The 112035-nt window shown below is 63.4% G+C and carries 113 protein-coding genes, 1 pseudogene and 1 riboswitch (2 of these 115 cut by a window edge); of the genes and pseudogenes, 53 read left to right on the top strand and 61 right to left on the bottom strand.

Annotation, left to right across the window (positions count from 1 at the left end):
* The 4 genes from pal to ftsH all read left to right on the top strand — a co-directional run.
* Positions 1-204: the 3' end of a peptidoglycan-associated lipoprotein Pal gene (gene pal / locus ASD99_RS26110; RefSeq protein WP_056586484.1), read on the top strand. The gene continues 303 nt to the left of window position 1, outside the view; 204 of the gene's 507 nt are visible here — the last part of the coding sequence; the start codon falls outside the window, past its left edge; its stop codon occupies positions 202-204.
* A 226-nt stretch (positions 205-430) separates the two neighbouring features.
* Positions 431-1540, top strand: coding sequence for a tol-pal system protein YbgF (gene ybgF / locus ASD99_RS26105; RefSeq protein ID WP_056586487.1), 1110 nt, complete (start codon positions 431-433; stop codon positions 1538-1540).
* Positions 1541-1598: 58 nt separating this feature from the next.
* On the top strand, positions 1599-2972 hold the full coding sequence (gene tilS / locus ASD99_RS26100) for a tRNA lysidine(34) synthetase TilS (protein WP_057145356.1): 1374 nt from the start codon (positions 1599-1601) through the stop codon (positions 2970-2972).
* Positions 2973-3097: 125 nt separating this feature from the next.
* Positions 3098-5026 carry an ATP-dependent zinc metalloprotease FtsH gene (gene ftsH, locus ASD99_RS26095; RefSeq protein ID WP_023811859.1) on the top strand — a complete coding sequence of 643 codons (1929 nt, stop codon included), beginning with the start codon at positions 3098-3100 and terminating at the stop codon, positions 5024-5026.
* 439 nt (positions 5027-5465) lie between these two features.
* Here ftsH and ASD99_RS26090 read toward each other — a convergent pair whose 3' ends face one another.
* Positions 5466-6335 (bottom strand): hypothetical protein, encoded by an 870-nt coding sequence (locus ASD99_RS26090; RefSeq protein WP_057145355.1) that lies wholly within the window; start codon positions 6333-6335, stop codon positions 5466-5468.
* Between the two features lie 368 nt (positions 6336-6703).
* Here ASD99_RS26090 and glmM point away from each other — a divergent pair, with 368 nt between their 5' ends.
* From glmM to serA, 5 genes are all read left to right on the top strand, one after another.
* Positions 6704-8056, top strand: a complete 1353-nt coding sequence (gene glmM, locus ASD99_RS26085) for a phosphoglucosamine mutase (protein WP_056586498.1) — start codon at positions 6704-6706, stop codon at positions 8054-8056.
* Between the two features lie 255 nt (positions 8057-8311).
* Positions 8312-9148: an outer membrane protein gene (locus ASD99_RS26080; RefSeq protein ID WP_056586501.1), complete on the top strand. Its 837-nt coding sequence runs from the start codon at positions 8312-8314 to the stop codon at positions 9146-9148.
* 205 nt (positions 9149-9353) lie between these two features.
* The gene (locus ASD99_RS26075) at positions 9354-10130 is read left to right on the top strand and encodes an outer membrane protein (protein WP_057145354.1); all 777 of its coding nucleotides are present in this window, start codon (positions 9354-9356) and stop codon (positions 10128-10130) included.
* A 203-nt stretch (positions 10131-10333) separates the two neighbouring features.
* Positions 10334-11509, top strand: a complete 1176-nt coding sequence (locus ASD99_RS26070) for a phosphoserine transaminase (RefSeq protein WP_056586507.1) — start codon at positions 10334-10336, stop codon at positions 11507-11509.
* Between the two features lie 69 nt (positions 11510-11578).
* Complete coding sequence (serA, locus tag ASD99_RS26065; protein WP_057145353.1) at positions 11579-13180, top strand: phosphoglycerate dehydrogenase; 1602 nt, start codon at positions 11579-11581, stop codon at positions 13178-13180.
* Positions 13181-13233: 53 nt separating this feature from the next.
* Here serA and ASD99_RS26060 read toward each other — a convergent pair whose 3' ends face one another.
* Complete coding sequence (locus tag ASD99_RS26060; protein WP_057145352.1) at positions 13234-14145, bottom strand: DMT family transporter; 912 nt, start codon at positions 14143-14145, stop codon at positions 13234-13236.
* 206 nt (positions 14146-14351) lie between these two features.
* Here ASD99_RS26060 and ASD99_RS26055 point away from each other — a divergent pair, with 206 nt between their 5' ends.
* Together ASD99_RS26055 and ASD99_RS26050 are read left to right on the top strand one after the other, a co-directional pair.
* Complete coding sequence (locus ASD99_RS26055) at positions 14352-15650, top strand: adenylosuccinate synthase (RefSeq protein WP_056586516.1); 1299 nt, start codon at positions 14352-14354, stop codon at positions 15648-15650.
* Between the two features lie 75 nt (positions 15651-15725).
* Complete coding sequence (locus ASD99_RS26050) at positions 15726-17387, top strand: hypothetical protein (RefSeq protein WP_057145351.1); 1662 nt, start codon at positions 15726-15728, stop codon at positions 17385-17387.
* Between the two features lie 25 nt (positions 17388-17412).
* Here ASD99_RS26050 and ASD99_RS26045 read toward each other — a convergent pair whose 3' ends face one another.
* The 4 genes from ASD99_RS26045 to ASD99_RS26030 form a co-directional block, all read right to left on the bottom strand.
* A complete protein-coding gene (locus tag ASD99_RS26045) occupies positions 17413-17712 on the bottom strand; it encodes a CcdB family protein (RefSeq protein ID WP_057145350.1) in 300 nt (99 codons plus the stop codon).
* Positions 17712-17954 carry a type II toxin-antitoxin system CcdA family antitoxin gene (locus ASD99_RS26040; RefSeq protein ID WP_056586525.1) on the bottom strand — a complete coding sequence of 81 codons (243 nt, stop codon included), beginning with the start codon at positions 17952-17954 and terminating at the stop codon, positions 17712-17714. Before ASD99_RS26040 ends, ASD99_RS26045 begins: the two co-directional genes overlap by 1 nt.
* Positions 17955-18034: 80 nt before the next feature.
* Positions 18035-19855 carry an ABC-F family ATP-binding cassette domain-containing protein gene (locus ASD99_RS26035; protein WP_057145349.1) on the bottom strand — a complete coding sequence of 607 codons (1821 nt, stop codon included), beginning with the start codon at positions 19853-19855 and terminating at the stop codon, positions 18035-18037.
* A 1-nt stretch (position 19856) separates the two neighbouring features.
* Complete coding sequence (locus ASD99_RS26030) at positions 19857-20501, bottom strand: thiamine diphosphokinase (protein WP_057145348.1); 645 nt, start codon at positions 20499-20501, stop codon at positions 19857-19859.
* An 87-nt stretch (positions 20502-20588) separates the two neighbouring features.
* Positions 20589-20703: riboswitch (TPP riboswitch) on the top strand.
* Between the two features lie 43 nt (positions 20704-20746).
* On the opposite strand from ASD99_RS26030, the gene thiB reads away from it, so the two are divergent.
* The 4 genes from thiB to ASD99_RS26010 all read left to right on the top strand — a co-directional run bounded on the left by thiB (position 20747) and on the right by ASD99_RS26010 (position 25887).
* Positions 20747-21745: a thiamine ABC transporter substrate binding subunit gene (thiB, locus tag ASD99_RS26025; RefSeq protein ID WP_057145347.1), complete on the top strand. Its 999-nt coding sequence runs from the start codon at positions 20747-20749 to the stop codon at positions 21743-21745.
* A gap of 8 nt (positions 21746-21753) precedes the next feature.
* Entirely contained in the window at positions 21754-23379 is a 1626-nt protein-coding gene (gene thiP, locus ASD99_RS26020) for a thiamine/thiamine pyrophosphate ABC transporter permease (RefSeq protein WP_057145346.1), read from the top strand.
* The gene (gene thiQ, locus ASD99_RS26015) at positions 23372-24154 is read left to right on the top strand and encodes a thiamine ABC transporter ATP-binding protein (protein ID WP_057145345.1); all 783 of its coding nucleotides are present in this window, start codon (positions 23372-23374) and stop codon (positions 24152-24154) included. The genes thiP and thiQ overlap by 8 nt, the downstream gene beginning before the upstream one ends.
* 263 nt (positions 24155-24417) lie before the next feature.
* Positions 24418-25887 (top strand): M48 family metalloprotease, encoded by a 1470-nt coding sequence (locus tag ASD99_RS26010; protein WP_057145344.1) that lies wholly within the window; start codon positions 24418-24420, stop codon positions 25885-25887.
* A 34-nt stretch (positions 25888-25921) separates the two neighbouring features.
* Here the strand turns inward: ASD99_RS26010 and ASD99_RS26005 are convergent, their stop codons facing one another.
* Positions 25922-26785 carry an RNA polymerase factor sigma-32 gene (locus ASD99_RS26005; protein ID WP_056586546.1) on the bottom strand — a complete coding sequence of 288 codons (864 nt, stop codon included), beginning with the start codon at positions 26783-26785 and terminating at the stop codon, positions 25922-25924.
* A 327-nt stretch (positions 26786-27112) separates the two neighbouring features.
* Between ASD99_RS26005 and ASD99_RS26000 the strand changes: the two genes are divergently transcribed.
* From ASD99_RS26000 to ASD99_RS25990, 3 genes are all read left to right on the top strand, one after another.
* Positions 27113-27886: an amino acid ABC transporter substrate-binding protein gene (locus ASD99_RS26000; RefSeq protein ID WP_056586549.1), complete on the top strand. Its 774-nt coding sequence runs from the start codon at positions 27113-27115 to the stop codon at positions 27884-27886.
* A gap of 137 nt (positions 27887-28023) precedes the next feature.
* Positions 28024-28704 (top strand): amino acid ABC transporter permease, encoded by a 681-nt coding sequence (locus ASD99_RS25995; RefSeq protein ID WP_057145343.1) that lies wholly within the window; start codon positions 28024-28026, stop codon positions 28702-28704.
* A complete protein-coding gene (locus ASD99_RS25990; RefSeq protein ID WP_057145342.1) occupies positions 28701-29474 on the top strand; it encodes an amino acid ABC transporter ATP-binding protein in 774 nt (257 codons plus the stop codon). Before ASD99_RS25995 ends, ASD99_RS25990 begins: the two co-directional genes overlap by 4 nt.
* An 86-nt stretch (positions 29475-29560) precedes the next feature.
* On the opposite strand, the gene ASD99_RS25985 is transcribed toward ASD99_RS25990, so the two are convergent.
* The 6 genes from ASD99_RS25985 to ASD99_RS25960 form a co-directional block, all read right to left on the bottom strand.
* Positions 29561-30142: a CarD family transcriptional regulator gene (locus ASD99_RS25985; RefSeq protein ID WP_013529179.1), complete on the bottom strand. Its 582-nt coding sequence runs from the start codon at positions 30140-30142 to the stop codon at positions 29561-29563.
* 367 nt (positions 30143-30509) lie between these two features.
* Positions 30510-30848, bottom strand: a complete 339-nt coding sequence (gene fdxA / locus ASD99_RS25980) for a ferredoxin FdxA (RefSeq protein ID WP_023699302.1) — start codon at positions 30846-30848, stop codon at positions 30510-30512.
* A gap of 234 nt (positions 30849-31082) precedes the next feature.
* Positions 31083-31469 (bottom strand): RNA-binding S4 domain-containing protein, encoded by a 387-nt coding sequence (locus tag ASD99_RS25975; RefSeq protein WP_057145341.1) that lies wholly within the window; start codon positions 31467-31469, stop codon positions 31083-31085.
* A 126-nt stretch (positions 31470-31595) separates the two neighbouring features.
* Entirely contained in the window at positions 31596-35012 is a 3417-nt protein-coding gene (locus ASD99_RS25970; protein ID WP_057145340.1) for a helicase-related protein, read from the bottom strand.
* A 714-nt stretch (positions 35013-35726) separates the two neighbouring features.
* Positions 35727-36452 (bottom strand): acetoacetyl-CoA reductase, encoded by a 726-nt coding sequence (gene phbB, locus ASD99_RS25965; RefSeq protein WP_056586565.1) that lies wholly within the window; start codon positions 36450-36452, stop codon positions 35727-35729.
* A gap of 120 nt (positions 36453-36572) precedes the next feature.
* Entirely contained in the window at positions 36573-37751 is a 1179-nt protein-coding gene (locus tag ASD99_RS25960) for an acetyl-CoA C-acetyltransferase (RefSeq protein WP_057145339.1), read from the bottom strand.
* 299 nt (positions 37752-38050) lie between these two features.
* On the opposite strand from ASD99_RS25960, the gene phaR reads away from it, so the two are divergent.
* A complete protein-coding gene (phaR, locus tag ASD99_RS25955) occupies positions 38051-38662 on the top strand; it encodes a polyhydroxyalkanoate synthesis repressor PhaR (RefSeq protein ID WP_056586571.1) in 612 nt (203 codons plus the stop codon).
* A gap of 21 nt (positions 38663-38683) precedes the next feature.
* On the opposite strand, the gene ASD99_RS25950 is transcribed toward phaR, so the two are convergent.
* Positions 38684-39823 carry a citrate synthase gene (locus tag ASD99_RS25950; RefSeq protein WP_057145338.1) on the bottom strand — a complete coding sequence of 380 codons (1140 nt, stop codon included), beginning with the start codon at positions 39821-39823 and terminating at the stop codon, positions 38684-38686.
* Positions 39824-39916: 93 nt separating this feature from the next.
* Here ASD99_RS25950 and ASD99_RS25945 point away from each other — a divergent pair, with 93 nt between their 5' ends.
* From ASD99_RS25945 to ASD99_RS25935, 3 genes are all read left to right on the top strand, one after another.
* On the top strand, positions 39917-41005 hold the full coding sequence (locus tag ASD99_RS25945) for a citrate synthase/methylcitrate synthase (RefSeq protein ID WP_057145417.1): 1089 nt from the start codon (positions 39917-39919) through the stop codon (positions 41003-41005).
* A gap of 162 nt (positions 41006-41167) precedes the next feature.
* Positions 41168-41950: a 3-hydroxybutyrate dehydrogenase gene (locus tag ASD99_RS25940; protein WP_057145337.1), complete on the top strand. Its 783-nt coding sequence runs from the start codon at positions 41168-41170 to the stop codon at positions 41948-41950.
* Positions 41951-41999: 49 nt separating this feature from the next.
* Positions 42000-43130 carry a patatin-like phospholipase family protein gene (locus ASD99_RS25935; protein ID WP_057145416.1) on the top strand — a complete coding sequence of 377 codons (1131 nt, stop codon included), beginning with the start codon at positions 42000-42002 and terminating at the stop codon, positions 43128-43130.
* A gap of 23 nt (positions 43131-43153) precedes the next feature.
* On the opposite strand, the gene ASD99_RS25930 is transcribed toward ASD99_RS25935, so the two are convergent.
* A complete protein-coding gene (locus tag ASD99_RS25930; RefSeq protein ID WP_056586584.1) occupies positions 43154-43753 on the bottom strand; it encodes a helix-turn-helix domain-containing protein in 600 nt (199 codons plus the stop codon).
* 126 nt (positions 43754-43879) lie between these two features.
* On the opposite strand from ASD99_RS25930, the gene ASD99_RS25925 reads away from it, so the two are divergent.
* The 6 genes from ASD99_RS25925 to ASD99_RS32780 all read left to right on the top strand — a co-directional run bounded on the left by ASD99_RS25925 (position 43880) and on the right by ASD99_RS32780 (position 52090).
* Entirely contained in the window at positions 43880-44341 is a 462-nt protein-coding gene (locus tag ASD99_RS25925; protein ID WP_057145336.1) for a (2Fe-2S)-binding protein, read from the top strand.
* Positions 44342-44343: 2 nt separating this feature from the next.
* Positions 44344-46617 carry a xanthine dehydrogenase family protein molybdopterin-binding subunit gene (locus ASD99_RS25920; RefSeq protein WP_057145335.1) on the top strand — a complete coding sequence of 758 codons (2274 nt, stop codon included), beginning with the start codon at positions 44344-44346 and terminating at the stop codon, positions 46615-46617.
* On the top strand, positions 46614-47222 hold the full coding sequence (locus ASD99_RS25915; RefSeq protein ID WP_057145334.1) for a hypothetical protein: 609 nt from the start codon (positions 46614-46616) through the stop codon (positions 47220-47222). Before ASD99_RS25920 ends, ASD99_RS25915 begins: the two co-directional genes overlap by 4 nt.
* 154 nt (positions 47223-47376) lie before the next feature.
* Positions 47377-48552, top strand: coding sequence for an efflux RND transporter periplasmic adaptor subunit (locus ASD99_RS25910; protein WP_082583431.1), 1176 nt, complete (start codon positions 47377-47379; stop codon positions 48550-48552).
* An 81-nt stretch (positions 48553-48633) separates the two neighbouring features.
* Entirely contained in the window at positions 48634-51813 is a 3180-nt protein-coding gene (locus tag ASD99_RS25905; RefSeq protein ID WP_057145333.1) for an efflux RND transporter permease subunit, read from the top strand.
* A 118-nt stretch (positions 51814-51931) separates the two neighbouring features.
* Positions 51932-52090, top strand: coding sequence for a DUF3309 family protein (locus ASD99_RS32780; RefSeq protein WP_082525418.1), 159 nt, complete (start codon positions 51932-51934; stop codon positions 52088-52090).
* Positions 52091-52173: 83 nt separating this feature from the next.
* Here the strand turns inward: ASD99_RS32780 and ASD99_RS25900 are convergent, their stop codons facing one another.
* Positions 52174-53133, bottom strand: coding sequence for an SDR family oxidoreductase (locus tag ASD99_RS25900; protein WP_057145332.1), 960 nt, complete (start codon positions 53131-53133; stop codon positions 52174-52176).
* Between the two features lie 69 nt (positions 53134-53202).
* Positions 53203-53418, bottom strand: coding sequence for a DUF680 domain-containing protein (locus tag ASD99_RS25895; protein WP_057145331.1), 216 nt, complete (start codon positions 53416-53418; stop codon positions 53203-53205).
* A 95-nt stretch (positions 53419-53513) separates the two neighbouring features.
* Here ASD99_RS25895 and ASD99_RS25890 point away from each other — a divergent pair, with 95 nt between their 5' ends.
* Positions 53514-54422: a LysR family transcriptional regulator gene (locus tag ASD99_RS25890; RefSeq protein WP_057145330.1), complete on the top strand. Its 909-nt coding sequence runs from the start codon at positions 53514-53516 to the stop codon at positions 54420-54422.
* Here ASD99_RS25890 and ASD99_RS25885 read toward each other — a convergent pair.
* The 3 genes from ASD99_RS25885 to ASD99_RS25875 all read right to left on the bottom strand — a co-directional run bounded on the left by ASD99_RS25885 (position 54386) and on the right by ASD99_RS25875 (position 56804).
* Positions 54386-55561, bottom strand: a complete 1176-nt coding sequence (locus tag ASD99_RS25885; protein ID WP_057145329.1) for an MFS transporter — start codon at positions 55559-55561, stop codon at positions 54386-54388. The two genes, ASD99_RS25890 and ASD99_RS25885, sit on opposite strands and share 37 nt — an antisense overlap.
* Positions 55562-55683: 122 nt before the next feature.
* Complete coding sequence (locus ASD99_RS25880) at positions 55684-55992, bottom strand: DUF1244 domain-containing protein (protein WP_056586606.1); 309 nt, start codon at positions 55990-55992, stop codon at positions 55684-55686.
* 14 nt (positions 55993-56006) lie between these two features.
* Positions 56007-56804 carry an N-formylglutamate amidohydrolase gene (locus ASD99_RS25875; RefSeq protein ID WP_056586609.1) on the bottom strand — a complete coding sequence of 266 codons (798 nt, stop codon included), beginning with the start codon at positions 56802-56804 and terminating at the stop codon, positions 56007-56009.
* 287 nt (positions 56805-57091) lie between these two features.
* Here ASD99_RS25875 and ASD99_RS25870 point away from each other — a divergent pair, with 287 nt between their 5' ends.
* Positions 57092-57538, top strand: a complete 447-nt coding sequence (locus ASD99_RS25870) for a DUF1036 domain-containing protein (RefSeq protein ID WP_413813954.1) — start codon at positions 57092-57094, stop codon at positions 57536-57538.
* Positions 57535-58971 carry a pyruvate kinase gene (pyk, locus tag ASD99_RS25865; protein WP_056586612.1) on the top strand — a complete coding sequence of 479 codons (1437 nt, stop codon included), beginning with the start codon at positions 57535-57537 and terminating at the stop codon, positions 58969-58971. Before ASD99_RS25870 ends, pyk begins: the two co-directional genes overlap by 4 nt.
* A gap of 3 nt (positions 58972-58974) precedes the next feature.
* On the opposite strand, the gene ASD99_RS25860 is transcribed toward pyk, so the two are convergent.
* The 3 genes from ASD99_RS25860 to ykgO all read right to left on the bottom strand — a co-directional run bounded on the left by ASD99_RS25860 (position 58975) and on the right by ykgO (position 60986).
* Positions 58975-60042 carry an alpha/beta fold hydrolase gene (locus tag ASD99_RS25860; RefSeq protein ID WP_057145328.1) on the bottom strand — a complete coding sequence of 356 codons (1068 nt, stop codon included), beginning with the start codon at positions 60040-60042 and terminating at the stop codon, positions 58975-58977.
* A 98-nt stretch (positions 60043-60140) separates the two neighbouring features.
* Positions 60141-60746, bottom strand: a complete 606-nt coding sequence (locus ASD99_RS25855) for a tetratricopeptide repeat protein (RefSeq protein WP_056586616.1) — start codon at positions 60744-60746, stop codon at positions 60141-60143.
* A 114-nt stretch (positions 60747-60860) separates the two neighbouring features.
* Positions 60861-60986 (bottom strand): type B 50S ribosomal protein L36, encoded by a 126-nt coding sequence (gene ykgO, locus ASD99_RS25850; protein WP_006327841.1) that lies wholly within the window; start codon positions 60984-60986, stop codon positions 60861-60863.
* Positions 60987-61225: 239 nt separating this feature from the next.
* Between ykgO and ASD99_RS25845 the strand changes: the two genes are divergently transcribed.
* Complete coding sequence (locus tag ASD99_RS25845; RefSeq protein WP_056586894.1) at positions 61226-61648, top strand: lysozyme inhibitor LprI family protein; 423 nt, start codon at positions 61226-61228, stop codon at positions 61646-61648.
* Between the two features lie 131 nt (positions 61649-61779).
* Here ASD99_RS25845 and ASD99_RS25840 read toward each other — a convergent pair whose 3' ends face one another.
* The 15 genes from ASD99_RS25840 to ASD99_RS25770 all read right to left on the bottom strand — a co-directional run bounded on the left by ASD99_RS25840 (position 61780) and on the right by ASD99_RS25770 (position 74312).
* Entirely contained in the window at positions 61780-62865 is a 1086-nt protein-coding gene (locus ASD99_RS25840; RefSeq protein WP_057145327.1) for a 5-(carboxyamino)imidazole ribonucleotide synthase, read from the bottom strand.
* Positions 62862-63359 carry a 5-(carboxyamino)imidazole ribonucleotide mutase gene (gene purE / locus ASD99_RS25835; RefSeq protein ID WP_056586623.1) on the bottom strand — a complete coding sequence of 166 codons (498 nt, stop codon included), beginning with the start codon at positions 63357-63359 and terminating at the stop codon, positions 62862-62864. Before purE ends, ASD99_RS25840 begins: the two co-directional genes overlap by 4 nt.
* 102 nt (positions 63360-63461) lie before the next feature.
* Entirely contained in the window at positions 63462-64355 is an 894-nt protein-coding gene (locus ASD99_RS25830; protein ID WP_056586626.1) for a ribokinase, read from the bottom strand.
* Positions 64352-65227, bottom strand: coding sequence for a MurR/RpiR family transcriptional regulator (locus tag ASD99_RS25825; RefSeq protein WP_057145326.1), 876 nt, complete (start codon positions 65225-65227; stop codon positions 64352-64354). Before ASD99_RS25825 ends, ASD99_RS25830 begins: the two co-directional genes overlap by 4 nt.
* A gap of 14 nt (positions 65228-65241) precedes the next feature.
* Positions 65242-66231 carry a sugar phosphate isomerase/epimerase family protein gene (locus ASD99_RS25820; protein ID WP_057145325.1) on the bottom strand — a complete coding sequence of 330 codons (990 nt, stop codon included), beginning with the start codon at positions 66229-66231 and terminating at the stop codon, positions 65242-65244.
* Between the two features lie 207 nt (positions 66232-66438).
* Positions 66439-67371 carry an anti-sigma factor family protein gene (locus ASD99_RS25815; RefSeq protein WP_057145324.1) on the bottom strand — a complete coding sequence of 311 codons (933 nt, stop codon included), beginning with the start codon at positions 67369-67371 and terminating at the stop codon, positions 66439-66441.
* The gene (locus tag ASD99_RS25810; protein WP_057145323.1) at positions 67368-67907 is read right to left on the bottom strand and encodes a sigma-70 family RNA polymerase sigma factor; all 540 of its coding nucleotides are present in this window, start codon (positions 67905-67907) and stop codon (positions 67368-67370) included. Before ASD99_RS25810 ends, ASD99_RS25815 begins: the two co-directional genes overlap by 4 nt.
* A 46-nt stretch (positions 67908-67953) precedes the next feature.
* Entirely contained in the window at positions 67954-68298 is a 345-nt protein-coding gene (locus tag ASD99_RS25805; RefSeq protein WP_082583422.1) for a cupredoxin family copper-binding protein, read from the bottom strand.
* Positions 68299-68322: 24 nt separating this feature from the next.
* The gene (locus ASD99_RS25800; RefSeq protein ID WP_057145321.1) at positions 68323-69270 is read right to left on the bottom strand and encodes a metallophosphoesterase family protein; all 948 of its coding nucleotides are present in this window, start codon (positions 69268-69270) and stop codon (positions 68323-68325) included.
* A gap of 149 nt (positions 69271-69419) precedes the next feature.
* The gene (locus ASD99_RS25795; protein WP_057145320.1) at positions 69420-70625 is read right to left on the bottom strand and encodes an aminotransferase class V-fold PLP-dependent enzyme; all 1206 of its coding nucleotides are present in this window, start codon (positions 70623-70625) and stop codon (positions 69420-69422) included.
* 25 nt (positions 70626-70650) lie between these two features.
* Complete coding sequence (locus ASD99_RS25790) at positions 70651-71112, bottom strand: RidA family protein (RefSeq protein WP_056586649.1); 462 nt, start codon at positions 71110-71112, stop codon at positions 70651-70653.
* Positions 71113-71150: 38 nt separating this feature from the next.
* Entirely contained in the window at positions 71151-71945 is a 795-nt protein-coding gene (locus ASD99_RS25785; RefSeq protein WP_056586652.1) for an amino acid ABC transporter ATP-binding protein, read from the bottom strand.
* A 4-nt stretch (positions 71946-71949) separates the two neighbouring features.
* Positions 71950-72600, bottom strand: a complete 651-nt coding sequence (locus ASD99_RS25780; RefSeq protein WP_056586654.1) for an amino acid ABC transporter permease — start codon at positions 72598-72600, stop codon at positions 71950-71952.
* A 1-nt stretch (position 72601) separates the two neighbouring features.
* Positions 72602-73267, bottom strand: a complete 666-nt coding sequence (locus ASD99_RS25775) for an amino acid ABC transporter permease (protein ID WP_056586659.1) — start codon at positions 73265-73267, stop codon at positions 72602-72604.
* A gap of 172 nt (positions 73268-73439) precedes the next feature.
* Complete coding sequence (locus ASD99_RS25770) at positions 73440-74312, bottom strand: transporter substrate-binding domain-containing protein (RefSeq protein WP_056586661.1); 873 nt, start codon at positions 74310-74312, stop codon at positions 73440-73442.
* Between the two features lie 121 nt (positions 74313-74433).
* Between ASD99_RS25770 and ASD99_RS25765 the strand changes: the two genes are divergently transcribed.
* Positions 74434-75222: an IclR family transcriptional regulator gene (locus ASD99_RS25765; RefSeq protein WP_056586664.1), complete on the top strand. Its 789-nt coding sequence runs from the start codon at positions 74434-74436 to the stop codon at positions 75220-75222.
* A gap of 24 nt (positions 75223-75246) precedes the next feature.
* Here the strand turns inward: ASD99_RS25765 and ASD99_RS25760 are convergent, their stop codons facing one another.
* Complete coding sequence (locus ASD99_RS25760) at positions 75247-75450, bottom strand: YdcH family protein (protein ID WP_056586665.1); 204 nt, start codon at positions 75448-75450, stop codon at positions 75247-75249.
* Between the two features lie 241 nt (positions 75451-75691).
* Here ASD99_RS25760 and ASD99_RS25755 point away from each other — a divergent pair, with 241 nt between their 5' ends.
* The 5 genes from ASD99_RS25755 to ASD99_RS25735 all read left to right on the top strand — a co-directional run bounded on the left by ASD99_RS25755 (position 75692) and on the right by ASD99_RS25735 (position 78959).
* Positions 75692-75871: a YdcH family protein gene (locus ASD99_RS25755; protein ID WP_056586668.1), complete on the top strand. Its 180-nt coding sequence runs from the start codon at positions 75692-75694 to the stop codon at positions 75869-75871.
* A gap of 332 nt (positions 75872-76203) precedes the next feature.
* Entirely contained in the window at positions 76204-77454 is a 1251-nt protein-coding gene (gene ispG, locus ASD99_RS25750; RefSeq protein ID WP_056586899.1) for a flavodoxin-dependent (E)-4-hydroxy-3-methylbut-2-enyl-diphosphate synthase, read from the top strand.
* Positions 77455-77459: 5 nt separating this feature from the next.
* Positions 77460-78314: a lytic transglycosylase domain-containing protein gene (locus tag ASD99_RS25745; protein ID WP_057145319.1), complete on the top strand. Its 855-nt coding sequence runs from the start codon at positions 77460-77462 to the stop codon at positions 78312-78314.
* A 47-nt stretch (positions 78315-78361) separates the two neighbouring features.
* Positions 78362-78694 (top strand): phosphotransferase-like protein, encoded by a 333-nt coding sequence (locus tag ASD99_RS25740; RefSeq protein ID WP_244497904.1) that lies wholly within the window; start codon positions 78362-78364, stop codon positions 78692-78694.
* Positions 78582-78959 (top strand): Stf0 family sulfotransferase, encoded by a 378-nt coding sequence (locus tag ASD99_RS25735; RefSeq protein WP_244497901.1) that lies wholly within the window; start codon positions 78582-78584, stop codon positions 78957-78959. Before ASD99_RS25740 ends, ASD99_RS25735 begins: the two co-directional genes overlap by 113 nt.
* Before the next feature lie 18 nt (positions 78960-78977).
* Here ASD99_RS25735 and ASD99_RS25730 read toward each other — a convergent pair whose 3' ends face one another.
* The 3 genes from ASD99_RS25730 to ASD99_RS25720 all read right to left on the bottom strand — a co-directional run bounded on the left by ASD99_RS25730 (position 78978) and on the right by ASD99_RS25720 (position 83436).
* Positions 78978-81317: a response regulator gene (locus tag ASD99_RS25730; RefSeq protein WP_057145318.1), complete on the bottom strand. Its 2340-nt coding sequence runs from the start codon at positions 81315-81317 to the stop codon at positions 78978-78980.
* A gap of 234 nt (positions 81318-81551) precedes the next feature.
* Positions 81552-82358: a class I SAM-dependent methyltransferase gene (locus ASD99_RS25725; RefSeq protein WP_057145317.1), complete on the bottom strand. Its 807-nt coding sequence runs from the start codon at positions 82356-82358 to the stop codon at positions 81552-81554.
* Between the two features lie 160 nt (positions 82359-82518).
* A complete protein-coding gene (locus tag ASD99_RS25720; protein WP_057145316.1) occupies positions 82519-83436 on the bottom strand; it encodes a polyprenyl synthetase family protein in 918 nt (305 codons plus the stop codon).
* Positions 83437-83658: 222 nt separating this feature from the next.
* Between ASD99_RS25720 and ASD99_RS25715 the strand changes: the two genes are divergently transcribed.
* The 3 genes from ASD99_RS25715 to ASD99_RS25705 all read left to right on the top strand — a co-directional run bounded on the left by ASD99_RS25715 (position 83659) and on the right by ASD99_RS25705 (position 85391).
* Positions 83659-84420, top strand: a complete 762-nt coding sequence (locus ASD99_RS25715) for a transglycosylase domain-containing protein (RefSeq protein WP_057145315.1) — start codon at positions 83659-83661, stop codon at positions 84418-84420.
* 141 nt (positions 84421-84561) lie between these two features.
* Positions 84562-84744, top strand: a complete 183-nt coding sequence (rpmF, locus tag ASD99_RS25710) for a 50S ribosomal protein L32 (RefSeq protein ID WP_008834724.1) — start codon at positions 84562-84564, stop codon at positions 84742-84744.
* 245 nt (positions 84745-84989) lie between these two features.
* Positions 84990-85391 carry a hypothetical protein gene (locus tag ASD99_RS25705; RefSeq protein WP_013529226.1) on the top strand — a complete coding sequence of 134 codons (402 nt, stop codon included), beginning with the start codon at positions 84990-84992 and terminating at the stop codon, positions 85389-85391.
* A 165-nt stretch (positions 85392-85556) separates the two neighbouring features.
* Here the strand turns inward: ASD99_RS25705 and ASD99_RS25700 are convergent, their stop codons facing one another.
* The 3 genes from ASD99_RS25700 to ASD99_RS25690 form a co-directional block, all read right to left on the bottom strand.
* Positions 85557-85988 (bottom strand): GlcG/HbpS family heme-binding protein, encoded by a 432-nt coding sequence (locus ASD99_RS25700; protein ID WP_056586908.1) that lies wholly within the window; start codon positions 85986-85988, stop codon positions 85557-85559.
* Between the two features lie 173 nt (positions 85989-86161).
* The gene (locus ASD99_RS25695; RefSeq protein ID WP_023810948.1) at positions 86162-86395 is read right to left on the bottom strand and encodes a hypothetical protein; all 234 of its coding nucleotides are present in this window, start codon (positions 86393-86395) and stop codon (positions 86162-86164) included.
* A 77-nt stretch (positions 86396-86472) separates the two neighbouring features.
* Positions 86473-86994, bottom strand: coding sequence for a winged helix-turn-helix transcriptional regulator (locus ASD99_RS25690; RefSeq protein ID WP_057145314.1), 522 nt, complete (start codon positions 86992-86994; stop codon positions 86473-86475).
* 98 nt (positions 86995-87092) lie between these two features.
* Here ASD99_RS25690 and ASD99_RS25685 point away from each other — a divergent pair, with 98 nt between their 5' ends.
* Together ASD99_RS25685 and ASD99_RS25680 are read left to right on the top strand one after the other, a co-directional pair.
* Entirely contained in the window at positions 87093-87926 is an 834-nt protein-coding gene (locus tag ASD99_RS25685; protein WP_057145313.1) for an alpha/beta fold hydrolase, read from the top strand.
* Positions 87927-88020: 94 nt separating this feature from the next.
* Positions 88021-88677 (top strand): glutathione S-transferase family protein, encoded by a 657-nt coding sequence (locus tag ASD99_RS25680; RefSeq protein ID WP_056586688.1) that lies wholly within the window; start codon positions 88021-88023, stop codon positions 88675-88677.
* 6 nt (positions 88678-88683) lie between these two features.
* On the opposite strand, the gene ASD99_RS25675 is transcribed toward ASD99_RS25680, so the two are convergent.
* From ASD99_RS25675 to ASD99_RS25665, 3 genes and pseudogenes are all read right to left on the bottom strand, one after another.
* Positions 88684-88947 carry an ArsR/SmtB family transcription factor gene (locus ASD99_RS25675; RefSeq protein WP_056586690.1) on the bottom strand — a complete coding sequence of 88 codons (264 nt, stop codon included), beginning with the start codon at positions 88945-88947 and terminating at the stop codon, positions 88684-88686.
* Between the two features lie 32 nt (positions 88948-88979).
* Positions 88980-90248 (bottom strand): annotated as a pseudogene (locus ASD99_RS25670) (MFS transporter); the annotation flags it as partial.
* 70 nt (positions 90249-90318) lie between these two features.
* Positions 90319-90513, bottom strand: coding sequence for a DUF1192 domain-containing protein (locus tag ASD99_RS25665; protein ID WP_032932003.1), 195 nt, complete (start codon positions 90511-90513; stop codon positions 90319-90321).
* A gap of 123 nt (positions 90514-90636) precedes the next feature.
* On the opposite strand from ASD99_RS25665, the gene ASD99_RS25660 reads away from it, so the two are divergent.
* The 3 genes from ASD99_RS25660 to ASD99_RS25655 all read left to right on the top strand — a co-directional run bounded on the left by ASD99_RS25660 (position 90637) and on the right by ASD99_RS25655 (position 93173).
* Entirely contained in the window at positions 90637-91647 is a 1011-nt protein-coding gene (locus ASD99_RS25660) for an NAD(P)H-quinone oxidoreductase (protein ID WP_056586698.1), read from the top strand.
* Positions 91648-91840: 193 nt separating this feature from the next.
* A complete protein-coding gene (locus ASD99_RS32775) occupies positions 91841-91981 on the top strand; it encodes a DUF1127 domain-containing protein (protein WP_082525421.1) in 141 nt (46 codons plus the stop codon).
* 499 nt (positions 91982-92480) lie between these two features.
* Positions 92481-93173, top strand: coding sequence for a DUF1013 domain-containing protein (locus tag ASD99_RS25655; protein WP_057145312.1), 693 nt, complete (start codon positions 92481-92483; stop codon positions 93171-93173).
* A gap of 66 nt (positions 93174-93239) precedes the next feature.
* On the opposite strand, the gene ASD99_RS25650 is transcribed toward ASD99_RS25655, so the two are convergent.
* From ASD99_RS25650 to ASD99_RS34180, 4 genes are all read right to left on the bottom strand, one after another.
* Positions 93240-93959: a helix-turn-helix transcriptional regulator gene (locus ASD99_RS25650; protein ID WP_027166621.1), complete on the bottom strand. Its 720-nt coding sequence runs from the start codon at positions 93957-93959 to the stop codon at positions 93240-93242.
* 128 nt (positions 93960-94087) lie between these two features.
* Positions 94088-94495, bottom strand: coding sequence for a hypothetical protein (locus tag ASD99_RS25645; RefSeq protein WP_056586703.1), 408 nt, complete (start codon positions 94493-94495; stop codon positions 94088-94090).
* 74 nt (positions 94496-94569) lie between these two features.
* Positions 94570-95160 carry a DJ-1/PfpI family protein gene (locus ASD99_RS25640; RefSeq protein ID WP_057145311.1) on the bottom strand — a complete coding sequence of 197 codons (591 nt, stop codon included), beginning with the start codon at positions 95158-95160 and terminating at the stop codon, positions 94570-94572.
* 84 nt (positions 95161-95244) lie between these two features.
* The gene (locus ASD99_RS34180; protein ID WP_082583421.1) at positions 95245-95412 is read right to left on the bottom strand and encodes a hypothetical protein; all 168 of its coding nucleotides are present in this window, start codon (positions 95410-95412) and stop codon (positions 95245-95247) included.
* 307 nt (positions 95413-95719) lie between these two features.
* On the opposite strand from ASD99_RS34180, the gene ASD99_RS25635 reads away from it, so the two are divergent.
* Positions 95720-96667, top strand: coding sequence for a ring-cleaving dioxygenase (locus ASD99_RS25635; protein ID WP_057145310.1), 948 nt, complete (start codon positions 95720-95722; stop codon positions 96665-96667).
* A gap of 130 nt (positions 96668-96797) precedes the next feature.
* Positions 96798-96959 carry a hypothetical protein gene (locus ASD99_RS34175; protein ID WP_082525434.1) on the top strand — a complete coding sequence of 54 codons (162 nt, stop codon included), beginning with the start codon at positions 96798-96800 and terminating at the stop codon, positions 96957-96959.
* Between the two features lie 34 nt (positions 96960-96993).
* On the opposite strand, the gene ASD99_RS25625 is transcribed toward ASD99_RS34175, so the two are convergent.
* The 7 genes from ASD99_RS25625 to tkt all read right to left on the bottom strand — a co-directional run bounded on the left by ASD99_RS25625 (position 96994) and on the right by tkt (position 106523).
* Positions 96994-97710, bottom strand: a complete 717-nt coding sequence (locus ASD99_RS25625) for an SGNH/GDSL hydrolase family protein (protein ID WP_057145309.1) — start codon at positions 97708-97710, stop codon at positions 96994-96996.
* Positions 97711-97847: 137 nt separating this feature from the next.
* Positions 97848-98588, bottom strand: coding sequence for a DUF899 domain-containing protein (locus ASD99_RS25620; RefSeq protein ID WP_056586718.1), 741 nt, complete (start codon positions 98586-98588; stop codon positions 97848-97850).
* Between the two features lie 176 nt (positions 98589-98764).
* Complete coding sequence (locus ASD99_RS25615; RefSeq protein ID WP_057145308.1) at positions 98765-99790, bottom strand: class I fructose-bisphosphate aldolase; 1026 nt, start codon at positions 99788-99790, stop codon at positions 98765-98767.
* Between the two features lie 124 nt (positions 99791-99914).
* Positions 99915-101111 carry a phosphoglycerate kinase gene (locus tag ASD99_RS25610; protein WP_057145307.1) on the bottom strand — a complete coding sequence of 399 codons (1197 nt, stop codon included), beginning with the start codon at positions 101109-101111 and terminating at the stop codon, positions 99915-99917.
* Between the two features lie 147 nt (positions 101112-101258).
* Positions 101259-103148: a potassium/proton antiporter gene (locus ASD99_RS25605; protein ID WP_057145306.1), complete on the bottom strand. Its 1890-nt coding sequence runs from the start codon at positions 103146-103148 to the stop codon at positions 101259-101261.
* A 218-nt stretch (positions 103149-103366) separates the two neighbouring features.
* On the bottom strand, positions 103367-104377 hold the full coding sequence (gap, locus tag ASD99_RS25600) for a type I glyceraldehyde-3-phosphate dehydrogenase (protein WP_057145305.1): 1011 nt from the start codon (positions 104375-104377) through the stop codon (positions 103367-103369).
* Between the two features lie 154 nt (positions 104378-104531).
* Positions 104532-106523: a transketolase gene (gene tkt, locus ASD99_RS25595; RefSeq protein WP_057145304.1), complete on the bottom strand. Its 1992-nt coding sequence runs from the start codon at positions 106521-106523 to the stop codon at positions 104532-104534.
* A gap of 262 nt (positions 106524-106785) precedes the next feature.
* Here tkt and ASD99_RS25590 point away from each other — a divergent pair, with 262 nt between their 5' ends.
* From ASD99_RS25590 to ASD99_RS25575, 4 genes are all read left to right on the top strand, one after another.
* Entirely contained in the window at positions 106786-107058 is a 273-nt protein-coding gene (locus ASD99_RS25590) for a DUF4164 domain-containing protein (protein ID WP_013529251.1), read from the top strand.
* Between the two features lie 4 nt (positions 107059-107062).
* On the top strand, positions 107063-107428 hold the full coding sequence (locus tag ASD99_RS25585) for a cell division protein ZapA (RefSeq protein WP_056586732.1): 366 nt from the start codon (positions 107063-107065) through the stop codon (positions 107426-107428).
* A 216-nt stretch (positions 107429-107644) separates the two neighbouring features.
* On the top strand, positions 107645-108304 hold the full coding sequence (locus ASD99_RS25580; RefSeq protein WP_056586735.1) for a peroxiredoxin: 660 nt from the start codon (positions 107645-107647) through the stop codon (positions 108302-108304).
* Positions 108305-108454: 150 nt separating this feature from the next.
* The gene (locus ASD99_RS25575) at positions 108455-109327 is read left to right on the top strand and encodes an MBL fold metallo-hydrolase (RefSeq protein WP_057145303.1); all 873 of its coding nucleotides are present in this window, start codon (positions 108455-108457) and stop codon (positions 109325-109327) included.
* A 147-nt stretch (positions 109328-109474) separates the two neighbouring features.
* Here ASD99_RS25575 and rpoH read toward each other — a convergent pair whose 3' ends face one another.
* A complete protein-coding gene (rpoH, locus tag ASD99_RS25570) occupies positions 109475-110386 on the bottom strand; it encodes an RNA polymerase sigma factor RpoH (RefSeq protein ID WP_013529255.1) in 912 nt (303 codons plus the stop codon).
* Between the two features lie 190 nt (positions 110387-110576).
* Positions 110577-111626, bottom strand: a complete 1050-nt coding sequence (locus tag ASD99_RS25565) for an RluA family pseudouridine synthase (RefSeq protein ID WP_057145302.1) — start codon at positions 111624-111626, stop codon at positions 110577-110579.
* 26 nt (positions 111627-111652) lie between these two features.
* Here ASD99_RS25565 and ASD99_RS25560 point away from each other — a divergent pair, with 26 nt between their 5' ends.
* Positions 111653-112035 carry the 5' portion of a hypothetical protein gene (locus ASD99_RS25560; protein WP_056586745.1) on the top strand. The gene runs 1 nt beyond the window's last position, so 383 of the gene's 384 nt are visible here — the first part of the coding sequence; the start codon lies at positions 111653-111655; only part of the stop codon is in view: it crosses the right edge, with 2 bases visible at positions 112034-112035.

The following is a 112035-nucleotide window of genomic DNA, read 5'->3' as shown; positions in this document are numbered from 1 at the left end:
CGTGGCACACGTGAGTACAATCTGGCGCTCGGCGCCCGCCGTGCCGCCGCCACCCGCGACTTCCTCGTCGCCAAGGGTGTCTCGGCCAGCCGTCTCAAGACCATTTCCTACGGCAAGGAACGTCCGGTCGCGGTGTGCGACGACATCTCCTGCTGGTCGCAGAACCGCCGTGCGGTCACCACGCTCAGCGGCGCTGGTTCCTGAGGCATCGCGCAGCCGACCGGCGCGTCAAAAGAACGCGCGGCGGTGTAGCGGTAAAAATGCAACATACCTATGCGAAAGGCGGCCCTGGGGCCGCCTTTTTCATTTCCGGATGCCCGAAACAAAATTTGGCCGAAGTCTCGGCTCCTGCTATGAGCCGAGGGCGCTTGGCTGGTCCCATTCTGATTGGAAGGCGCGAACAAGCTAACGAAATCACGGCGAGAGGCACATGCATTTGAGATCGGTTCTGAGCGGCACGCTTGCGCTGCTGCTCCTATCAGGCGTCACCGCCTTGGCTAGCGGCTTGGAGGCGAGCGGCACAGGGCAATCAACCGACAGCGGCTTTTCCTTCCATCTGCCCAGCATCGAACTGCCCAGCCTTTTCGGCCAGAAGAAGAAGCCGGATCAGGTCCAGATAGTGCAGTCCGATCCTGCCGCCGTCACCAGCCTCGAAGAGCAGCTGCGGCAGATGAACGGCAAGATCGAGGAACTCAATTTCCAGGTCCTGCAGATGCAGGAGCAGATCCGCAAGCAGCAGGAAGATAATGAATTCCGCTTCCAGCAGCTTGAAGGCGGCGGCACGCAAGGCGGACAGCCGCCAGCACAGAAGAAATCGGATGCCACAACCGGCACCGACACCGACGTGGCTGCGGCCCCGGCAACACAGGCGCCGGCCGATGCCGGCGCCGCACCCGGCACCGATCAGGCAGCAGGCGGCAAGACGGTCCAGGACGTCATTGTCGAATCGCCCGAAGGCGACCCCGGCAAGGTTATTCCCGGTACGGGAGCGCCGGAAAAGACATTTGGAACCATCACCGTCGACAAGAACGGCAATGTCATCGATGCCGGCGGCAACACCCAGGCGACCGCGCCGGCGCAGGACACCGCGCCAGCCACCGGTGCGCCGGCCAAGGCCGGCAAATCCGACACGGTGATCGCGGCATTGCCCGCCACCAACGACCCGGAGGAACTCTACCGCAATTCCTACCAGTTCATCCTCTCGGGCGACTACGGCACCGCCGAGCAGGGCTTTCGCGACCACATCGCCCGCTTCCCCAAGGACGCGAAGGCGGCGGACGCGCATTACTGGCTGGGCGAGTCGCTGCTTGGCCAGCAGAAATACCGCGACGCCGCCGAGACTTTCCTTGCCGCCAGCAAGGACTATCCCAAGGCCAAGAAGGCGCCCGACATGTTGCTGAAGCTCGGCGTGTCGCTGGTCGGCCTCAAGCAGCATGATGTTGCCTGCGCCACCTTCAGCGAGGTCGGCAAGCGCTACCCTGATATTTCCAGTGCCCTCAAGGAACGCGTCAAGCAGGAGAAGGCTCTGGCCGCGTGCTGATCCTTCTGATGCATGTCGTTGTCCCAAGACCGGGGCCACTTTTGGGCGACACGCATTGATGCTCGACATCGAGCCTAATCTTTCGACCAGCCTTTTTTCGCATATCGATTTTACCAGCGGCGCTGTTGCGGCCGTATCCGGCGGCAGCGACTCGACCGCCCTGCTCCTTCTTCTCAAACACCATCTCGACCGCACGGCGCCGGCAACGAAGCTGCTGGCGGTGACGATCGACCACGGTTTGCGACCCGGTTCGGCAGCGGAAGCGCAAGCGGTGGCGAAGCTGTGCGCCACATATGCAATTTCACACCGCATCCTGGCATGGTCGGGCCCCAAGCCGTCGACCGGCCTGCCCGCCGCCGCGCGAGAGGCGCGCTACCGGCTGTTGGCCGAGGCGGCACAAGCGGAAGGCATCGGCCTGATCCTCACCGGCCATACCGCCGACGACCAGGCGGAGACCGTGCTGATGCGGCACGCGCGGGATGGTGGCCGAGAGTTTGTCGAAATGGCAGGCCGGGGACTTGCCGGCATGGCGCCGGCCACCTTGTATGACTGGCGCGGCTGGATCGTGCGGCCGCTTCTCGGCATGCGGCGCACGGGGTTGCGCGATGTCCTGCGCCGTCAAAATGTCGGCTGGGCCGACGACCCGACCAATGCCGACGAGGCTTTCGAGCGGCCGCGCATGCGGGCAGCCCTTGCCGAGGGCAACGGTGCGCGGCGCATCGACGATGCACTGGCGCTGGCCGCGCATGAGGGCCGTGCGCGCAGTCAACTCGGTCTCACTGCTGCGAGCTTGATCGGCGATTTCGCAACCCAGCCGGCCGGCGGGCTCATTCGTCTCGATCCGGGCTTGCTGAGCGCCGGTGACGCGCAGGCGGCCGTCTACGCGTTGCGCATCCTGCTGGCCACGACCGGCGGGATTGCCTTCCTGCCGGATCAGGCCCGCAGCGAGGCGCTGTTCGGCCGGCTGAAGGCCGGATTTCTTTGCGCCACATTGTCGCGGACGGTTGTCGATTCCCGGCGCGCCGGCATCTTCCTGCGCCGCGAGGCGCGAAGCTTGCCCGCCGCCGTCACTGCCACCGGCGACACTCTCTGGGACGGCCGCCGCCGCATCACATTGAACGACAGCAGCAGCGGATTGTTGATCGCCCCGTTCGGGACAACGGCGAAGCGACTGGCGATGGGCGAAGGAAAAACCCCGCCGAGCCTGATGCGCGCCGCGCTCGCCGCCGAGCCGGCGTTGTGGCAAGCCGGGGAATGCCGTGGTTTGCCTGGACATGGAGGGGTGTCCGCGATGGTTGAGGTGCGGCCGGTCGTTGCGCCCTTTGCCCGCTTCCTGCCGTCCTTCGATCTGGCGCCGGCGCGGGCCGTCGCCGACCTGATTGGCGCGGCCCCGGTGCCGCCCTTGCCTTTCAGCGGCCACAGTGCCGGTTGATGGTTGCGCGAAAGCTTAACCCAGACGTGCTGTTATGCTTGGCAAGGCGAGGCGCTCTCCCTATGTTAGGCGCAAGTTTCCTCTCATGACGCGTGTCCGCCTTGCGGACGCCAACGGGACAATTGATGAATCCGAACTATCGCAATCTCGCGCTCTGGGCGATCATAGCGGTCCTGCTCATTGCCCTGTTCAATCTGTTCCAGACGCCGCAGACGCGGGGGGCTTCCAGCGATGTGCCATATTCGCAGTTCCTGCAGGACGTCGCGGCGGGCCGGGTCAAGACGGTGACCATCGCAGGCGCTCGCATCAGCGGCACCTACACCGACAATGCCAGCGGCTTCCAGACCTATTCGCCCGGCGATCCTTCGCTGGTCTCGCGGCTGCAAGACAAGAACGTCACCATCAACGCGCGGCCTGAAACAGACGGTTCCAATTCGCTGTTTGGTTATCTGATCTCGTGGCTGCCGATGATCCTGATCCTTGGCGTCTGGATATTCTTCATGCGCCAGATGCAGTCCGGCTCCGGGCGCGCCATGGGTTTCGGAAAGTCCAAGGCCAAGCTGCTCACTGAAGCGCATGGCCGTGTCACCTTCCAGGACGTTGCCGGCGTCGACGAAGCCAAGGAAGATCTGGAAGAGATCGTCGAGTTCCTGCGCGATCCGCAGAAGTTCCAGCGGCTTGGCGGCAAGATCCCGCGCGGCGTGCTGCTCGTCGGCCCTCCGGGAACCGGCAAGACGCTGCTCGCCCGTTCGGTTGCCGGCGAAGCCAATGTGCCGTTCTTCACCATTTCCGGTTCGGACTTCGTCGAGATGTTCGTGGGCGTCGGCGCCAGCCGCGTCCGCGACATGTTTGACCAGGCCAAGAAGAACGCGCCCTGCATTATCTTCATCGACGAAATCGATGCTGTCGGCCGTCATCGCGGCGCCGGCCTCGGCGGCGGCAATGACGAACGCGAGCAGACGCTGAACCAGTTGCTGGTCGAGATGGACGGCTTCGAGTCCAACGAAAGCATCATCCTGATTGCTGCCACCAACCGGCCCGACGTGCTCGATCCGGCACTGCTCAGGCCAGGCCGCTTCGACCGCCAGGTTGTGGTGCCGAACCCCGATATCGTCGGCCGCGAGAAGATCCTCAAGGTGCATGTGCGCAACGTGCCGCTGGCGCCCAATGTCGACCTCAAGGTGATCGCGCGCGGTACGCCGGGCTTCTCCGGCGCCGACCTGATGAACCTCGTCAACGAATCCGCGCTTATGGCGGCACGCCGCAACAAGCGTCTCGTCACCATGGCTGAATTCGAGGACGCCAAGGACAAGATCATGATGGGGGCCGAGCGTCGTTCGTCGGCCATGACGCAGGCCGAGAAGGAGCTCACCGCCTACCACGAGGCCGGCCACGCCATCCTCGCGCTCAACGTGCCGTCGGCCGATCCGCTGCACAAGGCCACCATCATCCCGCGCGGCCGCGCGCTCGGCATGGTCATGCAGTTGCCCGAAGGCGACCGCTATTCGATGAGCTACAAATACATGATCTCGCGGCTCGCCATCATGATGGGCGGTCGTGTCGCCGAGGAGTTCAAGTTCGGCAAGGAGAATATCACCTCCGGCGCCTCTTCCGACATCGAGCAGGCGACCAAGCTGGCCCGCGCCATGGTTACGCGCTGGGGTTTTTCCGACAAGCTCGGCCATGTCGCTTACGGCGACAACCAGGAGGAAGTGTTCCTCGGCCATTCGGTGGCGCGCACGCAGAACGTCTCGGAAGAGACGGCGCAGATCATCGATGCCGAAGTGCGTCGTCTGATCGACGAGGCCTATTCGTCGGCGAAGTCCATCCTGACCAAGAAGAAGAAGGAATGGATCGCGCTGGCGCAGGGCCTGCTGGAGTACGAGACGCTGTCCGGCGAGGAGATCAAGCAGCTGATCGCCGGCCACAAGCCCGCGCGCGACCTTGGCGACGACACGCCGCCGAGCCGTGGCTCGGCCGTGCCGAAGTCCGGCGGCCGGCGCAAGAAGGGTCCAGAGCCCGAAGGCGGCATGGAGCCGCAGCCGTCGAGCTGAGTTCGACCAAGCAGGTTGATTTAGAAACGCCGCGGCATGTCCGCGGCGTTTTTGTTTGGCGTCTGCAAAAGATTGTTTTGCGATTGGCGAAAGCCGGCGTGGCAGCCAATCTCCCGCCGTGTGGGGGAGATGTCCGGCAGGACAGAGGGGGCGCTGTCCCGCCGACAAATCGAGTTTAGGCCTTCCGGCGGCGGACGATCCCTCTTGCCGTTCGATTCCTTGAGCCACCCTCTCCCAGCTGTCGTGAATGCAAGGAAACCAGACTAATTAGAGCAAGGCCGCGATCCTTCGCGCCCCCCTCTGCCCTGCCGGGCATCCCCCCACGTGGGGGGAGATCAGCAGTGTCGCCGGCAGCGCCTGCAGGGCTTCCGTCGTGGCAACAAAAAGCCCGCGAGCCTTGCGGGTCGCGGGCCTTTTCTTGTTCAGATGTTGTTGTCGTTCAGCTCTTCAGCTTGGCGTTGCACAGGCTGTAGAAGCCGCCGCCCTTCTGGATCCATTTCAGGCCGCCAAGCGCGTTGGCGTCCTTGAGGGCATAGTACTGGTCGAGGCAAGTATGCATGCGGCCTTTTCCGGGGGTCTCGCTGGCATATTTCGGCGAGATCGCGGACGGGAAAGTGACTCCCTTGGGCGCAGCCGTCGTCGGCTTCGCCGGCTCCTTGGTGTAGTTTGCCTCGTCGGCGGCCGGCACGGTGTCGTCATCGGATGCGCTGGCGCCGCATTCGTTCTTGCGGAAGTCGTTCCACTTCATGCCCTTCAGCGTGTTGGCCGTCTTGGCAGCCTGATATTTGGTGCTGCATTCGGCCATGCTCAGACCCTTGGCGGCATTATCGGCGGGAGCCGCGGCAGCCTTGGTGGTTGCCGGCTTTGCGGTGGCTGCGGCGGATGCACCGGCGGCGCATTCGGTCTTGCGGAAGTCGTTCCACTTCATGCCGTTCAGCGTCCCGGCAGCCTTCGCCGCCTGGTACTTGGTGCTGCATTCCTTCGCCGTCAGGCCCTTGGCCTGGCTGTTGTCCGCAGCAGCGGCTGGCTTGGGCGGTTTCGTTTCGGCAGCCTTCTTGGTCTCGGCAGCCTTCTTGGTGTCGGCGGCTTTCTTAGTGTCGGCTGGCTTGGTGTCGGTCGTGGCTGCGGCGTCGGTGCCGCACTGGGCCTTGCGGAACTGGTTCCAGGTCGCCCCGGCGAGTGTCCCCGCATCCTTGGCGGCGTTGTACTTCGTGCTGCATTCGGCCATCGTCAGTGCGTTGGCAGGCGCAACTAGGAACAAGGTCGCGACGGCGAGGCCGGTCAAAGTGGCAAGTCGGTGGATGAGCATAGCGTTTCTCCGTTGCAGCAGCCCATGATACGTCCCTGCGAATCAATAACGCTCAACGGTCGGTTGCGCCAGATACTAAGTGGCATATATATCGCCGAAAGCCGACTTCTCCCGATAAGGTGATGAAATCGTTGCCCGTTGTCGGATTCAGAGCAAGACTTTCCAGGTGCTTCTGCGCTGAAAGGCTCGCACGAATGGTGTATTGCAATATGGCAGTCGCGGTGTGTTAGGTTGCAGGCAGGTTGTGTGCCCTGCACGACAATGGTTTTCTAAGGATTGGTAACATATAATCACACAATGTGATCGTAGCGCCCTGGCCAATTGTGGCATGACGTGCCGGGGAAGAAACATCGAGGAAGCGGGCTAGCATGGCAGGGAATTATTTCGGCACGGACGGCATTCGCGGGCGCGCCAACAAGTTTCCGATGACCGCGGAAATCGCGATGCGGGTCGGCATGGCCGCCGGCCTCTCCTTCCAGCGCGGCAGCCATCGCCACCGCGTCGTGCTCGGCAAGGACACCAGGCTTTCCGGCTATATGATCGAAAATGCCATGGTCGCCGGTCTCTGCGCCGCCGGCATGGACGTGTTCTTGCTCGGCCCGATCCCAACGCCGGCGGTCGCCATGCTGGTGCGTTCGCTGCGCGCTGATATCGGCGTCATGATCTCGGCCTCGCACAATCCCTACTACGACAACGGCATCAAGCTGTTCGGACCCGACGGCTACAAGCTCTCCGACGAGATCGAGGAGCGCATCGAGAGCATGCTCGACAAGGATATCGAACTGGCGCTGGCCGATTCCGACGGGCTTGGCCGGGCCAAGCGCGTCGACGGCGTGCATGACCGCTACATCGAATTCGCCAAGCGCACCTTGCCGCGTTCAATGTCGCTCTCCGGCTTGAGGATCGTCGTCGATTGCGCCAACGGCGCGGCCTACAAGGTGGCGCCCGAGGCGCTGTGGGAGCTGGGCGCCGAGGTCGTCGCCATCAATGTCGAACCCAACGGCTTCAACATCAACAAGGAATGCGGCTCGACGCATCCCGCCGGCCTGCAGAAGAAAGTGCACGAAGTCCGCGCCGACATCGGCATCGCACTCGATGGCGATGCCGATCGCGTCGTCATTGTCGATGAGAACGGCGCGATCGTCGATGGCGACCAGATCATGGCGCTCATCGCCGAGTCCTGGCACCAGAGCGGGCGGCTTGCGGGCGGCGGTGTCGTTTCGACCGTCATGTCCAATCTCGGCCTCGAGCGCTTCCTCGGCGGCATGAAGCTGCAATTGCACCGCACCAAGGTCGGCGACCGTTATGTCGTCGAGCACATGCGCGCGCATGGGCTGAATGTCGGCGGCGAACAATCGGGCCATATCGTGCTGTCGGACTTTTCGACCACCGGCGACGGCCTCGTTTCGGCGCTGCAGGTGCTGGCCTGCATCAAGCGGCAGGGGCGGCCGGTCAGCGAATTGTCGAAGAAATTCGAACCAGTGCCGCAGCTTCTCAAGAACGTCCATATTTCCGGCGGTAAGCCGCTCGAGGAAGCGCCGGTCAAGGCAGCCATCGAAGATGCCCGTCACCGCCTCGGCAAGGCCGGGCGGCTGGTTATCCGGCCCTCCGGCACAGAGCCGCTGATCCGCGTCATGGCCGAGGGCGACGACCCGCAACTGGTCGAGTCCGTCGTCAACGGCATCGTCGACGTTATCTCGGAAACGCGCAGCGCCGCCTGATCCCCGGCGTTCCCGGGAGGGCGTCGCGCCGCACAGCTTCGCCAGCTCAAAGCCCGCCCTTCCGGCGGGCTTTTTCGTTGGTCCGGCGGTTGATTCCAACCTCCGGAAATCGCGCTCAACTCCTCGAAGTTTCGAGATTCGTGGTTAAGCAACAGGGTTAAACGCCTTTTAACCTTTGCAACTCATTATCCACGACTGAAAGCCAATCGCATTTCGGGCGGGTTCGCCGTTCCGAGCTTTTCAGGGGTGACAAGCATGTTCAATACAGCAAGAAAGGCTCTGCTCGCCTTACTGTTCGCGAGCCTGGCAGGACCGGTGTTCGCAGCCGACATGGCGGAACCGATGGTGGAAGAGGCTCCGCCTCAAGCCGTCTACGAGCAGCCGGTCGAAGTCGGCGGCTGGTACATCCGCGGCGACATCGACTATCACAAGTCTACCGTGCGCGGCATCGACTATATGACCTACACCGTCGATCCCTGTAACTGTTCGGTCACGCCCGGCACCAGAAGTTTCGATTTCGGTAAGCTCAAAGGCGGCTTCTCGCTCGGTGCCGGCGTCGGCTACAAGATCAACGACCACTTCCGTACCGATCTGACCGCCGACTACTGGTTCAAGTCGAACTTCAACGGCGGCACCTCAGATATCAACGGAACATCGACCGAAGTGTCGAAGATGAGCGCCCTGCTGCTGCTGGCCAATGCCTATGTCGATCTCGGCACCTATCACGGCATCACGCCCTATGTCGGTGCCGGCATCGGCGGTGCGCGCGTCAAGTGGGATACTGTCTACGACCCGAACACCACCGAGACCAATCCGGGAGCGTCCAACTGGCGTTTCGCCTACGCTCTGATGGCCGGCGCTTCCTACTGCCTGACGGACAAAATCATCCTCGATGCAGGCTACCGCTTCAGCCACATCCAAGGCGGCCGCATGTTCGAATGGGACGTGAGCAGCTCCGGCCCCGGCTTCGACCGTGGCATCAACACGCACGAAGTGCGCGGTGGCCTGCGCTATCAGTTCGGTGGCAACAATGGTTGCGCCGCGCCGGTGGTCGCCTACCAGCCCGAACCCGAGCCGATCTACACCAAGTAACACCTTCACTGCCTGAATATTCGCGAACCGCCCGGCATCGACCGGGCGGTTTTCGTTTGTACGTTTCGGATGAAATTCTTGAGAATCAATTTGCTAACGCTCCGTTAGCCTTAACCGACACTTAACCACTATGGTTAACAATGCTCCTTGAAACGATGGCTGCCGTTGCAATTGCTTGCGGCGCCAAATTCGGGAGTCGGGGACCATGAAACTCACATTGCGTATGGCGCTTGTCGCACTCGCCCTCGCACCGCTAACACCCGTGCACGCGGCCGACTACGATCCCCCGATCTATGTCGACCAGGCGCCCGACTATGTGCCGGTCGAGGTCGGCTCGGGCTGGTATCTGCGCGGTGATGTCTCCTATCTGGCGCAGAAGAGCTTCAAAAATGAGGATTTCTCCTTCACGCCTTCGCCACCTGCAAGCTTCAGCGACAAGGAAGATCCGATCTTTGCCAGCATCGGCTTCGGTTACCATTTCAACGACTATCTGCGCGCCGACCTCAATCTCGGCTATCTGCCCGGCAACGAGATCGGCGTTGGCTATGACGATTCAGCGACCGTAACAGCGCCGGACACGGCGACCGTGGCATCGGCGTCCCTGAAAAACTACGCCTTGTCGGGCATACTCAATGGCTATGTCGATCTTGGCACCTATGTCGGTATCACGCCCTATCTCGGCGCCGGTATCGGTGTCGTCCGCAGCAAGCGCAGCCTCTCGGCTAGCTACTTCACCGACAATAGCGATCCCAGCGATGATTTCGTGGTGAGCGACAGCAAGACCCAGTACTCCCTGGCCTATACGCTGAATGCCGGCCTTGCCTATCAGGTGTCCAAGAATGTTTCCGTCGATCTGGGCTATCAGTATTTTTCCGCCCCCAATGCCGAATATGTGACGGCGGAGAGCCTCGATTCCTATCCGATCCGCAAGGGGATCAGCAATCATCAGGTCAAGCTCGGGCTGCGCTACGATCTCTGGTAGGCGCGCCGCGAGCACGAGAATCAGGACGGCGGATCTCTTCGGTCCGCCGCTTGCGTTTGAGGTCACGACATTCTGATCACAGATCGCCGGTATCCCGCCAGCGACAAAAACTTTCCTCTTGACGCCCGAAGTCTGAACGCATATCGCCGTCCGTGGGCCACCCCTCCCCAACGAGGGGCCACTATCTGGAAGGATAGACCACGATGACGACGCATACGAAGCCCGGACTCCGTCCGGCAAACCCCAATTTTTCCTCAGGTCCCTGCGCAAAACGCCCCGGCTGGTCGGTCGAGGTGCTGAACAATGCCGCGCTCGGTCGTTCCCATCGCGCCAAGATCGGCAAGACCAAGCTCGAACAGGCGATCGAGCTGACGAGGGAAATTCTCCAGGTCCCGGCGGGTTACCGCATCGGCATCGTGCCGGCGTCGGACACCGGCGCTGTCGAGATGGCGCTGTGGTCGCTGCTCGGTGAGCGCGGCGTCGACATGGTCGCCTGGGAGAGCTTTGGCTCCGGCTGGGTCACCGACGTGGCCAAGCAATTGAAGCTCGCCGACGTGCGCAAGATCGAAGCCGGCTATGGCGAACTGCCGGACCTCGCAAAGATCGATTTCGACCGCGATGTGGTCTTCACCTGGAACGGCACCACGTCCGGCGTGCGCGTGCCGAACAGCGATTTCATTCCCGCGGACCGCAAGGGCCTGACCATCTGCGACGCGACTTCGGCCGCCTTCGCACAGAGGCTCGATTTCGAAAAACTCGATGTCGTCACCTTCTCCTGGCAGAAGGTGCTGGGCGGCGAGGGCGCACACGGCATGCTCATACTCAGCCCACGCGCCGTGGAGCGACTGGAGACCTACAAGCCTTCGTGGCCGCTGCCGAAAATCTTCCGCCTGACCTCGGGCGGCAAGCTGATCGAGGGCATCTTCAAGGGCGAGACCATCAACACGCCCTCAATGCTGTGCGTCGAAGACTATCTCGATGCGCTCAACTGGGCGAAGTCGATCGGTGGCCTCGATGCGCTGATCGCGAGGGCGGATGCCAATGCGGCCGTCCTGGATGGCTTTGTCGGCAAGTCCTCATGGCTCGGTCATCTCGCCGCCCTCCCGGCGACGCGGTCGAACACCTCGGTCTGCCTGTCCTTCACCGACCCGGATGTGTCGGCGCTCGACGCCGACGGGCAGGCGGCTTTCGCCAAGGGACTGGTGTCGGTGCTCGACAAGGAAGGTGTCGCCTACGATATCGGCGCCTATCGCGACGCACCGCCCGGCCTGCGTATCTGGTGCGGTGCGACGGTCGAGACGTCAGATCTCGAAGCGCTGCTCCCCTGGCTCGACTGGGCCTTCGCCGCACAGAAGGCGTCGCTCAAAGCGGCGGCCTGACATTCTCCGGTAGCGGCCTTCGGGCCGCCCATTCCCATCAGGATCAATATCCATTTCAAGGAGGCCGCCATGGCGCCCCGCGTTCTCGTCTCAGACAAACTTTCTCCCACCGCCGTGCAGATCTTCAAGGATCGTGGCGTCGAGGTCGACTATCTGCCCGATCTCGGCAAGGACAAGGAAAAGCTCGCCGAAGTGATCGGCCAGTATGATGGCCTCGCCATCCGCTCGGCGACCAAGGTCACCGAAAAGCTGATCAACGCCGCCACCAATCTCAAAGTCATCGGCCGCGCGGGCATCGGCGTCGACAATGTCGATATCCCGGCGGCGAGCCGCAAGGGCATCATCGTGATGAACACGCCCTTCGGCAATTCGATCACGACAGCCGAACATGCGGTGGCGATGATCTTCGCGCTTGCCCGCCAGATCCCGGAAGCCAACGCTTCGACCCATGCCGGTAAATGGGAAAAGAACCGCTTCATGGGGGTCGAGATCACCGGCAAGACGCTGGGCGTCATCGGCTGCGGCAACATCGGCTCGATCGTCGCGACGCGCGGCGTCGGGCTGAAGATGCATGTCATCGCCTTCGATCCGTTCCTGTCGGACAGCCGTGCCGAGGAACTCGGCGTCGACAAGGTCGAGTTGGACGAACTGTTCGCCCGTGCCGACTTCATCACGCTGCACACGCCGCTGACCGACAAGACGCGCAACATCATCGATGCGGCGGCTATCGCCAAGATGAAGAAAGGTGTGCGCATCATCAACTGCGCGCGCGGCGGGCTCATCGTCGAGGCCGATCTGGTCGCGGCGCTGAAGAGCGGCAAGGTGGCGGGCGCCGGCGTCGACGTGTTCGAGGTCGAACCGGCCGAGAACAACGAGCTGTTCGGCATGGAGAACGTGGTGGCGACGCCGCATCTCGGCGCCTCGACAGCGGAAGCGCAAGAGAATGTCGCGCTGCAGGTTGCCGAGCAGATGGCCGATTATCTGATCAAGGGCGCGGTTTCCAACGCCATCAACATGCCGTCGATCACCGCCGAGGAAGCACCGAGGCTGAAGCCCTTCGTCAAGCTCGCCGAAGTGCTCGGCGCCTTTGTCGGCCAGGTCACCGAGGATCCGATCAAGGAGGTCGAGATCCTGTTCGACGGCGCGACCGCGACGATGAACACACGCGCACTGATCAGCGCCGCGCTTGCCGGGCTGATCCGGCCGCAGGTCTCCGACGTCAACATGGTGTCGGCGCCGATCATGGTGAAGGAGCGCGGCATCATTGTTGCCGAGGTCAAGCGCGACAAGTCGGGCGTGTTCGACGGCTACATCAAGCTGACGGTGACGACCGAGCACAAGACCCGCTCGATCGCCGGCACCTGCTTCTCGGACGGCAAGCCGCGTTTCATCCAGATCAAGGGCATCAATCTCGACGCCGAGGTCGGCCAGCACATGCTCTACACGACCAATGCCGATGCGCCGGGCATTATCGGCCTGCTCGGCACGGTCTGCGGCGAGAACGGCGTCAACATCGCCAACTTCCAGCTCGGCCGCAACCGGCCGGGCGGCGATGCCATCGCGCTGCTCTATCTCGATGCGCCGTTTCCGGAAAAAGTGCTGGAACAGGTGCGGGCGCACAAGTCGATCGATTCGGCCAAGCGGCTGCAGTTCGACGTCAACGCGATGTGATCTGCACTCGTTATGAGAGATCAAAAGGCGCGGCCTGGACCGCGCCTTCCTGTTCAGCGTGTCCTGGCTGACGGCAGAGCCGCCATTTTGCGTCCGCTGTATTCGGCAAGCCCGATGCCGCCCAGCACGAGTACCAAAGCCAGTGCCTGGTAAAGCTGGAACGTCTCGCCGACGATCAGCACCGACAGCAGCGTGCCGAAGATCGGCACCAGATTGATGAACAGGCCGGCGCGGTTGGCACCGATCAGTTCGTTTCCCCTGATGTAGAATATCTGCGAGATGACCGAGGCGCCGATCGCGGTATAGAAGATAACCGTCCAGCCGCGCGCGTCGGGCACAATGACCTTGCCGGCAGCGACCTCCCACAGGAAGAACGGCAGCGAGGTGACGAGTGCCGCAACCGACAGGGCCAGCATCAGGCTCTGCCAATGCATAATCGGCTTCAGCCGCAGCCCGACCGAATAGCCGCTGTAGAGAAACACGGCGACTAGCATGATGGCGTCGCCGAAATTGAGCTCCAGCGTCAACAGCCGGCGCGGATCGCCGTGGCAGGCAGTCAGGATCACGCCGGCGACGGTCAGCACGACGCCGACAATCTGCGCCCAGTTCACGCGCAGGCGGAAGAAGACGAAATTGGCGACGATGATCAGGATCGGCATCGCCGCCTGTTCGATCGAGACGTTGATCGCCGTCGTGTAGTTGAGCGCCGTGTAGAAGATGGTGTTGAACAGAGTGAAGCCGCTGGCGCCGAGCGCCGCCAGCACGAGCCAGTGCTTGCGCACCACCGGCCAGTCCTTTTGGATCGTCTTCCAGCCTATCGGCAGCATGATTGCCACGGCCAGCACCCAGCGCAGGAAGACCAGCGTCATTGGCGAGACGTGTTCGACCGCCAGCTTGCCGGCCACCGAGTTGCCGCCCCACAGCAAGGTGGTGAGCAGCAGGAATATGTAGGCGCTTCGATGCATCGCGGATTCCGCCCGCGGGGTCGCGGTGTTTGCCGGCCTATTGCCCCCGTGTGCCCAAGTAAATGATGTCAAAGCCGAAAATTGTTGTGCCTCAAGGCATTTTCGACGGCAAAGAAAGGTCGCGCTCGCGAGGTCTTGACGTTATAGAGGCCTGTCGTTTCGAACCGTATTCAAGCCGCTTGGCGGCGTCTCAAGGGAAAAGAAACATGGCCAATGTGGTGGTCGTCGGCTCGCAGTGGGGCGACGAAGGCAAGGGCAAGATCGTCGACTGGCTGTCGGAGCGGGCCGATGTCGTGGTGCGTTTTCAGGGCGGCCACAATGCCGGCCACACGCTGGTCGTCGACGGGAAGGTCTACAAATTGTCATTGCTTCCGTCGGGCGTCGTGCGCCAGGGCAAGCTGTCCATCATCGGCAATGGCGTTGTTTTCGACCCGCACGCTTTCGTCGCCGAAGTGGCCAAGCTCATGGCGCAAGGCGTCGAGGTGACGCCAGATCGCCTGAAAATAGCCGAAAACACGGCGCTTATCCTGTCCCTGCATCGGGAACTGGACGGATTCCGCGAGGACGCCGCCTCCAATTCCGGAACGAAGATTGGCACGACCCGTCGTGGCATCGGCCCCGCCTACGAGGACAAGGTGGGCCGGCGCGCTGTCAGGGTGATGGATTTGGCGGATTTGGAAACGCTGCCCTTGAAGGTAGACAGGCTGCTGACGCACCACAATGCGCTGCGTCGCGGGCTTGGCCATGCCGAAGTCACGCATGATGCGATCATGCATGAGCTGACCTCGGTTGCGCACGAGATCCTGCCCTACATGGATCGGGTCTGGAAAATCCTCGACGACAAGCGCCGGGCTGGCGAGCGCATCCTGTTCGAGGGCGCGCAAGGCACGCTGCTCGATATCGACCACGGCACCTATCCGTTCGTCACCTCGTCGAACACCGTCGCCGGACAGGCGGCCGCCGGCTCCGGCGTCGGCCCGGGCGCCATCGGTTATGTGCTCGGCATCACCAAGGCCTATACGACGCGCGTCGGCGAAGGTCCGTTCCCGACCGAGCAGAAGAACGAGATCGGTGAATTCCTCGGCACGCGCGGCCATGAATTCGGCGTCGTCACCGGGCGCAAGCGCCGCTGCGGCTGGTTCGACGCGGTACTGGTGCGCCAGGCCGTCGCCGTCAACGGCATCAAGGGCATCGCGCTGACCAAGCTCGACGTGCTCGACGGGCTGGACGAGATCAAGGTCTGCACCGGCTACCGCCTTGACGGCGAGATGATCGACTATCTTCCGGCCAGCCAGGGCGCGCAGGCACGCGTCGAGCCGGTCTACGAGACGCTCGAGGGATGGAAAGGCACCACTGCCGGCGCGCGCAGCTGGAACGATCTGCCGGCCCAGGCCGTCAAGTATGTCCGTTACATCGAGGAGCTCATCGGCGCTCCGGTCGCGCTCCTTTCCACCAGCCCGGAACGCGACGACACGATACTTGTGACCGATCCGTTTCAAGACTAGTTTCTGAAGCCTTTCCGGGCATCGCGGCTGATTTGAGGGGGCCGGCGCGGAAACAAAATACAGGTCGACTGAAGCATGGCAGATTTCGTTGCTGTTCTGAAAAAGGCGCTCGACAAGTACGGCGAGCCCACGCCGGAAACGCGCACGCGGACCTACGATGGCGCTCGTTCCGCACTTGAAAGAAAACTTGCGGAATTCTCGCCGCCGCTGTCCGCGGAGGTCATAGCCAAGCAGAAACGCTCCCTGGAAGACGCCATCGCGAGCGTCGAGCGGGATTATGCCAAGGGCGTGCGGGAGACCGACCCGCTCGCGGAACTGGAACACATCTTTTCCTCAATCGATCGCAACAAGAACCAGCCGAGCCATACACGGCAACCGGCGAAGGCGGAATCAGCCTGGCCGGCACCGCCCGCCGCCAAGCCTGAACCTCATCAACCCCCGCCGCCCCCTGCCGCCAAGGTCGAGCCAAGCTGGAAGCCCGCAGCCGCACCTTCCCAGTCAGCTCGCGCCGACACGCCTCTCCCAGGCATGGACGCTGCAGGTATGGACGCCGATGAGGCGGACGACGGGGCCGATGTCTTTTCCAGCAACGAAGAGCCGGTGTCGGAGACCTTTCAGCGCCTGCGCCCGGCGGAACGCAAGCGCAGCTATGGCGGGCTGATCGCCGCCGTCGTCGCGCTGCTGGTCGTTGCCGGCGGCGGCTACGGCATCTGGCTGAACAAGGACGCCTTCGGCAAGATGCTGGGGCTTGGCGGCAACCAGGTCGCGAAGACCGAATCGGTGAAACCAGCACCTGCCAAGCCGGCAACCGATGCGGCGGCAACGCCGCCGGCGCCTGCGGCCGGTGGCACGGAAGCCGAAAGCACGAAATTCACCCAGCGGCTGACGCCGCAGGGCAGTGAAGTCGACCCCGGCCCGGCCGGCGGACAAAGTGGCATCGGCGAAGGCGAATCGGTCGCCGCGCTGACCACGCCGCCCTCGGCGACCAACGCGCCGGCAATTTCCGCACCGGCCGCCGGCACCCCGGCTGCGGCCGCACCTGCCACAACGCCGGCACCGGGCACCGCGCCCGCGACGCCGCCTGCTACGGGAGCTGCGCCGGCCGATGCCGCCGCCACACCGCCAACGCCGGCAGGCGCCACGCCAGCGGCGCCGGCAGCCGCGCCCGCGGAAACCGCTCTGCCGGTTGGCCAGAAGGCGATCTTCTATGAAGAGCGCACCAGCACCGCCCAGGGTTCGGCGGAGCCCGGCAACATCGTCTGGTCGCTGGTGCAGGAATCGCCCGGAGGCGACCTGCCGCCGGAGCCGGCGATCCGCGCTGAGGCAACCATTCCCGGCAAGGACATCCAGTTGCGCATGACCATCCGCCGCAACACCGACCAGACCTTGCCGGCCAGCCATATCATCGAGATGATCTTCCTGACCCCCGACGGTTTCGAAGGCGGCGGCGTCGACAACATCCTGCGCGTCGCCATGAAGAGTTCGGAACAGGATGCCGGCAGCCCGCTGATCGGCATTCCGGCCAAGATCGCCGACGGTTTCTTCCTCGTCGCGCTCAACGACACCAAGGCGGACGAGGACGCCAACATGACCTTGCTTCGTGGTCAGGACTGGATCGACGTGCCGGTCGTCTACAAGACCGGACGGCGGGCGCTGCTGACCATGGAAAAGGGCATTCCCGGCGAGAAGGTGTTCGACGAGGCGATCAAGGCCTGGCAGGCGAAAACGGCTGGCTGAGAAACGCCGTAACTGTCGCCTTTGTTCAGAAGCCTTGGAACAGCATGTCGAGTGCCGCGACGATGTCGTCGTGGTGCCTCATCAGGTTCAGTCGACTTTCGCCTAATTCACTGGCCGGAACGGTGGCAATCAGGTGTGTTGCCATAACCAGCTTTCGGCCGTTGATCTCGAAGATCGGATGAAGCTTTCGCATCGGCGGCGGCACCGTTGCGACCGGCAGAAGCGGAACGACTACCCGCGTCTTGAAATTGTCGAGCAGTTCGGACTGGACGTCGAGCAAGTAGCTGCCTTCGATGCGACCGGCGAAGACATCATAGCGGGGCATCAGAACTGCCGGTACTCTTCCAGCGGAATGCCGTGCTTCTCGATATAGTCGTTCCACGCATCTATCGTGGCGCGGTTCTCAAGCTTCCACAGCCGCGTTTTTTCAGCAGCCACCGCCTCCGCGATGCCTGCTTCCGCGGCGCGCGAGACATTCACGTCAAGCCCCTTGGCTTCCCTCATGAGGTTCGAATCGATCGACAGATTTGCTGGCTGACGGATCGCATTCAAGGCAACCTTGCGCATAGTAGCCTCCGTAACATGCGCATAATGTATGCGCATTTCCGTGTCACTGCAATAATCAGGCAATGCTGATTGCGGTGAAACTACCCCTCCATCTCTTCGCGCAGCATCTCCAGCTCCAGCCACTCTTCTTCAAGCGCGGCCAGCGTGGCGCGCTCCTTGTCGAGGGCGGCGATGGTCTTCTGGAAGGAGGCCGGATCGCGCTCGTAATAGGCCGGATCGGCGATGTTGTTCTCAAGTCTTGAGATCGATGCCGTCACGGCTTCGATTTTCTTAGGCAGGGATTCCAGCGCGAATTTCTGCTTGAACGACAGTTTCTTCGCCGGCCCCTTTGGCGCTGTGGCCTCGCTCTTGCTTGATGCGGGCGCTTCGCCGTTTTCGGCCCTCGCGCGCGCCTTGCGGTCATCCAGCCTGGTGCCGCCGCGCTGCGCCAGCATGTCGGAATAGCCGCCGGCATATTCGATCCAGCGGCCGTCACCGTCGGGCGCGATCAGGCTGGTCACTGTGCGGTCGAGGAAATCGCGGTCGTGGCTGACCAGGATGACCGTTCCGGCAAAACCGGCAACCAGTTCCTGCAGCAGTTCCAGCGTCTCCATGTCGAGATCGTTGGTCGGCTCATCCAGCACCAGAAGGTTTGCCGGCCGCGCCAGCACGCGCGCCAGCAAGAGCCGCGCCCGCTCACCGCCGGACAGCTCGCGCACCGGCGTGCGCGCCTGCTCCGGCTTGAACAGGAAATCCTTCATGTAGGAGACGACGTGGCGCTGCTCGCCATTGATGACGAGGTTTTCGCCGCGCCCGTCGGTGAGATATTGCGCCAGCGTCTCCTGCGGGTCGACCGCCTCGCGCTTCTGGTCGAGGGTGGCGATCTCCAGATTGGTGCCGAGCCGTACCGAGCCGGCGTCGGGCTTCATCTCGCCGGTCAGCATCTTCAACAGCGTCGTCTTGCCGGCGCCGTTCGGCCCGACCAGACCAACGCGGTCGCCGCGCTGGATGCGGGTTGAAAACCCCTTGACCACGGTGAGATCGCCAAAGCTCTTCTCGATGTTCTTGGCCTCGATCACCAGCTTACCGGATTCGGCGGCGTCGCTGGCCACCATGGTGGCCGACCCTTCGGCGCCGCGATGGCCGTGAAAACGCTGGCGCATCGTCTGCAATTCGCCGAGACGGCGCATGTTGCGCTTGCGCCGCGCCGTCACGCCGTAGCGCAGCCAGTGTTCCTCACGCACGATCTGGCGGCCGAGCTTGTGTTGCTCGCGCTCTTCTTCCTCCAGCACCAGGTCGCGCCATTCCTCGAAATGGCCAAATCCCTTGTCCAGGCGACGGGTCTGGCCGCGATCGAGCCAGATCGTGGCGCGCGACACGCGTTCGAGAAAGCGACGGTCGTGCGAGATGACGACGAGTGCGGAGGAGGTGCGGCTAAGCTCCTCTTCCAGCCATTCGATGACAGAGAGATCGAGATGGTTGGTCGGCTCATCGAGCAGCAGAATGTCGGGCTCGGGCGCCATGACGCGGGCAAGGGCGGCGCGCCTCGCCTCGCCGCCTGACAGATCGTTCGGCCGCTCTTCGCCCGACAGGCCGAGATGCTCCATCAGATAGCTGGCGCGGTAGGGATCGTCGGCGGGGCCTAGTCCTGCCTCGACATACGCGCGGACACTGGCAAAACCTTCCATGTCGGGCATCTGCGGCAGGTATCGAATGGTTGCCGAGGGCTGGCGGAACACCTCGCCGTCCTGCGGCTCGATCAGGCCGGCGGCGATCTTCAGCAGCGTCGACTTGCCTGATCCGTTGCGTCCGACCAATGCGATCTTGTCGCCGGCCGAAGCGGTCAAGGCGGCGCCATCGAGCAGCGGCGTACCGCCGAAGGTCAGTTTTATCCCGTCGAGGTTGAGAAGGGGCGGGGCCATGTCAGCTTTCAGGTAAGGGATAGGGATGAGCGAGCAGCATCGCGCTGCCATGGTCCAGCGCGATTTCGAGGTGGCCCATGACCTCGTTGGAAATGGTCAGCGACGAACCGAATGCCACCTTGACGTGATCGAGCGGCCATTTGGCACCGGTGACGGTCAGGCCGGCAAGCTCGGAAAAGCCGAGCACCGAAAACAGCGTGCGGTCGGTATAGTCGAAGCCAGCCGTTCCGTGCAACAGGGGAACGCCTTCCTGGGCGCCGCTTGTCAAAAGCACATCAGTCCCGGCCTCGGCCAGCCGCAGGGCAAGCGCCAGATGCTGGAAAGCGTGGTCGGCGCGCTTGCCGCCGAAGGCGCCGACGAGCACCAGGCTGGTCGCACCGCGCTCCAGTGCGGCGGCGACGGCCAGTTCGCCGTCGGTCTGGTCCTTTTCCGCCGGGAAGGTCCGGCGCGACACGGAAGCGAGATCGTCAGGCAGGTTGGCCGGCACCGAATCGAAATCACCCACCCACAGCTCCGGCACGAGACCCAGCAGCCGCGCATGGCCGATGCCAGCATCGGCGGCGATCACGCGGGAGCCTTCGACCTGGCGGTCGAGCCGTGGCGTGCGGATGAGATCGCCGCCAAGCAGGATGGTGAATGTGCTCATATCGTGTGGCCCTTACCAGCCCGGCACGGCAAACGGAAGGCGGCAAACTCCCACTTGCGTGGGGGATCGGCCCGGCCTATGTGTCGAAACGCTCTAACGGGGTGCCGGACGCGATCTTCGCGGACCGGCTGAGAGGCAATCTCGCCAACCCGCTGAACCTGATCCGGTTTGTACCGGCGGAGGGATTAGACGTTTCGGACAGTCCGACGCCTCAATTCCTTTCAACTCGAACGAAGGAGGCGCCGATGCGCACGCTTTTATACGCTCTTGTCTCAGCAATGGCCGTGGTCCTGTCCGGCCCGGCCTTGGCCAAGGACAAGCTCACCGTCTACACCTATGAGAGTTTCACCGCCGACTGGGGTCCGGGTCCCGTGGTGAAGAAGGAATTCGAGGCCGAATGCGGCTGCGATGTCGAGTTCGTCTCGGTCGCCGACGGCGTCGCGCTGCTCAACCGGGTCAAGCTGGAAGGCGCATCGACCAAGGCCGATATCGTGCTTGGCCTCGACACCAATCTCACCGCCGATGCCAAGGCGTCAGGCCTGTTCGCACCGCATGGCGCGGTGACCGACGTCAATGTGCCGGGCGGCTGGAGCGACAACACTTTCGTCCCCTTTGACTACGGCTATTTCGCCGTCGTCTACGACACCGAGAAGCTGAAGAGCCCACCGAAAAGCCTGAAAGAGCTGGTCGAAGGCAGTGCCGACGACAAGATCGTCATCCAGGATCCGCGCACCTCGACACCGGGCCTCGGCCTGCTTCTGTGGGTCAAGTCGGTCTATGGCGACAAGGCGCCGGAGGCCTGGGCCAAGCTCAAGGCGAAGGTGCTGACCGTGACGCCGGGCTGGAGCGAGGCCTATGGCCTGTTCACCAAGGGCGAGGCGCCGATGGTGTTGTCCTACACGACGTCGCCGGCCTACCACATGGTCGCCGAGAACACCGAGCGCTACCAGGCGGCCTCCTTCGAGGAGGGCGAATATCTGCAGATCGAGGTGGCGGGCATCACCACGGCGGGAGCCAAGAATCCGCTGGCGGCAAAGTTCATGGCCTTCATGACCGGGCCGAAATTCCAGGATGCCATTCCCGAGACCAACTGGATGTTCCCGGCAGGCAAGACCGACAAGCCGCTCAATCCGGCATTCGACAAACTGGTCAAGCCGACCAAAACCTTGCGGTTCAGCCCCGAGGAAGTCGCCGCCAACCGCAAGGCTTGGGTCGATGAATGGCTGGCGGTGATGAGCAAGTAGGCAGCGCGATGACGCCGGCGCATTCCACGAATTCCCGCGTCAGCGCCGGCATTATCGCGCTTGCTGTAATCGCGCTGCTGATCGGCGGTGCGTTTGCAGGCCTGCTTTTCGAGGGCGCTCACGATCTTTCGGGCGCATGGGCAGCCTTCGGCCCCTATCTGTTTCGCGTCATTCGCTTCACGCTCTGGCAAGCAGCGCTGTCGACGCTGCTTTCCGTCGGCCCGGCGCTGTTTGTGGCGCGCGCTCTGTCGCGGCATCCGCGCTTCTTTGGCCGCGCCTTCATCCTGCAGCTCTTCGCCGTACCGTTGGCGCTGCCGGCCATCGTTGCGGCCCTCGGCATCCTGGCGCTTTATGGCCGCGCCGGCTATTTCGCCGGCGTGCTCGCCATGATCGGCGGTGGAAGCTGGCCGGGGATCTATGGCCTGTCCGGCATTCTCGTCGCCCATGTCTTCTTCAACCTGCCGCTGGCGACGCGACTGTTTCTCGAGGCGCTGCAGACCATACCGTCCGATCAATGGCGGCTGGCGAGCCAGCTCGGCATGGCGGCGCAGCCGGCGTTCCGGCTGATCGAATGGCCAACGCTGCGTGCGGCATTGCCAGGGGTCGCCGGGCTGGTCTTCATGCTCTGCATCACATCCTTCACGATCGTGCTGATACTGGGCGGCGGGCCGGCCGCGACGACGCTGGAGGTCGGTATCTATCAGGCGCTTCGCTTCGATTTCGATCCCGCGCGCGCCGTCACGCTGACGCTGCTGCAGATCGCCTTGACCTTTGTCGTGGTGCTGGCGCTGACACGGCTTGGTGCCAATATGGTCGGCGACACCAACCTGCCAGTCGCGCAACGCCGCTATCTCTCGGTCAACGGGAGCGAAACCTGGTTGAACGCCATGCTCATCGTCCTGGCGCTGCTGTTCGTCGTCGGGCCGATGGCCGCCACGGTGATGGCCGGGCTCGGCGCCGATCTCGGCCGGCTGGCCGGTGAGGCCACTGTCCGGCAGGCGACGCTGACCAGCGTGGTGCTCGCGTACCTGTCGGCGCTGCTCTCAGTGACGCTGTCGCTGGCGCTGACCATGGCGCGGCGGGCCCTGGCGCTGAACCGCCGGACCGGCGCAAAGACACTGCTCGAACACGCCACCGATACAGGCGCCGGCTTTGTCCTGGTCGTGCCGCCGATCGTCGTCGGCGCCGGCTGGTTCCTGTTGCTGCGCCATGTCGGCGATGTCTTCGCCATTGCCCCGGTCATGGTCGTCACCGTCAATGCGGTGATGGCCATGCCGTTCGCCCTGCGCGCCATCCGTCCCGCCTATGATGCGGCCAGCGAGCGTCACGAGCGGCTGTGTGCACAGCTCGGCATTGCGGGCTGGAACCGGTTAATGCTGGTCGACTGGCCGTCGCTGCGGCGACCGCTCGCCACGGCTTTCGCTTTCGCCATGGCGCTGTCGCTCGGTGATCTCGGCGTCATTGCCTTGTTCGGCAGTGATTCCGTGCAGACATTGCCCTACCTTCTCCTGGCGCGGATGGGCAGCTACCGCACCGAGGACGCCGCCGGCCTGGCACTGCTGCTTGGCCTCGTCTGCCTCGCATTGATCGTGGCGGCGCACTGGCTGGGAAGAGAGAAGGTCCGGGATGCGTGACAGGGCGGCCAGCAGGCTTGAAAAGGGCGCTCCGGTGCGGCTGGATAACGTGTCGTTCAGCTATGGCGAAGCACCGCTGGTCTTCGACGTCGAGTTTGTCACGGCGAAGATCACCGCCATCATGGGGCCGAGCGGTTCGGGCAAGTCGACGCTGCTCAATCTGGTCGCCGGCTTCGAGACTCCGCAGTCCGGCCGCGTGCTGATCGGCGGTGCCGATGTCAGCGCCGAGCCAGCCTCAGTGAGGCCGGTGTCGATGGTGTTCCAGGAAAACAATCTCTTCGCCCATCTTTCCGTCGAGCAGAATGTCGGGCTCGGGCGCTCGCCATCCTTGCGGCTGACCGAGGCGGACCGCGCCGCGATCGCCGAGGCGCTTGCGCGCACCGGTCTTGCCGGCAAGGAGCGACGCCTGCCGCGCGAACTTTCCGGCGGGGAACGTCAGCGCGTCGCCCTGGCCCGGGTGCTGGTGCGCGATCGGCCTGTTCTGCTGCTCGACGAACCCTTCGCCTCGCTCGGTCCGGCGCTGCGCGACGACATGCTGGATCTGGTTGCCGCCGTTCATGCCGAGCGGGGCATGACGGTGCTGTTCGTCACCCACCAGCCCGAAGACGCCCGCCGTATCGGCGAACACATGGTGTTTCTGGACAATGGTTTGGTTGCCGCAACCGGCAAGGCGGATGATTTCTTTGCCGGGGCTGGTCCGGAAGCATTCCGGCGCTATATCGGCGCAGGTACCGGGGGTGCCGTATCACGAGATGTTGCCCGGAAGCGGACATAATTTACGGTCAAACCGGTTCCAGGCGATGTGGCGCTTGCTTGCCATGACTGGAGGAGTGTGGCTAGGTCCGCCCTACTGGTCCGGCACAGGACGTGATTTGCCTGCAGTATCCGCCGCTCGCCCCTGTGGGACGGGCAACGGATGCTGCAGCAGTTTGAGATATATAGCGCATGACACATTCCGAAGATCGCCCCCGATTTTCGTGATCATGCGCCGGGACCCGAAAGGAAGCCGTTCTGGCGATCGGCGCTAACACACTAGGAATGAAACCGCTGGCGCGCTTTCTTGCGCTGGCTGGCTTTGCCGTGGCGCTGGCGAGCTGCCAGATGCTCACGCCGCCGGCGGTTCAGGAATCCGGCTTCCAGCCATCCGACAAGCCGATCACCGTCGACAATGTCGGCGCCAACAACAAGCTCGCTGAATTGGCCAAGGCGCAGCATCCGCGCATCCTGGCGACCTATGGCGGCGAATATTCCGATCCCAAGCTTGAGCGCATGGTCGCCAAGGTGGTCGGCAATCTGACGGTGGTCTCGGCCAACCCGACGCAGACCTATCGCATCACCATCCTGAATTCGCCCAACGTCAACGCCTTCGCGCTGCCGGGTGGCTATCTCTACATCACACGCGGCCTGCTGGCACTGGCCAATGATTCGGCCGAGCTTGCCGCGGTCATCGCGCATGAGATGGGCCACGTCACGGCCAATCACGGCCTGCAGCGCCAGCAACTCGAGGCCGAGGAAGGCCTGGCGACCAAGGTGGTTTCCGACGTGCTCGGCGACAGCCCGACCGCCAAGGCGGCGCTGATCCGCGGCAAGCTGAGGCTGGCGCAATTCTCGCGCAACCAGGAGCTGGAAGCCGACGCCATCGGCATCAAATCGATCGGCGAAGCCGGCTACGATCCTTTCGCCGCCGGCCGCTTCCTGCAGTCGATGTCGGCCTATACCGATTTCCGTTCGATCAGCGGCGCCACCGATGCCAGCCTAGACTTCCTGGCCACGCACCCCAACACGCCGCAGCGCATCGATCTGGCGCAGCGCCATGCCCGTCAGTTCGGTGCGCCAGGCTTCGGCACGCGCGACCGCGATTCCTTCCTCGCCGGCATAGACGGCCTGCTCTATGGGGACACACCTGAGGAAGGCTATGTGCGCGGCGAAACCTTCCTGCATCCGGGCCTTGGCGTGTCCTTCTCGGTGCCGCAGGGCTTCATCATCGACAATTCGGCGGCGGCAGTGACCGCAACCGGTCCCGGTGACATGGCCATCCGCTTCGACGGCGTCTCGATCGACAAGAACCGCTCACTGACAGACTATATCCGCAGCGGCTGGGTGGCCGGTCTCGACGAGAGCACCGTCAAACAGGAAACCATCAACGGCAATGAGGCGGCGACCGCGCATGCGGGCGCCGAAGGCTGGCAGTTCGACATCGCTGTGATCCGCGCCGGTGGCCAGGTCTACCGGCTGCTGACCGCTGCTCCTTCGGCCAGCACCTCGCTGGACACAGTGGCGCGTTCGGTCAGCGGCTCGTTCCGGATCCTCAGCGCTGCCGAAAAGGCGGCTTTGAAGCCGCTGCATATCCGCGTGGTCACTGTCCAGCCAGGGCAGACGATGGGTTCTCTTTCGGCCCAGATGGTCGGCGTCGACCGCAAGCTCGACCTGTTTCGCGTGCTCAATGCGCTGTCGCCGGGGGCCGCGGTTTCGGCCGGCGACAAGGTCAAGATCGTCACTGACAAGTAAGATCGCGGTCTATCCGCGGGACGTCTGCTGCGGATCAGGCGGCGGTCGCCATGAACTCCGGGTTCTGCTTCAACAACGCGACCTTTAGCTTTTCCATGGCGCGGGCTTCGATCTGGCGGACACGTTCCTTGGAAATGCCGAGCGTCTCGCCGAGCGCTTCGAGTGTCGCGCCCTCGTCGTTCAACCGGCGTTCCTCGATGATCCTCAGCTCACGAGCGTTGAGCGCGCGAAGCGCCTCCCTCAGCCAGAGCGAGCGGCGCGCGACATCGATCTTGTCGCCGACGATCTCGTCGGGCAGCGGATCATCCGAGACCAGGAAATCCATGCGCTCGGTCGAACCCGCATCGTCGGCTATCGGCATGTTGAGGGAGGAGTCGGGCGCCGACAGCCGCGAATCCATCATCGCCACATCGGCTTCGGAGACGCCGAGCGCCTCCGACACTTCGCGATAGAGCGTTGCGTTGGACAGCGGCTCGGCGCCATTCGCCAGCCGCGCGCGAAGGCGTCGCAGGTTGAAGAACAGCGCCTTCTGCGCCGAGCTGGTGCCGCCGCGCACGATCGACCAGTTGCGCAGGATGTAGTCCTGCATCGAGGCGCGAATCCACCACGTCGCATAGGTAGAGAACCGCACCTCGCGCTCCGGCTCGAAGCGGGCGGCGGCCTCAAGCAGGCCGACATGACCCTCCTGGATCAGATCGCCGAGCGGCAGGCCGTAGTGGCGGAATTTCGAAGCCATGGAAATGACCAGCCGCATATGGGCGACGGTGATGCTGTGCAGAGCGTTCTGGTCGTTGTCCTCTTTCCAGAGCAATGCCAGCCTATGCTCCTCGTCACGTTCGAGGTAAGGGGCCCTCATTGCCGCGCGGACCATGATCCGTCCTGCCGTGTCTTCCATCATGAGGCGCTCCCTGGTTCAGGCGATGCGGATGACGTTGCAAACATGGCTGGCGCCCGGGTTGAAATGGCGGCGTCGTGCCCTAGAACAGCCAGAACGTGCCATGCACGGGAATGGTTCCCTGGCCGGCGTCGCGCCTGACACGCTGTCCAGACGGCTTCCGGGATAGTCTGGAATAGCGCCGACTCTCGTTGAAAACGGAATTTTGAGCATCTGATTTCAAGAACGGATTGTCTTTGAAATTTCATTCCTTATTTTCCTGCCTTGCATCTGCCAGTTTCCAGCGCTCAAACATGCCGGATATCCGGCCAAGGACGGGATCACAGAAAAATGAAATGGCTCAAGTCGCTCATCATCGCCGGAACGCTGCAGGCTCTGGCTGTCACCGCAGGCCATGCCGGCGCCAATCTCGACCAGATCAAGCAGGCCGGGATCATCAAGGTCGGCACGGAAGGCACCTATGCGCCATTCACCTATCATGACACTTCCGGCGCGCTGGTCGGCTTCGACGTCGAAATAGCCAAGGCGATCGCCGACAAGCTCGGCGTCAAGGCCGAGTTCCTCGAAGGCAAGTGGGATGGGCTGATCGCCGGTCTCGACGCCAATCGCTATGACGCCGTCATCAACGAAGTCGGCATCACCGACGCCCGCAAGGCCAAGTACGATTTCTCCGATCCCTACATTGCCTCCAAGGCAGTGCTGATCGTGCGCGGCGACAACACCGACATCAAGAGTTTCGCCGATCTCAAGGGCAAGAAGTCGGCACAGTCGCTGACCTCGAATTTCGGCAAGCTGGCCGAGACGAATGGCGCCGAGCTGGTCGGCACCGATGGCTTCGACCAGTCGATCCAGCTGCTTTTGACAGGCCGCGCCGACGCCACCATCAATGACAGCCTGTCATTCCTCGACTTCAAGAAGCACAAGCCCGACGCCAATGTGAAGATCGCCGCGCAAGAGGAAAACGCCGACTATTCCGGCGTCATCGTGCGCAAGGGCGATCCGGAACTGGTCGCGGCGATCAACAAGGCGCTGGCCGACATCAAGGCCGACGGCACCTACAAGAAGATCGCCGACACCTATTTCGGGCAGGACGTTTCGAAGTAATCTGGTGAGTGGGCCGGTCTCCGGCCCATGAGACTATCGAGCGGCGAGCCGTCTTTGACGGCCCGCCGCTCTTACCGTGATATGGCTGACGCATTCGCGCCTTGACGAAGCCACCACGACCACTTGGAGGGTCTTACGTGCCGCACTGGCTGCAACTGATGCTGGAGTCGCTGCCTTCGCTCCTGTGGGCGGCGCTGATCTTCACCGTGCCGCTGACGCTGTTGTCCTTCGTTCTTGGCTTGTCGGTCGGCCTGGGTGCCGCGCTCGCCCGGCTGTTCGGGGCGAAGCCGCTGGTTGCGTTTGTGCGCTTCTACGTCTGGATCTTCCGCGGCACGCCGCTCCTAGTGCAGTTGTTCCTGATCTTCTACGGCCTGCCGTCGGTCGGCATCCTGCTAGACGCCTTCACGGCGGCGTTGATCGGCTTCACGCTCAACATCGGCGCCTACACCTCGGAAATCATCCGCGCCGCCATAGGTTCGGTGCCGAAAGGCCAGTGGGAAGCCGCCTATTCGATCGGCATGACCTGGAGCCAGGCGATGCGGCGCACCATCCTGCCGCAGGCCGGCCGGGTCGCGGTGCCGCCGCTCTCCAACACCTTCATCTCGCTGGTCAAGGACACCTCGCTGGCCGCCGCCATCACCGTGCCGGAGATGTTCCAGGCGGCGCAGCGCATCGTCGCCACCACTTACGAGCCGCTGATCCTCTATGTCGAGGCAGCGATCCTCTATCTGGCGCTGAGTTCGGTGCTGTCGGCCTTGCAGACGCGGCTGGAAACCCGCCTCAACCGCTATGGCGGCTTCCTGGAGGCACGCTCATGATCGGCCTCGGCAACATCGAAAAGCGCTTCGGCGACAATCTCGTGCTGAAGGGCGTGACAGTCGCCATTGCCGAAGGCAGCGTCACGGCGCTGGTCGGCCCGTCAGGCGGGGGAAAAAGCACCCTTCTGCGCTGCATCAACCTCTTGGAGATCCCGACCTCGGGCACGGTGCGGATCGGCGATGAGACGCTCGAATTCCACCCGGGCGGCCGGGTTCCGGCCAGGGATATCCAGCGCTTGCGGCTGCAGACCGGCATGGTGTTCCAGAACTTCCAGCTGTTTCCGCATCGCACTGCGATCGAGAATGTCATGGAGGGGCTGGTGACGGTGCTGAAATGGCCGCCTGAGCGGGCGCGGGAGCGGGCGCTGGCTTTGCTGGAGAAGGTGGGCATGGCGCACAAGGCCGATGCCTGGCCGGCGACGCTGTCCGGCGGCCAGCAGCAGCGCGTGGCGATCGCCCGCGCCCTGGCGCCGTCGCCGAAAGTGCTGCTTTGCGACGAACCGACCTCGGCGCTCGACCCGGAACTGGCGCAAGAGGTGGTCGACGTGCTCGGCAAGCTCGCCAGCGAAGGCACGACCATGGTGATGGCGACGCATGATCTGCGCCTCGCCTCCAAGATCGCGCAGGAAGTGGTCTTCCTCGATGCCGGCGTTATCGTCGAGAAGGGGCCGGCCGCAGTGCTGTTCGGCAATCCTGAGCAGCAGCGGACCAAGCGCTTCATTGCGACTCTGAAGCAGGAGGCGATGAAGGAAGGCGGCGGCGAGGTGTAAGCGCTGCCTTCGGTTCAGCGCCACTTCCAGAAAGCAAAAAACCCGGCGCAAGGCCGGGTTTTCCATGAATTCAGAGGTGACGAAGGTCAGGCAGCTTCTTCCTGCTCGGCTTCTTCATTGTCGGCCTTGGCGCCACGCTTAGGGCCCTTGTTGAGGTTGACCTCGATCAGGCGCACGGCTTCGGTTTCCGACATGCGGTTGACGGCAGCGATCTCGCGGGCCATGCGATCGAGCGCCGCCTCGTAGAGCTGACGCTCGGAATAGGACTGCTCCGGCTGGTTGTCGGCGCGGTAGAGATCGCGCACAACTTCCGAAATCGAGATCAGGTCGCCGGAATTGATCTTCGCATCATATTCCTGGGCGCGGCGCGACCACATGGTGCGCTTGACGCGGGCGCGGCCCTGCACGACCTTCAGCGCGCGCTCGACATAATCCTCTTCCGACAGCTTGCGCATGCCGATGGAGGTCGCCTTGGCGACCGGCACCTTCAGGCGCATCTTGTCCTTCGAGAAGTCGATCACGAACAGTTCCAGCTTGTGTCCAGCAACTTCCTGCTCGTCGATCGAGACGATCTGGCCGACGCCATGCGCCGGATAGACGATGTATTCGCCAGTCTTGAAACCGTGACGCGCAGCGGTGGACTTCTTCTGCGGGGTGATCGTTGCCATTACGCCCTGAACTCCTTGTTGTGGTACCGGCGTCCTGCCGGCCCGAACTCGCTCGATCGGGGAAACCGATCGTTAGCCGCACAACAGATGACCCATCGGAAAAGCCGGGCCGGCAAACGCAACATTGCGGCCGCCTGGCCCCAGATCGCTCTGGTCCGGAATGGGATTTTCACCTTTCAGTGATTTTGGGCGTCTGCGCCATAAATCGACGTTGTGTCACCGGCATGTTTTGCTGATGTAACACAAAAAGTCGGAAGAATCAAGGTTTTGCTGCATACGCGAAGGCCACAACCCGGCGCCGGCTGTCAAGCCGGTTAATGTGACATGCCTCTTACCTAGCGTAATACCGGCCTTTGCGGCCGTGTTGTCAATCGCCTTCGCCGGGCTCTGCCGAGAAGTACTTCTCGAACTTGCCAGCCTCGCCGTCGAAGGATTTGGCGTCTGCCGGAGGCTCCTTCTTGGCGGTGATGTTGGGCCATTTATCGGCGTATTCGGTATTGACCTGCAGCCATTTGTCGAGGCCGGGCTCGGTGTCGGGCTTGATCGCGTCGGCCGGGCATTCCGGCTCGCAGACGCCGCAGTCGATGCACTCGTCGGGATGGATGACGAGCATGTTCTCGCCTTCGTAGAAACAGTCGACCGGACAGACCTCGATGCAGTCCATGTATTTGCATTTGATGCAATTGTCGGTCACGACATAGGTCATCGGTCGGCTCCGGGACGTCCCATTTTTGTTGGGCTTTTTCCGTCAGGTAACGCCTTTATCGGCCGCTTGCAAGGGTAGCCATTGCGGGAGGTGCCGGTGTTTCCGGAATGGAATTCCAGACGGCAGGCCCGGCGGAAGTCAGTCATGTTCCGCGCGGCGTCTTTTGCGGGGTTCAGTCTTTGCCTCAGGCGTGTCGCTATCCCAGAACCGCTGCGTGATTTTGGACGCCAGGCATCAATCTTCGCCGAGCAATCGGTCGGTCTGGCGGCGTTCCTTCTTGGTCGGGCGGCCGCTGCCGGCCTCGCGCAGCCCCGGAATTGCATCGGGAGGGGCTTCGCCCTTCGGCGCGGGCGGTGGCGACATATCCTCGTAGAGCGTGCGGGCCTCCTCGGCCGGGCCGCGTCGCGCACCGGCGCCGAGTACCTTCCAGATGAAGATGCGCCGCTCAAGCGTGATGGTCAGCACGTCGCCTGACTTGACCTGATCGGAGGCCTGCGCTGCTTTGTCGCGATTGATGCGAACCCGGCCGGACACGACCAGCTTTGCCGCCAGCGAGCGCGATTTCACGGCGCGCGAGAAGAACAGCCATTTGTCGATACGCTGGCGGCCTTCAGCAACCATCGAAGCGCCTAGAGCATGATGCCGAAAAGTGCGAAGCGGCTTTCGGACGACATCATGCTCTATCTCTTAAGTTTAGAGCGGATTCAGATTTCAGGTCGATTCGACCCGAAATCAGCCGGCTCTGGCCTACTTCTTCAGCTGGTCGCGCAGAGCAGCGAGCTTGGCGAAGGGCGAGTCCGGATCGAAGCGCACCGGGCGCTCCTCGCGCGGCTTCGGCTGGAAGGCGGGCTTGCCGCCTTGCGGACCACCCTTGCCATCCGGCCTGCCGCCCTTCCAGTCGGGACGGCCTTCGCGGCGGTCCGGACGCTCGCCTTGCGGCCGGCCGTCACGCCGCTGTTCGCCTTCGGTCTGCGGCTTGGGTTTGAACTTCGAGCGGTCGAAGCGCGCCTTGCCGGCTCCATCGCGCCGTCCTTCCTGGGCCGGACGCTCTCCGGATGCAGTTGCGGCCGCTGCGCCGGCGGCATCCGCAGGCGCATCGCTTCGGCCGCGCGCTTGTCCGTTGCGTGGACGATTGTTCCTGCGATTGTCGTCGCGGTTGCGCGGGCGCTGTTCGAAACGACCCTGGCGCCACAACAGGATGGGTTTTGGCGTTTCGGCTTCCGGAGCGGGTTCGCCGGCAGCTGCTTCAGCCACCGCTGCAGGCTCTTCCGGCGCGGCGTCCGTTGCGGGCGCGGCATCCGACACCAGCTCGGCCGGTGCGGCTTCCTCTGCCGCCGCGGCTTCAGCCTCTGCCTGCGGTTCAACCAGTGCCGGTTCTGCGGCTTCGGCCGCAGCCTCGGCTACCGGCGCTTCGTCCTGAGCGGTTTCGATCGGAGCGTCCGCCTGTTCGACTGCAGGCACAGCAGATTCCGCCGCGGCGTCCGCGATGATATCGGCGGGGATTTCGACCGCCGCTTCCGAAAGGGCCACTCTGTCCGATGCCGGCTCCGACCCTTCGACTGATGCCTCTGCTGCGGCATCCGTGGTCGCGGCTTCGACCGCTTTGGCCTGCTCGGCTCGTGCAGCCTCTTCCGCCGCAAGCTTCGCCACCGCTGCTTCGCGCGCGGCATTGTCCTGTGCTTCGAGCCGCGCCTTGACCTCGACGGCCGACTTCGGCTCGGCACGGTAGCCGAGACCTTTGAGGATCTCTTCCATGTCGTCCGCAGTGGCGCCGAGGATCGACATCATCGGCGGCGTCACCATGAAGGACTGGCCGTCATAGGCGCCGTCCGGGCGCTGGCCGAGGCCGGGCTTCCAGTTGGTCGCCGGGCGGATCAGGTCGGCCAGCCGTTCAAGGATGTCGATGCGCACGGCGCGGCGGCCGAGATTGCGGTAGCCGGCGAGCTTGTAGAAGGTCTTGTCGAAGGCCGGGTCGATGACCACCGAAGTCCGGCCGGAGGCGAGCGCATGGACCACGTCGCCAAAACCTGGCTTGTCCTTGCCGTCATTCTTCAGCGCCCACAGAAGCGTCACCAGTCCGGCAGGCGCCGGCTTGATCAGCGCCGGCACGAAGACATGGTAGGCGCCGAAGCGCACGCCGAGCCGGCGGAGTGCGGCGCGGCCTTCCTGGTCGAGCGACTTCATCTCCTCGGCGATGTCGCGGCGGTTTATGAGACCGAAATTCTCGACCAGCTGGAAGGCGATGCCACGGCCGATGCCGGAAATCTGGTCGGCATTCCTGAGGTCGACCAGCGGCTTCAGCAGCGACTCGATCTGGAAATTGACGAAACGCTCGGCACGCGCGGCGACCTTGTCGCGCGCCGGGCCGGTCAGTTGCTCGTCGGCCAGCAGCACCAGGCGCGGCTTCAGCGCGTCTTCGCCTGATACCAGTGTACCGATCGGCGCGCCGATCCAGCGCAGCGTGCCGTCCGAGCCAAGCGCGATGTCGCCATTGGCCGAGGCGCCGAAACGTTCGGCACGCGCCTCGAACTCGGCGGCCAGCGCCTTCTGGGCGGCGGTGCGCACCGCCTTGGCGTCTTCGCCGCCGGCGGTCTGGTCGGCGGTGAAGCGGAACCCTTGCAACTCGCCGACATGGTGGCCTTCGACAAGGACGGTTCCGGTAGGACTAATTTCGGCTTCAGGCATGGTATTTTCTCTAAGGCGCCGCATGAGGACGGAAGTCCTGCGGTCTACGAAGCGTTTCGTCAACCGCTCATGCAGCGCATCCGACAATCTGTCTTCGATTTCGCGCGTCTTTTCCTGCCAGTGTGCCTGATCGGCCAGCCAACCGGGCCGGTTCGACACGAATGTCCAGGTGCGGATCTGGGCAATGCGATGCGACAGCGTGTCGATATCGCCCTCGGTGGTGTCGGCGCGGCGCACCTGCTCGGCCATGTAATTCTCGTCGACATGGCCGTGGCGTGCGAGGTCCGTGTAGATCGAGGCAATGAGGTCGGCATGCTGGGCCGGCGCGATCTTGCGGTAGTCGGGCAGCGCGCAGGCTTCCCACAACAGCGCCACGCGCTTGGCATTGGTGGCGAGTGCACGGATGTCCTCGTCGCGCGACAGATGCTCGAGCGCCTGTGCGTCGACGGCAGGCAATGCCCGCGTCAGTCCCTCGACCGGGGCGTTGGTCTCGATCGAGCGCTTCAGAGCGTCGAGGCTGGCAAAGTCGAAATGCGCGGTGCGCCACTGCAGCACCTTCACCGGATCGAAATCATGGCTTTCGATCTTCTTGATCAGCTCCTCGTCCAGCGGGTCGACCTGGCCGGTGACGCCGAAGGTGCCGTCGCGCAGATGTCGGCCGGCGCGGCCGGCGATCTGGCCAAGCTCGGCCGCCGTCAGGTTGCGGTACTGGAAGCCATCGAACTTGCGGTTCTGGGCGAAGGCGACGTGGTCGAGATCGAGGTTGAGGCCCATGCCGATGGCGTCGGTGGCTATGAGATAGTCGACATCGCCGGACTGGAACAGCGCCACCTGGGCGTTGCGGGTGCGCGGCGAGAGCGCGCCGAGCACGACGGCGGCACCGCCTTGCTGGCGGCGGATGAGTTCGGCGATTGCGTAGACCTCGTCGGCGGAGAAGGCGACGATTGCCGTGCGTCGCGGCAGGCGGGTCAGCTTCTTGGAGCCGGCATAGGCAAGATGCGACAGCCTCGGCCGCGTCACCACCGAGACACCCCTCAGCAGGCGCTGCAGGATGCCGTGCATGGTGGCCGCACCCAGCAGCAACGTTTCCTGGCGGCCGCGCAGATGCAGGATGCGGTCCGTGAAGATGTGGCCGCGCTCGAGGTCGCCGGCGAGCTGCACCTCGTCGATGGCGACGAAGGCGGCGTCGGTCTCGCGCGGCATGGCCTCGACGGTGCAGACCGAATATTTGGCGCCGGCAGGCTGGATCTTTTCCTCGCCGGTGACCAACGCGACCTTGTGGGCGCCGACCTTTTCGCAGACGCGGGCGTAGACCTCACGTGCCAGCAACCTGAGCGGCAGGCCGATGATGCCGCTCTCGTGAGCCACCATGCGTTCGATGGCGAGATGAGTCTTGCCGGTGTTGGTCGGCCCCAGCACGGCGGTCACGTCGCGGCCCGACAGGATCAGCGGCTCGGTGTGTTTGGGCTGGATGTTCATTAACCTAGAATAAGGCTTCTGGGACCTGGAAATAAGGCTTCTGGCCTCTGGTTGTCGGGAGCGTGCCTCAAAGTGGCGCGTATGACAGGCGACACATAGGGATTTCGGGCGCGAAGCGAAAGCGGAATGTTCCGCTGACGGCCAGAAGGTGGTTTTGTCAAGCTCTCAACCGGCTGCGAATTAACAGATAGAACGAGTCTGGAACGAATCAGCGACGAATCAGTGACTCCTGCAGATTCAGCTTTTGTTCACGGCTACATGTGGATTTTGCGACCGCGGGTCTCACCACATGCTGAATCGCTGAACTGGCCCGTTTCATGCTAAGAGGGCCTTGCCGTTAATCTTTGCCGATGAACGATCTAGTGGCTTGGCGTGCCTCAGCCAAGATTATGAAATTGTTGACCTTTCTTAACCCGCGTTAAGGAATTGGCAGGCGATTCCGGCTGTCGCCGTTAACGTTCCGCTCAAAGCCGGAACGAATCGGCGACGAATCAGCGATGTCAGAATTTTCTTGGTTTGTTCACCCCAATATCTTGTGTTGTGAACAGCTTATCCACCTAGAATCCACAGGTTACGAAGTAGCTTTCGCACAGGGCAGCGGGTGGCTGTTAACCTCTGCGTGCCGGATTGGGTCACGTCGAAAAGACTGACCGGCAACGAAAGACGGGCCGGGTGTGCCGGCCCGTCGATCTCTCCGCCTACGCCGCCGCGTCGTCAGGCGAAGTATTGGCCGCCATTGGCTGTGATGGTCGAGCCGGTGATGAAGCCGGCATCTTCGGATGCGAGGAAGACGACGCAGCGCGCGATTTCTTCGGGTTCGCCGAGCCGGCCGACAGGGATCTGCGGAATGATGCGCTCGTTGAGCACCTTCTCGTCGATTGCCTTGACCATCTCGGTGGCGATGTAGCCGGGGCAGATGACGTTGACGGTGATGCCGGCGCGAGCCCCCTCCTGAGCGAGAGCTTTGCTGAAACCGATGTCGCCGGCCTTGGCGGCGGAATAGTTGACCTGGCCGGCCTGGCCTTTCTGGCCGTTGATCGAGGAGATGGTGATGACGCGGCCGAACTTGCGGTCGCGCATGCCGCTCCACAGCGGATGCGTCATGTTGAAGACGCCGGACAGGTTGGTGTCGATGACCTCTTTCCACTGCTCGCGGGTGATCTTGTGGAACATGGCGTCACGGGTGATGCCGGCATTGTTGACCAGCACCGAGACCGGGCCGAGATCGGCCTCGACTTGGCTGATGCCGGCGGCGCAGGCATCATAGTCGGCCACCGACCATTTGTAGACCGGAATGCCGGTCTCGGCGTTGAATTTCGCCGCCGCTTCGTCATTGCCGGCATAGTTCGCGGCAACCGAATAGCCGACGGTCTTCAACGCGATCGAGATCGCCGCGCCGATACCGCGCGATCCGCCTGTGACGATTGCTACCTTGGTCATATGCGCTCCTCCCTTTTTGGAGCGAATAGGGAGTAGCGAATAGCGGGTAGGGATTGATGTCCCGTTGCGCTGACGCCATTCTTCCCTATTCGCTACTCCCTATTCGCTATTCACTTCTCTTTAGAGCGCTTCCACGCACATGGCGACGCCCATGCCGCCGCCAATGCATAGGGTGGCCAGCCCCTTCTTGGCGCCGCGCCGGCGCATTTCGAAGACCAGCGTGTTGAAAACCCGGGCGCCTGAAGCGCCGATCGGGTGGCCGATGGCGATGGCGCCGCCATTGACGTTGACGATCGAGGGATCCCAGCCCATGTCCTTGTTGACGGCGCAGGCCTGGGCGGCAAAGGCCTCGTTGGCCTCGACCAGGTCGAGATCGCCGACCGACCAGCCGGCCTTTTCCAAGGCCTTGCGCGAGGCGGGAATAGGCCCGGTGCCCATGATCTGCGGATCGACGCCGGCGGTAGCCCAGGACACGATGCGCGCCAGCGGGGTGATGCCGCGCCTCACCGCTTCCGCTTCGCTCATCAGCAACGCGCCGGCGGCGCCGTCATTGATGCCGGAGGCGTTGGCGGCGGTCACCGTGCCGTCCTTGTCGAAGGCCGGCTTCAGCTTGGTCATGGCGTCGATCGTGGCGCCGTGGCGGATGTATTCGTCCTGGTCGACAATGGTGTCGCCCTTCTTGCCCTTGAGGGTGACGGCGACGATCTCGTCCTTGAACTTGCCGGCCTTCTGCGCGGCCTCGGCCTTGTTCTGCGAGGCCAACGCGAACTGGTCCTGATCGTCGCGGGTGATCTGGAACTGACGTGCGACGTTTTCGGCGGTGTTGCCCATGTGATAGCCGTTGAAGGCATCCCACAGCCCGTCCTTGATCATGGTGTCGATCAGCTTGAAGTCGCCCATCTTGACGCCGGCGCGCAGGTGCTGGGCATGCGTCGAAAGCGACATCGATTCCTGGCCGCCGGCGATGATCACCTTGGCATCGCCGGTGGCGATCTGCTGCATGCCGAGTGCAATGGCGCGCAGGCCCGAGCCGCAAACCTGATTGAGGCCCCAGGCGGTGGTCTCCTTGGGCAAGCCGGCATTGATCGATGCCTGGCGGGCCGGGTTCTGACCCTGAGCGGCGGTCAGCACCTGACCGAGGATGACCTCGTCGACCTCGCCTGGTTCGACACCGGCACGCGATAGCAATTCCCTGATGACGACGGCACCGAGCTCATGCGCGGGGGTGGCGGCGAAGGCGCCGTTGAAGGAGCCGACCGGCGTGCGCGCCGCACTGGCAATGACGATGGAAGCGGACATTTTCTTCTCCAGACTTCAAGGGTGTTGTTCTGTCGTTGAGGACTTTTCTTGCCCTTTCCCAACCCCAAGTCAAACCGGAAATGGGCATGGCGCCCATCCGCGGCAAGCAGGTCATGCCTTGCCATGGCGGCCATTCGTCCATTGCTGCGCAGCATATTTTGCCCGCTATGCAGCATTTAGTGATCCCGCACTGCACAAACTGCTTGGAATTGTGAGGCTTTTGCGCATATCCTCAAAAAAGGCACAATCGTTATCGGCGGCTTACTCAGAGGCGCGCCGGTGTCCCCGGGAGGATGTAGATGGCCGCTAAAGACGATCCGATCATCATCAAGAAATACGCCAATCGCCGCCTCTACAACACCGGCACCAGCACCTATGTGACGCTCGAAGACCTCGCAGAGATGGTCAAGAAGGGCGAGGAGTTCACCGTCCAGGACGCCAAGACCGGCGACGACATCACGCATCCGGTGCTGACACAGATCATCTTCGAACTGGAGAACAAGGACGGGCAGAACATGCTGCCGATCCCATTCCTGCGCCAGCTGATCGCCTATTATGGTGACCAGATGCAGATGATCGTGCCGAGCTTCCTCGAACAGTCGATGCTCGCCTTCTCCAAGGAGCAGGAACGCTTTCGCGAGCAGATGAAGGGGGCGATCGGCAAGTCGCCGCTCGACATGATGAAGATCACCACGCCGATCAAGGCGCTGGAGGAGCAGACACGTCGCAACATGGAAATGTTCCAGAATGCGATGCGACTGTTCACGCCGTTCCCGCCCGCTGGCTCCGCGCCAGCCGCTGCGCCAACGCCCGAGCCGGCCAGGAAGGAAACGCCAGAAAAACCCGACGACCTTCAGGAACTGAAGGATCAGATCGCGGCCATGCAGCGCAAGCTCGACACGATGTCGTGAGCGATTGGCGCTCTCTTGATCTTACGGCAGCACGCCCTCATAGCGGCCGCGCGGCCTGATTACACTTGCGCTCGTTATCTGTTCGACCGTGTGCGCGGCCCAGCCGACGCTGCGTGCGAGCGCGAACAGGCGGAACGGTGCATCGCGCGGCAAGCCAAGGCTGCGCGTCAGGGCGGCCAGCCCAAAATCGATGTTGGGAAGCGCGCCGGTCGCGGCAAGGGCAGCGTCGCGCAGCGACGACAGTGTGCCGTCAACCTCGATCACCGAGAGCAGCGCCGCCCCTCGGGGATCGCCGTCGGGATAGAGTGGATGGCCGAACCCCGGCAGCGGCCGGTCATGGCTGAGCCAGCGCCGGATCGTCGCATCAGCGCCATGTCGCGCCGCATCCTCGGCCAGTTGCATCACCGCCTCGCCGGCGCCGCCATGGCGCGGTCCCGATAGTGTCGCGAGCCCAGCGAGCAGGCAGGCGGCCAGCGGCGCGCCGGTCGAGGCCGCGACGCGCGCGGCGAAGGTCGACGCATTCAGCTCATGATCGGCAAGCAGGACAAGCGCGCGGCGGATCGCTTCCGCGCCGCCAGCATCCACCGACCAGTCCTGCGCCAGCCGCTGATGGACCGGATCCGGTCCTACCGGTGCGCCCAGCGCGCCGGCCAGCATGCCGATCGCGTGCGCGGCATCGGCATGCAGCGAGGCGGCGCTGCGCCCAAGCGATGAGCGCCCCTGGCCGGCAAGCACGGCAAGTTGCGCAAAGGCCGAGGCCCGCCCAGCCTGATGGGGCGCATCCGGTGACGGTGCTTCAAAAGCGACCGGTTCCGGCAAAGCCCAGAGCACTGCGGCCGTCTCTTCCAATGTGGCATATGCAGAAAGCGCTGCGGCGTCCTGCCCACGATAGATGAGCCGACCGTGCGAGACGGTCGAAATCGCCGTTGCGATCGAGGGCTCGCCCCAGGCAATGGCGCTTTCAGCGATGACTGACGGGCTGCGTCCGCGCGCCCTCCGCATTGCCAGCGCTTCTATGTCATCGGCACGATACTGGCTGCGGCGCGGATCGGCGCGGTCGGGCCGCATGCCGATGCGCCCACGGCTGACATAGGCGTAGAGCGTCTGGGCCCGCACCTTGAGCCTTTCCAGCGCCTCTTCCCGTGACAACCACTCGGACATATCGGGCTCTGATATTGATTCTATTGATCAAGATTGATGGATGTGTTGCCCACCCTTATCTCCGATCCGGAAATGCTTCAAGGAGACAAGGCTATGGCGAATGGGCTCGATGACGTGGTGGCGGCGGAAACCGTGCTGTCCAACGTGGATGGTCTTGGCGGCCGTCTGACGATCCGAGGTCATTCGCTGCCGGAACTGGCCGGCCGCTGGGGTTATGCGCAGGTGGTTCGGCTGCTGCTGCATGGCTTTTTCGATGACCGTCCCGACGATGCGGAACTGACGCTGGCTCTGGGCCAGGCACGCGAGGACGTGTTCGAACAGCTTTTGCCCTCACTGCCCTTGCTGGCATCGCTCGATGTCTACAGCGCGATGCGCGCCGGCATGGCGCTGCTGCCGGACGGCGACACGCTGAGGGACGCCTTGCTGCTGATCGCGGCGCCCGCCGTGCTGACTCCAGCCCTGCTGCGCCTGCAGCGCGGCGAGGAGCCGATCGCGCCGGACCGCCGGGCCGATCATGCCGCCGACATGCTGAGGATGCTCAAGGGCAGCGTCGCTTCCCCGGGTCTGGCGAAAGCGCTCGACACCTATCTGGTGACCGTCTGCGACCACGGCCTCAACGCATCGACCTTCGCCACCCGCGTCGTCGCCTCGACACTGGCCGGCCTGACATCGTCCGTGCTGGCCGGGCTTGGCGCGCTCAAGGGACCGCTGCATGGCGGCGCGCCAGGCCCGGTGGTCGAGATGCTGGATGTGATCGCGGAGCATGGCGATGCCGCCGGCTGGCTGCGCGACGAGATCGCGCACGGCAGGCGCATCATGGGCTTCGGTCACCGCATCTACCGCGTGCGTGATCCGCGCGCCGATGTGCTGAAAGCGGTCGTGCGGCAACTGGGTAGCGAGGGCGAAACCGGCCGCCGGCTAGGCTTTGCGGAGACGGTCGAGCAAACGGCGCTCGAGGTGCTTCGGATCGCCAAGCCGCAGCGCTCGCTGCAGACCAATGTCGAGTTCTATACCGCGCTGCTGCTGGAGGCGGCGGGCTTTCCGCCGCAAGCTTTCAGCAATGTCTTTGCCGCCGGGCGTGTCGCCGGCTGGATTGCGCATGCGCGTGAACAGCAGACGACTGGACGGCTGATCCGGCCGCAGTCGCGCTATGTCGGGCCTGTGCCGGACTTGGTTGCCTGAAGCGTTTTTAGCTTTCGCTGGGGAGAGCGGCGGCTGTGCGGCCGCTCATGACGAAAATTTCATCTCGCCGCAAGATTCTGGCCGCTGTTATTGCGTCGCATTGAGCATATATGCTGCACTGCAACATAAGCTCGCTCTCGACGCAACCAGAGGATTCCGCCCTTGGCCACCAGGAAAACCGCAGTTATCACCGGCTCCACATCAGGCATTGGCCTGGCCATCGCTCAGGCGTTGGCGGCCGAAGGCCACAATGTCGTCGTCAACTCCTTCTCCGACACGGCCGCCGACCACGCCGTCGCCGATGCGATCGCCAGGCAGCACAAGGTGAAGACTGCCTACATCAAGGCGGACATGTCGAAGCCGGCTGAATGCCGCGCGCTGATCGCCAAGGCGGCCGAGAAATTCGGGTCGGTCGATATCCTGGTCAACAATGCCGGCATCCAGCATGTCGCGCCGGTGGAAGAGTTCCCGATCGAGAAATGGGACGCCATCATTGCTATCAACCTGTCGTCGGCGTTCCATACCATCGCAGCCGCAATTCCGGTGATGAAAAAGGCCGGTGGCGGCCGGATCGTCAACATCGCATCGGCGCACGGCCTGGTCGCGTCGCCATTCAAGTCGGCCTATGTCTCGGCCAAGCACGGCATCATGGGATTGACCAAGACCGTCGCGCTCGAACTGGCGCGTGACAAAATTACCTGCAACGCCATCTGCCCGGGCTACGTGCTGACGCCGCTGGTCGAGGCGCAGATCCCCGACCAGATGAAAGCCCACAACATGGACCGCGAGACCGTCATCCGCGAGGTCATGCTGGACAAGCAGCCGACCAAGGAATTCGTCACGGTCGAGCAGATCGCGGCGGCGGCGGTGTTCCTGTGCTCGGACGCGGCAGCGCAGGTCAATGGCACGCATCTCTCGGTCGATGGCGGCTGGACCGCCGCGTGAGGCGCAAAATTTTCTCATCGACCCAAACAGACGGATCAAGGACGACGCCATGACCAAAAACGGCAAGGCGGAGGAGACGAAGAAGATCAACGTAGCGCTTCAGGGCGGCGGCTCGCACGGGGCGTTTTCCTGGGGTGTGCTCGACCGGCTGCTGGAGGACGGACGGCTGGAGATATCAGCAGTGTCCGGCACCAGCGCCGGCGCGATGAACGCGGTGGCGCTGGCTGACGGTTTTGTCCGTGGCGGTGTTGAAGGCGCGCGGCAAAAACTCGACGATTTCTGGCGCGCGGTGGCGGCCAAGGGCCGGTTCAGCCCGGTGCGACGCATGCCGTGGGATGTCGCCTGGGGCAACTGGTCGATCGAGAACACACCAGGCTATCTCTTCTTCGACACCATGTCGCGGGTGTTCTCGCCCTACGTCGCCAACCCGCTCGGCCTCAATCCGCTGCGCGACGTTGTGCAGCAGGAGATCGATTTCGAGAATGTTCGCGCCTGCAAGTCGATGGAACTGTTCATCTCGGCGACCAATGTCGAGACCGGACAGTTGCGCGTCTTTTCCGACGGCGAGATCGACCTCGACACGGTGATGGCCTCGGCCTGCCTGCCGCAGCTGTTCCGCGCCGTCGAGATCAAGGGCGTGCCCTATTGGGACGGCGGCTATGGCGGCAACCCGGCGCTTTATCCGTTCTTCAAGACGGCGGCGACCGAGGACGTGCTTCTGGTGCAGATCAATCCGGTGGTGCGGGAGGGAACACCAAGGAGCGCCAACGAGATCCAGAACCGCATCGACGAGATCACCTTCAACGCCGGGCTGTTGCGAGAATTCCGCTCGATCGCCTTCGTCAAGGAGCTGATCGCCGCCGGCCGTCTGCCGCATGGCGAGTATCGCGACATCCGCATGCACCGCATCGATGCCGACGAGGCGTTCAAGGACCTGTCGGCGTCATCGAAGGTCAATGCCGAATGGGCGTTCCTGACCTATCTGCGCGATCTCGGCCGCACCGCAGCCAGCGACTGGCTGGAAGAGAATTACGACGCCGTCGGCAAACGTCCGACGCTCGATCTTTCTGGGGAACTGGACGACGGCTTCAAGCCGGTACGCGGTCCGGCACCTGGCCGGCGGGTCAAGGAATTCCTCGCTGTGCGCAAGAATCCCGAAGTGGTTCGCCGTCGGGCCTGAGCTGAAACCCGGCACAGCTGGTTTCATCGAGCCTTCAAGGTCAGGTCGATCACCCTGATCAGGGCGGCGGCGGCCTGCCGCTGCCCCTCCGGATCGCTGATCCGCGTCTTCATGCCTTCCAGCCCGTCGAGCAGCATGTCGGCAAGCAGTTGCGTCGACAGGCCCCGGGCCGCCAGATCGACGCCGTTCCTGGCTGCTTCGCCCTCGATCGCGGCGGCGATATGTTTGCCAAGTCCGCCGCGCCAGCAGCCCACCAGATCGCCAAGGCTCGACTTCATGTCCAGCAATTCGGCGCCGTGCGGCGAGGCAACGACGGCGCCCATCATCGAGATGAATGCCTCGTCGATGGCGCGCATCATGCGTTCGGTGAAAGCGCCGTCACCGGCCAGAGCCATTTGTGCCGCCTCGACCGAGCGCGACAGGATCATCATGGCGATGGCGCGGAAAATGTCGGTCTTGTTCTTGAACAGGAGATAGAGCGCCGGTCGCGACATGTCGGCGGCGCGGGCGATGTCGTCCATGGTGGTGCGGGAGAAGCCATAGGCCAAAAACACCTTCAGCGCCCCATCCAGGATACGGACGCGTTTGGGGTCGGCGGCGGCGATGTCTTCGATCTGATTCATGAAGCAATTCTACTCTGCAAAATCTTAATTGACAAAATGACGTAATTTGTCAATCTGTTTAAGGGCGGAGCGACCCAAGGAGGACGTTTCGTCCTTGGGCAGTGGACGACAACAAAGGGTATCCCCATGCGCCTCACCGTCGACGGTCAGTCATTCGATATCGATGCCGATCCAGACATGCCGCTGCTGTGGGCGCTGCGCGATCTCATTGGCAAGACCGGGCCGAAGTTCGGCTGCGGCATCGCCGCCTGCGGCGCCTGCACGGTTCATGTCGACGGTCAGCCGGTGCGTTCCTGCTCGCTTCCGGTCGGCAAGGTCAGCGGCGCCGTCACCACAATCGAAGGCATCGGCACGGCGGGCAGACTGCATCCGGTGCAGCAGGCATGGCTGGAGGAACAGGTCGCGCAATGCGGCTACTGCCAGGCCGGCCAGATCATGAGCGCGGTGGCGCTGCTCGACGAGGTCGCAGACCCGAGCGACGCCGATATCGACAACGCCATGGGCGGCAATCTCTGCCGCTGCGGCACCTATCCCAGGATTCGCTCGGCCATCAAGAAGGCCGCGGCGCTCAAGACGGCGGGGCTCTGACCATGGCCAGTGTCGGAAAGATCGCCCGCCGCACGTTTCTGATTGGCGCTGCCGCTGTCGCGGGCGGCGTCGCCGTCGGCTATTACTATTACCGCAAGCCTTTCCCCAATCCGCTTGAAGGAGATCTGGCCCAGGGCGAGGTGACGTTCAATCCCTATGTGAAGATCGGCGCCGACAACACCATCACCATCGTCGCGCCGCGCGCCGAGATGGGGCAAGGCATTTCGACGACACTCGCCGTCATGGTTGCCGAAGAGCTCGATGTCGGCCTCGATCGGGTCAAGGTCGAGCACGGACCGGCCTCCCATGCCTATTACAACGCGGTGATTCTCGAAGAGGGGGGTCCGTTCGCCTTCTTCGACGAGAGCATGACCGCGCAGGCGGTGCGCTCCGGCCTGGGTGTTGTGGGCAAGTTCCTTGCCCTGCAGGGCACTGGTGGTTCGACTTCGACACGCGATGGTTTTGACAAGATGCGGCAAGCGGGCGCAGCCGCCCGGCAGATGCTGATCGCGGGGGCGGCGCAGAAACTGGGCGTTGCCGCGGCCGATCTGGAAACGGCTGATGGTTCGATCCTGCATAAAGCGTCGGGCAAGTCGCTGACCTATGGCGCGGTCGCGGCGGCCGCTGCCGCGATGGCGCCGCCGGCCGAAGTCAGGCTCAAGGATCGGACCGACTGGAAACTGCTGGGAAAGCCGCAAAAGCGCATCGACATGCTGGCCAAGGTCACCGGGGCGCCGATCTTCGGCATCGATGTCCGGCTGCCGGACATGCTCTACGGCACGGTCAAGATGAGCCCGCGCTTCTGGTCGAGGCCGGTCAAGGCGGACCTCTCCAAGGCCGAGAAAATGCCCGGCGTGATCAAGATCGTGCCGCTCGAGACGAATTACGGCCATGGCTTCGGCATCATCGCCGAAAACACATGGGCAGCGTTCAATGCGGCCCAGGCGATCGACGCCCAGTGGTCCGATCCCGAGTATCCGCCCAGCAGTGCTGCCATTTCCGATGTGCTGAAGCAGGCGCTTGGCACCAAGGGCTCGGTGATGCGCGACAATGGCGATGTCGACACCGCCTTCGCCGACGCGCCGCGCGAAAGGATCGTCGAGGCCGACTATGGGGTGCCCTATCTGGCGCATGCGACGATGGAGCCGATGAACGCCACGGCGCAGCTCAGGGGCGGCGCGCTCGACATCTGGTGCGGCAACCAGGCGCCGACCCTGGTGCGGCAGCTCTGCGCCAACGCGGTCGGCATCGAGCAGGACAAGATCACCGTGCACACCACCTTCATGGGCGGCGGTTTCGGCCGGCGCGTCGAGATGGATTACGCGCTGTGCGCCGCGCTGATGGCCAAGGAGACAGGCGGGCGTCCGGTCAAGGTGACCTGGACGCGTGAAGAAGATATGCGCCACGACGCCTATCGACCGGCCGCTATCGGCAAGTTCCAGGCGCGGCTCGGCGACGATGGCATGCCGGTCGCCGTCGACATGAAGATGGCCGCGCCATCGATAACTGCCGGTATGCTGCGCCGGCTGTTCCCCTCTATATCGCCGCTCGGTCCCGACAAGACCATTGTCGATGGCGCCTATGACCAGCCCTACACCATCCCGAACTACCGGGTCAGTGGTGTCGCGGCGCCGGTCTCGATCCCTGTCGGCTCCTGGCGTTCGGTCGGCAGTTCGGTCAACGGCTTCTTCCATGAGGGCTTCATGGATGAGATCGCCGTCGCCGGCAAAATCGATCCGGTCGAGATGCGCAAGAGACTGATGGCCGCCTATCCCTCGGCGGTGAAGGTGGTGGAGAAAGTCGCCGCGATGGCGAAATGGGGCGAGGCGCTGCCCGCCGGCAAGGCCAAGGGCATGGCCTTTACGCTGTCCTTCGGCAGCTGGGTCGGCGAGATTGTCCAGGTGGCGGACACGCCGGCCGGTATCCGTATCGAGAAGGTGTGGATCGCCGCCGATGTCGGCACCGCGCTCGATCCCGGCATCATCGAGGCGCAGTTGGTTTCCGCCGCCATCTTCGGCCTGTCGGCGGCGATGGGTCAGGAAATCACCTTCGCCGACGGCATGGTCGAACAGTCGAACTTCCACGACTTCGATGCCATGCGCATCTTCCAGTGCCCGGTCTTCGAAGTGGCCATCCTGGAGAACTTCCACAAGATGGGCGGCGTCGGCGAGGTCGGTACGCCGCCGGCGGCTCCGGCGCTTGCCAACGCCATCTTCGCGCTCACCGGCAAGCGCATCCGCACGCTGCCGCTGTCGAAAACGGCTGCCTTCGTATGAAGAAGCTCCTCATCATGCTGACGCCTGCTGCCATGCTTGTCCTGGCAGTGCCGTTCGCGATCGCGCAAGAGAGCCAGACGCCGGCGCCGGTGACGCTCGACGCGGCAAAAGGCCTCTCCGAATGGGACAAGATCTATGCGGTGTTCGCGCATCCGCGCTGCGCCGACTGTCATGTCGCGGACGACCGGCCGCGCTGGTCCGGCGCGCATTATGGCGGCACCCGCGTTCACGCCTTCAATGTCCAGCGCGGTGCTGACGGTTCGGGCTTCGGCAATCCGGGCCTGCGCTGCACGACCTGCCATTTCTCAAGCAATTCCAATGCATTGTACGGGCCGCCCGGAGCCGAGAACTGGCATCTGGCGCCAGCCGAAATGGCCTGGTTCGGCAAATCCTCGGCGGAAATCTGCGCCCAGATCAAGGATCCCCTGCGCAATGGCAACCGCAGCTTGAAGGACATCGCGCTGCATGTTCGCGACGACAAATTGGTCGCCTGGGGCTGGGCGCCGGGGTCGGATCGTGAGCCGGCTCCGGGCTCCGCCGAAGCAACCTATCAAGCGATCGAAAACTGGGTTGCGGCGGGCGCTTCTTGTCCGGTGGCGCAATGAACTTGCAACTTTCGCACTATATTGCGGTGCAACTTTGATGTAGAAGCGCGCTTCGCCGATCACGGCAAATTGAACACGGCCCTGCGCGCACCCATATCGGCGACGCGCCCGCGTCATGAGGACGCTGGCCGAACCCGCAGTGGAAAAAACGACGATGCCGAGAATCAGGTTTCACAAGCTTGCAGCCATTGTTGTGCTCATTGGTTTCGCGGCCTGGATGGCGACTGGCGAGTTTTCGTCGGTCGGCAGCGTAGCCGCCAACAAGGCCAAGGCAGCCGAAGTCGAGCAGGCCAAGGCGCCGGACGCGGCCAAGCCCAAGACGGCGGGAGCCGAGCCGAAGGCACCGCTGCGCACCGTCGCGGTGGTGACGCCGCCGCGCAAGACCTATGCACGCGCCATCCGCGTTTCCGGATTGACCGAAGCCGATAAACGAGCGGTGCTGGGGGCGCGCGTTGCCGGTGTCATCGACAAGCTGCCGGTCAAGCAGGGCCAGCACGTCAAGACCGGCGATCTGGTGCTGATGCTTGCGGCGGAAGAAAAGATCTCCATGGTCGACAACGCCAAGCAGCTTGTGGTGCAGCGCCAGGCCGAGCTGGACGCCGCCCTGCGACTGATGAAAACCGGCAACCTGCCCAAGCTGCAGCTCGACACCGCGCGCTCGAACCTGACCTCGGCGCAGTCGCTGCTGGAAACGGCACAGGCCCTACTCGAGCGCAACGAGGTGAGGGCGCCTTTCGACGGCGTGATCGACCGGGTGCCGGTGGAACTTGGCAGTTCCATCAGGGAGGGCGGCGAGGTGGCAACCATCCTCAAGCTTGATCCGGTGATTGCCCGCGGCGAAGTCAGCGAGCGCGACCTCGGCTACCTCAAGCTGGGCGACAAGGCCAATGTCCGGCTGGTCAGCGGCCAGACGGTCGAGGGCACAGTGCGCTACATCAGCCGCGACGCGTCGTCGGCGACCCGCACCTTCCGCGTCGAGGTGGCGATCCCCAATGGCGATGGCTCCGTGCCGGCCGGCATGACGGCGGAAATCGCGCTCTACGCGCAACCGACCGACGCGGTCCTGCTGCCGCGCTCGGTGGTGACGCTCGGCGACAAGGGCGACCTCGGCATCCGTGCCGTGGGCAAGGACAACAAGGTGGCGTTCTTCCCGATCGATCTCGTCGACGACACGCCGACCGGACTCGTGCTTGGCGGCATCCCGGCCGATGCGCGCATCATCGTCGCCGGCCAGGAACTGGTGAAGGAAGGCGATCTGGTCAATCCGGTCGAGGCCGACCAGGCGACCATCAAGAAGCTGCTCGGCGAGGCGACTGCCGGCACGCAGTAGCAAGAGGTCGCGGCGGACTAGCCCTGGGCGGGGACAATCGGCTGCGACGCAGCTCCTGAAATTCAAGAACAGGCGTTAGCCATGGATATCGTCAGACTCGCAATCAACAATGCCCGCCTGACCATCTCGGTCCTGGTCTTCCTCATCCTAGCCGGCGCGGTCGCCTACCAGTCGACGCCGAAGGAAGCGGAGCCCGATGTTCCGATTCCGATGATGTATATCAGCCTGATCTATCAGGGTATTTCGCCCGAGGATTCGGAACGGCTGCTGTTGCGGCCGATGGAAAGCAAGCTGAAGAGCCTGAAGGGCCTCAAGGAAATGCGTTCGGCCGCCTTCCAGGGCGGCGGCTACGTGCTGGTCGAATTCCAGCCGCAGACGAACCTTGCCACCGCGCTGCAGGACACGCGCAGCAAGGTGCAGGACGCCAAGGCCGACCTGCCGCAAGCGGCCGAGGAACCGACGGTCAACGAAGTCAACATTTCCGAGTTTCCGGTGCTCGTCGTCACGCTGTCGGGTGAATTGCCCGAACGCGTGCTGACCGCCGCCGCGCGCGAACTGCGCGACCGCATCGAAGAGGTGCCCGGTGTTCTCGAAGGCTCGCTGCAGGGTGCGCGCGACGACCTCGTCGAGGTCGTCATCGATCCGATGAAGCTGTCTTCCTATGGTTTGCAGCTCGATCAACTGATCGGTGCGGTCGGCAACTCCAACAGCCTGGTCGCCGCCGGCAACATCGAAGGCTCGGAAGGCAAATACGCGGTCAAGGTGCCGTCGCTGATCGAAACGCCGGAGGATGTCGCGGCGCTGCCGGTGGTCTCCGGCCCCAATGCCGTGGTGCAGGCCAAGGATATCGCGACGATCCGCTCGACCTTCAAGGATGCCGAGACGGTGACCCGCCTCAACGGCAAGCCGGCCATCGCCATCGAAGTCAAGAAGCGCATCGGCTCCAACCTGATCGACACCATCGCCAAGGTGCGGACGGTGTCCGACGAGTTCGTCAAGTCCATGCCCGAGGGCATGAATGTCACCTACACGCAGGACAAGTCGGTCTTCGTCAACCAGCTGCTGGGCGATCTGCAGAACCACGTCATGATCGCCGTCATCCTGGTGTTCATCGTCATTCTCTACGCGCTGTCCGGCCGCGCCTCGCTGCTCATTGGCCTGGCCATTCCATCGTCCTTCCTGATCGGCATCCTGCTGCTGGCGATGATGGGCTACACGATCAACATGATCGTGCTGTTCAGCCTGATCCTGGCCGTCGGCATGCTGGTCGACGATGCCATCATCGTCACCGAGTTCGCCGAGCGACGGATGAGCGAAGGCATGCCCAAGGAGGAAGCCTTCGCGCTTGCCGCCAAGCGCATGGCTGGTCCGGTCATCGCCGCGACGATGACGCGTATCGCCGCCTTCTCACCGCTGCTCTTCTGGCCGGGCATCATTGGCGATTTCATGAAATACATGCCGATCACGCTGATCGTAACACTCTCGGCCTCGATGCTCTACGCGCTGGTCTTTGCACCGACGCTGGGTGCGATCTTCGCCAAGGCGCCGCCGCATCACGAGGATGACAATCGCGACGGCTGGTACATGGCAATCGTCAAGCAGGCGGTGCGCTTCCCCGTCACCGTGCTGGTGCTGACCGTCGCGCTGCTGTTCGGCGTCGGCTTTGCCTATTCGAAATATGGCGCCGGCGTCGAGTTCTTCCCGAATGTCGAGCCGGATTACGGCCTGCTCTACGTGCATGCGCGCGGCAATCTCTCGCTGGCCGAAATGGATACCGCAACCAAGATAGCGGAAAACAGGCTGCTCGGCTGGCCGGGCGTGAAGTCGGTTTACACCCGCGTCGGCAAGACGCAAGGCGGCGGCCAGGATGTTCCCGAAGACGTTGTTGGCGTCATCCAGTATGAGTTCATCGACTGGCGCGAGCGCAAGTCGGCGAACCACATCCTGGACGATTTGCGCGGCGTCATGGCCGGCATTCCCGGCGTCGATGTCGAGGTGCGCGTGCCGGAGGCCGGTCCGCCGACCGGCAAGCCGATCCAGATCAGGCTTTCGGCCGTCGACCCCAAGGGGCTCGACGACAAGGCTCGGGCCGTCGCGGCGCGCATCGGCAAGGTGCCTGGCGTCATCGACATTTCCGACGGTCTGCCGCCCCCCGGCGTCGACTGGGCGCTCGAGGTCGACCGCGCCAAGGCGGCGCAGTATGGCATCAGCCCGACCTCGGTCGGCACCGTGGTGCAACTGGTGACCAACGGGTTGAAGCTCTCGGAATATCGACCGGCCGGAGCCGATGACGCCGTCGACATCCGTCTGCGCCTGCCCGAGGACCGGCGCACGCTGTCGACGCTCGACGAGCTGCGGGTACAGACCTCGCAAGGCTCGGTGCCGATCTCGAACTTCGTCGTGCGCAAGCCCGAACCGACAGTCGGCATCCTCAACCGCATCGACGGCGCGCGTACGGTGGTCGTCCAGGCCAATGTCGCCGCCGGCGCGCAGGTCGCGGCCGTGCAGGAGCAGGTCACTAAAGCCGTCTCCGATATGGATCTGGGCAGCGGCATCCGCTGGAAGCTGGCCGGCTCGAACGAGGACAGCGCCGAAGCCAGCGCCTTCCTCAGCAAAGCATTCGGAGCGGCGATTTTCCTGATCTTCCTGGTGCTGCTCGCGCAGTTCAACAAGTTCACCAGCGTCTGGCTGGTGCTGTCCTGCGTGGTCATGGCGACGATCGGCGTGTTCCTCGGCCTGCTGATAACAGGCGAGACGTTCGGTATCGTCATGTCGGGCATCGGCGTCATCGCGCTGGCAGGCGTGGTGGTGAACAACAACATCGTGCTGATCGACACCTATGACCGGCTGCGCGAAGAGGGCTGGGACAAGGTAGAAGCGGTGCTGCAGACCTGCAGGGAACGTGCCCGCCCGGTGGTGCTGACCGCGGTGTCGGCCATTCTCGGCGTGCTGCCGATCGCCTTCGGCCTCGGCCTCGAAATCTTCCATCACGAGACGACGATCAACGCGCCGTCGACGCAGTGGTGGATTTCGCTGTCCTCGGCGATCGTCTTCGGCCTGTCCTTCGCCACCGTGCTGACGCTGGTGGTGACGCCGTCGATGCTGATGGTGTTCACCCGCGCAAAGGTCAAGCCGGGTGCACGGCGCGGCTGGTTCAGCCGGCTGTTCCGCCGCGGCAAGGGCGAGATTTCGTCGACCGATGAGCCGGGGCAGGATGTCGGAGCCGAGCCGGAGATCGCCTTTCCGAAAGCCGCAGAATAGACCATTGCCGATTTGACCGGCAAAGGCCGCCCGGAACAACCGGGCGGCCTTTTGCATTGTCCCCCCAAGGGCGATGCGAAAGCATTGTCCCGTGGCAACGTCAAAGCGCGGGGTTCCTATGCCGATCACCACCATTCTCATTATCGTCCTTATCCTTGTCCTCATCGGCGCGGTGCCGGCCTGGCCGCATTCGCGCTCCTGGGGGTATGGGCCGTCGGGCATTGTCGGCGTGGTGCTGGTGGTGCTTCTGGTGTTGCTGCTGATGGGGCGGCTCTGAGCCGCCCTTTCGGTCCGTAGAGAGACTTTTCAGTCTGAAGGGACGGGGGCGGCAGGCTCGTAGCCGCGCGCCCGCCTTGCCTGTCAGGCAGCCTTCGCAGCGCGATTCACGGTGGCGATGCCGATATCCTTGAGCGCCTCGGTGACCGCCTGATCCAGCGGCGTATGCGGGATCGCACCGATGATGCCTTCCAGCCTTGCCGAAACCAGTTGGTGCGGCTCGAAGCGCAGGTAGGACATCGAGACGATCTCGCGCCACATCGCCACGAACGGGCTGCCGGCGCGCAGCACCCACCAGGCCATCGAGGTCATCTTGAGCGGGCGACCAAGCGCCTTTTCTGCTGCTGCCTTGATCTCCAGGTCGGTGACGGCATGGCCCGGGAAGTTCAACGCTTCGAAGGAGCCGAGCTTGTCCAGGTTTTGCACCAGCCCAACGAAAGCCTTGGCCAGATCCGGCAGGTAGGCCCATTCATGCACCAGATCGACCGGGCCGGGCGCGGTATAGATGCCCTTGTTCATCTTGGCGGCCACGACCAGATCGAACCACGAGCCGCTGCCGGTGCCGCCGAAGAAGTCGCCGGCCCGCAGAAGAATGGTGCGGACGCGCCCGGCGTCGGCCTCGCGGCGAAACAGGTCTTCCATGGCGACGCGGATGCGACCCTTTTCGGTCGTCGGGTGGAAGGGCGTGTCTTCTGATATCACCGCCGGAATCGGCGAACCGAAATTGTAGACGTTGCCCGGAGCAAGGTGCAAAGCGCCGTTCGCCCGGCAGGCGGCCACGACGTTCTCGGCCATCGGCATGCACTTGACCCATTCGGTGTAGATCGGGTTTAGGCCGTTGAAGATTATGTCAACACCTTCCGTGGCGCGGATAAGCGCATCGCGGTCGAGCCCGTCACCGGCAACGGCCGTGGCACCCTTGAGTCCGGCCGGCACCTTACCGCTGCGGGTGACGGCGCGGACCTCGTAGCCGGCGTCGATGAAGGCCTTGGCGGCCACGCGGCCGAGCCGGCCATTGGCACCGAGAATTGCGATCTTGGTCATTGGAAGTACTCCTGGGTTCGGATTTGCGTGGTCGGTTGGAGGCGCGATCAGCGACAAGCACGATCGGGATCAGCGATTGCCGAAGAGGTTGCGGTTGCTGCCCTGCGGGACCGGCTTGTGGACGGCCGCATCCGGCTTGCGGATCGAGGTGGTGATCGTGCTGTCGGCGCTGACGACGGGGGCAGCCGGCTGGCTGGCGTTGTTCGAGCCAAACTTGTCGCTGCCGGCATAAGCGGTGGCCGTAGCGATGAGGATGGCGGCGGCGGTGAGAGCGATCTTTTTCATTTCTGGTCTCCTTGTTGGTGTTTGCAGCCCGAATATGATGGCCTCTCAGGTGAATTGAAATTGACTATGAATGGAGTTTTGATATTCAGAAATGAATGGCCGAAATCGACTGGAACCTGATCAAGAGCTTTGTCACCGTGGCGGAAACCGGCAGCCTGTCGGCTGCCGCGCGAAAGCTCTCGGCAAGCCAGCCGACGCTTGGCCGTCACATCGGCGAGCTCGAACAGGCGCTCGGCGTCGCGCTGTTCCGGCGTGGACGGCGCGGCTATGAACTGACGGAGGCCGGCAGCACGCTGTTCGAACGCGGCAAGGCGGTCAGCGAGCAGGCAAGCGCCTTCTCACTGCTGGCGCTGGGTTCGGTCGAGGCCATCGAAGGTACGGTGCGCATCGCCGCCAGCGAGGTGGTGGCGGCCTATGTGCTGCCCGAGATGACGATGCGATTGGGGATCGAGGAACCCGGCATCGAGGTCGAGATCGTTGCTTCAAACCAGGTCGAGAACCTGTTGCGCAGGGATGCCGACATCGCCATCCGCATGGTCAAGCCGGCGCAGAATGAGCTGACGGCGCGCAAGATCTGCGATATTCCGCTCTGCGCCTGCGCCGCCAGATCCTATCTCGACCGGCGCGGCCATCCGCTGAATCCCGTCGACCTTGTCGACCACGATTTGGTCGGCTTCGACCGCAGCGACGACATCATCAGAGGCTTTACCCAGTATGGCATCCCGGTCACCCGCAGCAGTTTTCGCTTCCGGGCCGACAACCAGATCGTTTTGTGGGAAGCGGTGCGGGCGGGAAACGGCATCGGTCTCGGCCAGGAGCCGCTGGTGGATCGCGACCCATTGGTGGAGAAGCTGCTGCCTGATCTGCCACTGCCCGTTCTGCCGGTGTGGCTGGCCATGCATCGCGACGTCCGTACCAGCGTGCGCATCCGCCGGGTAGTGGATTTCCTCTACGAGGAACTGAAACGCTATTCGGCGGGCGCTGCCGCGAATTCGGCGCGGTGAGCGAGTCCGGCCATCAGCAACACGACGATCAGCAGCCCTGACATAGCGACGAAGATCGGGCCGAAGCTGGAGTGCTCGGCAACGAAGCCGATCGCTGATGGCGCCACCAGGATGCCTGAGTACCCCATGGTGGTGACGACGCTCATGCCGGTGCCCGACGACATGCCTTCCTGGTTGCCGCCAGCCGAGAAGATGATCGGCACCATGTTGGCGATGCCGAAGCCGCACAAGGCAAAGGCGGCGATCGCAAGCCAGGGCGAGGGCGACAGTCCGGCGATCAGCATGCCGGCGGCCGCGACAACCGCCGAGCCGCGCAGCGTCGCCACCGCGCCGAAGCGGTTGCGCACGCCGTCGCCGAAGAAGCGCATGATTGCCATGACACCGGAAAAGGCCGCGTATGCGAGGCCGGCGATGGCAAGGTCGGCGCCGAGTTCCTGCCTGAGATACAGCGCTGCCCAGTCGAGCACCGCGCCCTCGGAGATCATCGTCAGCAGGGCCATCAGGCCAACTAGATAGACCAGCGGGTTTGCCGGCAGCGTAAATTTGTGATGCCCCGCCGCCTGCGGCCTGCCCTCGCCGACCAGATGGCGAACCGCCACCGCGATTACCGCCAAGGCGAATGCGGTGACCACCGCCGCATGAGCGAGATGGCCGAAAGTCTGGATGGCGAATCCGCCGAGGCCGCCGCCCGCGAATCCGCCGAGGCTCCAGAAGCCGTGCGACGACGACATGATGGCGCGGGAGAGCCGTCGTTCGACCACCACGGCATTGGCGTTCATGGCGACGTCCATGCCGCCGATCGAGCCACCAAAGATGAACATGGCGATGGCTGCCAGCGGCACGTTGGGTGCCAATGCCACGACCAGCAGGCCGAGGCTGCCGCAAAGGCCGAACCAGCGCAGCACGGTGCGCGAACCATGTCTGGAGATCAAATGACCGCACCAGGTCATGGCGGCGACGGCGCCCGCGCCGAACAGCAGGATCAGCAGGCCGAGCGTGAACTTCGAGATGTCGAGCCGGGCCAGGAACACCGGGATCTGCGGCGCCCAGCTGCCGGTCAGGAAGCCGTTGGCGAGGAAAATGGCCGCCACGGCCCATCGTCCACGAATGGCAGTCTGCATGGCATTCGAAGCGTTCATAAGGCGAATCCGGTCAGAAAATGGCTTCGCGCGGCAAATTAGATCGATTCAATTTTCAGTCAAGCACTGTTTCGGGAAAGCATTTGGACCAAACGAGGCGATCGAGAGTGTCGACGGTTGACCTAGTGGTCCTTGGGTCGCCTTGCCTCGAATTCGGCCTTCTTGGCGTCCGAGGCCTCGGTCTGGTTGAGCGCCTGCCATTGCGCGTAAGGCATGCCGTAGACGATCTCGCGCGACTGGTCCTTGGTGAGGTCGATGCCGTCGGCATTGGCCGCCTCGCGATACCAGTTCGACAGGCAGTTGCGGCAGAAGCCGGCGAGGTTCATCAGGTCGATGTTCTGCACGTCGTTGCGCTCGCGCAGATGCTCGACCAGCCGGCGAAAGGCGGCAGCCTCGAAATCGCGTTGCTGCTCGTCACTGAGTTCGGTCATGGTCACAGCCTCCGTCATAGCGGCCCGGTGCGGGAGCCGAATTGCTTGACCACATGTATATCGGGACGGCGGTCGATGGCGTCAACGATCGGCGCCAGGCGTTCGGCCCAGGCGAGCGCGCCCTTCTGGTCAGCGATCAGGTCCTGGCGGATCTCGATCAGCGCATGGGCGAAACCGTTGACGATGGCATGCTTGTACATGGTGTCGCCACGCAGCGCGCCGTCATAGGGCTCGTTGTCGCCGACGACGAGGTTTTTATCCTCTGCCAGCATGTCGATCAGCGGCCGTGCCACGCGGTCGTCGAGGTCCCACAGGATGCCGACATGCCAGGGACGCTGGATTCCTTGCATGGTTGGGGTGAAGGAATGCACGGAGAAGATGAAGGGCGCCTGGGCAGAGGCCTGCGCGACCGAGGCGATCATGGCGCCGACGGCGTCGTGATAGGGCCGGTAGAAGCGGTCGAGCCGTCTTTCGCGCTGCTCTGGAGCGATGGGGTAATTCCCGGGCACGACGGTGCCGTCATAGAGCTGGCGAATGAGCGTCGGATCGTCCTCGCCACGATTGGGATCGATCAGCAGCCGCGAAAAATTGGCGAGCACCGCCGGCACACCAAGCAGAGCGGCCAGTTCGCGCGTCACCGCCTCGACGCCGATGTCATAGGCTATGTGGCGGTCGAACTCCGCCAAGGGGAGGCCGAGGCTGCCATAGTCGTCGGGCAGGTCGCGGCGGGCATGATCGCCCAGGAGCACGATGCCTCGCTTGCGGTCGCCTTCGACAACATCGAAAGGCGCGAAAACTGTGGATCGGGTCATTGGTGGGAAATGGTCTGTTCGCTGGCTTCCGGGGAGGGTGCTATCGTCATTTCACGAAGACGACGCTTGCGCAATGCCGTTGTTTGGCCAAGGTTTCCCGGGAAATCTGGCAGGAGTCGGCGAATTGTGCGCCGGAGCCTTTCTAAATCGATTGGAATTGAACAAAACGGTGCGTTGACATGCGCCCGGACTTTTCCGAAAAGGGGCGCAGAGAGATGCTGATGTGGTTCTTGAGGGGTTTTCGGATGAGTTCCGCCGGCAGGCAGCGCATGCGCTCTGCCTTTGCCATGCCGCTCCTGAGCCTTGCCGTGGGCCTGTCGGCGGTGGCCATGGCCTCGCCGGCGCGCGCCGATTTCCGCGTCTGCAACGCCACGCAGAACCTGGTCGGCGTCGGTATCGGCTATCGCGCCAAGGCCGGCTGGATCACCGAGGGCTGGTGGCACATCGAGGGATCGAGCTGCAAGACGCTGATCGAAGGGCCGCTGTCATCAAGGTTTTACTATCTTTATGCAGAAGACGCCGAGCGCGGTGGACGCTGGGACGGCCCGATCAACATGTGCGTGGCTGAAAAAGAGTTCAAGATCGCCGGCGTAACCGACTGCGTCGCCCGGGGCTTCCAGCGCGCCGGATTCCAGGAATATGACACGGGCGAACAGGCAAGCTGGATGGTCCAGCTGACCGATGAGTCCACAACGGGAGGCGCTCCAGCCGCCCCGGGAACAAACAGTCAATGAGACGTAGCCGCAAGGTCAAGATCCTAGCCACCATCGGTCCGGCCTCCTCGTCGGAGGAGATGCTGAAGAAACTGTTCGAAGCGGGCGCCGATGTGTTCCGCATCAATATGAGCCATACCGATCACGAACTGATGCGCACGCTGGTCGCGCGCATCCGCGCTGTCGAGGAAGCAGTCGGCCGGCCGATCGGCATCCTGGCCGATCTGCAGGGTCCCAAGCTGCGCGTCGGCAAGTTCGCCAATGGCAGGGAAGTGCTGACCGTCGGCCAGACCTTCACGCTCGACGACAATCCCGAGCCCGGCACGTCGACCAGGGTCTATCTGCCGCATCCGGAAATCCTGACCTCGGTCGAAGCCGGCCATCGCCTGCTGATCGACGACGGCAAGCTCGAGCTGAAGGCGGTGAGAAGCGACGGCAAGTCGATCGTCTGCACCGTCGTCGCCGGCACCACGATCTCCGACAAGAAAGGCGTCAGCCTGCCCGACACCGACCTGCCGGTCGGTGCGCTGACCGAGAAGGACCGCAAGGATCTCGATGCCGTGCTGGCGACAGGCGTCGACTGGGTCGCGCTGTCCTTCGTGCAGCGGCCGGAGGATCTGGCCGAGGCGCGCAAGATCGCACGCGGCCGGGCGCTGATCATGGCCAAGATCGAAAAGCCGCAGGCCGTAGCGCGGCTGGCCGAGATCATCGAACTGTCCGACGCGCTGATGGTCGCCCGCGGCGATCTCGGCGTCGAGATGCCGCTCGAGGCGGTGCCCGGCATCCAGAAGCAGATCACGCGCGCCGCACGCCGCGCCGGCAAGCCGGTGGTGGTTGCAACGCAGATGCTGGAATCGATGATCACTGCACCGGTGCCGACCCGCGCCGAGGTGTCCGATGTTTCGATCGCCGTCTTCGAAGGCGCCGATGCCATCATGCTGTCGGCGGAATCAGCAGCCGGCGCCTATCCGGTCGAGGCGGTGGCGATGATGAACCGTATCGCCACCAAGGTCGAAACCGATCCGACCTATGCCGGCATCATCAATGCCCAGCGCTCCGAGCCGGAAGCGACCGGCGCCGACGCCATTTCGCTGGCCGCGCGCGAGATCGCCGAAACGCTGAAGCTGTCGGCGATCATCACCTACACGGCATCCGGCACCACCGGTCTGCGCGCCGCCCGTGAGCGGCCGCAGGTGCCGATCATCGCCCTGTCGCCGATCCTCAACACGGCGCGACGGCTGTCGCTTTTGTGGGGCACGCATTGCGTCGTCTCACCCGATGCAATCGATCTTGACGACATGGTCGACCGCGCCTGCCGCATCGCCTTCGACGAAGGCTTCGGCAAGCCCGGCGACCGCGTCATCATCACCGCGGGTGTGCCGCTGAGGACGCCGGGCTCGACCAACATGCTGCGCATCGCTTATATCGGGTCGGACACGCAAGCCAGCCGCTAACCTTTAGGTCGGCGCCAGTTCGGCGTCCGGCACCTTGATGTCGACGCATTTGCCGGCACCGAAGGCGTCGTTGGCAATCCGTGCTTCCACCGCCTTCGTCATCGCCTGCAGGTCGATATCCTTGCCGGCAATTTTTCCGATCGCGCCGACGACGAGATCGGATGCGATCCAGTCCGGCTTGTGGCCAAGATTGTGCACCCAGACCAGTTCGGCACGGGGGATATCGCGCACGAGGCCGACCGAATGGATCGTGGCATAGACCACCTTGTCGCGGTCACCGGAGATGACAATTGTCGGCGCCTTGATCTCGCGGTAGTGCGGCGAGGCGTCGACCGCATAGCGGTAAAGCCCCGCGACATCGGTGGCGTTGGCGCGAAAGGCATTGGGCCTGAGCACCAGCGGAATCGAAACCTCGCCGGCATAGTTGTCCGGCACCTTGTTTGGCGCGAATACGCAGGTGGTGGCCTCTGCCATCTGCAGCGTTCCGGCCGGGTAGGTCAGCGTTTCGGAAAACAACCAGCCGACTACCGGCATGGTGGTCAGATTGTAATACCAAGAGGTTGCGCCGCCCGGCCAAGGATGGGTCGCCGGCGCGAGAAAGACCAGCCCGAGTGTCTTGTCTGGATGCTCGCGGCCGAAGGCCGATGTCACCACACCGCCGAAGGAATGGCCGACGATGACGGCTTTTTTCATGCCGAGACGGTCCATCAGCGCGGCAATGGTGTTGGCCTGCGTCGACGGGTCCTCGTTGTTGCCGGGGCCGCGCCCCGACCAGCCGTGGCCTGGCCGATCGAAGAACAGCATTTCGGCACGCCCTTCCAACAGCGGGCGCAGCGGCAGCATCTGGTCCCTGAGATTGGCGCTGGCGCCGTGGATGAAGACGATCGGCGGCAGGTCGGGATTGGCGGGTGCGGGAACATGGACATAGTGGATGGGGGCGCCGTTGATTTCGGCGAATTCGCCGATCGGCGGATTGCGGCGCTCGATCAGCCATGAGCCGACGCGGGTGACGCCGACAAGGCTGAAGACAAGCGCCATCAGGAAGGCGAGGACGGCGTAGATCAGGTTCATGGGAAGATATACGGGCGTGGAGGGGGATAAGTTCTGGAATAGGCAGTGTGTTCCGCACGCGATCTGCGCCTACTGCCTAATCCCTACTGTCTATTCCCTTAAATCCCTTCGCCGGCAAGCTCTTCCGAAATCGTGCCGACCTGATCCTGGGCGCTGCGCATCATCGGATAGATGGCCAGCACCTTCTGCCAGGCCTCGAGTGCCGATTGCTTGTGGCCGGTCAGCGCCATGATCTGCGCCAGACCGGACAGCGCACCGAAATGGCGCGGCTCGAGCTGCAGCGTATGGTCGATGTCGGACATCGACTTACCGTAGTTCTTCATCATGAAATGCACCGTGGCGCGCCGGTTCCAGCCTTCGGCATAGGTCGGCTGCAAGATCACCACCTGGTCGAGGAAATCGAGCGCGACGTCGAATTTCTGGCCTTCTACGGCCTTTTGCGACCATTGCATCATCAGATCGATCGAGGCGCTGCCGGATTGCGACCACTCATTCCAGATGTTGCCGGCAATGCGCTCGGCCGCCTTTTCGTTGCGCTCGCGTTTCAGGTCGCTGAACAACTGGTCGAGACGGGCTTGTTTTGTCGTTGCCACCGGCGGCGCGTCCTGGATGGCCGGCGGCACGACAGCATCATCCGCCCATGCCGCGCCACAAATGACGCCGGAAACGAGCAGAGATGTCAAAAATGCAAAAAGAACCCGCATCGCCGGACTCTAGTCCCGGGGGGCGGAACGTCAAACTGAATTTGGCGTGAAAAGGCCGGCAGACCGGCAACAAGCATCAATTGGGCGGAGGCAACGCGCCTCCGGCCCGAAAACTCAGCCCTGGCGTGCCTTGTAGCGCGGGGCGGTCTTGTTGATGATGTAGACGCGGCCCTTGCGGCGAACCAGCTGGTTGTCGCGGTGACGCGCCTTCAGCGCCTTGAGCGAATTCTTGATCTTCATGGTCTTGCCTGTCGGTGTGGACCCGCTTCGGGTCGAAATTTTAAGGCGCGCCAGAAGACGCGCCTTTGAACTGTGGGAGGCTCATAAACGAGGAGCCTTGTCCGTGTCAACCGCAAGCGCTCCATAGCGGATGTGAATCATCCCTATCATCAAATATCCGCCATGTCGGCCCTGCGGCATTGCGCGGCCTCGGACCGGCTGGGATGATGCGGCCGCCATGAAGTGATTTGGGGATGAATATGCGCCGAATGTTCCTGTTTGCCTGCCTTGCCCTGTCGGCGGGAGGCTCGGTTGCCCGCGCGCAGGAGTGCGACCGCAGCGACGACAGCCAGCAGATGATGAACATCTGCGCCGGCGAGGATTACCAGGCGGCCGACGCCAGGCTCAACAAGGCCTACCAGGACCTCATCAGCTCAGATGATGCCGACGGCAAGAGATTGCTGCAGGTGGCGCAACGCGCCTGGATCACTTTTCGCGATGCCGAGTGCGCGCATTCCACCGCTGCCAGTGAAGGCGGATCGATACATCCGATGGAAGTTTCGCAATGCCTGACCAGATTGACCAATGATCGCGTCAAGCAGCTCGCTGCCTCGGCCAATTGCGAGGAAGGCGATGCGAGTTGCGCCAGTCCCGACGAAGACGAGAGCGACGACATACAGTGAAGCGCGTTTCTCAGGTCAGCTGCGACGGCTAGAGCAGCTCATCGTTTCACGGAAACGCTGAACCGCTCTATCTCTTTGTTTGACGCAATTCCCCAGGGAAAGCGCTACGCGCTTTTCCCGGGAAAACCGCTTCACACTTTTCCTGGAATTGCTTTAATCCGAGTGAAATGACCCATCTTGCGGCCGGGGCGTGCCTCGGCCTTGCCGTAGAGATGCAGCATCAGATCGGGCTCGGCGAGAAGCTCCGGAACACGCAGCACATCGTCGCCGATCAGGTTCTCCATCACGCAATCGGAATGGCGGTCCGGGTGGCCGAGCGGCAGGCCGGCGACGGCGCGGATGTGCTGCTCGAACTGCGAAACGATGCAGGCTGCTTCCGTCCAATGGCCGGAATTGTGGACGCGCGGTGCGATTTCGTTGGCCAGCGGGGAGCCGTCGGCCAGCACGAAGAACTCGACGCCGATGACACCGACATAGTTCAGCGCCGACAAGATCTTCGATGTGGCCGTTCGCGCCGCTTGCGCCGTCTCGGGCATAATGGCGGCCGGCAGGATCGATGTGTGGAGAATGCCGTTGCGGTGGACATTCTCGGCCGGATCGTAGGCGACGACCGCGCCGTCCAGCCCACGCGCCGCGATCACCGAAATCTCGCGCTCGAACGGCACGAAGGACTCCAGGATCAACGGCACATTGCCCATCGCCTCGCAGGTGCCGGCAAAACCGCCGGCTTCCAAGTTGCGGAAGACGCGCTGGCCTTTGCCGTCATAGCCCATGCGGCGCGTCTTCAGGATGCCGCTGCCTTCGAACGCCTTCAGCGCCGCCGTCAGCTGGTCATCATCGTCGACGGCGTGGAAATCCGCGGTTGCAATGCCGATGCCGTTGAGGAATGTTTTTTCGCTCACCCGGTCTTGCGCCACTTCCAGCGCTCGCGCCGGCGGATAGACCGGGACCTTGGCGGCCAGCGCACTGGCCGCCGTGACTGGCACGTTCTCGAACTCGTAGGTGACGACGGAACTCGACGCTGCCAGTTCGGCAAGGGCCGCCGGGTCGTCATAGGCGGCCGTTATCTGCCGGTTGGCGACCTGTGCCGCCGGGCAGTCCGGCTGCGGCTCCAGCACCACCGTGCGATAGCCGAGGCGGGCGGCTGATATCGCCAGCATGCGGCCGAGCTGGCCGCCCCCAATGATGCCGATGGTCGATCCGGCGGGCAGGCTCACGGCGTATCCGTCGGTTCGGTCGCGACCTTGGCGGTCTGCGCGGCGCGCCAGGCATCCAGACGGACGGCAAGCTTGTCATCGTTCAGCGCCAGCACGGCAGCGGCCAGAAGGGCTGCGTTGGTCGCACCGGCCTTGCCGATGGCCAGCGTTCCCACGGGAATACCGGCCGGCATCTGGACGATGGACAGCAGCGAATCCTGCCCGGAAAGCGCCTTCGATTCGACCGGCACGCCGAACACCGGCAACGGCGTCATCGCTGCGGTCATGCCGGGCAGGTGCGCGGCGCCGCCGGCCCCGGCGATGATCACCTTGTAGCCGGCCGCCTTGGCGCCCTTGGCGAAATCATAGAGCCGGTCCGGTGTGCGATGCGCGGAGACGATCAGCCGCTTGTGCGGTATGCCGAGTGCTTCCAGCGTTTCGGCCGCATGGCGCATCGTCGCCCAGTCGGACTGGCTGCCCATGATGATGGCGACGTCGGCGCGTTGATCGTCCAAGTCTGTGTTCCCCGGCGACAAAGGCGCGCCTTAGCGGAATTCGCGCGAAGCCGCAAGGATAGGCGGCCGCCGCAGCGGTTTGGCAAGACGCAAACCAGCCAGTCAGATGCCGTCGCGCTCGGCCTCTGGCGTCGAGACCAGCAAGGCCGAAGCCGCGTTGGCGGCGGTGATGGCCGCCCGCACGGTCTCCCCACGGGCAAGCCCCGCGGCCAGCGCGCCGACGAATTCATCGCCTGCGCCATGCGTGCTGACGACCTTGATCGGGATGGCCGGCAGCGCAAAGGCATCGCCAGTCCGATCGCAACAGGCAACGCCCTCACCGCCAGCCGTGACGATCGCCACCCGATAGAGATCGGCCAGCAGCCGAGCGGCTTGCGCGGCCCCGTCAAGCGTTTCGACCACCGCCATGCCGGCCAGGAACTCCGCCTCGACGGCGTTGACGACGAGGATGTCGACCAGCGCGGTCAACTCGCCGGAGAGCTTGCGCGCGGGGGCTGCGTTGAGCACGACGCGGCCGCCCTGCGCCTTCACCGCGCGTGCGGCGGTAATGTTGGCGGCTTCCGGCACTTCGTTCTGCAACAAGAGCACCGCCGTTTGTGCCACCACTGCTGAAGCCGAGGCAATGTCGGCATCGTACAGCGTCAGATTACTGCCCGAGACGATCACCGCGCCATAGTCGCCGCCTGCGTCGAAGATCGCCACGCTAATGCCAGAGCCGACGCCGGGCGCCACCCGCACGAAGCGACGGTCGACGCCAGCGCGATCGAGGTTGGCCAGCAGCGCCCGCCCGAAATCATCGTCGCCGACCGCGCCGATCATCGCCGCGCGCACGCCGGCCCGTGCCGCCGAGACGGCCTGGTTGCCCCCCTTGCCGCCGCATTTGGGATGCCAGGCATGGCCGGTCACCGTCTCGCCCTTGCGCGGGCGGTCTGGGGCATCGACCATGATGTCGTAATGCAGGCTGCCGAACACGGTGACCAGCGGCGATGTCCTCATGAGCCCCGGTCTTTTCGTTTCGATGTCACCGCCGACATGGTGCGGCCGAGATTGCGCTCCGCCGCCTGGTAGTCGCGCTGCGCCACCGCCACGAACAACGCGTCGAGGATGTTGAGCTGGGCAATGCGCGCCGCCGCATTCTCGCCCATCAGTGGCGAGCCCTGCGCGGTCGAGCACAGCACGATGTCGGCGACCGCGGCCAGCGGTGAGTTGTCGTAGTTGGTGATGGCCAGCGTGCGGGCACCGTTCTTACGGGCCAGCTGGATGGCGTCGACGACGGCCGACGTGTTGCCCGAATGCGAGAAGCCGACGGCGATGTCGTCGCCGCCAAGCAGCGAGGCCGACATCAGCATCATGTGCGAATCGTCATAGACGGATGCGCGGATGCCGATGCGCAGGAATTTGTGCGAGACGTCGCGGGCGATCTGTGCCGAGCCGCCGACGCCATAGAAATCCCGGTTCTTCGCACGGTAGAGAAGATCGGCGGCGCGGTCGAAATCCTCGATGTCGAGGATCGCCAGTGTCTCCTCCAGTGCCTGGATGGAGGTGCGGAAAACCTTCTGTACGATCTCGGCGGAACTGTCGTCCGACGACAGCTCCTGATGCATCTCGGCGGTCGGCAGGCGGCTGTATTCATAGACAGCGGTGCGGAAGTCGCGATAGCCGGAGAAGCCTAGTTTCTTGGCGATCTTGACCACCATCGCCTCGGACACCCCAGCCTCCTCGGCGATCTGCTTCAGCGGAATGCTCTCGTCGAAGCCGCGCCGGCCGAAGACGGTTTCCACCACCTTCGCCTCCAGCGGGGTGAGATGCGGCATCATCATGCGGATGCGCGGTCCTACCGCTTTCAGGTCCAGCCCGCTCAAGGTCATCCATGCCCCCCTCGTCACACGTCCGGCCCAAGCATGATTTCCTGGATGATGGCCTGCGACGTCACCGCATCCTGGCTGTCCATGGCGGCGGACAGGCGGTTGTCCTGCTCCAGCCGGTCGACGACGCGTAGCATGCGCTTGACGGTGGCGATGTTGACTTCGCACTCACGCACCGGATCGAGCCCGGTCATGTCCGGGAACGTGTCGAAATAGATGGCGCCGCCGTAGCCGTCCCGGCGGATCTGCTTGAGCAGCTCGATGGTCTGCAACGTATGCACCGCGCCGACCATCAGGCCGTCGTCGCGCTTGGCGTAGCCGTCGTTGAGGTGCACGCCGAGCAGCTTGCTGTGGCGCGCCACCAGGGCAGCGGCAAAGGCCGGCTGTTCGTCGGCATAGAGCACATGAGCGAAATCGAGCGTGACACCGAGATTGGCCAAGCCGACATCGCGGATCGCCAGCAACGTCGTCGCCGCATCCGGCATCAGGCTGTAGGAGCGCGGTTCGTTTGGTTTGTATTCAAGGCTGATCTGGCAATCCGGATCATGAGCTGCAACTTCACGAATCCCATCGATTTCGTGTTGCCAAAGCGTCGCGTAGTCGGCCTGGAAGGCGTAATCGAAGCCATCCTGGCCGAGCCACAGCGTCATCAGGCTGGCGCCTGCCTCGCGCGCGGCATCGATGCCGGCCTTGGTCAGGTCGATGGCTTCACGGCGCACCGCCGGATCCGGATTGGTGAAGGCGCCAAGCTTGAAGGCCGGATTGGAGTAGTAGCGCATGGCGAAGCCATTGATGGAAAGGCCAAGGTCGTTGAGCTTGCGGGCGATCTCGGCAGGCTTTTCACCGACATGGTCGGGGAAATTCAGATCAAGGTCGGTCAGCCCGGCAACCCTGGCGGCGCGCGCCGCCATCTGCAGCAGCGAGGGCTTGCCGACAAGGTCCGGCCATTCGGCCTGCGGCCGCGAGGCAAAGGAATTCAGGCGCGTGGCGAAACGATGGGCAGGCATGATCGATCCTTCAATAGTTATAACTTTACATCAGTACGAATGTTTGTAAAGTTATTGTTTTGAGAGGACGACGAGTCGCTGCCGGCTGCGGTAGCGGCCGGGCGGAACCGTGCAAAGGCGCGCTAAGAACCGGCGATTTCCTGGCTGACGTTGCAGGTTGGAGAAGCCTGTCAGCGCGGTGGGATCAGGAACGAGGCAGGGCAGTCCTCACACCGCCGCCTTGCGGAAGCGGGCGACGAAGTCGTCCAGTTCGGGCCGCTCCATGTCGGAGATCGCCCAGTAGGAGAAGGCGCCGTCGCTCCAGTGTACCAGCGAGAAGCCGCTCGACGAGAGATCCTCGGGCTCAGTGGTGGTCCCGCCCTGTTGAGGTTCGGCGACCAGCGTGATCAGGTGCTCGCGATGGCGGTAGACCAGCGCCGGGACCGGTCGGCCTGATATCACCTCTACCCGGCCGCCGATGAGCGCGAAACCGTCCTGCGCAAGGTCGGGCGCCGGCGGCGACACGCCGATCCGGGCGTCGAGCCACGGCTTCACCGTATGGCGATCGGATGAGACGATATCGATTGGGCTCGCCGCGAGCAGGCTGCGGCGATGTCCGCTGGCGACTCCAGCTGCGAAACTGTCGGACGTGTTGTCGACCATCACCCATTGCGTGGCTCCGCTGGCCAGCACCGCGCTGATCACGATGGATGCGGCAAGAGCACGCCAGTCGAACGAGCCGAAGCGGCGCGCCCCTGGCAGCGCCCGCGTCTGCGATGGGCGTGTCTCTGTGGCTCGTCTCGAGGTTCCGTGAAGCTGGCCTACACCTATTTGATCCGGTTGCGGCGACAGCGTCCCCCGCCGCGGCCCGGCCGCTTCGTCCTGCGTCGGCACGTCTTGCGTCGGTTGTGCCGTGACCGTCGCGCCAAGTGCGGCGATGCGGGCCCGAAAGGCGTCGCTGACATCGGGGCGCGGCAAACGGCCGAGTGCGCCCCGCAAGGCAATGATGCGGGCGTGTTCGGCGGCAAGCTGCGGGTCGGCGGCAATGCGCCGTTCTACCGCAAGTGCGGCCGCCGCGTCGAGTTCGCCGTCGACCAAGGCGTGGATCATCAGCCTGATGCCCTCGGGATCGTTGGGCAGTCCGTCGTCATGGTTGGTCATGGCGCTCTCCCCAGTTCGGATACAAGCAGGCCGCGGGCGCGGGCCAGCCGCGACATCACGGTGCCCATCGGTACTCCCAGCATGGCCGCTATCTCGCGGTAGCTGAGGCCGTTGATGTCGCGCAGCACCAACGTCTCGCGGAACGGCTGCGGCAGTGCTGTGATCGCCCCTTCCAGGGCTGCCGCATCGGCCCTGGCGATCAGGCTTGCTTCCGGGCCATCCTCGTCGGGCAGGCTGGTGCCGTGCGCTGCCGCCATCTCGTCGAGATCGCCGAGGTCACCGACAGCGAGCATGCCGCGCGGCCGGTTGCGCGACATCCAGGTGTAGGCGGTGTTGCGCACGATGGTGAGCAGCCAGGCGCGGGCATTGCCGCCGGCATAGCCAGATATGCCGGCATGTGCTTTCATGCAGGCTTCCTGCACCACATCCTCGGCGTCGGCTGTGTTGCCGGTCAGCCAGCGAGCCAGCGCAAGCGCATCGCCGAGATGGGGCAGCACCACCTCGCCGAAGCGCTCGGCCAAGGCCTTTTCGCTCAAGTCAGCACCATGAACCGGCACTCCGGGCAGGATTTGCCGCGCCCGCTCAGGGAGCGACGGTGATTTTGCCCTGCATATGCGGGTGAAGTCCGCAGAAATAGGCAAAGTCGCCTGCTTTGGTGAAGGTGAATTCATAAGTGTCACCGGTGTCAAGCGCCTTGGAGCGGAAGGAGGAATCGTTGGCAACGACCAGATGCGGAATATCGTCGTCGTTTCTGAAGGTCACGATGGTGCCGGGCTTGACCGTCAGCACCGGCGGCGTGAAGGCAAAGTTCTCGATTCTGACCATCGGCGCATCGGCCGCGCGCAGTGGCTGGCAGGTCGCCGTGGTCAAGGTGAAGGCGGTGAGGATCGCGGCCATGTGCCGGGCCGGAAGGCGTATGCAAAGCATGGTGATTTCCCTTGCTGTTCAGGCTCAAGCCAACGTCGAGTCGATGATGGCGAGATCCTGCCCGCCTTGCTTGACGGTGACGCTGCTGGTGCCGAGCAGGCCGCGCAGCTGTCCGGCCGGCACCGTCATTGGTCCGGGCGAAGCGGCGGTGCCCGGCGCCGGCTGCGGGAAGGCGGTCGAGCGCGCGGTGTGGAAGGTGACGTTGCCTTCCACTTTCTGCATGATCTGGTGGATGTGGCCGTTGAGCACGGTGACCGAGCCGAAGTGTTTGAGCAGGCTGAGCGCCTGTGCCGCGTCGTCGGTGCCCCAACCCCATTCGGGATAGACGGCCCATAGCGGGATGTGAGCGAAGACGACGATCGGCGTCGAGGCGCTGAGCGCTTTCAGATCATCCGCCAGCCACGCCAGCTGTTCGGCGCCGAGATTGCCGAGCCCGCCGGCTTTGAGGTTAACGACATTGACCAGCGCCACGAAATGCACGCCGTTCTGGTCGAACGAATACCAGCCGGCACCCCTGGTGCCCTTGCCGTAGCGGTCGAGATAGGCCTTGCCGTTGCCGTCGTCGATCAAATCGTGCTCGCCAGGCACGTAATGCACGTCGAAGCCGGCGCCGCCGATGATCTGCGCCGCATTGTCGAACTGTGCGGCCTTGGAAAGATGGGTGATGTCGCCGGTGTGGATCATGAAGGCGGGCTTTTGCGGCAGCGCCTGGATCTTGCCCATCGCTTCCTTTAGCGTGTCGATGGCATGCGGGTTGGCCGCCTTGTCGAAGCCGATATGGCTGTCGGAGATCTGCAGGAAGGTGAAGCCGGTGGCCATGGCTTCGGCAGCTTGTGCGGCGCCGAGCAGGTTGAGCGACACCGGTATGCCGCCTGAAATCGTCCACAGCACGCCGGTGCCGGCCCAGATCATGCACTCCAGCGCATGGCGGCGGCTGATGTGCCCGTTGTCGTCGTCGTGATGATGGGTCATGTCGATCTCCTCAACGCCAGGAGTGGCGTATGCTGAGGAGACCCGGGGCGGCGGCGGTTTATTCCCGGCTGGCGCGGATTCAGCCGTTCACGGTCGCGTGATGGCGTGTGCCGATCGTGACCGGCGCATTTTCAGGCAAGCCCGGTGTTTCAATCCGGCCAGCGCAAGGCGCCAGACGATTCCTTGCGGACTGGCTTCATGGCATCGGCGGGACGGTCCTTCGCGGTCAGTATGGAGCGCAGCCGTTCGGCGACGATCTCGGCCTCGCCGGGATGAAGATTGCAGGGGTCGAGGAAGAAATGCCCGCGCTCCACCTCGTGGTTGCGCACGATGATCGGCGGCGAGCCGGCGGCGAGCTCCGAGGTGAGACCGGCTGCCGTGAACCGGCTTTCGGGCAATACAAAAATCTGCAACCGGTCCAGAGGATTGGCGGTCGGGTCGGGGATGATCTGCGCGACAATGCCCGGCAGGCCCTGCAATGTGTCCTTCCACAGGGTGAGTGCCGTCTCTTCGCGGCGGCGGATGCCGGCATGGTCGCGCTTTTCCCAGGCTTCCAGTGCGGCCATGGTGCCGGCAATGCTTTCCTTGCCGACCTTCATGGCGCGGGCGACGCCGCGGTTCTGCAGATAGGCGGCTCGAACCAGATCCTTGCGCCCGGTGACGATGCCGCTGGTCGGCCCGCTCAGGAATTTGTGGCCGCTGTAGATGACAATATCGGCGCCGCGCGCGAGGAAGCCGCGCAGGTCATATTCGGAAGCCGCGTCGACAATCACCGGGACGCCCCTGGCGTGGCAGATCTCGCAGAATTCCTCCAGCGACAGCATGCCATACTGGACGGTGTGGTGGGCGACGACATAGAGGCCCGCCGCCGTGCGGTCACGGATTGCGTCGCGCACGTGATAGTCCTGCGTCACGCTGACCGTGCCGGCCGGCACGACCTTGGCGCCCGCCAGCCGGACCGACTGGTCGATCGGGGCGCCATAGTTGACGATGTGGCCGAGCTGGACGATCACCTCCGACTTGAGGTCCTCGGTGTTGTCAGGCAGGCGTTCGATGGCGAGCAGGTTGGTTCCCGTCATCGCGCCGGCGATCGCCATGGTGATGCCGCTGGCGCAGCAAGCGGTGATGAAACCGGCCTCGCCGCCGGTGAGGCGTGCGACGATCGTGCTCGCGGCTCGCTGCAGATCGTCCATCTCCACCCATTGCGAGGCCATTTCCGCCATCGCGCTGATCGCTTCCGGGACGATGATCGATGCGCCGAGCGCCGTCATCGTGCCGGAGACATTGATGATCGGGCGAAGGCCGAGCCGTTCACGGATCGTGGTGTTGGAGCCGTTGGCGGAATAGGTTTTCATCTCTGCGATCCCATTTTCTAAAAGGTCAGGCGGCGATCTCGACGACCGCCTCGATTTCGACGGTGATGTTTCCGGGCAAGGAACCGACGCCGATCGCCGAGCGGGCATGGCCTCCGATACTGTCGAACACATCGGCGAACAGGTCGGAACAGCCATTGACCACCTTCGGGTGGTCGCTGAAGGTCGGTGTCGCATTGACGAAGCCGAGCAGCTTGACGATGCGCACGATACGGCCAAGGTCGCCAGTGGCTGCGTGCATGACGGCGAGCAGATTGAGGCCGGTGAGGCGGGCATGGCCATAGGCCTCTTCGACGGTGACGTCGTCTCCCACCTTGCCGGTGAACAGCGTGCCGTCGGTCCGCAGCGGCCCCTGGCCGGACAGGAAGATCAACCGGCCGCTTTCGGCATGGGTGACGAAGTTGGCGATCGGGGTCGGCGGCTCGGGCAGCGTCAAGCCCAACTCGGCGAGCCGGATATAAGGCGTCATCAAAAAAGGCTCCTTGCGACAGCGTTCGCTGTCCCGTTCTAGAAATGCGAGGCGCGGAAGCGTGCCAGGAAGGTGCGCAGGCGCTCGTTGTCGGTGTCCGCCGCCAGGATTTCGGCGGGTGGACCCGCCGCGCTGACGCCGCCATCGGCCATGAAGATGATGCGGCTCGATGCATCGCGGGCAAAGGCCATTTCGTGCGTGACCATCACCATCGTCATGCCGTCCTCGGCCAGGCTGCGCACAACCTCGAGCACCTCGCCGACCAGTTCCGGGTCGAGCGCGGAGGTTATCTCGTCGAGAAGCAGGATCTTGGGCCCCATGGCCACGGCACGGGCAATGCCGACACGCTGCTGCTGGCCGCCGGACAGCTCGGCGGGCAGGCTGTCGGCCTTGTGGGCGAGACCGACCCGGCCGAGCCAGTGCTCGGCGATGGTGCGGGCCTCCGCACGGCTCTTGCCGCGCACCTTGGTGAGACCAAGCATGATGTTGCCGGCGGCTGTCAGGTGCGGAAAGAGGTTGAAGCTCTGGAACACCATGCCGGTTTCGGCGCGCATCGCGGCGAGGTCGCGTTCGCTACGGCGCTGGCGGGCTCCGGTTTCGCGAAAGCCGACCTCCTTGCCGTCGATGCGGATCGAGCCGCTGTCGTAGCTTTCGAGGAAGTTGACGCAACGCAGCAGCGTGGTCTTGCCGCTGCCGGAGGGGCCGATGACCGTCACCACTTCACCACGCGCCACCTGCAGGCTGACCGAACGCAGGACCTGGACGGTTCCAAAGGATTTGGAAACATCGGTGACATCGAGAAGGGCCGGGACGGTGGTCGAGCTGGTGGACATCTTGCTATTCCCGGATAAAGGAGAAACGCCGCTCGAGCCGCCGGCTGGCCAGCGAAAGCGCGTAGTTGACCGCGAAGTAGATGAGCGCGCCGAGAACATAGAGCGGCATGGCTTCGTAGGTGCGGCCAATGACCTGGTTGATGGCCTGCATCAGATCGGTGATGCCGAGCAGCGACACCAGCGCGCTGCCCTTGACCGCGTCGGTGACACCGTTGATCCAGGGCGGCAGGAAGCGCCTGAACGCTTGCGGGAAGATGACGTAGGCGAGCCGCTGGCGAAAGGTCAGTCCGATCGCCATTGCCGCCTCGGATTGCCCCCTCGGGATGGAGCCGACCGCACCCCTGAGGTATTCGACGACCTGCGCCGTCTTGAACAGGGTGAGCGCCAGCACGGCTGCCCAGAAGGATGGCAGATGAAGCCCGACGGCCGGCAGGCCGTAATAGACAAAGAAGATGAGCACCAGGATAGGGATGCCGCGGATGGTGTCGCTGAAGATGCGCACGGCCCATTGCAACGGTACAGGGCCATAGACGAGGCCGACGCCCATGATCACGCCGGCAATCAGGGAAAACACCACGACCAGCAGGGATACCCACAGTGTCAGGGCAAAGCCCTGGGCGAGGAAAGGCAAGGCATAGGCGATCTGGATGAGCATGTCAGCGCGCCGCCCTGAACCGGCGCTCGACAAGCCGAAGCGCAAAAAGCATGATGTAGCCGGTCACCAGATACATCGCGGTGACCACGAGATAGACCTCGACGATGCGGAAGGTGTTGAAGTTGATCCACTGGGCGCCGTAGGTCAGTTCCGGCACCGAGATGACCGACGCGACGGACGTATCCTTGAACAGCGATATGAAGGTATTGGACAGTGCCGGCAGCGTGATGCGCAGCATGGTCGGCAGGCGCACATTGAGCAGCCTTTGCCATGGAGTCAGGCCGATTGCCTTGCCGGCATCCAGCTGTCCGCGCGGGACGGCTTCGAGCCCGGAGCGGAACACCTCGACCAGATAGGCGCCGCTGTAGAGCGACAGCGTGACGACAAACGAGGTCGGCGCGCTGTAGGCGATATCGACCACCGTCGGCAGGCCGTAGAAGACGAGGTAGACGAGCAGGATCAGCGGCACGTTGCGGATGAATTCGACATAGGCGGCGATGATGGTGCGCACGATGCGCCCGGCAGACACATACCAGACCGCCAGAACCAGGCCGATGACGATGCCGATGGCGATCGATATGACGGCAAGCTCGAGACTGAGCAGCAGGCCGCCCCACAGCTTGTCGAAGTGCCGCCAGATCAGGTTAAAATTGAGGGCATAGCCCATGCGTCCGCCTCAGTGCCGCAGGCTTTAGAGCAGTTCACCGTTTCACGGAAACGGCAAACCGCTCTAACTCTTTGTTTTGACGCAATTCCGGACGGAAAACCGTTCACACTTTTCCTGGAATTGCTCTAGGGAGGCGGAAGGGCGCTGGATACGCCCTTCCCCCCGATGCAGATCAAATGGTCGGGAAGCCGGGATGGCGCGCCGGCGGCTCCTGTCCGAAATAGTCCTTGAAGGCGGCATCGTAGAGTGCATTTTCGTGACCGAACATGGCGATGGTGAAGGTCGCGTTGACGAAGGCCAGCCAGTCGAGGTCACCTTGCCGCAGTGCCGCGCCATAAAGCATGCTCAGCCAGCTCTTGCCGGCGTCGAAATATTTGTCCGGATTGCGCGAGGCGAGCCAACGCACCGTGGACAGATCGACGGCAGCGGCATCGACGCGTTTCGATTCCAGCGCCTGCAGCACGTTGGCCTGGGTATCAATCTGCATGACCTGGCACTCGGGCAGGACCGAATGCACCTGCGCCTCGGCATCGACATTCTGCAGGATGGAGATACGTGTCGCCGCGCCACCGGCAAGCAGCTTGTCGAAGGTCTTGTTCTCGGCGGTCGGAAGGCTCAGCAGGGCGACGCCCTCGACATAGTAAGGCCGGGAAAAATTGACCAGCTGCGAGCGCTGGGCGCTCATCGTCATGAACTGGATGGTGATGTCGACCTTGTTGGTGGTCACGTTGGGGATGCGCTGAGCCGGATCCTGCATGACGAATTCGACCTTGGTCGGATCGTCGAAAAGGCCCTTGGCGAGAATGCGTCCCATGGTGATGTCCATGCCGACGAGTTCGCCGGCATCGTTCTCGAAGTGCCAGGGCGCGTTGGTGCTGCCGGTGCCGACGATCAGCTTGCCGCGATCGAGCACGGTGCGCAGCAGGCTGTCGGGTGCTGCCTGGGCAGCGGCCTTCTGGGCATCGATGGTTGCCAGCACGCCAGCCGTGGCCAGCCCTGCCATTCCCAATTTCAGAAAATCACGTCTTCCGGATGTGTCGTTCACGGCGACCTCCTTTCGTGTTGTGTTCCCCTTGTGCACAGGCAGGACACGCGTCGGTGATTTTGTCTCTTACAAGAGACGAGTGTATCCTGTACAAGACAGATATTAACACCGGGAATCGACAATGCAAGATGGCAATGCCTCGGCAGTTTCAGCCGGCGAGAAGATTTCGGGCTCCCGTGAAAAAGGGCTCAACCGGGTGCTCGAGATTCTGGAGTTTCTTCACACGACCCAGCGGGCGATCGGCATTGGCGACCTTGCCAAGGGCGTGAACGCGCCCCGCTCGACGACCTACACGCTGGTGCGGTCGCTGGTCGATGCGGGACTGCTGGAAATGGAAAGCGACGGCAATCGCGTCTATTTCGGCAAGAAACTCTATCTCTATGGAATGGACTATGTGCGAGGCAACGACCTCTTGAGGCGGGGGCGTCAGGAGGTCGACAATCTGTCGCGCGAGACCGGCGAGACTTCCGAACTGTGCATGCTGCAAAGCGGGCGCTATACGATCGTCCACGCGAGTCCCGGCACCAGGCCGTTCCGCATCAGTTCCGCTACCGGCTTGCAGATACCGCTGCCCTGGACGGCCTCGGGGCGGCTGCTTCTGGCGGGGCTGGAGAAGGCTGAGATCGAAGGCATGGTGTCGGACGACGATCTGGTGCTGCCCGACGGGCGCAAACTGCGGCTCGACGATTTCGTCGCCGACATCGCAAAAGCGCAGGTCACCGGCTATTGCGTCACCTCGGGCCTTGTCGATGCCTATACGAAATGCCTTGCCGCGCCGGTCCTTTCAGCGCCGGGCAAGGTCGAAGCGACGATGTGCCTGGTGGTTCCCATCGATACGTCCGAGGAGCGGACCGGCGAACTCATCGGCCTGCTGCGTGATCGTGCCGCGAGGCTTTCGATCGCGGCCTAGGCGCGCCAACGATCGAATGCTGGTTCAGGCAATGATGTCGGGAATGATCTTGTCTTCCAGCGCCATCAGCCGGTCCTTGAGGAACAGCTTTTTCTTCTTCATGCGCTGGATCTGCAGCGGATCGCAGCCCATGGCGATCATCGCGTTGATGGCCGCATCGAAATCCGCGTGCTCCTGCTTCAGCCGGGAATATTCGAGGCGGATATCAGCCTGTTCCTGATCGGACATTATCTACCGTCTGCACGTCTGCGGCGCCCAAAAATGGGCCTGATTGGGCGGGGCCGGCGGGATTTTGCAACCGGCGCGCAGCCCATATCACATTTCACATTGTCGTGGAATGCTACCACGGATCATTCGACATCGTTGCCGGAAGGTGGCACACTGTCACCGTGCCGTCACAGAAAGCGAACCTGCGGTGGACGCGCCGTGACGGCTGCAATCGAGGAAACCATGAAAGGGAGAACCAATCATGTCTCTTGCATCCCATCTTGATGAGTTGCAGCGGAAACACGGCGACATCGAACGTGAAATCGATGACGCGATGAACCATCCATCGGTCGACGACCTCGAAATCGTGAATCTCAAGCGACGCAAGCTGGCACTCAAGGATGCGATTGAAAAACTAAGAGGGAAACCGACCACGCATTGATGCCCTGCTGACCTAGCCGCTTGCGATCCGCGGCCTCTTTTCCCGGCGGTGCCTGCCGCCGGCATGGTGGTTTTTGATTTCCAGCATCGGGCATCAGCCTAAGCTGGACCCCCACAGGGCTAATTTCAGCTTCGGCCGTCGCCCGTTTTCGCCAGATCATCGATTGTTTCTGGCCTCTGGCGGCGGGCCGATTCCGGCCAGTGGCGACCTGTCGCCATTGACAAGCCATCTTTGCTCCTCCACCTCATGCCCGGACTTTAGCGCATCGGCCCGGAGCGCACTTTGTGCGTTCAAGTGGACGCATGGCGCTCCAGAGACAAAAGGCTGCCGGCATGACCGGATATTTTTCCTCTCCTTTTCCCCGCCGCACCTCGGTTGGCGTCGATGTCGGCGGCGTGGTCGTCGGCGGCGGCGCGCCCGTTGTCGTGCAGTCGATGACCAACACCGACACGGCCGATGTCGACCAGACTGTTGCGCAAGTCGCAGCACTCCACCGGGCCGGCTCCGAGATCGTGCGCATCACCGTCGATCGCGACGAGAGTGCCGCCGCCGTGCCACGCATTCATGAGCGGCTTCAGCGGCTAGGCATCAACGTACCGCTGGTCGGCGATTTCCATTATATCGGCCACAAGCTTTTGGCCGATCATCCGGCCTGTGCCGAGGCGCTGGCCAAATATCGCATCAATCCGGGCAATGTCGGCTTCAAGGACAAGAAAGACCGGCAGTTCGCCGCGATCGTCGAGATGGCGATCAAACACGACAAGCCGGTGCGCATCGGCGTCAACTGGGGCTCGCTCGACCAGGAGCTTTTGACCCGGTTGATGGACGACAACCAGGACAAGGGTTTTCCGCTGACCGCGCAAGAGGTGACGCGCGAGGCGATCGTGCAGTCGGCGATCCTGTCGGCCGAGATGGCGGAAGAGATCGGGCTTGGCCGCGAGAAAATCATCCTGTCGGCCAAAGTCAGCGGCGTGCAGGATCTGATCGCCGTCTATACCGAGCTTGCCACCCGCTCCAACCATGCGCTGCATCTTGGCCTCACCGAGGCCGGCATGGGCTCGAAAGGCATCGTTGCTTCTTCGGCTGCCATGGGCATCCTGCTACAGCAAGGGATTGGCGACACCATTCGCATCTCGCTGACGCCGGAGCCGAATGGCGACCGCACACGTGAGGTGCAGGTGTCGCAGGAATTGCTGCAGACCATGGGGTTCAGGCAGTTCGTGCCGATCGTCGCCGCCTGTCCCGGCTGCGGCCGCACCACCTCCACCGTCTTCCAGGAGCTGGCTCAGAACATCCAGGCCGATCTCAGGAAGAACATGCCGGTGTGGCGCGAAAAATATCCCGGCGTCGAGAACCTCAAGGTCGCGGTGATGGGTTGCATCGTCAACGGCCCGGGCGAGTCCAAGCATGCCGACATCGGCATTTCGCTGCCCGGCACCGGCGAGACGCCGACGGCGCCTGTCTTCGTCGACGGCAAGAAGGCGGCGACTCTGCGCGGGCCGTCGATCGCGGCGGATTTCGAGAAAATGGTCGCCGACTATATCGAGCAACGGTTTGGTCGCGGCAAGGCCGCGGCGGAGTAGGCGCGATGCAGCGTTTCCTCAGGGCGACGCTCGTTTTGCTTTGCGCCCTGGTCTGCTCGACAGCTGTTCAAGCCGATCCGCCGCAATCCGCCAAACAGCGGCTGATTGACAAGGTTTGCACCCTGATCAAGGCCCATGCCGACCAGAACGGCCTGCCCAGGGATTTCTTCGCCCGGCTGATCTGGAAGGAGAGCCGTTTCGATCCCAACGCTGTTAGTCCGGTCGGCGCCGAAGGCATCGCCCAGTTCATGCCGGGCACCGCCAAGATGCGCGGGCTCACCAATTCCTTCGACATCAACCAGGCGATCCCGGCGTCGGCAAAGTATCTCGCCGAAATGAAAACCGGCTATGGCAATCTCGGCCTGGCGGCGGCGGCCTACAATGCTGGTGAGAGCCGGGTGTCGCGCTGGCTCAGCTCCGGCGGCTTCCTGCCGATGGAAACCGAAAGCTATGTCTTCGACATCATGGGCGAGCCGGCCGACAAGTTCACCGACCGGGCCTATGCCGGAAAGATCGAGCCGCTCGACGTAAAGACGGATTTTGCCGTCGCCTGCCGCAGGCTGCCGGTGATCATGTCGCGGACCGTGGCGATGGCCTCGATCAACATAAAGCCGTGGGGCATCCAGGTGGCCGGCAATTTTCGCCGCAGTGCCGCGATCAACCAGTGGCTCAGGGTAAGGAGCCGGTTCCCGGCCCTGCTCAACGGGCACGATCCGGTGGTCAGCCGGGTGCGCACGCCAATCGGCCGGCGCGGCATCTACGCGGTCAGAATCGGCGTCGACGACCGTGCCGCCGCCAATGTCATCTGCCAGAAATTGCAAAGCATCGGCGGGGCGTGCGTGGTGGTGCGCAACCGGTAATTTGACCCCTGCCGGCACGATGTTTTGTCTGAGAGAGGCGTCTGAAGGTGAAAGCCAGGATCATTTTGCTCAACGGTGTCGGCAGTGCCGGCAAGAGCTCGATCGCCAAGGCGTTGCAGACAATCACCGCCGAGCCCTTCCTGCATGTCCAGATGGACACTTTCATCGCGATGCTGCCCGACGCCATGCAGGACCATGCGGATGGTTTTTCCTATGAAACCATCCAACGGGACGGCAAGCCTTCGGTCGTGATCAGGACCGGACCGGTTGGGGCGCGAACCCTGCGCGCCATGCGCCACGCCATCGCCGCGATGGCCGGGCACGGCAACAACCTCATCGTCGATCGAAAGGGCCGCGCCGCCGAAAGCGCCCCAATATGATTTCAAGCGGATCAGGCGTGACGTGACGGAACTCGAGACCTATGATGCAGCCTGGAACATTTGGTTCACTGAGCAAGGCATGTCCCCGCTGCGGGTCGGTTATGAGCGTCTTGCCGCGAACCCGGCCGCGACGTTGCTAGGCATCTGCGAAGCCCTGGGGGTCCGAGCACCTGACGCCGGGGATGTAAGCCCCGGCGTTGCGAAGCTCTCCGACGACACGAGCCTCGACTGGATGCGCCGCTATCTTCTGGACGCATCCGTCTGACGCATCCGCGGATGCAGGCTAGGCGGTCTTGGCCACCACCGTCTCGCTGAGCCAAGTGCCGATCTTGGTGCCGAGGCGGTCGGGCGAAACGGGCTTCGGCAGATAGTCGTCCATGCCCGATTCGATGCACTTGTCGCGATCGCCCTTCAGCGCATGCGCGGTGACGCCGATGATCGGTATATGGGTGCCCGTTGAGGTCTCCATGGCCCGGATCGCGCGGGTCGCTTCGTAGCCATTCATCTCCGGCATCGAGACATCCATCAGGATCAGCTTGGGGCGCAGCGCCCGATACATCTCGACCGCCGTGCGGCCATTGCCGGCGATGCGATAGCTGAGGCCCAGCCCATTGAGGATCTGACCGAACACCAGTTGGTTCACGTCATTGTCCTCGGCAATGAGGATGTCGATCGGTCCGTTCGGCGTGGTTGCCGATTCCGGCACTGTAGTGGCCGGCATCGCCGGGCCGCGGATGACGGTAAAGGCAGGTGGTGCTGCCCGGGGAGCCTGCACGATCGGCTCGCGGACGAATTGCGCCTTGCCGACCTGCGAACGGGCTTTCTGCACAACCGAAATGACGGTGCCGAGCAGGACGGCGGAGCGCGCCGGCTTGGTCAGGTGCGCGGCAATGCCGAAGTCGATGATCATCTTACCGAAATCGACCTGGTCGACGGAGGTCAGCAACACCACCGGGATGGAGGACAGCCGGCTGTCGGAAGCAATAGCTCTTGCGACGTCGGCGCCGTTCATGCCCGGCATCTGGTAGTCGAGGATGATGCAGTCGACGGCGGCGCCCAGCTGAAAGGCGCGGTCGAGGAAGGCCAGGCCCACGGCGCCGCTTTCGGCGGCGGCACAATCGAAGCTCCAGCTCCTGAGCTGCTCGAGCAGGATTTCGCGGTTGACCGGATTGTCGTCGATGACCAGCACGCGCGCGCCGGTGACGTCGACCGGCACGATCTCGTCACGCGCCGCGGCATGATGCGCGGGCAGCGGCACGGCGAACCAGAACACGGAACCGCGGCCGATCTCGCTTTCGACGCCGATCTTGCCTGCCATGAGGTCGACGAGACGCGCGGCGATGGCGAGGCCCAGCCCCGTGCCCTCATGGCGGCGGGTGGACGAGCCGTCGACCTGCGCGAATTTCTCGAACACGTTCTGCAGTTTCTCGGCCGGTATGCCGATGCCGGTGTCTTCGACGCGAACCTTGAGCTGGACCACGTCGTTGACGATCTCGCCGCCGACATCGATCAGCACATGACCCTTTTCGGTGAATTTCACCGCGTTGCCGAGCAGGTTGGTGATGATCTGCCGGAACCGGCCGGCGTCGCCGACGACATGGGCCGGCAGGCGCGGGTCGACGCGCACGATCAGTTCGAGGTTCTTTTCGGCGACGCGCGCCGAGACCAGCGTCGCCACATCCTCGACCGCCTCGGAAAGGCGGAAGGGAGCGGGGTCGAGAGTGAGCTGGCCGGCATTGATCTTCGAGAAATCGAGGATGTCGTTGATGATGGTGAGCAGCGCATTGCCGGATTTGACGATGACGTCGGTGAAGGTCTTCTGGCGCGCCGTCAAATCGGTCTTGGCCAGCAGTTCGGCCATGCCGAGCACGCCATTCATCGGCGTACGGATTTCGTGGCTCATATTGGCCAGGAATTCCGATTTGGCGCGGTCGGCGGCCTCGGCCTTGAACAGGGATTCGGCGGATTCGGCAAAGGCGCGGCGGATCGCCACTTCCATCGGGCGGAAGATCCAGAAGGCGACGATGGCAAGGGCTGCGAACAGGATGCCGCTCGCCCACAACAACAGCCTGTCGCTGGAGGCATCGGCCAGGTGACGCTCATCGTCCATGGCGGTGCGGACGCGGACCAGCATGGGTTGGGCAAACAGGTCGTTCTGGTTGCGGATCTCGCGATAGCTCCATTCGTCGACCTTCTGCGCCATCGACATCAGGTTGAAGTTGCGCACCATGTCGCGCGGCGACCAGAACAGGTCGCCGTTGACGGAAGCGGATTGGAGCTCGTTGACGGTCTTGGTCGACAGGCGCGGCTTGATCGCCGCAAGCTGGGCGGTCAGCGTCTCGATCTCGCCGGTCAGGCGTTCCGAATGGCCGCGCGCCGATGTGGTCAGCGCATCGCGTGTCTCCGCCCGCCAGGCTGTGCCGGTCGTCTCGGCAAAGCTGGTCGCGTTGCGCAGATCGCGGGTGAAGACGACGAGGTTGCTGCTCAGCGCATCGATGTCACGGCGAAAGGAATTGACACGATCGAGCGCAATCACGATGCCTGCGGAAGCCAACGCGAAGATCAGCAAACCAGAAATATAGCGAATCCGGACTGACCGGATGAAGGACGAATATTCCGGCATGCGCAACCCCAACACATACGCATCATTCTAATGGTCGGGATTACGCTTCATTTACATTAAAATTTCGTGTGGATAGGCCAACCATACGAATCTCTGGATGGATGACAGCTTTTTGACCCTGACAATCCTTTCGCAAGGAAAGCGTGGCGTCTGAACGAATTCAGACGACCCGCTTTAGTCTCTGTTCCCAAGGCCGCCATTCTCCCCTAACCGAGGTCACTCTGGCGACATGCATCAGGCCGCCGCCACGACGAGGGCGCGGATGCGGCCACTCACCGGGCCTTCCCCGAACCGCTTCCCCATGGCATTCGCCACGTATCGCGTCGCCTCTTCCAGCGAGCCGCCGCGCGCCTCGATCTCGGCACGCAGGGGTGTGCCCTGGCAATAGGCCGCGGCCGCGTCATAAGGCGACGGAGCGGCACTCACGGCATCCAGAGGCTCTATGGCGACGTCGTGGAATCCGGCCGCACGCAGGTCGGCGCGGATGGCGTCGGCATTGTGGTAGCCGTGCGGTGTCCTCGCCATGAAGCGCGGTGGATCGGCGGGAAAGAGATGGCCGAGCGCCCGCGTCGCTTCCTCGGCGAACTCGTTCTCTTCGATGGCACTCCAGACGTTGAACAGGAAATGCCCGCCCGGCCGCATCACCCGCCGGGCTTGCCCGTAGGCTCCCACCCGATCGGGGAAGAACATCGCGCCAAATTGGCAGACCACGGCATCAAACCGTGCGTCCTCGAAGGGCAGCGCCTGGGCGTCGGCCTGCTGCCAGACGATACGAGGATCGTCCGTCATCCGCGTGCGCGCGTGGTCGAGCATGGGCTGGTTGAGGTCGGTAGCCACGATGCGTGTTTGCGCCGGCAGCCTCGCTGCGAGCGCACGTGTCACCACACCGGTGCCCGCCGCCACTTCGAGCACCGACTGCGGCCCGAGCTTCGACACCCGCTCCGCCAGATCCCGCGCATATGGCTCGAAGATCAGCGGCACCATCGCCCGGTCGTAGACCTCGGCAATGGAACCGCTGAACAGCTTGTCGGTGGTCGACATGGCATCCCTCCAACTCTGTCCGCACCGCGTGGTTGCCGTGCGGATGGCAAAGCGATGTGGATCCTCTGCTTCGGCAGGCTTCCGTTCAAGTTCAATCTCTGAACCGGCTGGCGGAGGACGTAGTGCTTTGGTTAGGACGATGTCCTGGTTGGCCCCAACCTCAGCTGTTACGCGCCGCCACGAATGTCGCCGCGTCCTTCAGCAACTGGGCGTCGTCGCCATAGGGCTCGAGCAGTGCATGCGCCTGTTCGACGAGGCCATGCAGCTGGCTGCGCGCCCAATTCGCGCCATGCAGCGCGACCAGCGTCGCCTTGCCCGCGGCAGCGTCCTTGCCCGTCGCCTTGCCCATCTGGCTGGCATCGGCGGTCAGGTCGAGCAGGTCGTCGGCAAGCTGGAAGGCAAGGCCGATCGCGGAACCGAATTCGGCCAGCCGCTCGCGATCCTCAGCGGCAGCGCCGGCGATAAGGGCGCCGGCCTCGCAAGCGAAACGGATGAGCGCGCCGGTCTTCATCGCCTGCAGCCGGATGATGCCGGCCTCGTCCGGTGGCGCCTGTTCGGCTTCGAGGTCGAGCTTCTGGCCGCCGACCATGCCGCCCGCCCCGGCCGCGCGGGCAAGCGCCAGCACCAATGCTGCCCGCCGCTCTGCCGGCAGGGTGGTCGCCTCGTCGGCGATGATGTCGAAGGCAAGCGTCAGCAAGGCATCGCCGGCCAGGATGGCGGTCGCCTCGTCGAAGGCCTTGTGCACGGTCGGCTGGCCACGGCGCAGATCATCGTCGTCCATGGCCGGCAGATCGTCGTGGATCAGCGAATAGCAATGCACACATTCAAGCGCTGCCGCGACGCGCAGCGCCGCCTCGCCGTCGGCGGAAAAAAGTGCGGCACTTTGCATGACCAGGAAGGGGCGCAGGCGCTTGCCGCCGTTCAAGACGCCGTGGCGCATCGCCGCCATCAGCCGACCGGGCCGGGCGATCTCGCCCGAAAGCGCGCGGTCGTCGAGCAGCCGGCGCAGCATTACCTCGACGGCGGCAGCGCGTCGGATGAGCGCCATTTCGAACGCCATTTCGTCGTCATTCGTCATGGCCGGGACCGGTAACCGACACTCAGACGTTGCGCAAGAAGGCAAGCGCCATTATGCCGGAGCAGTAAGAGCCCGTTTGGAAACTCTACTCCTGCGGTCATCTGAAGGCGTTTTCTGCGCTTCCGGTGCTCACGTACTCGAATGTACGCTCCGCTCCGGTTCTCGAAAACACCGTCATATGACTCACAGGAGCGAGTTTCAAAACGAGCTCTCTGGCACGGGTTGGACGGCTTGGCGGAACCGATCGTCGATCATGAAACCGAAAAGCTGGACATGGCGACGAGATCGCGAGGCGTAAACCGCCGTGGTCTCAAGCGCTGGGTCCGGCGCGGCATCGTCGTGGCCGCGGTGCTGGCTTTGATTCCGGTCGTGCTGACGTTCCTCTATCTGCCATCCTTTGTGCATCCGGTCTCGACGCTTATGCTGAAGGACCTGGCGACGTTCTCCGGTTATGACCGCCGCTGGGTGTCGATTGACGACGTGTCGCCGGTGCTGGCCAATTCCGTCATCATGTCGGAGGACGGGCAGTTCTGCTTCCACCGTGGCGTCGATCTCGGCGAATTGCGGGGCGTCGTCGACGACGCGTTGGCCGGTGAAGCAACGCGTGGCGCCTCGACCATCACCATGCAGACGGTGAAGAACCTGTTTCTCTGGTCACGGCCGCTGGGTTCGGTGCGCAAGGTGGTCGAACTGCCGCTGGCCGTCTATTTCGATGCGGTGATGTCGAAACGGCGCATCATGGAGATCTATCTCAACATCGCCGAGTGGGGGCCGGGCATCTACGGTGTCGAGGCCGCGGCACAGCACCATTTCGGCGTTTCGGCAAAACAGTTGTCGCGACGACAGGCCGCCCTGCTTGCCGTCTCCTTGCCAAATCCCATCGCCCGCAATCCGGCCAAACCCGGACCGGGCCTGAGACGGCTGGCCAATCTGATCGAGCGGCGCGCCGGCCGCTCCGGCGCCTATGTCGGCTGTCTCCGCTAGCCGACTCAAAAAAATTCGCGCCAGTGCTGGCCAAAACGGCGCAGGGCGTGTATAGGCACCCGACTTTCTCAGATTCCGGCCCCGACACGGCCCTTTCACGAGGGCGGGCGGGGCTTTTTGACCATGTAATGGAGCATATCCATGGCCGTTCCGAAACGAAAAACCTCTCCGTCCAAGCGCGGCATGCGCCGCTCGGCCGACGCTCTCAAGGCCCCGACTTATGTCGAGGACAAGAATTCCGGCGAAATGCGCCGCCCGCATCATATCGACCTGAAGACCGGCATGTATCGCGGTCGCCAGGTGCTGACGCCCAAGGAAAGCTGAGACCAGCTTTTCCAAAGGTTTGAATTACAAAAGGACCGGCCAGTGGCCGGTTTTTTTGCGTTTGGGGGCGGGGTGGCGCGCATCTCGAAGCGCGGGCGGCAATCGTTGCAGTTCTCCAGCTGGGCAACGGGCTGACATGGTTGTTGCGCGCGGTCTTCGACCGTGTTCAGCGCGGCCACCGAAACATCTTGACGGCGTGCCTGTGGCGCATTCTACAAAGGATTGCCCCCAAATGGAGACGCCAGATGTTCGGTGCCATTCCGCTGCTGATCGTGCCTTTCGTGCTCTACAATCTCGGATTGCTGGGAATATTCGGCAGCGGTGACGATCCGTGGGCGAGCGAAGTCTTCTCCTTCAGCATGATGTCGGGCGGCGTGTTCTCGATGACGCTTGGCGATCTGATGGTGCTGATCGGGCTGATCTTCCTGTTCCTCGAAATGGCGAAATCGGTGCGCACCACCAATGCCTCGATCATGGACCACCTTCTGTCGACGCTGGTCTTCGTGGCGTTCCTGGTCGAGTTCCTGCTGGTAAAGGGCGCCGCCCACTCCGTCTTCTTCACGCTGATGGTCATCGCGCTGTTCGATGTGCTGGCCGGATTCGCGGTGTCGATGCGGTCGGCGAGCCGGGACATCAATCTCAACTAAGGCTGCATTGATATTCAGGTGATGCCGGCTTGCAAATGGCGGCCTCCTGCGCTTCCGGTGCTCATGTACCCAAAAGTACGCTCCGCTCCGGTTCTCGGAGGCCACCATTTTCGACTCGGCCTGACCTGAACCTCAACGCAGCCTCGCCTCAATGTCGAAGGATGCTCAGCCCGGATCGGCGGTGAAACCGGTGGCCTCGATGCCGGCGATTGCCGCGGCTTCGTCATTGTCCGACGTGTCGCCTGAAATGCCGACGGCGCCGATGATGGCGCCGGCCTTGTCGCGGATCAGCACGCCGCCGACGACCGGCAGCACGCGTCCGCCCGATACGTCCGAGATGCCGGCGACGAGATGCGGGCGCTCCTTGGCGAAGGCCTCGACTTTGCGCGAGCCCATGCCGATGGCAAGCGCGCCATAGGCCTTGCCGGCCGACATTTGCGGACGCAGGAACGAGGCGCCGTCCTGGCGCTGGAAGGCGACCAGATGTCCGCCGGCATCAAGCACCGAGACGCCGAGCGGCTTGAGCTTGAGATCGGCGCCCTTGGCAAAGGCGGCATCGATGATTTGCCTGGCTTTTTCGAGCGGCAGTGCGGTCATGGCAGTCTCCTGTTTGAAAACGCGTCGATCATTGACGGTCGGCGGGCGAGATAACATCCCGGTTTCGGTTGAAAGTGCTTCGCGTGAAGAGGCGGGATGGAAATCGGCGTTCGCCGACACCATCCGGGTACGGCGTTGCCGTTTGTATGGCGCCAGACGTGCCCGGGGGATGGCTATTTCTTCTTGGCGCGGGCCGGCTTCTTGGCGGGTGCCGCCGGCGCGTTGGCGAGATCTTCCGCTTCCTTGGCGAGACGCAGTGCCCGCAGCTTGTTGGTCTTGGCCTGACGGGCGTCACTCTCCGCGACGTATTCGGCCATTGCCTTCTGGCGGACGGTTGCCGCCTCTTCCTGCTTCTTGAAACGCAGGTCGGCGCGCGCGCGGGCAGCATCCCGAGAGTTCTCAACCAAGACCTTATCCAATCCCGTGAATTATGGCTTTCCGCCTCTTCTAGCAGAGCCGACCCCCAAACGGGAAAATAAGTTGGTTACGCGGCCGGGCTGGCGGCGAGGGCCTTGCTGGCAACCACCGCCTCATAGGCGGCCTGCAAGGTCGCGTGGACAGAAGGGCCAGACATTGTATCGAGCGGCATGCCGAGGTGCTCGTGGCGCAACTCGTCCATGAATTTGTCCCACATCGGCTGTCCGCCCTTTTCCAGAAGTTCGGCGCGGATCGACAGTTCGTCGCTGACCGGCAGCCAGACGCGGCCCCAGGCGCCGAGATGGGCCAGGATCGGCACCAGCGTGATCGCCATCTCGGTCAGGCTGTAGATCGCCTTCTGCTTGTGCGAGGGATCGTCGGCCTTGGTCAGCATGCCCAATTCCATCAGCCGCTTCAGCCGGTCGGCGAGAATGTTGGAGGCGATGCCTTCGATCGATCCGTTGAGCATCTCGCGAAAATGGCGCCTGCCGCCGAAGATCATGTCGCGAAGGATGATCAGGCTCCAACGGTCGCCGAACACTTCCAGCGACAGGTTGATCGGGCACCCGGACCGGCGATCCATGCTCATGAGATTTCTCCAACAAACCGGTTGCATTATCGTATCAGTTTTATTATCGTGCAACCGATTGCAAAATGCAATCAGTATTGCAGAGAAGAGACCGCGCAATGACGGCGATCGAACGCCCCGAAATCATATCCGAAGCCTTTGGCGACCCGGGGAACCCGCCACTGTTGCTAATCATGGGAGCGATGGCCTCCATGCTCTGGTGGCCGCAGGCGCTGTGCCGGAAACTGGCCGATGCCGGCCTGTTCGTGATCCGTTATGATCGCGATACCGGCCGGTCGACCAAATATGGACCGGGAGAGCCGCCTTACACATTCGACGACATGGCCGGCGATGCGATGCATGTTCTCGACGAGCACAACGTCGTCAAGGCACATGTCGCCGGCATGTCGATGGGCGGCATGATCGCACAGCTTGTGGCGCTCAAGCACCCATCCCGCGTCGCATCGCTGACCGTCATCAGCAGCTCGCCCGTGGGAACCGACACCTCGCATCTGCCGCAAACCAGCGATGCTTATATCAAGCATTCGGCCGAGGGCGCCAAAGTCGACTGGTCGGACCGTGGCCAGGTGGTCGATTTCATCGTCAGGGATGCGCGGGCGATCGCCAGCATCGCGCACCCATTCGACGAAACCCGGATGCGGGCTTTCATCGAGCAGGATTACGACCGCTCCGGCGGCTTGCTGAGCGCGACCAACCATTTCATGCTCAAGGGCGGCGACGCGTGGAAGGGCCGCCTGCATGAGATGGCGGCGCCGCTGCTGGTCATCCATGGTACGGCGGATCCGATCTTTCCGATCGAGCATGGCGAGGCGCAGGCCGAGGCGGCCACTGGCGCGAGAATTGTCCGCATCGAAGGCGGCGGCCATGAGCTGCATCCCGACGATTGGACCGAGATATCCGCAGCAATCGTCGCGCATGTCCAAGCCGGTTGAGGCAGCATAGGCTGGCTTTGACGAATAAGGCCAACCGCAATAGGCATGCCGCACGGAGCGGCCACCGACAATCCACGAAACAAACGAGCGAAAAATGTCCCTGACGCTTCATTTCCACCCGCTGGCCTCCTTCTGTTGGAAGCCGCTGATCGCGCTCTATGAAAACGGCATCCCGTTCACGCCTCATATCGTCGATCTCGGCAATGCCGAGTCGCGCGAGGTCTTCCTGAAGATTTCGCCGATCGGCAAGATGCCGGCGCTGCGCGACGATGCGCGCGACCGCACGGTGCTGGAATCGACCATCGTCGTCGAATATCTGGCCGCGCATTATCCGGGGCCGGTCGACCTCGTTCCCGCCGACATTGACATGGCGCTGGCAGTTCGCCAGGCCGACCGCTTCTATGATTTCTATGTGCAGGAGCCGATGCAGAAGATCGTCGGCGACCGGTTGCGGCCACAGGACAAGACCGATCCGTTCGGCGTCGAGCAGGCGCGCGCCCAGCTGCGCGGCTCCTATGCCATCATCGAGCAGGACATGGGCTCGAAGACCTGGGCGATGGGCGACAGCTTCACCTTGGCCGATTGCGCGGCGTCCCCCGCGCTGTTCTATGCCAACAAGGTCGAGCCGTTCGGCGACAAATATCCGGCCGTGAAGCGCTATCACGATCGCCTGCTGCAGCGGCCTTCCTTCGCCCGCGTGATCGAGGAGGCGGAGCCCTACTTCAAGTTCTTCCCTTACAACAACGGCTGATCGGGGTCAGGCTTCCCAGAACTGATCGAGCCAGATGTTGAGTTTGAGGAAGCCGGTGTTGCTCACCGTATAGACGCGCCTTGTTCCTTCCGGCTTGGCGTGGACCAGCCCGGCGTCGAGCAGGACTTTAAGATGTTGCGAAACGGCCGGGCGCGATACGGGCAAACCTGCGGCCAACTCGTTGACGGTTTTCGGGCCGCGGCGAAGTTCTTCCAGAAGATGGCGCCGGTTGGGATCGGCAATTGCCATGAAGGCGTCGGAAAACATCATGTCTGTATTAGTGAGGCAAAGCCTTTCGAATCTCAACCGTCTGCTTCTGCTTTTCTTCTGGGATCAAGCCGCAATGCTTCGGGAGTGACCGAGCGGTCGGCCGGCTGCGTCTTGAAGGCGTCACGGTCGCCGATCGGCACCGGCGCGCGGCGGCTGATGCGCAGCAGCGTGTAGCCGGCCAGACAAAGATGCGCGAAGGCGGTCGCCAGGAACAGGCCTTCCGGGCGCATCCAGCCCATCAGGGCTGCGGCCAGCAAGGGTCCGATCATCGTGCCGAAGCCGTAGAGCAGCAACAGGCCGCCCGACACCTTGACGAAATCCTCCGAGCGCGCGTGGTCGTTGGCATGCGCTACGGCGATCGAATAGAGCGTGTAGGCGAAGGCGCCATAGGCTGCGGTGAAGACGATGATGAAGACGCCGGAGCGTGGCTCGAACAGGAAGATCAAGAGCGCGAACAGAGCCGCGCCGAAAGCTGCCCCCGCCAGCACGAAACGCCGGTCGGTCTTGTCGGACAGGCGCCCGGCCGGAAGCTGCATGGCGGCGCCGGCAACAACCACAAGGCTCATCATCAGGGCGATCTCTGCCGTGGAAATGCCGATGCGAGCACCGTAGACCGCGCCAAGCGTGCCCCAGGCGCCGTTGGCGATGCCGATCAACACGCAAGCGACCGCCGACACCGGCGAGTTGGCATAAAGGCCTTTGACGTCGAGCGTGACGTCCTGCAACGGCTTGGGGTGGGAGGCACTCGAAACCGCGGTCGGAATGAGCGACAGGCAAAACAGGATACCGGTGATCATGAACAGCGAGGCCGACTTCACGTCGCCGCCGGCGACGATCATCTGCCCGCCCATGATCGAGGCATAGGTGACCATCATGTAGAGGCCAAAGACGGTGCCGCGGTTCTCGTTGCTGGCCTTCTCGTTCAGCCAGCTTTCGATGACCATGAAGGCGCCGGCCATGGTGAAGCCGGTGAAGGCGCGCAGCAGGATCCAGACATATTCGTCGATGATCAGCCCGGTGAGCAGCGCCACGATGGCACCGGATGCGGCAAAGGCGCCGAAGGCGCGCACATGGCCGGCGCGGCGCACGATGCGCGGCGCGAAGAAGCAGCCGGTGACGAAGCCGCCGGCCCAGGCCGTGCCCATCAGGCCGAGCGATGCGGTCGAGAAGCCTTCCAACTGGCCGCGCAGGGGCAAGAGCAGCCCGTGCAATCCGGACGCCGCGAGCAGGAAGGCGGTGCCGCGAAGCAGCGAGAGGATCGGTCGGTAGGTTGCGAACATTGTTTGATCCGGCTCGTGTTTGACAGGGGCGCTGGGTCTGAAGACAGTCGCATTCGGGCTTTTCGGCGGCGGGCTCTTTGCGCCCGCGCACCTATCCGCGACGGAACAGTGCTTCGGCCGCCGATTTGGTGCTGTCCTTGGCCTTGAGCTCGGCCTCCAGCCTGGCGATCTCGTCGCGCAGGATGCCGATGCGTTCCGACAGCTCGCCAACGGAAAGCAAGGACAGATCCTGCCCGATCTCGTGCGGGCGTGCCTTCTTCTTGGGTTCGTCGTCGAAGATCGCCATCGTCGCTCCTCCTCCGCCAAGACCAGATTGGCCATTTGCCTGATTTGGCAATCAGCATACATAGGGCAGGGGCGTCGATGCAAACAGCCGGTCGGATAACGGCGAGAAAAGACGGGAAATCTCATGGCGAGCGGACAGAAAATTCCGGCAAGAATGACGGCCATCGCGATCTCGGAGCCGGGTGGCCCACGGGTGCTGAAACCGGAAACGCGCGACGTGCCGCTGCCCGGTCCCGGCGAGATACTGATCAAGGTGCATGCCGCCGGCGTCAACCGGCCCGATATCCAGCAGCGCAAGGGCGCCTATCCGCCGCCGCCCGGCGCGTCGGACCTGCCGGGCCTCGAGGCGTCGGGCGAAGTGGCGGCCGTTGGCGACGACATATCGCGCTGGCGCATCGGCGACCGCGTTTGCGCGCTGACGCCCGGCGGCGGCTACGCCGAATACGTCAAGGTTCATGCCGGCAGTGTGCTGCCGCTGCCGGCCGGCTTTACCCACACGGAAGCTGCGGCCGTGCCGGAAAACTATTTTACCGTCTGGCACAATGTGTTCGAGCGCGGCGGCCTGAAGCGTGGCGAGACGCTGCTCGTCCATGGCGGCTCGTCCGGCATCGGCACGACGGCGATCCAGCTTGCCTCGGCTTTCGGCGCCTATGTCATCACCACCGCCGGAAGCAAGGAGAAATGCGATGCCTGCCTGAAGCTCGGCGCCGACCGCGCCATCAATTATCGCGAGGCGGATTTCGTCGCGGCGGTGAAGGAGGCAACGGGTGGCAAGGGCGCCAATGTCATCCTCGACATGGTCGGCGGTGACTATGTGGCGCGCAATTACGAGGCCGCGGCGGTTGAGGGCCGTATCGTCCAGATTGCCGTGCAGGCCGGTTCTGTCGCAAGCGCGGACTTTTCGAAGATCATGGTGAAGCGGCTTACCCACACCGGTTCGACTCTGAGGCCGCGAACCGTCGAGTTCAAGGCGGCGATAGCTGCGGCGCTGGAAGCGCAGGTGTGGCCGCTGCTCGGCACCCGCAAAGTGGCACCGGTGATGGACATGATCTTCCCGCTCAGCGAAGCCTGGCGGGCGCATGAGCGCATGGAAGACGGCGAGCATATCGGCAAGATCGTGCTCGACGTCGGCTGACAGCGGCATTGCCTCGCTCGGCCTGCAGGCCGAGCGAGCGAGGTCCGTACCGGCGGCTGCCTACAAGATGAACAGAAGCTTAATGCTGCAATGCAGCATTTGCATTATTGCTATGCAAAATCAGCCATTCAAGTCCTCATCGATGACGCCTATTTGAGCACCATCGAAACGAACATCATTCTGGAGGACTGCCATGAACCCGATCCGCGCTTACCGTAACTGGCGTATGTACACCGAGACCGTCCGCGAACTGAACCGTCTCAACGCACGTCAGCTCAGCGATCTCGGCATCAACCGCGCCGACATCGAAAAGATCGCCCGCAGGGCCATCTGAAGTCAGGTCTGGTCCGCTCCGGCGGACCAGACCGTGGAAGCCAGAGCCGCATCAGACGACTTTCGTCGCGGTTCCGAGCCCGCTGGACCCAGTCCGGCGGGTTTTGTCGTTTTAGGGCCGGGATGATCGAGGACCGTCTCAACCGATGCCAGTCATCGAGCAGGATTGACCTCAGTTTTCGGCATGGCATCTTGCCTCGGCGCTCTCACATGGGCGAACCCTGTTGGAAGCGGTGGCAGGCTCCAACATCACCGTCGAGACCGGGCGCCATTGTCTCGAACGGATTATTGCCAAGACCGGAACCCGCCAGCAAAGCCAGCTTGTCGTTCTGCTCAAGAGCGCGGAACCGTTTCGGTAAGGCCCCACGGCTTCCGGCGATTGCTTCCAAAAGCGTTGCGAAACGGCAAGAGAGCGGTTATACAGACCGCGAATTTCCCATTTTTTGGTGGCCTAAACCACCGCCCGCGCGGGAACGCGGGCGAACGAGAAGGATTTTTAAATGGCCAATACGCTGCTGATGCCCAAGGCGACCGCCGTCTGGCTGGTCGACAATACCGCGCTTTCTTTCGAGCAGATTGCGCAATTCTGCGGGCTGCATCCGCTCGAGGTCAAGGCGATCGCCGACGGCGAATCGGCGCAAGGCATCAAGGGCATGGACCCGATCATGACCGGCCAGCTTACCCGCGACGAGATCGCGCGCGCCGAGAAGGATTCGAACCAGCGCCTGAAGCTTTCGGACCCCAAGGTGCGGGTGCCTGAATCCAAGCGCAAGGGGCCGCGCTACACTCCGCTGTCGAAGCGTCAGGACCGGCCGAATGCCATTCTCTGGCTGGTGCGCAACCATCCCGAACTCAAGGATGCGCAGATCTCGCGCCTCGTCGGCACCACCAAGTCGACGATCGAGCAGATCCGCGAACGCAAGCACTGGAACTCGGCCAATTTGCAGCCGATGGACCCGGTGACGTTGGGCCTTTCCTCGCAGATCGACCTCGACATGGAAGTCAACCGCGCCTCGCGCGGTCGCGAACAGGCGCAGCCGGTCGGTGACACGCTGCTGCCGGCGGCCCTGACCGAACGGTTGGTGCCTGCTCCCGAGAAGCCGAAGGACGAGGATGCCGAACTCGATGCCAACGCCGTGTTCGCCAAGCTCTCGGCCTTGAAGTCGAAGAACACGGACAACGACGACGAGTGAGATTGTCCGACATTCCAATAAAAAAGCCCGCTTCGAGCGGGTTTTTTTTATGGGGTGCGTCAGGTATCAGGTCCGCGCGGCGCGATCCGGCGCCATGCCATAATCTTCGCTGCGCTCCACCGCCCGGTAGAAGTCGGCAAGCTGCTTGCCACGCTCCGGTTTGAAGATACGGCCTGCGATGACCACGGAGGCGATGCGATCGATGCGGAACGCGCGAAAATCATCGCGCATCTCGCACCAGGCGACCAGCGTCCACACCTTGCCCCAGAACCACAGGCCAAGCGGACGGATATCGCGGGCGGTGCCGCGCCCGGCCTCGTCGGAGTAGTCGATGGTCAGCACCTGACGCTTTTCGACAGCGCGCTCGATCAGGTCGATCGCCTCGCGCGCGGCGTCGCTGACCACCCACATCGGCGTGTGTATCTCGGTGCGCGCGATGCGGTCTTTTTCGGTATCGGGCAGGACGGCGCCGATCTTGACCAGCGCCTCGTCGGCGGCACGCGCCATGGCGGCACCGCCAAAGGCGCGCACCATGCGCGCGCCGGCTACCAGCGCGACGATCTCGTCACGCGTGAACATCAGCGGCGGAAGGTCGAAACCCTCCCTCATCATGTAGCCAACACCAGCCTCGCCGTCGATCGGCACCCCGGTCGACTGCAGGTCGGCAATGTCGCGGTAGATGGTTCGCTCGGAAACCTCGAGCCACGTGCCGAGCTTCTGGGCGGTGACCAAACGGCCACCGCGCAGATGCTGCACGATCTGGAAGAGCCTGTCGGCGCGGCGCATCATATGGTCCCTCGGCGTTGTCTCTATGCATGTCGCCCAAAACCGGTGTCCACCTTTGGGCGGTGTGCATCGTGTTTTTTGCGCATGCCGTTATCCCAAAACCGCAGAACGCTTTTGGGTGGCATACATCATGGTTTCAGCCCTTCGCGCTTGCGCTGCGCGGCGACGAACTCCGCGCCGAAGGACAGTTTCTTCGTCGTCGGCGTTTTCGCATCGAGCACGCGCCAAAACGGTGCCACATCGCTCAATGTCATGCCGCGCTCCAAATCCTCTTTGGCGGCTTCGGCAACGGTGCGCAGATGGTAGCCTGTTGTGACCGGGCATGTCACTTCGGCGCCGTGCTCGATGGCAAGCGCGGTGCGCAGCGCACGCACGTCCATCTCGACGCCTTCGGGAATCGAGCGGATGAAATCATCGACCTGACGCGCTGTCGGCACCAGCATCGGCTGACCCTCGATGACATCGGCCACAGTGCGCGGCGTCGGCTTCACGCCGTTGATGCCTGGTGTGTTCAATCTGTCGTTCCAACTCTTCATCGATCGTCCTTTCGACCGCCGATGCGTAGTGTCCGAGGCTCGCACCATTGCATGCCCCTCCTGACAGCGTACTGTCAGGAAGCTTCAGCATATTCCTTGGCGAACAGTGTCCGCATCTGCGCGAGATCATTGCCTCTTTCGGGATAAAGCGTCTTCAGAAAAGCAAGCGCGAAGGTGCCTGGTCCCGAACCGGGCGCGGAAACAATCTTGCCGTCAGCCACGGCATGCGGCACATCCTGATAATTGCTGTCGCCGGCATAACCGGCTTCATGACCATTGATCCAGTCACGGCCATTGCTGGTGTGTCTGGCTTTCTCGAACAGGCCGGCGCGGGCCAGCGCCAGCGTTCCGGCGCAGATACCGCCGACCACGCCGCCGCGCGACGCGACGGCATTGAGCAGGCCGGCGACATCCGGCGGCGCCTTGCCGACCCACTCGTCGGAGCCGATGACGGCGATGGCGTCGAGATCGTTGTTCTCATCCGCCTCGGCCGAACGATCAGGCGTCAGCCGGAAACCACTGATCCCGGTCACCGGCTTGCCGTCAGGCGCCAGCGATACGGCGCGGGCGCCGAACCATTCGACCGCCGAGGCCGCCAGCAGCCCATATTCCCAGTCGGCAAAGCCTTCGATGAAGAGAAAGCCGATTGTCTTCTGTTCGGGCATAAGCTCGCTCCATCCCTCGCGCGCCGGAGTTCTTATCTGGGCGTTGGGGCGCCCACATCCAACCGCTGTGTCGAAAAATTCGTCTCAATTGCCATCGAAGCGACGTTCCGCATACATGTCCGGCCAGCCGACATCCTTGCGAATGTCCGCCGGCAGCGAGTTCATGAACCGCTGGGTGCGGATCTCATTGCGCATCGTGCGGATCTTGCCGACATAGTGCTGCACGCCGCGCAGAATGATGGAACCGTTCATAGCTAGTCTCCTCTCTCTGATGGAGACACTATCGCACACCCCTCCTGACAGCAGTCTGTCAGGAGGATGGCGGGACGGCGACGATAATTCCGACCGGTGCATTTGCCAGGAAGGGAACCTTGCTTTCGCGACATCAAACCGTGATTGTCACAGGCTTGCTCATGCCGACTGTTCACCGCAACGACCCGGGTCAGGCGCCGCTGTTCAGCTTCCGGCGACGGACTGTCGGAATACGCGGCCTTCAGCGACGTGGCCGCAGTTCTGATATGGAAGGAGAAAATTCTTCCCCAAAACCAGGGAGACGACCATGAGCCTGCAACTGACAGGAATCCACCATCTGACCGCCATCACTGCCAACGCGCCTGGCAATCTTCATTTCTATACGAGGGTGCTGGGCCTGCGGCTGGTCAAGAAGACAGTGAACCAGGACGATACCTCGGCCTACCACCTGTTCTATGCCGATGGCGAAGCCACACCGGGCACCGACCTTACTTTCTTCGACTGGCCGGTTGGCCGCGAGCGGCGTGGTACGCACAGCATCGTGCGGACCAGCCTCAGGGTCGGCAGCAAGGAGAGCCTTGCCTGGTGGAAGCAGCACCTGACCGACGAAAACATCGTGACGGGAGAGATCGCCGACATCGGCGGCTATCCCTGCCTGGATTTCGAAGACCCCGAGGGCCAGCGTCTGCGCCTGGTCAGCGATGGCGGCAAAGGCGGCAGCCATCCCTGGGCGCAAAGCCCGGTGCCGGTCGAGCACCAGATCCGCGGGCTTGGGCCGATCGTCATCAGCGTTCCCGACATCACCAACACCGAGGCGGTGGTGACCAAGGTGATGAACATGCGCAAGGCCCGCGACCATGCCTCGCCGGATGGCCAGGTCCACGTCTTCGAAATGGGCGAGGGCGGGCCGGCGGCGGAATTGCATGTCCTGGTGCAGCCGGGACTGGCGCCGGCACACCAAGGTGCGGGTGCGGTTCACCATGTCGCCTTCAGAGCGCCGGACCAGGAGACGCTGCATCAATGGACGGCGCGGCTGGCCGAGTTCAGGCTGCCGTCGAGCGGCGAGGTCGAACGCTATTACTTCCGCTCGCTCTATTTCCGCGAGCCGAATGGCATTTTGTTCGAGATCGCCACCGACGGGCCGGGGTTCACAGCCGACGAGCCGCTGGAAACGCTGGGTGAAAGCCTGGCCTTGCCTCCGTTCCTCGAACCGAAGCGCGCTTCGATCGAGGCCGGACTCAAGCCGCTGAAGTAGATCGCGCGCCGGTCAAAGGCGTGCCGTTCCGGTTCGGGATCGCGGCGCCCATTCTCTCTCAGGCAGCGAACTCTCTCAGGCAACGAAGGACGTGCTTTGACAGCAGGCCACGTTGCTGGTCAAAGGCGGCATGTCGAAACTTCTCGCGCTCGTCATTGTTGGCATCATGGTCATCCAGCTGATCAAGCCGCTCGGCTGGCCGGGGCTGAAACGGCGCAGCGACTTCTGGAAGCTGGCGCTGCTGGCGATGGCGGCGATTTCGATAACAGCCGTGCTTGGGCATTGGACATAGACCAGGACCTGGCAAGCTGGCCCGTGCCGGCCATTTAGCTGGCGAGCACCAGGTCGACGAGATGTTCCGCCCAGGCTCGATAACCCGCTTCCGAGGCATGAAAGCCGTCGGAGGCGAAGCCGACCTCGGGATTGGTGATCGGCAGGCGCGGCGCCGGCACCGCGCCGCGCTCCAGGCAAAGGCGTTCTCCCATCCGGTTCATTTCGGTGGCGCGGATTTCAAGGATTTTTCCGAGCAGCGGCGGCATGGCCGGCGCCCGCGTGAACTCCAGCACCGGCGACCACACCACGCGCGCTTCCGGCCATTTGGCGCGTAGGCCGTAGAGCAGCCCGCCGAACTCCTTCTTGAAGCGCGGCACCGAGTGAAAATTCTTGGTGTCGTTGGTGCCGATGGCCAGCACGATATGCGTCCATGGATCGGCCGACAGATTGGGCAGGATATGGTCGCGGATCTGGCCCGAGGTCGCCGAATTGAAGCCGGCGGCCCGCCAGCGCACGGCGCGGCCGGTATTCTGCGCAATCAGCACGGCGAGCTGCGCGGCAAGCCCATCTTCCGAATTGCCGATGCCGACCGAAGCGGCGGAGGAATCACCCAGCACCAGAAGCGAGATCGCCGGCGCCTTGCCTGATATTTCGTGCATGACCGGCCCCTGCGCCGGCAGCATGCGCGTGGTGCGGCGTCGCACGCCGAGGCCCTGCCAGATATAGACCGGGAAGGCGAGCCAGGTGAGGAGGGCGAGAAGGCGCTGCATGCGCACCCTTTAGCGCATGTTGCGCCCGACGTGAACGATCGGTTGTCGTGCTGCCTTCTTGTTTTGACGCAATTCCCAAGGGAAAGCGCTATGCGCTTTTCCCGGGAAAACCGCTTCACACTTTTCCTGGAATTGCTCTAGTCGCAACAAGTCTCCTGTGCTCCAGATCTGTCGCCGTATTCATCGTGCAGGCGCACCCAGTCCATCAGGCCGTGATAGGGGCCGGTTTCGTTGCGGCCCTTCGGCGTCATGTCGAGATAGTCATACGTGCCGATCAGTGCCTCGCCGCCACGGGCGCGGGACATGAAGGTGAGGAAGAGGTCGCCGGTCTCGTCCCTGTAGAAAACACTGCTGCCGGGAAGCTCCTTCGACGTCCGGGGACGGGTCTCGAAATTGTACGTGGTGTCACCAGCGGCGATCTGCCTGTCGGTGAAGGAGACCTGCATGTCGAAGTTGAAATCCGAGGCATAGGACGACACCCAGTCGAACTTCCAGCCCATGCGCTGCTTGTAGGGCAGAAGTTCCGCCAGCGGCGCACGCGAAACCACGATCAGCGACACGTCGTGATGCCGCAGATGCTGATTGGCGCCGTCGATATGGTCGGCAAGGAATGAGCAGCCCTCGCAATGATTGACGCAGCCCGGCCCGAACATGAAGTGATAGACGATCAACTGGCTGTTGTCGGCGAACAGGTCGGTCAGTTTCTTTGGCCCGTGCTCGGTCTCGAAGACATAGTCCTTCCTGATCTTCAGCCAGGGCAGTTCACGCCGTTCAGCAGCGATCCGCTCGCGAAGCCGCGTCAGTTCCTTCTCACGGGCCAGATGCGCCTTGTGCGCCTGGAACCAGTCCTCACGCGAAACAATCTTGTTGCGATGCATGAACCTCTCCCTGAATGTCATCCCAAGGACGTTTGGGATGAGCCCAACCCGACATTGCTGCCGGATTTTGCCCAAGGGGAATAAGGACGCGGACACTCCGTCCCAAGCCCGGCACGTCACAAACAAAAAACCCGGGCGCATCGGCCCGGGTTCGAAGGAGGAAGAAAGAACAGTGATCAGGCGGCCTGTTCCAGGCTCGCCTTCCATTTTCCAAGCGCCGCCAGATGGTTCATATGGGCGCGATGGGTGAAGGCGGCCTGGCCGGCGGCGACATTCGAGGCCTTGCCGCTCCAGGCTTTCTGCGGCGCGGCCTGCAGCGCGCGGCCGTAGGAGAAGGTCAGCTTCCACGGGTGCGGCCCGATGGCGTTGATGGCGTTGAGGTTGGCTGTCGCCTCCTCGTCCTCCTGACCGCCGGAGAGGAAGGCGATGCCCGGCACCGCTGCCGGCACGGTTTCGCGGAACAGTTTTATGGTCTTTTCCGCGACCTCTTCCGGGCTGCTCACCTTGCCCGATTTCCTGCCGGCCAGCACCATGTTGGGCTTCAGGATGGTGCCCTCCAGCAGGACGCGCGCCGCATGGAGCTCGTCATAGAGCTTGATCAGCGTTGCCTTCGAGATATCGTAGCAGGTGTCGATGTCGTGGGCGCCGTCCATCAGCACTTCCGGCTCGACGATAGGCACGATGCCGGCCTCCTGGCAAAGGGCGGCATAGCGGGCAAGTGCATGGGCGTTCGAGGCGATCGAATTGGCCGAGGGCACGCCCTTGGCCTGGTCGATGTCGATCACCGCGCGCCATTTGGCGAAGCGGGCGCCAAGCTTGTAATAGTCGGCAAGGCGCTCGCGCAGGCCGTCGAGGCCCTCGGTGATGGTGTCACCGGGAAAGCCGGCCAGCGGCTTGGCGCCGGCATCGACCTTGATGCCGGGGATGGCGCCCGCCGCCTTGATGATGTCGACCAGCGGCGTGCCGTCGGCGGCCTTCTGGCGGATCGTCTCGTCGTAGAGGATGACGCCGGAAATGAAGCGGGTCATCGCTTCCCTGGCGCGAAACATCATCTCGCGGTAGTCGCGGCGGCTGTCGGCTGTCGATTCAACGCCAATGACGTCGAAGCGCTTCTTGATGGTGCCGGAACTTTCGTCAGCGGCCAGCAGGCCCTTGCCATCGGCGACGATCGCGGCGGCAATGTCTTCGAGACGTTCGCTCATTCTGCTTCTCCTGAAGGGGTTCGTTCCGCGCTTAACGGAAGTCTACCGCCAAAGGAATGGCATCGGAAAGCTCGAATCGATTGAAACTTCCCAGCGCCCTTTTGGCACCACCAATCCCGTCAAGTTACCTCTTCAACACATCGACGCCGGGCAGCGGCTTGCCTTCCATCCATTCCAGGAAAGCGCCGCCGGCGGTCGAGACATAGGTGAAGTCATCGGCAACGCCGGCATGGTTGAGCGCCGCCACCGTATCGCCGCCACCGGCGACCGAGACCAGCTTGCCGGCCTTGGTGCGCGCCGCCGCGTGCTTGGCCGCTGCCACCGTCGCATGGTCGAAGGGCGCGATCTCGAAGGCGCCGAGCGGGCCGTTCCAAACCAGCGTCGCGGCGCGGTCGATCCATTCGCCGATGGTCATCACGGTTTTGGCGCCGACATCGAGGATCATGCCGTCGGCCGGAACATCCGAGATGGCGACGGTCTCGCAGGCCGCGCCCGCCTTGAACTCCCTCGCGACGACGCCGTCGACCGGCAGGATGATGGCGCAGCCGGCTTCGGCCGCCTCGATCATGATCTGCTTGGCGGTCGTGGCGAGATCATGCTCGCACAGCGATTTGCCGACATCGGTGCCGCGCGCGGCAAGGAAGGTGTTGGCCATGCCGCCGCCGATGACGAGTGCATCGACCTTCTTCACCAGGTTCATCAGCAGGTCGATCTTGGTCGAGACCTTGGCGCCGCCGACAATGGCGACGACCGGACGGACCGGTTTTCCCAGACCCTTCTCGAGCGCTTCGAGTTCGGCCTGCATGGTGCGGCCGGCAAAAGCCGGCAACAGATGCGCCAGCCCCTCGGTCGAAGAATGGGCGCGGTGCGCGGCGGAAAAGGCGTCGTTGACGAAGATGTCGCCATTGGCGGCGAGCTTTTCGGTGAAGGCCGGATCGTTCTTCTCCTCGGCCTTGTAGAAACGGGTGTTTTCGAGAAGCACTACGTCGCCCTTGTTCATGGCGGCGATGGCGCTTCCCGCTATGTCGCCGACGCAATCGCTGGCGAAGCCGACGGGGCGGCCGAGCACCTCCGCCGTCGCCCTGGCGATCGGCTCCAGCGAGAATTCGGCCGACGGGCCATCCTTGGGTCGGCCGAAATGGGCAAGCAGGATGACCTTGGCGCCCTTGCCCGACAGTTCGGCGATGGTCGGCGCGATGCGTTCGATGCGGGTGGCGTCGGTGACCTTGCCGTCCGCAACGGGCACGTTGAGGTCGACGCGTACCAGCACGCGCTTGCCGCTGATGTTGCCGATATCGTCGAGGGTCTTGAAGGCGGCCATGCGGGTTCCCTTTCGCGAAAAATCGCCGGGAACATACCCCGCGCCGACGACGATGCAAGGCTTAGGCCGGATTCGAAACGAAATTTTGAAGTTGGCACGATTCTGTGCCGGCGGGCGGATGAAGGGCAGCACCCACAATCGAAGTTGTCAGCTCTCGATCGTTGCCTTCTCCTCTGTCGGCTCGGAGGCTGGTTTCTCGTCCGCCCGCGCCTCTGCCATCTGCGTCTCGGTCGGCTTGCGCCAGTTGCGGATGAAGGCGGAGACACGATCGCTGATTTCGCCGGCGCTCAGGAAAACCGGCACCCGCGCCACCGGAGCGGTCGGCTCGAAGGAAAGGCCGAGGCCCGTGATCTTGCCCTTGTCATCGACGTCGCGAACGATCAGCTCGATCGGACCGAGCAGCACGCGGTCGGCATATTCGGCATGGCCGCCGAGCCGCGTGGTGACCAGTGCGCCGACGGTGAGCTTTTGCTCTGCTTCGGTCAGTCCTGGCGTATAGGCCGCTTCCAGTTCAGCGGCGGAGCGCGCCGGGTCGACAGCGAAGGCGCCGAAGAAATCGGCATCCTCGGGATCGACCACGGCGCGGCTGGCGAACAGCTTGTCGAGCAGGCGCGGATAGCGGTCCGGCACGAAGATGTAGACCTGGTCGCCGGCAGCGAGCCGGCCCATGTCCTGGAAGCGCATCGAGCGGCCGTCGCGCAGCACCAGCGAGGGCCGTGCCCAGCGTGGGATGCGCTCGCCGCGGGCCACCGGGCTGCCGTGTGCGACGCGATAGGCGAGAAGTTCGTGATGGGCCGAGCCCGGCAATTCCAGCTCGACCTTGTCCAGCGGCCCAAGCCGCGCCGGCACTATCAGGCCGAGGCGGCGCGCCAGCGGTCCAACCGTCCAGCCCTGGATGACCAGCGACACCAGCACGATGATGAAGGCGGTGTTGAAGATGACACGGCCGTTTTCCAGCCCGCCGAGCAGCGGGGTGATGGCGAGCAGGATCGACACCGCGCCGCGCAGGCCGACCCAGGAGACGAAGGCGACTTCGGGGCGTGGCAGACGGAATGGGATCAGGCAGAGCCAGACCGCGATCGGGCGGGCAACGAACATCAGGAACAGGCCGAGCGCTACCGCCGGCGCCATGATTGCAGGAAACTGCGACGGCGTCGCGAAGAGACCGAGGATGAGGAACATGATGATCTGCGCCAGCCACGACATGCCGTCCTGGAAACGCTTGAGGATGGTGACGGCGCGGATATCGGAATTGCCGGCAATGAGGCCGGCGATGTAGACCGCCAGGAAGCCCGAGCCGCCAATGGCGCCAGCGGCGGCAAAGACCATCAGCGACAAGGTCAGCACGAAGATCGGCAGCAGGCCGTGATCGAGATTGAGCCGGTCGACGAGGCGCACGATGGCGAGGCCGCCGAGCACGCCGACAACCGCGCCGAGGCCCATGTTGAGGAGGAAGCCGAGGAACAGGCTGGTGACCAGGACATTGGTCTCCGGGTTGGCGTGGGCGGCGATGATCTCGACCAGCGTGATGGTCAGAAAGATGGCGATCGGGTCGTTGGTGCCGGATTCCACCTCAAGCGTCGAGCGCACGCGTTCGCGCAGGTTGATCTCGCCGGCGCGCAGCAGGAAGAATACGGCCGCGGCATCGGTGGAGGCGACGGCTGCGCCGAGCAGGAAGGATTCCAGCCAGGTGAGGTCGAGCAGATAGTGTGCGGCGGCGCCGAACAGGCCGGTGGTTACAAGCACGCCGAAGGTCGCCAGCGATAGAGCCGGGCCCGCAGCCTGCCGCAAGGCATTGAGCGGCGTGCCGAAACCGGAATCGAACAGGATGACGGCCAGCGCCAGTGAGCCGGCAAAATAAGCGATGCGGGCGTTGTCGAACTGGATGCCGAGGCCGTCGGTGCCGCTGGCGAGGCCAATACAGAGAAACAGGAGCAGAAGAGGGGCGCCGAAGCGGAAGGCGATCAGGCTCGAAAACGCGGCGGCGACGACAAGCGCTGTGCCGACCAGCGTGACGAGATAGATCGCATGCTCCATCCTGAAATCAGCCCCTCAAATTCGTCTGTCTCCTGCTTTGCGAGAGAGTGGGGCGAAGACGTGACCAGTGCAAGGCGGCGGGGTGGCTTTTTGGCTTATGCCGCTGATTTTCGGATGTTTTGGCGCTCAGGACACAAATCGGGAAGGCGCAAGCCGCCCGCATGAAAAACGCCCGGACAAAGCCGGGCGTTTCAGGTCTCGAAAAGAGAGCTTTGCGATCAGGCGATGGTCTTGCCGAAGGCGACCGCGGTGTCGCCCATGCGATTGGAAAAACCCCATTCATTGTCGTACCAGGACAGCACCGAAACGAAATTGCCGTCCATCACCTTGGTCTGGTCGAGCGCCATGATCGAGGAACGCGGATCATGGTTGAAATCGATCGACACATTCGGATGATGGGTGACGCCGAGGATGCCCTTGAGCTTGCCGTTGGAGGCGGCGATCACCGCGTCGTTGATCTCCTGCACCGTGGTCGACCGCTTGGCGATGAACTTGAAGTCGACGACCGAGACGTTCGGGGTCGGCACACGGATCGAGATGCCGTCGAGCTTGCCCTTGAGGTCGGGCAGCACCAGGCCGATCGCCTTGGCGGCACCGGTCGAGGTCGGGATCTGCGACAGGGCCGCGGCGCGGCCGCGGTAGAGATCCTTGTGCATGGTGTCCAGCGTCGGCTGGTCGCCGGTGTAGGAATGGATCGTCGTCATCATTCCCTTTTCGATGCCGACCGTCTCGTGCAGCACGGCTGCCAGCGGCGCCAGGCAGTTGGTGGTGCAGGAGGCATTCGAGATGACGATGTGGTCCTTGGTCAACTGGTCGTGGTTGATGCCGTAGACGACGGTGAGGTCGGCGCCTTCGGCCGGGGCCGAGACGATGACGCGCTTGGCGCCGGCGGTCAGATGCGCGGCAGCCTTGTCGCGGGCGGTGAAGATGCCGGTGCATTCGAGCGCGATGTCGATGCCGAGTTCCTTCCACGGCAACTGCGTCGGATCCTTGATCGCGGTGACCTTGAACGTCTCCTTGCCAACGGTGATCTGGTCGCCGGAAACCGACACCTCGTGCGGGAAGCGGCCGTGCACGCTGTCGTAGCGCAAGAGGTGCGCGTTGGTCTCGACCGGGCCGAGGTCGTTGACGGCGACGACCTCGATGTCCCTGCGGCCGGATTCGTGGATGGCGCGCAGGATGTTGCGGCCGATGCGGCCGAATCCGTTGATGGCAACTCTGACGGTCATTATTCTCTCCCTGGGAGTTGGAGGGCAGACGATGGGTCCGCAGTTTCATAGCGGCGGAAGCGGAAAGAATCCAGCCGCAGCGACGTGGATTTAAATCGATTAGGTTAGGCCAGTCCGGCGAAACCGCTTCGCGCGGTTTCGCCGGACTTTGAACCTACTTGGCATGCAGGCGGGTTTCCGCCGTCTTGGCCGCGGCTTCGGCGGTGATGCCGAAATGCGGATAGAGCTGCTCGATCGTGCCCGAGGCGCCAAAGCCGGTCATGCCGATGAAGATGCCGTCGGAGCCGATCAGATGATCCCAGCCCTGGCGGATGCCGGCTTCGATCGCCATCTTGATCGGCGCGTTGCCGATCGTTTTCTTGCGGTAGTCGTCACTCTGCTGGTCGAACAGCTCGAAGCAAGGCACCGAGACGACGCGGGTCGGGTGGCCATGCTTTTCCAGCAGGTCGCGCGCGCCGAGCGCGATCTCGACCTCCGAACCGGTGGCGAAGATCGTCACCGCTGCCTCGCCGCTGGCGGCAACCAGCTCATAGGCACCCTGGCTGCTCAGGTTCTTGGCAACGAATTCGTTGCGCACCGTCGGCAGGTTCTGGCGGGTCAGCGCCAAGGTCGACGGCGTCTTTTCCGACTCGAGGGCCAACTGCCAGCATTCGGCGGTTTCCACGGCGTCGGCCGGGCGGAAGACATTGTGGTTGGGAATGGCGCGTAGTGCGGCCAGATGCTCGACCGGCTGGTGGGTCGGGCCGTCTTCGCCCAGACCGATGGAATCATGGGTCATGACGAAGATAGAGCGGATGCCCATCAGCGAGGCCAGCCGCATCGACGGACGGGCGTAGTCGGAGAAGCACATGAAGGTGCCGCCATAGGCGATGAGGCCGCCATGCAGCGTCAGGCCGTTGATGGCGGCGGCCATGCCGTGCTCGCGGATGCCGTAGTGGACATAGCGCTGGCCATAGTCGTCCGACGTGATGTTCTTGGTCTGGCTGGTCTTGGTGTTGTTGGAGCCGGTCAGGTCGGCAGAGCCGCCGATAGTCTCGGGCACGGCGCCGTTGATGACTTCCAGCGCCATCTCGGATGATTTGCGGGTGGCGACCTTCGGCTTGTCGGCCGAGAGCTTCTTCTTGTAGTCGGCAATGACGGCATCGAAATTGGACGGCAGCTTGCCACTGAGGCGGCGCTCGAACTCGGCCTTAAGCTTGGCGTCGGCCTTGGCCAGGCGGCCCTCCCAGTCGGTGCGCGCCTTGACGCCGGCCTTGCCGGCGGTGCGCCAGGCGTCGAGGATGTCGGACGGAATCTCGAAGGGCGGCGAATCCCAGTTGAAGAACTTGCGTGCGCCGGCGATCTCGTCGGCGCCGAGCGGCGAACCGTGTGCCTTGTTGGTGCCGGCCTTGGTCGGCGCGCCGAAGCCGATGGTCGTCTTGCAGGCGATCATGGTCGGCTTGTCGGAATGGCGGGCGGCTTCGATGGCATAGGCGATGGCTTCCGGATCGGTGCCGTCGATGTGGCTGGCGTTCCAGCCGGAGGCCTGGAAGCGAGCGACCTGATCGGTGTTGTCGGACAGCGAGACCGGACCGTCGATCGAAATGTCGTTGTTGTCCCAGAACACGATCAGCTTGTTCAGCTTGAGATGTCCGGCAAGCGCGATGGCTTCCTGGGACACCCCTTCCATCAGGCAGCCGTCGCCGGCAAGCACATAGGTGTAGTGGTCGACGAGGTCATTGCCGAAGGCGGCGTTCATGATGCGCTCGCCGAGCGCGAAGCCAACCGAATTTGCGAGCCCCTGGCCAAGCGGGCCGGTCGTCGTCTCGATGCCGGTGGCGTGCCCGTATTCCGGGTGACCGGCGGTCTTCGAGCCCAACTGGCGGAAGTGCTTGATCTGGTCGATGGTCATGTCTTCGTAGCCGGTCAGATGCAGCAGCGAATAAAGCAACATCGAACCATGGCCGGCAGACAGGATGAAACGGTCGCGGTCGGCCCAGTGCGGTGCCTTGGGATCATATTTCAGGAAGCGTGTGAACAACACCGTGGCGATGTCGGCGCAGCCCATGGGCAGGCCGGGATGGCCGGAATTCGCCTTCTCGACGGCATCCATGGAGAGAAAGCGGATCGCATTGGCCATCCGGTCATGTTGTTCACGCGACGTCATGGTTCCTCCAGAAGTGGGGGTTTGGGGGCTTGGGAGAGCCCTTGAAAAGGGTGCGCGACACATAGCAGGCGCGCGCCTTTAGTCAACAAATCGGGTGCACATTTGCCGGCCTTGTGACGCCGGCGGCGGGTCTACATTAGCGTTAGCAGGGGACAGTCGCGAGAGCTTTGTTGACGTTGCCTTCACCCGGTGCCTAATGTTTCGCGGATAACGCGTTCTGAACGCGAACGATTCGGTGATGGGCAGGGCACAGGACGAAGCCATGACCGGGGAAGCCACACTCAAGGAAGTCATCGCCAGGCTGGGCAAGGCCATCGAGGGGCTGGAAAACGCGGTCGCGGCCAAGCTCGAGCATGAACGCGATTACTCGGAAGCCGAGGCCGAAGTGCAGCGGATGAATGCCGATCGCTCCAGGCTGGCGCAGGAACTCGACAATTCCGAAGCGCGCGCCGAACGTCTGGAAGACGCCAACAAGGAAGTGTCGCGACGGCTGGTGACCGCCATGGAAACCATCCGCGCTGTGTTGGACAGGTAGGCTCATGGCTCAAGTCACGGTTTCCATCGACGGCAAACAGTATCGGATGGCCTGCGACGAAGGTCAGGAAGAGCATCTGATCGACCTTGCCGAACGTTTCGACCGCTATGTCTCGCATCTGAAGGACTCTTTTGGCGAGATCGGCGACCAGCGGCTGACCGTGATGGCCGGCATCATGGTGATGGACGAACTCTCGGAGTTGCAGAAACGCGTCAAGGGCATGGAAAGCGAAGTGCTGACCTTGCGCAAGACGCGCGACGATGCGCTGATCAAGGCCGACAAGAACGACAGCGTGCTGACCAACGCGCTTGGCGCGCTGGCACAGCGCATGGAAGACCTGACGGCGACGCTCGCGGTCAACAAGACCTGAAGCTGCGCGGCCCTCCGCTCAGCCAAAGGCTCCTGCGCTTTTGGCTCGACGGCAGCGTAAAAATGCTCGCTTCGCCGCCGAAAAGAGTTTCATATTATCTCGCGGTCGCGATTTTTGCGCTAAGATGCAGCGATGCCGGAGCGTGGATGCCTTGATGGCGGCATGATTTGCCGCGGCCCTCGCTTCTGGCGGAATCTGTTGCAGGGGAGATGTGCCATGAGCCTTCGTATCAACGACATTGCGCCGGACTTCAGTGCCGAGACCACGCAAGGGACAATCAAATTCCATGAATGGATCGGTGACGGCTGGGCGATCCTGTTCAGCCACCCGAAGAACTTCACGCCGGTCTGCACGACCGAGCTTGGCACGATGGCCGGGCTGGAAGGCGAATTCAAGAAGCGCAACGTCAAGATCATCGGTATTTCCGTCGATCCGGTCGCGAGCCATGACAAGTGGCAGGCCGACATCAAGACGGCGACCGGCCACACGGTGAACTACCCGCTGATCGGCGACAAGGACCTCAAGGTCGCCAAGCTCTACGACATGCTGCCAGGCGGTGCCGGCGAGACATCGGAGGGCCGCACGCCCGCCGACAACGCCACGGTGCGCTCGGTCTACGTCATCGGACCGGACAAGAAGATCAAGCTGGTGCTGACCTACCCGATGACCACGGGCCGCAACTTCGACGAGATCCTGCGCGCGGTCGATTCCATGCAGCTGACCGCCAAGCACCAGGTGGCGACGCCGGCGAACTGGAAGCAGGGCGAGGACGTCATCATCACTGCCGCCGTCTCCAACGAGGATGCGATCAAGCGCTTCGGCGCCTACGAGACCATCCTGCCGTATCTCAGGAAGACCAAGCAGCCATCCGCCTGACCCCAGGCGCTTCGGAACGGTTTTTGCCTTTCTCGCCGCTTCGAGCCAAGTGATGCTTGACGGAGGCGTCCGAGTGGAGAAACATGCTCCTCTCGGATGCCGTCAGAGAAAATCATTCCTGCCGGCTAAGCGGTGGTGGGGAGGCCGGAATTGGACGTAGCTTTGGCCAAGCCGCAGGTCAGCGGCTTCTATGACAAGGCGACCGGGGCCATCCAGTATGTCGTCGCCGACCAGGGGACGAAGCGCTGTGCCATCATCGATCCGATCTTCGATTTCGACGAGAAATCCGGCGCCACGGCGACGACGAATGCCGATGTCCTGCTCGATTTCATCCGGGAAAACGCGCTGGAGTTGGAGTGGATCCTCGACACCCATCCGCATGCCGACCATTTCTCGGCGGCGCATTACCTGAGAGAGAAGACCGGCGCGCCGACAGCGATCGGCGACAGGGTCGTCGACGTCCAGAAACTATGGAAGGCGATCTACAACTGGCCGGATTTTCCCGCCGACGGTTCGCAGTGGGACAGGCTGTTCGCGGAAGGCGAAACCTTCCAGGTGGGCACACTTCCGGTCAAGGTGCTGTTCTCGCCCGGACACACGCTGGCCTCGATCACCTATGTGGTCGGCGATGCCGCCTTCGTCCACGATACGCTGTTCATGCCCGACAGCGGCACGGCGAGGACGGACTTTCCCGGCGGCAGTGCCGCTCGGCTCTGGCGCTCGATCCAGGACATCCTGGCATTGCCGGACGAGACGCGCGTCTTCGTCGGCCATGACTATCAGGCCGGTGGCCGCGAGCCCTTGTGGGAAAGCACGGTGGCAGTGCAGAGGGCCACCAACATCCATCTTGCCGCCGCCCGCAGCGAGGCCGAGTTCGTCCCCTTGCGCGAGGCACGCGACAGGACGCTGCCGATGCCGCGGCTGATCTTGCATGCGTTGCAGGTCAACATGAATGGCGGGAGGCTGCCGGAACCCGAGGCGAATGGCCGGCGGTACCTGAAGTTTCCGCTGGATGGGCTTTGAGGGGCTGCTGGCGAAGTTGCCAATCTCCCCCGCAGGGGGGAGATCGGATGTCGCTCTGGTTTTCGCCAATCGCCAGCGCAGCCGTTAGATATAAAAACGGCGCCAGTTTCCTGGCGCCGCCCTTTTGTTTCATTGCCTTAGCCGGCTTTAAGCCGCCGGCTGAGCCTCGATGGTGCGCAGCGCCTGGGTCTGGCGCTTGGCGGCGGCCTTGACCGCATCCTGCACCTTCTCGAAGGCGCGCACCTCGATCTGGCGTACGCGCTCGCGGCTGATGTCGAACTCGGACGACAGCTCCTCCAGCGTCAGCGGCTCCTCGGCGAGGCGACGGGCCTCGAAGATGCGCCGCTCGCGCTCGTTGAGCACGGCAAGAGCGCCCGACAGCATGCCGCGCCGGTTTTCCAGCTCGTCCTGCTCGATCAGCATCTCTTCCTGGCTTTCGTGGTCGTCGACCAGCCAGTCCTGCCATTCGCCGGATTCGCCTTCGCTCGCCCGGATCGGGGCGTTGAGCGAGGCGTCGCCGGACAGGCGGCGGTTCATCGACACCACTTCGGCTTCGGAAACGTTCAGCCTGGTGGCGATCTCGGCGATCTGGTCGGGCTTCAAGTCGCCGTCGTCCAGCGCCTGGATCTTGCCCTTCACCTTGCGCAGGTTGAAGAACAGGCGCTTCTGGTTGGCGGTCGTGCCCATCTTGACCAGGCTCCACGAACGCAGGATGTACTCCTGGATCGAGGCCTTGATCCACCACATGGCGTAGGTCGCGAGGCGGAAGCCGCGCTCGGGTTCGAATTTCTTGACGGCCTGCATCAGGCCGACATTGCCTTCCGAGATCACTTCGCCGATCGGCAGGCCATAGCCGCGATAGCCCATGGCGATCTTGGCGACGAGCCTGAGGTGGCTGGTGACGAGCTTGTGCGCAGCGGAGGTGTCTTCATGCTCGGCATAACGCTTGGCGAGCATGTACTCTTCCTGCGGCTGCAGCATGGGAAAGCGGCGGATTTCTTCCAGGTAGCGGCTGAGGCCGCCTTCGCCGGAAACGATACTGGGTAATGACTGGGCCATGATAGCGCCCCCTCTCTATTGGAGTGATGCCCCCGAAGCGCGGCGGGCATGTGACGCGAGCACCAAAAGGCTCGCCCGCGACATCGGATCTTATACAGGAACAAAACCAGAAAAGACAGGCATTTGTTCAACACGAAACAGTGTGTCACGCTGAAGTGAACAATGCCGCTCAGGTTTTTCTGTGGCAGGTTCAGAGCTTACGGAAGCCGCCGACGAGTTTCTCCATGTCCCCCGGCAACGGCGCCTCGAACCTCATCGTTAAATGGGTAACCGGGTGGCGAAATGCAAGGAGCCAAGCATGCAAAGCTTGCCGGGAAAATGCCTTGACCTGACTTTTCAGCGGTTCGGGCAGCCGGTTGGCCTTGGTGCGGAAGGCCTGGCCATAATCGGGGTCGCCGATCACCGGATGGCCGATATGCGCCATGTGCACGCGGATCTGGTGGGTGCGGCCGGTTTCCAGCCGGCATTCCACCAGGCTGGCGGTGGCGAACTCCTGTTGGCTCTCGCCGAAATGCTCCTGCACGGCGAAGTGGGTGACCGCATGGCGGGCGTCGTCGCGTCCTTCCGGCACCACGGCACGGCGCACGCGGTCGGCGGCGCGGCCGAGCGGCGCGTCGACCCTTCCGGTCGGCCTCTGCGGTATGCCCCAGACCAGCGCCAGATAGGCGCGCTCCAAGTCACCGGTCAGGCCGTGATCGGCGAAGGCTTCGGACAGCGACTTGTGGGCGCGGTCGGTCTTGGCGACGACCATGACGCCGCTGGTCTCCTTGTCGAGGCGGTGCACAATGCCCGGCCGGCGCACGCCGCCGATGCCTGAAAGGCTGTCGCCGCAATGATGGATCAGCGCGTTGACCAGCGTGCCGGTCCAGTTGCCGGCGCCGGGGTGAACGACAAGCCCCGCCGGCTTGTTGATGACGATCAGTTCGGCGTCCTCATAGAGCACATCGAGCGCGATGTTTTCGCCCTGTGGTGCCGCCGGCTCGGGCTCCGGCATGACAACCGACACGCTTTCGCCTGGCGTCATCTTGCGCTTGGTCTCATCGACCGGCTCGCCGTTGACGCTGACCGCGCCCTGCCTGATCAGCATCTGCACGCGGCTGCGCGACATGTCCGGGCCGAGGCTGGCCGCCAGCCATTGGTCGAGGCGCTGACCGGCCGCATCCGCGCCCGCCACCAGCATGGTGGGCTCCATGAACTGGTGCTCTATCAATTCAGGGGCCTCTTCGCTATGAGCGCTCATTGAAAAACCGTTCCGGATTATTTGCCATGGCCAGCCCAATTGCCGAGGAAGACCAGGAAAAGCCGCTCGACCCCGAGGTCGAAAAGGTGCGCAGGAAACTCGTCCGCTTCGTCGGGATCAATCTCGGCCTGCTGTTCCTCGCCCTTATGGTGGTGATCGGCGCCCTTGTCTACAAAGCGCGCAACGCACCGCCGGCGAACCCGCAACTGGCAGGCGATATCCAGACACCCGCCGGCGAACCGGTCAGCGGCGATATCGTGCTGCCGGTCGGCGCCAAGGTGGTCAGCCAGTCGCTGTCCGGCAATCGCCTCTCCATCGATGCCGAGCTTGCCGACGGCAGCCGCACGATCTTCGTCTACGATATCGCCGAGCGCCGCCTGATCGGCCGTTTTGCGATCCGCAACAAATG

Origin of the sequence: Mesorhizobium sp. Root695 (assembly GCF_001428185.1) — a bacterium.
Classification (GTDB): domain Bacteria; phylum Pseudomonadota; class Alphaproteobacteria; order Rhizobiales; family Rhizobiaceae; genus Mesorhizobium.
The sequence above is the reverse complement of the archived record's forward strand: the minus strand, read 5'-3'. Positions and strand labels throughout refer to the sequence as shown.

Coding starts and splice junctions, on each gene's coding strand:
- ASD99_RS25730 (WP_057145318.1), bottom strand. CDS start 81,317: ATGCCGGAATATTCGTCCTTCATCCGGTCAGTCCGGATTCGCTATATT.
- ykgO (WP_006327841.1), bottom strand. CDS start 60,986: ATGAAGATCAAGAATTCGCTCAAGGCGCTGAAGGCGCGTCACCGCGAC.
- ybgF (WP_056586487.1), top strand. CDS start 431: ATGCATTTGAGATCGGTTCTGAGCGGCACGCTTGCGCTGCTGCTCCTA.
- ASD99_RS26080 (WP_056586501.1), top strand. CDS start 8,312: ATGTTCAATACAGCAAGAAAGGCTCTGCTCGCCTTACTGTTCGCGAGC.
- serA (WP_057145353.1), top strand. CDS start 11,579: ATGGCGCCCCGCGTTCTCGTCTCAGACAAACTTTCTCCCACCGCCGTG.
- ASD99_RS25915 (WP_057145334.1), top strand. CDS start 46,614: ATGAAGAAGCTCCTCATCATGCTGACGCCTGCTGCCATGCTTGTCCTG.
- ASD99_RS25680 (WP_056586688.1), top strand. CDS start 88,021: ATGTCCCTGACGCTTCATTTCCACCCGCTGGCCTCCTTCTGTTGGAAG.
- ASD99_RS25930 (WP_056586584.1), bottom strand. CDS start 43,753: ATGAATCAGATCGAAGACATCGCCGCCGCCGACCCCAAACGCGTCCGT.
- ASD99_RS25580 (WP_056586735.1), top strand. CDS start 107,645: ATGAGCCTTCGTATCAACGACATTGCGCCGGACTTCAGTGCCGAGACC.
- ASD99_RS26000 (WP_056586549.1), top strand. CDS start 27,113: ATGAAATGGCTCAAGTCGCTCATCATCGCCGGAACGCTGCAGGCTCTG.
- ftsH (WP_023811859.1), top strand. CDS start 3,098: ATGAATCCGAACTATCGCAATCTCGCGCTCTGGGCGATCATAGCGGTC.
- ASD99_RS25855 (WP_056586616.1), bottom strand. CDS start 60,746: ATGCGGGTTCTTTTTGCATTTTTGACATCTCTGCTCGTTTCCGGCGTC.
- ASD99_RS25605 (WP_057145306.1), bottom strand. CDS start 103,148: ATGGAGCATGCGATCTATCTCGTCACGCTGGTCGGCACAGCGCTTGTC.
- ASD99_RS26060 (WP_057145352.1), bottom strand. CDS start 14,145: ATGCATCGAAGCGCCTACATATTCCTGCTGCTCACCACCTTGCTGTGG.
- ASD99_RS25760 (WP_056586665.1), bottom strand. CDS start 75,450: ATGTCCGATCAGGAACAGGCTGATATCCGCCTCGAATATTCCCGGCTG.
- ASD99_RS25815 (WP_057145324.1), bottom strand. CDS start 67,371: ATGACCAACCATGACGACGGACTGCCCAACGATCCCGAGGGCATCAGG.
- ASD99_RS25745 (WP_057145319.1), top strand. CDS start 77,460: ATGCAGCGTTTCCTCAGGGCGACGCTCGTTTTGCTTTGCGCCCTGGTC.
- ASD99_RS25645 (WP_056586703.1), bottom strand. CDS start 94,495: ATGAAGAGTTGGAACGACAGATTGAACACACCAGGCATCAACGGCGTG.
- ASD99_RS26035 (WP_057145349.1), bottom strand. CDS start 19,855: ATGGCCCCGCCCCTTCTCAACCTCGACGGGATAAAACTGACCTTCGGC.
- pyk (WP_056586612.1), top strand. CDS start 57,535: ATGAGACGTAGCCGCAAGGTCAAGATCCTAGCCACCATCGGTCCGGCC.
- ASD99_RS25705 (WP_013529226.1), top strand. CDS start 84,990: ATGTTCGGTGCCATTCCGCTGCTGATCGTGCCTTTCGTGCTCTACAAT.
- ASD99_RS26005 (WP_056586546.1), bottom strand. CDS start 26,785: ATGATGGAAGACACGGCAGGACGGATCATGGTCCGCGCGGCAATGAGG.
- ASD99_RS26090 (WP_057145355.1), bottom strand. CDS start 6,335: ATGCTCATCCACCGACTTGCCACTTTGACCGGCCTCGCCGTCGCGACC.
- ASD99_RS25620 (WP_056586718.1), bottom strand. CDS start 98,588: ATGCATCGCAACAAGATTGTTTCGCGTGAGGACTGGTTCCAGGCGCAC.
- ASD99_RS25795 (WP_057145320.1), bottom strand. CDS start 70,625: ATGAAAACCTATTCCGCCAACGGCTCCAACACCACGATCCGTGAACGG.
- ASD99_RS25870 (WP_413813954.1), top strand. CDS start 57,092: ATGCCGCTCCTGAGCCTTGCCGTGGGCCTGTCGGCGGTGGCCATGGCC.
- ASD99_RS25585 (WP_056586732.1), top strand. CDS start 107,063: ATGGCTCAAGTCACGGTTTCCATCGACGGCAAACAGTATCGGATGGCC.
- ASD99_RS25885 (WP_057145329.1), bottom strand. CDS start 55,561: ATGAACGCTTCGAATGCCATGCAGACTGCCATTCGTGGACGATGGGCC.
- ASD99_RS25900 (WP_057145332.1), bottom strand. CDS start 53,133: ATGACCAAGATCGCAATTCTCGGTGCCAATGGCCGGCTCGGCCGCGTG.
- ASD99_RS25640 (WP_057145311.1), bottom strand. CDS start 95,160: ATGCCCGAACAGAAGACAATCGGCTTTCTCTTCATCGAAGGCTTTGCC.
- ASD99_RS25655 (WP_057145312.1), top strand. CDS start 92,481: ATGGCCAATACGCTGCTGATGCCCAAGGCGACCGCCGTCTGGCTGGTC.
- ASD99_RS32780 (WP_082525418.1), top strand. CDS start 51,932: ATGCCGATCACCACCATTCTCATTATCGTCCTTATCCTTGTCCTCATC.
- ASD99_RS25830 (WP_056586626.1), bottom strand. CDS start 64,355: ATGAGGACATCGCCGCTGGTCACCGTGTTCGGCAGCCTGCATTACGAC.
- ASD99_RS25935 (WP_057145416.1), top strand. CDS start 42,000: ATGACCAAAAACGGCAAGGCGGAGGAGACGAAGAAGATCAACGTAGCG.
- ASD99_RS34180 (WP_082583421.1), bottom strand. CDS start 95,412: ATGAACGGTTCCATCATTCTGCGCGGCGTGCAGCACTATGTCGGCAAG.
- ASD99_RS25825 (WP_057145326.1), bottom strand. CDS start 65,227: ATGACCTTGAGCGGGCTGGACCTGAAAGCGGTAGGACCGCGCATCCGC.
- ASD99_RS25635 (WP_057145310.1), top strand. CDS start 95,720: ATGAGCCTGCAACTGACAGGAATCCACCATCTGACCGCCATCACTGCC.
- ASD99_RS32775 (WP_082525421.1), top strand. CDS start 91,841: ATGAACCCGATCCGCGCTTACCGTAACTGGCGTATGTACACCGAGACC.
- ASD99_RS26070 (WP_056586507.1), top strand. CDS start 10,334: ATGACGACGCATACGAAGCCCGGACTCCGTCCGGCAAACCCCAATTTT.
- tilS (WP_057145356.1), top strand. CDS start 1,599: ATGCTCGACATCGAGCCTAATCTTTCGACCAGCCTTTTTTCGCATATC.
- ASD99_RS26075 (WP_057145354.1), top strand. CDS start 9,354: ATGAAACTCACATTGCGTATGGCGCTTGTCGCACTCGCCCTCGCACCG.
- ASD99_RS25985 (WP_013529179.1), bottom strand. CDS start 30,142: ATGGCAACGATCACCCCGCAGAAGAAGTCCACCGCTGCGCGTCACGGT.
- rpmF (WP_008834724.1), top strand. CDS start 84,562: ATGGCCGTTCCGAAACGAAAAACCTCTCCGTCCAAGCGCGGCATGCGC.
- ASD99_RS25880 (WP_056586606.1), bottom strand. CDS start 55,992: ATGACCGAACTCAGTGACGAGCAGCAACGCGATTTCGAGGCTGCCGCC.
- ASD99_RS26055 (WP_056586516.1), top strand. CDS start 14,352: ATGGCCAATGTGGTGGTCGTCGGCTCGCAGTGGGGCGACGAAGGCAAG.
- ASD99_RS25890 (WP_057145330.1), top strand. CDS start 53,514: ATGGCCGAAATCGACTGGAACCTGATCAAGAGCTTTGTCACCGTGGCG.
- gap (WP_057145305.1), bottom strand. CDS start 104,377: ATGACCGTCAGAGTTGCCATCAACGGATTCGGCCGCATCGGCCGCAAC.
- ASD99_RS26010 (WP_057145344.1), top strand. CDS start 24,418: ATGAAACCGCTGGCGCGCTTTCTTGCGCTGGCTGGCTTTGCCGTGGCG.
- ASD99_RS25665 (WP_032932003.1), bottom strand. CDS start 90,513: ATGGCGATCTTCGACGACGAACCCAAGAAGAAGGCACGCCCGCACGAG.
- thiQ (WP_057145345.1), top strand. CDS start 23,372: ATGCGTGACAGGGCGGCCAGCAGGCTTGAAAAGGGCGCTCCGGTGCGG.
- thiB (WP_057145347.1), top strand. CDS start 20,747: ATGCGCACGCTTTTATACGCTCTTGTCTCAGCAATGGCCGTGGTCCTG.
- ASD99_RS25685 (WP_057145313.1), top strand. CDS start 87,093: ATGACGGCGATCGAACGCCCCGAAATCATATCCGAAGCCTTTGGCGAC.
- ASD99_RS25610 (WP_057145307.1), bottom strand. CDS start 101,111: ATGGCCGCCTTCAAGACCCTCGACGATATCGGCAACATCAGCGGCAAG.
- ASD99_RS34175 (WP_082525434.1), top strand. CDS start 96,798: ATGTCGAAACTTCTCGCGCTCGTCATTGTTGGCATCATGGTCATCCAG.
- ASD99_RS25615 (WP_057145308.1), bottom strand. CDS start 99,790: ATGAGCGAACGTCTCGAAGACATTGCCGCCGCGATCGTCGCCGATGGC.
- ASD99_RS25960 (WP_057145339.1), bottom strand. CDS start 37,751: ATGTCCGCTTCCATCGTCATTGCCAGTGCGGCGCGCACGCCGGTCGGC.
- ASD99_RS25625 (WP_057145309.1), bottom strand. CDS start 97,710: ATGCAGCGCCTTCTCGCCCTCCTCACCTGGCTCGCCTTCCCGGTCTAT.
- ASD99_RS25725 (WP_057145317.1), bottom strand. CDS start 82,358: ATGTCGACCACCGACAAGCTGTTCAGCGGTTCCATTGCCGAGGTCTAC.
- ASD99_RS25765 (WP_056586664.1), top strand. CDS start 74,434: ATGCAAGATGGCAATGCCTCGGCAGTTTCAGCCGGCGAGAAGATTTCG.
- ASD99_RS25720 (WP_057145316.1), bottom strand. CDS start 83,436: ATGACGAATGACGACGAAATGGCGTTCGAAATGGCGCTCATCCGACGC.
- ASD99_RS26050 (WP_057145351.1), top strand. CDS start 15,726: ATGGCAGATTTCGTTGCTGTTCTGAAAAAGGCGCTCGACAAGTACGGC.
- ASD99_RS25905 (WP_057145333.1), top strand. CDS start 48,634: ATGGATATCGTCAGACTCGCAATCAACAATGCCCGCCTGACCATCTCG.
- ASD99_RS25700 (WP_056586908.1), bottom strand. CDS start 85,988: ATGACCGCACTGCCGCTCGAAAAAGCCAGGCAAATCATCGATGCCGCC.
- phbB (WP_056586565.1), bottom strand. CDS start 36,452: ATGACCAAGGTAGCAATCGTCACAGGCGGATCGCGCGGTATCGGCGCG.
- ASD99_RS25820 (WP_057145325.1), bottom strand. CDS start 66,231: ATGCCTGCCCATCGTTTCGCCACGCGCCTGAATTCCTTTGCCTCGCGG.
- ASD99_RS25845 (WP_056586894.1), top strand. CDS start 61,226: ATGCGCCGAATGTTCCTGTTTGCCTGCCTTGCCCTGTCGGCGGGAGGC.
- ispG (WP_056586899.1), top strand. CDS start 76,204: ATGACCGGATATTTTTCCTCTCCTTTTCCCCGCCGCACCTCGGTTGGC.
- ASD99_RS25990 (WP_057145342.1), top strand. CDS start 28,701: ATGATCGGCCTCGGCAACATCGAAAAGCGCTTCGGCGACAATCTCGTG.
- glmM (WP_056586498.1), top strand. CDS start 6,704: ATGGCAGGGAATTATTTCGGCACGGACGGCATTCGCGGGCGCGCCAAC.
- ASD99_RS25910 (WP_082583431.1), top strand. CDS start 47,377: ATGCCGAGAATCAGGTTTCACAAGCTTGCAGCCATTGTTGTGCTCATT.
- ASD99_RS25800 (WP_057145321.1), bottom strand. CDS start 69,270: ATGACCCATCATCACGACGACGACAACGGGCACATCAGCCGCCGCCAT.
- ASD99_RS25920 (WP_057145335.1), top strand. CDS start 44,344: ATGGCCAGTGTCGGAAAGATCGCCCGCCGCACGTTTCTGATTGGCGCT.
- ASD99_RS25755 (WP_056586668.1), top strand. CDS start 75,692: ATGTCTCTTGCATCCCATCTTGATGAGTTGCAGCGGAAACACGGCGAC.
- ASD99_RS25650 (WP_027166621.1), bottom strand. CDS start 93,959: ATGCGCCGCGCCGACAGGCTCTTCCAGATCGTGCAGCATCTGCGCGGT.
- ASD99_RS25860 (WP_057145328.1), bottom strand. CDS start 60,042: ATGAACCTGATCTACGCCGTCCTCGCCTTCCTGATGGCGCTTGTCTTC.
- phaR (WP_056586571.1), top strand. CDS start 38,051: ATGGCCGCTAAAGACGATCCGATCATCATCAAGAAATACGCCAATCGC.
- ASD99_RS25805 (WP_082583422.1), bottom strand. CDS start 68,298: ATGCTTTGCATACGCCTTCCGGCCCGGCACATGGCCGCGATCCTCACC.
- ASD99_RS25775 (WP_056586659.1), bottom strand. CDS start 73,267: ATGGGCTATGCCCTCAATTTTAACCTGATCTGGCGGCACTTCGACAAG.
- ASD99_RS25675 (WP_056586690.1), bottom strand. CDS start 88,947: ATGATGTTTTCCGACGCCTTCATGGCAATTGCCGATCCCAACCGGCGC.
- ASD99_RS25945 (WP_057145417.1), top strand. CDS start 39,917: ATGGCGAATGGGCTCGATGACGTGGTGGCGGCGGAAACCGTGCTGTCC.
- fdxA (WP_023699302.1), bottom strand. CDS start 30,848: ATGACCTATGTCGTGACCGACAATTGCATCAAATGCAAATACATGGAC.
- ASD99_RS25875 (WP_056586609.1), bottom strand. CDS start 56,804: ATGACCCGATCCACAGTTTTCGCGCCTTTCGATGTTGTCGAAGGCGAC.
- ASD99_RS26045 (WP_057145350.1), bottom strand. CDS start 17,712: ATGCCCCGCTATGATGTCTTCGCCGGTCGCATCGAAGGCAGCTACTTG.
- ASD99_RS25590 (WP_013529251.1), top strand. CDS start 106,786: ATGACCGGGGAAGCCACACTCAAGGAAGTCATCGCCAGGCTGGGCAAG.
- ASD99_RS25780 (WP_056586654.1), bottom strand. CDS start 72,600: ATGCTCATCCAGATCGCCTATGCCTTGCCTTTCCTCGCCCAGGGCTTT.
- ASD99_RS25790 (WP_056586649.1), bottom strand. CDS start 71,112: ATGACGCCTTATATCCGGCTCGCCGAGTTGGGCTTGACGCTGCCCGAG.
- ASD99_RS25970 (WP_057145340.1), bottom strand. CDS start 35,012: ATGAACATCCAGCCCAAACACACCGAGCCGCTGATCCTGTCGGGCCGC.
- tkt (WP_057145304.1), bottom strand. CDS start 106,523: ATGACGTCGCGTGAACAACATGACCGGATGGCCAATGCGATCCGCTTT.
- ASD99_RS25975 (WP_057145341.1), bottom strand. CDS start 31,469: ATGGTTGCTGAAGGCCGCCAGCGTATCGACAAATGGCTGTTCTTCTCG.
- ASD99_RS26030 (WP_057145348.1), bottom strand. CDS start 20,501: ATGAGCACATTCACCATCCTGCTTGGCGGCGATCTCATCCGCACGCCA.
- ASD99_RS25895 (WP_057145331.1), bottom strand. CDS start 53,418: ATGAAAAAGATCGCTCTCACCGCCGCCGCCATCCTCATCGCTACGGCC.
- ASD99_RS25565 (WP_057145302.1), bottom strand. CDS start 111,626: ATGAGCGCTCATAGCGAAGAGGCCCCTGAATTGATAGAGCACCAGTTC.
- ASD99_RS25950 (WP_057145338.1), bottom strand. CDS start 39,823: ATGTCCGAGTGGTTGTCACGGGAAGAGGCGCTGGAAAGGCTCAAGGTG.
- ASD99_RS25925 (WP_057145336.1), top strand. CDS start 43,880: ATGCGCCTCACCGTCGACGGTCAGTCATTCGATATCGATGCCGATCCA.
- ASD99_RS25660 (WP_056586698.1), top strand. CDS start 90,637: ATGGCGAGCGGACAGAAAATTCCGGCAAGAATGACGGCCATCGCGATC.
- thiP (WP_057145346.1), top strand. CDS start 21,754: ATGACGCCGGCGCATTCCACGAATTCCCGCGTCAGCGCCGGCATTATC.
- rpoH (WP_013529255.1), bottom strand. CDS start 110,386: ATGGCCCAGTCATTACCCAGTATCGTTTCCGGCGAAGGCGGCCTCAGC.
- ASD99_RS25690 (WP_057145314.1), bottom strand. CDS start 86,994: ATGAGCATGGATCGCCGGTCCGGGTGCCCGATCAACCTGTCGCTGGAA.
- ASD99_RS25785 (WP_056586652.1), bottom strand. CDS start 71,945: ATGTCCACCAGCTCGACCACCGTCCCGGCCCTTCTCGATGTCACCGAT.
- ASD99_RS26040 (WP_056586525.1), bottom strand. CDS start 17,954: ATGCGCAAGGTTGCCTTGAATGCGATCCGTCAGCCAGCAAATCTGTCG.